Source organism: Marinomonas sp. ATLA20 (assembly GCF_057180105.1).
The window spans coordinates 115,343-230,685 of record NZ_JBXUKU010000006.1; the positions used below are offsets into that span (position 1 = coordinate 115,343).

Annotated in this window: 105 protein-coding genes (2 of these 105 running past the window's edge); 38 read left to right on the forward strand and 67 right to left on the reverse strand. The window is 42.7% G+C overall.

The features are described from left to right. From AC2A4J_RS11900 to sdhC, 5 genes are all read right to left on the reverse strand, one after another. On the reverse strand, positions 1-1,387 hold the beginning of the coding sequence (locus AC2A4J_RS11900; protein WP_484176157.1) for a 2-oxoglutarate dehydrogenase E1 component. Its footprint begins 1,451 nt before the window's first position; only the first 1,387 of its 2,838 coding nucleotides appear in the window; it begins with the start codon at positions 1,385-1,387; its stop codon lies beyond the left edge, outside the window. A 375-nt stretch (positions 1,388-1,762) separates the two neighbouring features. Next, on the reverse strand, positions 1,763-2,467 hold the full coding sequence (locus tag AC2A4J_RS11905; protein WP_255828650.1) for a succinate dehydrogenase iron-sulfur subunit: 705 nt from the start codon (positions 2,465-2,467) through the stop codon (positions 1,763-1,765). Positions 2,468-2,479: 12 nt separating this feature from the next. After that, positions 2,480-4,252, reverse strand: coding sequence for a succinate dehydrogenase flavoprotein subunit (gene sdhA / locus AC2A4J_RS11910; RefSeq protein WP_484176158.1), 1,773 nt, complete (start codon positions 4,250-4,252; stop codon positions 2,480-2,482). A 3-nt stretch (positions 4,253-4,255) separates the two neighbouring features. After that, entirely contained in the window at positions 4,256-4,603 is a 348-nt protein-coding gene (sdhD, locus tag AC2A4J_RS11915; RefSeq protein ID WP_484176159.1) for a succinate dehydrogenase, hydrophobic membrane anchor protein, read from the reverse strand. After that, a complete protein-coding gene (sdhC, locus tag AC2A4J_RS11920; protein WP_484176160.1) occupies positions 4,597-4,974 on the reverse strand; it encodes a succinate dehydrogenase, cytochrome b556 subunit in 378 nt (125 codons plus the stop codon). Before sdhC ends, sdhD begins: the two co-directional genes overlap by 7 nt. Positions 4,975-5,545: 571 nt before the next feature. On the opposite strand from sdhC, the gene gltA reads away from it, so the two are divergent. Further along, complete coding sequence (gene gltA, locus AC2A4J_RS11925) at positions 5,546-6,829, forward strand: citrate synthase (RefSeq protein ID WP_484176161.1); 1,284 nt, start codon at positions 5,546-5,548, stop codon at positions 6,827-6,829. A gap of 83 nt (positions 6,830-6,912) precedes the next feature. Here gltA and AC2A4J_RS11930 read toward each other — a convergent pair whose 3' ends face one another. Further along, complete coding sequence (locus tag AC2A4J_RS11930; protein WP_484176162.1) at positions 6,913-7,143, reverse strand: hypothetical protein; 231 nt, start codon at positions 7,141-7,143, stop codon at positions 6,913-6,915. Next, positions 7,144-8,229 (reverse strand): DUF2066 domain-containing protein, encoded by a 1,086-nt coding sequence (locus AC2A4J_RS11935; protein WP_484176163.1) that lies wholly within the window; start codon positions 8,227-8,229, stop codon positions 7,144-7,146. 117 nt (positions 8,230-8,346) lie between these two features. Here AC2A4J_RS11935 and purM point away from each other — a divergent pair, with 117 nt between their 5' ends. From purM to AC2A4J_RS11950, 3 genes are read left to right on the forward strand one after another with little or no spacing between them, the layout of a single operon-like run. Beyond that, a complete protein-coding gene (gene purM, locus AC2A4J_RS11940) occupies positions 8,347-9,405 on the forward strand; it encodes a phosphoribosylformylglycinamidine cyclo-ligase (RefSeq protein ID WP_484176164.1) in 1,059 nt (352 codons plus the stop codon). Further along, entirely contained in the window at positions 9,402-10,055 is a 654-nt protein-coding gene (gene purN / locus AC2A4J_RS11945; protein WP_484176165.1) for a phosphoribosylglycinamide formyltransferase, read from the forward strand. Before purM ends, purN begins: the two co-directional genes overlap by 4 nt. 13 nt (positions 10,056-10,068) lie before the next feature. Beyond that, a complete protein-coding gene (locus tag AC2A4J_RS11950) occupies positions 10,069-10,809 on the forward strand; it encodes a DUF3108 domain-containing protein (RefSeq protein WP_484176166.1) in 741 nt (246 codons plus the stop codon). Positions 10,810-10,828: 19 nt separating this feature from the next. Here the strand turns inward: AC2A4J_RS11950 and AC2A4J_RS11955 are convergent, their stop codons facing one another. The 14 genes from AC2A4J_RS11955 to AC2A4J_RS12020 form a co-directional block, all read right to left on the reverse strand. Next, complete coding sequence (locus AC2A4J_RS11955) at positions 10,829-11,404, reverse strand: NTP transferase domain-containing protein (protein WP_484176167.1); 576 nt, start codon at positions 11,402-11,404, stop codon at positions 10,829-10,831. 14 nt (positions 11,405-11,418) lie between these two features. Further along, positions 11,419-12,453: a glycosyl transferase family protein gene (locus AC2A4J_RS11960; protein WP_484176168.1), complete on the reverse strand. Its 1,035-nt coding sequence runs from the start codon at positions 12,451-12,453 to the stop codon at positions 11,419-11,421. Then, positions 12,450-15,149, reverse strand: a complete 2,700-nt coding sequence (locus AC2A4J_RS11965; protein WP_484176169.1) for a nitrate reductase — start codon at positions 15,147-15,149, stop codon at positions 12,450-12,452. Before AC2A4J_RS11965 ends, AC2A4J_RS11960 begins: the two co-directional genes overlap by 4 nt. 309 nt (positions 15,150-15,458) lie before the next feature. Next, positions 15,459-15,791, reverse strand: a complete 333-nt coding sequence (nirD, locus tag AC2A4J_RS11970; protein ID WP_255828637.1) for a nitrite reductase small subunit NirD — start codon at positions 15,789-15,791, stop codon at positions 15,459-15,461. Positions 15,792-15,795: 4 nt separating this feature from the next. After that, entirely contained in the window at positions 15,796-18,366 is a 2,571-nt protein-coding gene (nirB, locus tag AC2A4J_RS11975) for a nitrite reductase large subunit NirB (protein WP_484176170.1), read from the reverse strand. Positions 18,367-18,437: 71 nt separating this feature from the next. Continuing rightward, entirely contained in the window at positions 18,438-19,679 is a 1,242-nt protein-coding gene (locus AC2A4J_RS11980) for an NAD(P)/FAD-dependent oxidoreductase (RefSeq protein ID WP_484176171.1), read from the reverse strand. Next, positions 19,672-20,520, reverse strand: coding sequence for an ABC transporter ATP-binding protein (locus tag AC2A4J_RS11985; protein WP_484176172.1), 849 nt, complete (start codon positions 20,518-20,520; stop codon positions 19,672-19,674). Before AC2A4J_RS11985 ends, AC2A4J_RS11980 begins: the two co-directional genes overlap by 8 nt. 38 nt (positions 20,521-20,558) lie before the next feature. Next, positions 20,559-21,509: an ABC transporter permease gene (locus tag AC2A4J_RS11990; protein ID WP_484176173.1), complete on the reverse strand. Its 951-nt coding sequence runs from the start codon at positions 21,507-21,509 to the stop codon at positions 20,559-20,561. Between the two features lie 47 nt (positions 21,510-21,556). Further along, positions 21,557-22,885 carry a CmpA/NrtA family ABC transporter substrate-binding protein gene (locus AC2A4J_RS11995; RefSeq protein ID WP_484176287.1) on the reverse strand — a complete coding sequence of 443 codons (1,329 nt, stop codon included), beginning with the start codon at positions 22,883-22,885 and terminating at the stop codon, positions 21,557-21,559. 415 nt (positions 22,886-23,300) lie between these two features. Beyond that, positions 23,301-24,500: a CmpA/NrtA family ABC transporter substrate-binding protein gene (locus tag AC2A4J_RS12000; protein ID WP_484176174.1), complete on the reverse strand. Its 1,200-nt coding sequence runs from the start codon at positions 24,498-24,500 to the stop codon at positions 23,301-23,303. Continuing rightward, the gene (locus AC2A4J_RS12005) at positions 24,497-25,102 is read right to left on the reverse strand and encodes an ANTAR domain-containing response regulator (protein WP_484176175.1); all 606 of its coding nucleotides are present in this window, start codon (positions 25,100-25,102) and stop codon (positions 24,497-24,499) included. Before AC2A4J_RS12005 ends, AC2A4J_RS12000 begins: the two co-directional genes overlap by 4 nt. Before the next feature lie 202 nt (positions 25,103-25,304). Further along, the gene (locus AC2A4J_RS12010) at positions 25,305-25,940 is read right to left on the reverse strand and encodes a response regulator transcription factor (protein WP_484176176.1); all 636 of its coding nucleotides are present in this window, start codon (positions 25,938-25,940) and stop codon (positions 25,305-25,307) included. Positions 25,941-26,044: 104 nt separating this feature from the next. Further along, positions 26,045-27,376 (reverse strand): HlyD family type I secretion periplasmic adaptor subunit, encoded by a 1,332-nt coding sequence (locus AC2A4J_RS12015; RefSeq protein WP_484176177.1) that lies wholly within the window; start codon positions 27,374-27,376, stop codon positions 26,045-26,047. Positions 27,377-27,378: 2 nt separating this feature from the next. Further along, positions 27,379-29,667, reverse strand: a complete 2,289-nt coding sequence (locus tag AC2A4J_RS12020; RefSeq protein WP_484176178.1) for a type I secretion system permease/ATPase — start codon at positions 29,665-29,667, stop codon at positions 27,379-27,381. 146 nt (positions 29,668-29,813) lie between these two features. On the opposite strand from AC2A4J_RS12020, the gene AC2A4J_RS12025 reads away from it, so the two are divergent. Then, positions 29,814-30,185 carry a hypothetical protein gene (locus tag AC2A4J_RS12025; protein ID WP_484176179.1) on the forward strand — a complete coding sequence of 124 codons (372 nt, stop codon included), beginning with the start codon at positions 29,814-29,816 and terminating at the stop codon, positions 30,183-30,185. Positions 30,186-30,222: 37 nt separating this feature from the next. Here the strand turns inward: AC2A4J_RS12025 and AC2A4J_RS12030 are convergent, their stop codons facing one another. The 5 genes from AC2A4J_RS12030 to AC2A4J_RS12050 form a co-directional block, all read right to left on the reverse strand. Next, the gene (locus AC2A4J_RS12030; RefSeq protein ID WP_484176180.1) at positions 30,223-32,172 is read right to left on the reverse strand and encodes a bifunctional diguanylate cyclase/phosphodiesterase; all 1,950 of its coding nucleotides are present in this window, start codon (positions 32,170-32,172) and stop codon (positions 30,223-30,225) included. Positions 32,173-32,182: 10 nt separating this feature from the next. Next, on the reverse strand, positions 32,183-32,764 hold the full coding sequence (locus AC2A4J_RS12035) for a transglutaminase-like cysteine peptidase (RefSeq protein WP_255828625.1): 582 nt from the start codon (positions 32,762-32,764) through the stop codon (positions 32,183-32,185). 115 nt (positions 32,765-32,879) lie between these two features. Beyond that, the gene (locus tag AC2A4J_RS12040; RefSeq protein ID WP_255828624.1) at positions 32,880-33,173 is read right to left on the reverse strand and encodes a DUF1244 domain-containing protein; all 294 of its coding nucleotides are present in this window, start codon (positions 33,171-33,173) and stop codon (positions 32,880-32,882) included. A 41-nt stretch (positions 33,174-33,214) separates the two neighbouring features. After that, complete coding sequence (locus AC2A4J_RS12045; protein ID WP_484176181.1) at positions 33,215-33,814, reverse strand: tRNA-uridine aminocarboxypropyltransferase; 600 nt, start codon at positions 33,812-33,814, stop codon at positions 33,215-33,217. A 30-nt stretch (positions 33,815-33,844) separates the two neighbouring features. Further along, a complete protein-coding gene (locus AC2A4J_RS12050; RefSeq protein ID WP_484176182.1) occupies positions 33,845-34,570 on the reverse strand; it encodes a pyridoxine 5'-phosphate synthase in 726 nt (241 codons plus the stop codon). A gap of 474 nt (positions 34,571-35,044) precedes the next feature. Between AC2A4J_RS12050 and AC2A4J_RS12055 the strand changes: the two genes are divergently transcribed. From AC2A4J_RS12055 to AC2A4J_RS12065, 3 genes are all read left to right on the forward strand, one after another. Further along, a complete protein-coding gene (locus tag AC2A4J_RS12055) occupies positions 35,045-35,719 on the forward strand; it encodes a DNA-3-methyladenine glycosylase I (protein ID WP_484176183.1) in 675 nt (224 codons plus the stop codon). Positions 35,720-35,753: 34 nt separating this feature from the next. Next, positions 35,754-36,395, forward strand: coding sequence for a DsbA family oxidoreductase (locus AC2A4J_RS12060; RefSeq protein ID WP_484176184.1), 642 nt, complete (start codon positions 35,754-35,756; stop codon positions 36,393-36,395). Between the two features lie 176 nt (positions 36,396-36,571). Further along, positions 36,572-36,766: a (2Fe-2S)-binding protein gene (locus tag AC2A4J_RS12065; protein WP_255828619.1), complete on the forward strand. Its 195-nt coding sequence runs from the start codon at positions 36,572-36,574 to the stop codon at positions 36,764-36,766. Between the two features lie 13 nt (positions 36,767-36,779). Here the strand turns inward: AC2A4J_RS12065 and bfr (AC2A4J_RS12070) are convergent, their stop codons facing one another. The 3 genes from bfr (AC2A4J_RS12070) to parC form a co-directional block, all read right to left on the reverse strand. After that, entirely contained in the window at positions 36,780-37,244 is a 465-nt protein-coding gene (gene bfr / locus AC2A4J_RS12070; RefSeq protein ID WP_484176185.1) for a bacterioferritin, read from the reverse strand. A gap of 11 nt (positions 37,245-37,255) precedes the next feature. Next, positions 37,256-37,729 (reverse strand): bacterioferritin, encoded by a 474-nt coding sequence (gene bfr, locus AC2A4J_RS12075; protein ID WP_255828617.1) that lies wholly within the window; start codon positions 37,727-37,729, stop codon positions 37,256-37,258. A 119-nt stretch (positions 37,730-37,848) separates the two neighbouring features. Continuing rightward, positions 37,849-40,146 carry a DNA topoisomerase IV subunit A gene (gene parC / locus AC2A4J_RS12080; RefSeq protein ID WP_484176186.1) on the reverse strand — a complete coding sequence of 766 codons (2,298 nt, stop codon included), beginning with the start codon at positions 40,144-40,146 and terminating at the stop codon, positions 37,849-37,851. A gap of 184 nt (positions 40,147-40,330) precedes the next feature. On the opposite strand from parC, the gene AC2A4J_RS12085 reads away from it, so the two are divergent. Continuing rightward, on the forward strand, positions 40,331-41,059 hold the full coding sequence (locus AC2A4J_RS12085) for a hypothetical protein (protein ID WP_484176187.1): 729 nt from the start codon (positions 40,331-40,333) through the stop codon (positions 41,057-41,059). Between the two features lie 7 nt (positions 41,060-41,066). On the opposite strand, the gene AC2A4J_RS12090 is transcribed toward AC2A4J_RS12085, so the two are convergent. The 15 genes from AC2A4J_RS12090 to AC2A4J_RS12160 all read right to left on the reverse strand — a co-directional run bounded on the left by AC2A4J_RS12090 (position 41,067) and on the right by AC2A4J_RS12160 (position 56,212). Next, entirely contained in the window at positions 41,067-41,954 is an 888-nt protein-coding gene (locus tag AC2A4J_RS12090) for a GNAT family N-acetyltransferase (RefSeq protein ID WP_255828614.1), read from the reverse strand. 359 nt (positions 41,955-42,313) lie between these two features. Beyond that, positions 42,314-43,192 carry an N-carbamoylputrescine amidase gene (aguB, locus tag AC2A4J_RS12095; protein ID WP_255828613.1) on the reverse strand — a complete coding sequence of 293 codons (879 nt, stop codon included), beginning with the start codon at positions 43,190-43,192 and terminating at the stop codon, positions 42,314-42,316. 47 nt (positions 43,193-43,239) lie between these two features. Next, on the reverse strand, positions 43,240-45,144 hold the full coding sequence (gene speA, locus AC2A4J_RS12100) for a biosynthetic arginine decarboxylase (RefSeq protein WP_255828612.1): 1,905 nt from the start codon (positions 45,142-45,144) through the stop codon (positions 43,240-43,242). Between the two features lie 153 nt (positions 45,145-45,297). Continuing rightward, positions 45,298-46,257 carry a lipoyl synthase gene (lipA, locus tag AC2A4J_RS12105; protein WP_255828611.1) on the reverse strand — a complete coding sequence of 320 codons (960 nt, stop codon included), beginning with the start codon at positions 46,255-46,257 and terminating at the stop codon, positions 45,298-45,300. Between the two features lies 1 nt (position 46,258). Beyond that, positions 46,259-46,903, reverse strand: a complete 645-nt coding sequence (lipB, locus tag AC2A4J_RS12110; RefSeq protein ID WP_255828610.1) for a lipoyl(octanoyl) transferase LipB — start codon at positions 46,901-46,903, stop codon at positions 46,259-46,261. After that, positions 46,904-47,209: a YbeD family protein gene (locus AC2A4J_RS12115; RefSeq protein ID WP_484176188.1), complete on the reverse strand. Its 306-nt coding sequence runs from the start codon at positions 47,207-47,209 to the stop codon at positions 46,904-46,906. A 29-nt stretch (positions 47,210-47,238) separates the two neighbouring features. Further along, on the reverse strand, positions 47,239-48,387 hold the full coding sequence (locus AC2A4J_RS12120; RefSeq protein WP_484176189.1) for a D-alanyl-D-alanine carboxypeptidase family protein: 1,149 nt from the start codon (positions 48,385-48,387) through the stop codon (positions 47,239-47,241). Between the two features lie 82 nt (positions 48,388-48,469). Then, positions 48,470-49,405 (reverse strand): septal ring lytic transglycosylase RlpA family protein, encoded by a 936-nt coding sequence (locus AC2A4J_RS12125; RefSeq protein WP_484176190.1) that lies wholly within the window; start codon positions 49,403-49,405, stop codon positions 48,470-48,472. After that, positions 49,392-50,447, reverse strand: a complete 1,056-nt coding sequence (mltB, locus tag AC2A4J_RS12130; protein WP_484176191.1) for a lytic murein transglycosylase B — start codon at positions 50,445-50,447, stop codon at positions 49,392-49,394. Before mltB ends, AC2A4J_RS12125 begins: the two co-directional genes overlap by 14 nt. Further along, positions 50,447-51,568: a rod shape-determining protein RodA gene (rodA, locus tag AC2A4J_RS12135; RefSeq protein WP_484176192.1), complete on the reverse strand. Its 1,122-nt coding sequence runs from the start codon at positions 51,566-51,568 to the stop codon at positions 50,447-50,449. Before rodA ends, mltB begins: the two co-directional genes overlap by 1 nt. Continuing rightward, positions 51,561-53,441, reverse strand: a complete 1,881-nt coding sequence (mrdA, locus tag AC2A4J_RS12140; protein ID WP_484176193.1) for a penicillin-binding protein 2 — start codon at positions 53,439-53,441, stop codon at positions 51,561-51,563. Before mrdA ends, rodA begins: the two co-directional genes overlap by 8 nt. A gap of 9 nt (positions 53,442-53,450) precedes the next feature. Further along, the gene (gene rlmH / locus AC2A4J_RS12145; protein ID WP_012070537.1) at positions 53,451-53,918 is read right to left on the reverse strand and encodes a 23S rRNA (pseudouridine(1915)-N(3))-methyltransferase RlmH; all 468 of its coding nucleotides are present in this window, start codon (positions 53,916-53,918) and stop codon (positions 53,451-53,453) included. Positions 53,919-53,929: 11 nt separating this feature from the next. Beyond that, positions 53,930-54,283 (reverse strand): ribosome silencing factor, encoded by a 354-nt coding sequence (gene rsfS, locus AC2A4J_RS12150; RefSeq protein ID WP_113915820.1) that lies wholly within the window; start codon positions 54,281-54,283, stop codon positions 53,930-53,932. 14 nt (positions 54,284-54,297) lie between these two features. Further along, positions 54,298-54,963 carry a nicotinate-nucleotide adenylyltransferase gene (gene nadD, locus AC2A4J_RS12155; protein ID WP_484176194.1) on the reverse strand — a complete coding sequence of 222 codons (666 nt, stop codon included), beginning with the start codon at positions 54,961-54,963 and terminating at the stop codon, positions 54,298-54,300. After that, positions 54,953-56,212 (reverse strand): glutamate-5-semialdehyde dehydrogenase, encoded by a 1,260-nt coding sequence (locus tag AC2A4J_RS12160; RefSeq protein WP_484176195.1) that lies wholly within the window; start codon positions 56,210-56,212, stop codon positions 54,953-54,955. Before AC2A4J_RS12160 ends, nadD begins: the two co-directional genes overlap by 11 nt. Positions 56,213-56,345: 133 nt before the next feature. Here AC2A4J_RS12160 and tsaA point away from each other — a divergent pair, with 133 nt between their 5' ends. Then, entirely contained in the window at positions 56,346-57,065 is a 720-nt protein-coding gene (gene tsaA, locus AC2A4J_RS12165) for a tRNA (N6-threonylcarbamoyladenosine(37)-N6)-methyltransferase TrmO (RefSeq protein WP_484176196.1), read from the forward strand. An 11-nt stretch (positions 57,066-57,076) separates the two neighbouring features. Continuing rightward, a complete protein-coding gene (locus AC2A4J_RS12170) occupies positions 57,077-57,325 on the forward strand; it encodes a hypothetical protein (RefSeq protein WP_484176197.1) in 249 nt (82 codons plus the stop codon). A 134-nt stretch (positions 57,326-57,459) separates the two neighbouring features. On the opposite strand, the gene rpsA is transcribed toward AC2A4J_RS12170, so the two are convergent. The 6 genes from rpsA to gyrA all read right to left on the reverse strand — a co-directional run bounded on the left by rpsA (position 57,460) and on the right by gyrA (position 67,315). Continuing rightward, positions 57,460-59,142, reverse strand: a complete 1,683-nt coding sequence (gene rpsA, locus AC2A4J_RS12175) for a 30S ribosomal protein S1 (RefSeq protein WP_113915815.1) — start codon at positions 59,140-59,142, stop codon at positions 57,460-57,462. Between the two features lie 181 nt (positions 59,143-59,323). Beyond that, positions 59,324-60,007: a (d)CMP kinase gene (gene cmk, locus AC2A4J_RS12180; protein ID WP_484176198.1), complete on the reverse strand. Its 684-nt coding sequence runs from the start codon at positions 60,005-60,007 to the stop codon at positions 59,324-59,326. A gap of 19 nt (positions 60,008-60,026) precedes the next feature. After that, entirely contained in the window at positions 60,027-62,273 is a 2,247-nt protein-coding gene (locus AC2A4J_RS12185) for a bifunctional prephenate dehydrogenase/3-phosphoshikimate 1-carboxyvinyltransferase (RefSeq protein WP_484176199.1), read from the reverse strand. 22 nt (positions 62,274-62,295) lie between these two features. After that, positions 62,296-63,417, reverse strand: coding sequence for a prephenate dehydratase (pheA, locus tag AC2A4J_RS12190; protein WP_255828592.1), 1,122 nt, complete (start codon positions 63,415-63,417; stop codon positions 62,296-62,298). A 40-nt stretch (positions 63,418-63,457) separates the two neighbouring features. Continuing rightward, positions 63,458-64,537 (reverse strand): 3-phosphoserine/phosphohydroxythreonine transaminase, encoded by a 1,080-nt coding sequence (gene serC, locus AC2A4J_RS12195; RefSeq protein WP_484176200.1) that lies wholly within the window; start codon positions 64,535-64,537, stop codon positions 63,458-63,460. 90 nt (positions 64,538-64,627) lie between these two features. Further along, entirely contained in the window at positions 64,628-67,315 is a 2,688-nt protein-coding gene (gene gyrA, locus AC2A4J_RS12200; RefSeq protein WP_484176201.1) for a DNA gyrase subunit A, read from the reverse strand. A 319-nt stretch (positions 67,316-67,634) separates the two neighbouring features. Here gyrA and ubiG point away from each other — a divergent pair, with 319 nt between their 5' ends. The 3 genes from ubiG to AC2A4J_RS12215 all read left to right on the forward strand — a co-directional run bounded on the left by ubiG (position 67,635) and on the right by AC2A4J_RS12215 (position 72,219). Continuing rightward, a complete protein-coding gene (gene ubiG, locus AC2A4J_RS12205; RefSeq protein WP_484176202.1) occupies positions 67,635-68,357 on the forward strand; it encodes a bifunctional 2-polyprenyl-6-hydroxyphenol methylase/3-demethylubiquinol 3-O-methyltransferase UbiG in 723 nt (240 codons plus the stop codon). Between the two features lie 20 nt (positions 68,358-68,377). Then, complete coding sequence (locus AC2A4J_RS12210; protein WP_255828588.1) at positions 68,378-69,121, forward strand: YciK family oxidoreductase; 744 nt, start codon at positions 68,378-68,380, stop codon at positions 69,119-69,121. A 77-nt stretch (positions 69,122-69,198) separates the two neighbouring features. Continuing rightward, positions 69,199-72,219, forward strand: coding sequence for an insulinase family protein (locus AC2A4J_RS12215; protein WP_484176203.1), 3,021 nt, complete (start codon positions 69,199-69,201; stop codon positions 72,217-72,219). 23 nt (positions 72,220-72,242) lie between these two features. Here the strand turns inward: AC2A4J_RS12215 and AC2A4J_RS12220 are convergent, their stop codons facing one another. Together AC2A4J_RS12220 and fabV are read right to left on the reverse strand one after the other, a co-directional pair. Next, positions 72,243-72,782, reverse strand: coding sequence for a hypothetical protein (locus AC2A4J_RS12220; RefSeq protein ID WP_484176204.1), 540 nt, complete (start codon positions 72,780-72,782; stop codon positions 72,243-72,245). Positions 72,783-72,885: 103 nt separating this feature from the next. Next, complete coding sequence (fabV, locus tag AC2A4J_RS12225) at positions 72,886-74,088, reverse strand: enoyl-ACP reductase FabV (RefSeq protein ID WP_255828585.1); 1,203 nt, start codon at positions 74,086-74,088, stop codon at positions 72,886-72,888. Positions 74,089-74,252: 164 nt separating this feature from the next. Between fabV and AC2A4J_RS12230 the strand changes: the two genes are divergently transcribed. Further along, the gene (locus AC2A4J_RS12230) at positions 74,253-75,485 is read left to right on the forward strand and encodes a glycosyltransferase family 4 protein (RefSeq protein WP_484176205.1); all 1,233 of its coding nucleotides are present in this window, start codon (positions 74,253-74,255) and stop codon (positions 75,483-75,485) included. Between the two features lie 22 nt (positions 75,486-75,507). On the opposite strand, the gene AC2A4J_RS12235 is transcribed toward AC2A4J_RS12230, so the two are convergent. From AC2A4J_RS12235 to AC2A4J_RS12250, 4 genes are all read right to left on the reverse strand, one after another. Then, positions 75,508-75,702 carry a DUF1289 domain-containing protein gene (locus AC2A4J_RS12235; RefSeq protein WP_114412798.1) on the reverse strand — a complete coding sequence of 65 codons (195 nt, stop codon included), beginning with the start codon at positions 75,700-75,702 and terminating at the stop codon, positions 75,508-75,510. 62 nt (positions 75,703-75,764) lie between these two features. Then, a complete protein-coding gene (locus AC2A4J_RS12240; protein WP_255828583.1) occupies positions 75,765-76,478 on the reverse strand; it encodes a YebC/PmpR family DNA-binding transcriptional regulator in 714 nt (237 codons plus the stop codon). 179 nt (positions 76,479-76,657) lie between these two features. Then, positions 76,658-77,824, reverse strand: coding sequence for an aminotransferase-like domain-containing protein (locus AC2A4J_RS12245; RefSeq protein ID WP_484176206.1), 1,167 nt, complete (start codon positions 77,822-77,824; stop codon positions 76,658-76,660). A gap of 109 nt (positions 77,825-77,933) precedes the next feature. Further along, on the reverse strand, positions 77,934-78,839 hold the full coding sequence (locus AC2A4J_RS12250; protein WP_484176207.1) for an acyltransferase: 906 nt from the start codon (positions 78,837-78,839) through the stop codon (positions 77,934-77,936). A 240-nt stretch (positions 78,840-79,079) separates the two neighbouring features. Between AC2A4J_RS12250 and AC2A4J_RS12255 the strand changes: the two genes are divergently transcribed. Both AC2A4J_RS12255 and AC2A4J_RS12260 read left to right on the forward strand, forming a co-directional pair. Beyond that, positions 79,080-80,495 (forward strand): ATP-binding protein, encoded by a 1,416-nt coding sequence (locus tag AC2A4J_RS12255; protein ID WP_255828580.1) that lies wholly within the window; start codon positions 79,080-79,082, stop codon positions 80,493-80,495. Positions 80,496-80,517: 22 nt separating this feature from the next. Beyond that, on the forward strand, positions 80,518-81,198 hold the full coding sequence (locus AC2A4J_RS12260; protein WP_255828579.1) for a response regulator: 681 nt from the start codon (positions 80,518-80,520) through the stop codon (positions 81,196-81,198). 9 nt (positions 81,199-81,207) lie between these two features. Here AC2A4J_RS12260 and AC2A4J_RS12265 read toward each other — a convergent pair whose 3' ends face one another. Continuing rightward, entirely contained in the window at positions 81,208-81,390 is a 183-nt protein-coding gene (locus tag AC2A4J_RS12265; RefSeq protein ID WP_255828578.1) for a hypothetical protein, read from the reverse strand. Here AC2A4J_RS12265 and AC2A4J_RS12270 point away from each other — a divergent pair. From AC2A4J_RS12270 to AC2A4J_RS12300, 7 genes are all read left to right on the forward strand, one after another. Then, complete coding sequence (locus AC2A4J_RS12270) at positions 81,320-82,171, forward strand: AEC family transporter (RefSeq protein WP_484176288.1); 852 nt, start codon at positions 81,320-81,322, stop codon at positions 82,169-82,171. The genes AC2A4J_RS12265 and AC2A4J_RS12270 overlap by 71 nt on opposite strands. A gap of 46 nt (positions 82,172-82,217) precedes the next feature. Further along, positions 82,218-84,299 (forward strand): PAS domain-containing sensor histidine kinase, encoded by a 2,082-nt coding sequence (locus tag AC2A4J_RS12275; RefSeq protein ID WP_484176208.1) that lies wholly within the window; start codon positions 82,218-82,220, stop codon positions 84,297-84,299. Position 84,300: 1 nt separating this feature from the next. Then, positions 84,301-85,674: a sigma-54-dependent transcriptional regulator gene (locus AC2A4J_RS12280; protein WP_255828574.1), complete on the forward strand. Its 1,374-nt coding sequence runs from the start codon at positions 84,301-84,303 to the stop codon at positions 85,672-85,674. Between the two features lie 133 nt (positions 85,675-85,807). After that, positions 85,808-86,695, forward strand: coding sequence for a helix-turn-helix transcriptional regulator (locus AC2A4J_RS12285; RefSeq protein WP_255828573.1), 888 nt, complete (start codon positions 85,808-85,810; stop codon positions 86,693-86,695). A 23-nt stretch (positions 86,696-86,718) separates the two neighbouring features. After that, positions 86,719-87,255 (forward strand): flavodoxin, encoded by a 537-nt coding sequence (locus AC2A4J_RS12290; RefSeq protein WP_255828572.1) that lies wholly within the window; start codon positions 86,719-86,721, stop codon positions 87,253-87,255. Between the two features lie 258 nt (positions 87,256-87,513). Then, positions 87,514-87,828: a DUF3301 domain-containing protein gene (locus tag AC2A4J_RS12295; RefSeq protein ID WP_255828571.1), complete on the forward strand. Its 315-nt coding sequence runs from the start codon at positions 87,514-87,516 to the stop codon at positions 87,826-87,828. A gap of 226 nt (positions 87,829-88,054) precedes the next feature. Beyond that, the gene (locus tag AC2A4J_RS12300) at positions 88,055-89,941 is read left to right on the forward strand and encodes a methyl-accepting chemotaxis protein (RefSeq protein ID WP_484176209.1); all 1,887 of its coding nucleotides are present in this window, start codon (positions 88,055-88,057) and stop codon (positions 89,939-89,941) included. A 102-nt stretch (positions 89,942-90,043) separates the two neighbouring features. On the opposite strand, the gene gltX is transcribed toward AC2A4J_RS12300, so the two are convergent. Then, positions 90,044-91,525, reverse strand: a complete 1,482-nt coding sequence (gene gltX / locus AC2A4J_RS12305) for a glutamate--tRNA ligase (protein WP_484176210.1) — start codon at positions 91,523-91,525, stop codon at positions 90,044-90,046. A 102-nt stretch (positions 91,526-91,627) separates the two neighbouring features. After that, on the reverse strand, positions 91,628-92,419 hold the full coding sequence (gene xni, locus AC2A4J_RS12310) for a flap endonuclease Xni (RefSeq protein WP_484176211.1): 792 nt from the start codon (positions 92,417-92,419) through the stop codon (positions 91,628-91,630). Between the two features lie 116 nt (positions 92,420-92,535). Between xni and AC2A4J_RS12315 the strand changes: the two genes are divergently transcribed. Then, positions 92,536-93,792 (forward strand): hypothetical protein, encoded by a 1,257-nt coding sequence (locus tag AC2A4J_RS12315; protein WP_484176212.1) that lies wholly within the window; start codon positions 92,536-92,538, stop codon positions 93,790-93,792. A gap of 196 nt (positions 93,793-93,988) precedes the next feature. After that, a complete protein-coding gene (locus AC2A4J_RS12320) occupies positions 93,989-95,317 on the forward strand; it encodes a TolC family outer membrane protein (protein WP_255828566.1) in 1,329 nt (442 codons plus the stop codon). Positions 95,318-95,399: 82 nt separating this feature from the next. On the opposite strand, the gene AC2A4J_RS12325 is transcribed toward AC2A4J_RS12320, so the two are convergent. Further along, positions 95,400-96,698, reverse strand: coding sequence for a M18 family aminopeptidase (locus tag AC2A4J_RS12325; protein WP_484176213.1), 1,299 nt, complete (start codon positions 96,696-96,698; stop codon positions 95,400-95,402). Positions 96,699-96,821: 123 nt separating this feature from the next. Here AC2A4J_RS12325 and AC2A4J_RS12330 point away from each other — a divergent pair, with 123 nt between their 5' ends. The 5 genes from AC2A4J_RS12330 (at position 96,822) to AC2A4J_RS12350 (ending at position 102,330) form a co-directional block, all read left to right on the forward strand. Further along, complete coding sequence (locus tag AC2A4J_RS12330) at positions 96,822-98,870, forward strand: carboxy terminal-processing peptidase (RefSeq protein WP_255828564.1); 2,049 nt, start codon at positions 96,822-96,824, stop codon at positions 98,868-98,870. Between the two features lie 101 nt (positions 98,871-98,971). Beyond that, on the forward strand, positions 98,972-99,262 hold the full coding sequence (gene ybfE / locus AC2A4J_RS12335) for a LexA regulated protein (protein ID WP_255828563.1): 291 nt from the start codon (positions 98,972-98,974) through the stop codon (positions 99,260-99,262). A 70-nt stretch (positions 99,263-99,332) separates the two neighbouring features. Then, the gene (locus AC2A4J_RS12340) at positions 99,333-99,911 is read left to right on the forward strand and encodes a thymidine kinase (protein WP_484176214.1); all 579 of its coding nucleotides are present in this window, start codon (positions 99,333-99,335) and stop codon (positions 99,909-99,911) included. A gap of 2 nt (positions 99,912-99,913) precedes the next feature. Beyond that, positions 99,914-100,810 carry a recombination-associated protein RdgC gene (locus tag AC2A4J_RS12345; RefSeq protein WP_255828561.1) on the forward strand — a complete coding sequence of 299 codons (897 nt, stop codon included), beginning with the start codon at positions 99,914-99,916 and terminating at the stop codon, positions 100,808-100,810. A 353-nt stretch (positions 100,811-101,163) separates the two neighbouring features. After that, positions 101,164-102,330: a cation diffusion facilitator family transporter gene (locus AC2A4J_RS12350; RefSeq protein WP_484176215.1), complete on the forward strand. Its 1,167-nt coding sequence runs from the start codon at positions 101,164-101,166 to the stop codon at positions 102,328-102,330. A 10-nt stretch (positions 102,331-102,340) separates the two neighbouring features. On the opposite strand, the gene AC2A4J_RS12355 is transcribed toward AC2A4J_RS12350, so the two are convergent. After that, on the reverse strand, positions 102,341-103,654 hold the full coding sequence (locus AC2A4J_RS12355) for a DNA recombination protein RmuC (protein WP_255828559.1): 1,314 nt from the start codon (positions 103,652-103,654) through the stop codon (positions 102,341-102,343). Between the two features lie 195 nt (positions 103,655-103,849). Between AC2A4J_RS12355 and AC2A4J_RS12360 the strand changes: the two genes are divergently transcribed. The 3 genes from AC2A4J_RS12360 to AC2A4J_RS12370 are packed head-to-tail and all read left to right on the forward strand — an operon-like array spanning position 103,850 to position 107,955. After that, positions 103,850-104,467 (forward strand): YigZ family protein, encoded by a 618-nt coding sequence (locus AC2A4J_RS12360; RefSeq protein ID WP_484176216.1) that lies wholly within the window; start codon positions 103,850-103,852, stop codon positions 104,465-104,467. Positions 104,468-104,469: 2 nt separating this feature from the next. Beyond that, the gene (rapA, locus tag AC2A4J_RS12365) at positions 104,470-107,298 is read left to right on the forward strand and encodes an RNA polymerase-associated protein RapA (protein ID WP_484176217.1); all 2,829 of its coding nucleotides are present in this window, start codon (positions 104,470-104,472) and stop codon (positions 107,296-107,298) included. A 6-nt stretch (positions 107,299-107,304) separates the two neighbouring features. Beyond that, positions 107,305-107,955 carry an RluA family pseudouridine synthase gene (locus AC2A4J_RS12370; protein WP_484176218.1) on the forward strand — a complete coding sequence of 217 codons (651 nt, stop codon included), beginning with the start codon at positions 107,305-107,307 and terminating at the stop codon, positions 107,953-107,955. A 225-nt stretch (positions 107,956-108,180) separates the two neighbouring features. Here AC2A4J_RS12370 and AC2A4J_RS12375 read toward each other — a convergent pair whose 3' ends face one another. The 3 genes from AC2A4J_RS12375 to AC2A4J_RS12385 all read right to left on the reverse strand — a co-directional run bounded on the left by AC2A4J_RS12375 (position 108,181) and on the right by AC2A4J_RS12385 (position 109,066). Further along, positions 108,181-108,393, reverse strand: coding sequence for a hypothetical protein (locus AC2A4J_RS12375; RefSeq protein WP_484176219.1), 213 nt, complete (start codon positions 108,391-108,393; stop codon positions 108,181-108,183). Between the two features lie 71 nt (positions 108,394-108,464). Continuing rightward, positions 108,465-108,767 carry a HigA family addiction module antitoxin gene (locus AC2A4J_RS12380; RefSeq protein WP_484176220.1) on the reverse strand — a complete coding sequence of 101 codons (303 nt, stop codon included), beginning with the start codon at positions 108,765-108,767 and terminating at the stop codon, positions 108,465-108,467. 11 nt (positions 108,768-108,778) lie between these two features. Beyond that, entirely contained in the window at positions 108,779-109,066 is a 288-nt protein-coding gene (locus tag AC2A4J_RS12385) for a type II toxin-antitoxin system RelE/ParE family toxin (protein WP_255828554.1), read from the reverse strand. 188 nt (positions 109,067-109,254) lie between these two features. Here AC2A4J_RS12385 and AC2A4J_RS12390 point away from each other — a divergent pair, with 188 nt between their 5' ends. Then, positions 109,255-109,830 carry a DUF6151 family protein gene (locus AC2A4J_RS12390; protein ID WP_484176221.1) on the forward strand — a complete coding sequence of 192 codons (576 nt, stop codon included), beginning with the start codon at positions 109,255-109,257 and terminating at the stop codon, positions 109,828-109,830. A 17-nt stretch (positions 109,831-109,847) separates the two neighbouring features. Here AC2A4J_RS12390 and AC2A4J_RS12395 read toward each other — a convergent pair whose 3' ends face one another. Then, on the reverse strand, positions 109,848-110,774 hold the full coding sequence (locus AC2A4J_RS12395) for a histone deacetylase family protein (RefSeq protein WP_484176222.1): 927 nt from the start codon (positions 110,772-110,774) through the stop codon (positions 109,848-109,850). 74 nt (positions 110,775-110,848) lie between these two features. Beyond that, a complete protein-coding gene (locus tag AC2A4J_RS12400; RefSeq protein WP_484176223.1) occupies positions 110,849-111,943 on the reverse strand; it encodes an HD-GYP domain-containing protein in 1,095 nt (364 codons plus the stop codon). Positions 111,944-112,097: 154 nt separating this feature from the next. On the opposite strand from AC2A4J_RS12400, the gene AC2A4J_RS12405 reads away from it, so the two are divergent. Together AC2A4J_RS12405 and AC2A4J_RS12410 are read left to right on the forward strand one after the other, a co-directional pair. Further along, positions 112,098-112,556: an EVE domain-containing protein gene (locus tag AC2A4J_RS12405; RefSeq protein WP_484176224.1), complete on the forward strand. Its 459-nt coding sequence runs from the start codon at positions 112,098-112,100 to the stop codon at positions 112,554-112,556. Between the two features lie 344 nt (positions 112,557-112,900). Beyond that, positions 112,901-113,929, forward strand: coding sequence for an OmpA family protein (locus tag AC2A4J_RS12410; protein WP_484176225.1), 1,029 nt, complete (start codon positions 112,901-112,903; stop codon positions 113,927-113,929). Positions 113,930-113,935: 6 nt separating this feature from the next. Here AC2A4J_RS12410 and AC2A4J_RS12415 read toward each other — a convergent pair whose 3' ends face one another. Further along, the gene (locus AC2A4J_RS12415; protein ID WP_484176226.1) at positions 113,936-114,661 is read right to left on the reverse strand and encodes a hypothetical protein; all 726 of its coding nucleotides are present in this window, start codon (positions 114,659-114,661) and stop codon (positions 113,936-113,938) included. Between the two features lie 193 nt (positions 114,662-114,854). Here AC2A4J_RS12415 and miaB point away from each other — a divergent pair, with 193 nt between their 5' ends. Next, on the forward strand, positions 114,855-115,343 hold the start of the coding sequence (gene miaB, locus AC2A4J_RS12420; RefSeq protein WP_484176227.1) for a tRNA (N6-isopentenyl adenosine(37)-C2)-methylthiotransferase MiaB. The gene runs 867 nt beyond the window's last position; the window shows 489 of its 1,356 coding nt (coding positions 1-489); its start codon is at positions 114,855-114,857; the stop codon falls past the right edge of the window.

Here is a 115,343-nt window from a genome sequence, read left to right on the forward strand (position 1 = left end):
GGTAACAAACCATGTCAATCACAACATCACGGCCGAATTCATAACGGTAATCCAATGCTAGCTGAGTAACAAACAATACAGCTTCTGGATCATCGCCATTAACGTGAAAGATAGGCGCTTGAATGATTTTAGCAACATCAGTCGCATATTCAGTAGAGCGTGAATCTTCTTGACGATTGGTAGTAAAACCAACTTGGTTGTTGATAACAATATGTACGGTACCGCCAGTACGATAAGCGCGAGTTTGGGACATCTGGAATGTCTCCATAACCACACCTTGACCAGCAAAAGCCGCATCACCGTGAATCGAAATCGGAACAACCGTTTTACCTGTTGTATCTTTACGGCGATCTTGGCGAGCACGCACGGAACCTTCAACAACAGGAGAAACAATTTCCAAATGCGATGGGTTAAAAGAAAGAGCAATATGAACTTCCCCACCCGCCGTCATCACATTAGAAGAGAAACCTTGGTGGTACTTAACGTCGCCCGAAGTATTAACAAGCTTCTTACCTTCAAACTCATCAAACAAGTCCTTCGGGTTTTTACCTAGCGTATTAACTAGTACGTTTAGACGACCACGGTGAGCCATACCGATCACAACTTCTTTCGCACCGAGTGCGCCAGAACGTTGAATCAACTCATTCACCATAGGAATTAAGCTTTCGCCACCTTCAAGGCCGAAACGTTTTGCGCCTGGGTAACGGCTAGCAAGATACTTTTCCAAACCTTCTGCAGCAGTTAAACGCTCAAGTAGGTTTTCACGAGTTTCTTGTGAGTATTCTGGACGAGAGCGAACAGACTCTACACGCTTTTGAAGCCACGCTTTTTCTTGCGTATCAACAATGTGCATAAATTCATAACCAATGCTACCGCAATAGGTTTTTTCAAGCTCAGATACAATCTCACTTAATTTCAAAGACTCTTTATTAAAGAACAAAGAACCTACATTGAATGAGGTATCTAAGTCTGCACCTGTTAATTGGTGATAACCAATATCTAGGTCAGCTACTTTTTCTCGTTTTTGTAATCCAAGTGGATCAAGTGTCGCATGTTGATGCCCACGTACGCGGTAAGCATTAATCAACTGCAAAACATTAATTTGTTTTTGCTCATGTGCAGAACTAGCTACCACACCCGTAGAAACAGGCATTGAACGGAACTTATTCTTGCCGATTTGCAAAAACTGTTCTTGAATCACTGAATGAGGAAGATCAGTTGATTGCGCTTCACTTACGCGAGGCAATTGATCAAAACATTTACGCCATTCTTCCGACACAGAGTTCGGATCGACGAGGTAGCTTTCAAACAACCCTTCAACATATTCCAAGTTTCCACCTGAAAAATGAGAGGTGCTCCACAGCAACTCCATTAAACTTTCGTGCATTCTCGATCACCCTTATGTTCGAGCCAGCTACCGGGGTCCCGGTATCAATCTATATTAAGATCGATCATTTTATCAGGCCCGTAAGGCTATTAAAGCCTCGATTTTTTGTTTATTTCCAGCTACTTTCGCCCTTTTACGTTCAATACTAAACCACTAAGAAAGCTTCATTTTAATAAAACAAAACCCTCTGAATCCTTAATCACTAAGTTAGTGGTTTTTCTTTGTACATCCCTGCTCGTAAAGATCGAATTTTAAATTCTTTTCGTTGCATTCTCTATATTAGAATATGCAAAAATGGCGGCATTGAATCAACATTCAAGCCGCCTACTTTCGGTGATCACATCAACATACCACAACGGATCACTCGGAGCATTATTAGGTCGCTCTCTGCAAAAGCATAGTACGAATATTACCAATTGCCTTAGTAGGATTTAACCCTTTCGGACAAACGTTTACACAGTTCATGATACCGTGGCAACGGAAGACACTGAATGGATCATCTAAATCGCTAAGGCGTTCTTGGGTTGCCGTATCACGACTATCTGCCAAGAAACGATAAGCTTGCAACAAACCAGATGGGCCAACAAACTTATCTGGATTCCACCAGAAAGAAGGACAAGCTGTTGAACAACAAGCACACAAGATACATTCGTAAAGACCATCAAGCTTTTCACGCTCTTCAGGGCTTTGCAAGCGTTCAATTGCTGGTGCAGGCGCATCGTTAATCAAGAATGGGCGAATCTTCTCATACTGTTTATAAAATTGCCCCATATCAACAACAAGATCACGAACCACTGGCAAACCAGGAAGTGGACGCAGCACCAACTTACCTTTTTTAACTGCTTCTGAAACTGGCGTAATGCAAGCCAAGCCGTTTTTGCCTGACATATTCATACCATCAGAACCACATACACCTTCACGGCATGAGCGGCGGTAAGAAATACTAGGGTCTTGAGCCTTCAACAAGTTTAAAACATCAAGCACCATTAGGTCTTTACCTGCTGGCAAATCAATCTCGTAATCCTGCATATAAGGAGCGTCGTCCTTCTCAGGATTGTAGCGATAAATACTAACTAACATTGACACAACTCCTTAGTATGAACGAATTTTAGGTGGGAAAGCTTCCATAGTTTTTGGCGCAAAGTTTACATCACGCTTAGTCACTTTCTTATCTGCTGGATGGAACAAAGAGTGCTTCAACCAGTTTTTATCGTCACGTTCAGTAAAGTCATTACGCGCATGCGCACCGCGGCTTTCCTTACGGAATTCAGCAGGAATAGCAGTCGCTTCAGCAACTTCCAATAGGTTTTCCAACTCAAGAGCCTCAATACGTGCAGTATTAAAAGCTTGACTCTTATCTTCAAGGTGCAAGTTTTCAACACGTGTGCGAATTTCTTGAAGTTGAGCCAAACCTTTTTGCATTGCCTCACCATCACGGAACACACCGAAATAAAGCTGCATCACACGCTGAAGGTCGGCACGGACAGCAGCCACACTTTCACCACCAGTCGAGTTATTTAAACGATTCAAGCGAACCAATGCTTTCTCAACATTAGTATCGTCTGCGTCTAAAGATTCAAAACCTTCATCCAAAGATTTTTTAACTTGAATACCAACAGCACGCCCAAATACAACCAAATCAAGTAGCGAGTTACCACCAAGGCGGTTTGCACCGTGTACAGACACACAAGCCGCTTCACCACAAGCGTAAAGACCATCGATAATAGTATCTTCGCCCGCTTCGTTAATTTTAATGGCTTGACCGCCGATGTTGGTTGGAATACCACCCATCATGTAGTGACAAGTAGGGATAACAGGAATAGGTTCTTTAACTGGATCGACGTGAGCAAAAGTACGTGAAAGCTCAAGGATACCTGGAAGACGTTTATTCAACGTTTCTTCACCCAAGTGGTCCAATTTAAGCAGTACGTGATCGCCATCAGGGCCACATCCACGGCCTTCCAAAATTTCAAGAACCATTGAGCGAGCAACAACATCACGACCAGCAAGGTCTTTTGCGTTTGGAGCATAACGCTCCATGAAGCGCTCACCGTCTTTATTAATTAGGTAACCACCTTCACCACGACAACCTTCCGTTACAAGCGTACCAGCACCGTAGATACCTGTTGGGTGAAATTGCCACATCTCCATATCTTGCATTGGGAAACCTGCACGCAATGCCATACCTACGCCATCACCTGTATTGATGTGAGCATTGGTAGTAGATTGGTAAATACGGCCAGCACCGCCTGTTGCGATAACTGTTGCCTTAGCTTTAAGGTAAACGGTTTCACCATCTTCGATACAGATTGCAATAACACCGACAACCGCACCTTCGCTGTTTTTCACAAGATCTGTTGCATACCATTCATTCAAGAATGTCGTGCCGCCTTTAAGGTTACCCTGATACAGCGTATGAAGTAGAGCGTGACCTGTACGGTCAGCAGCAGCACAAGTACGCGCAGCCTGACCGCCTTTACCGAAGTCTTTAGACTGTCCACCGAATGGACGTTGGTAAATACGACCTTGCTCTGTACGAGAGAATGGTAACCCCATGTGCTCAAGTTCAAAAACAGCTTGAGGACCTACAGAACACATGTACTCAATAGCGTCTTGGTCACCAATATAATCAGACCCTTTTACGGTGTCATACATGTGCCAGCGCCAATCATCATTCGGATCATCACTTGCTATTGCACAGGTAATACCACCTTGTGCAGACACTGTATGTGAACGCGTCGGAAATACTTTCGTAACACATGCGGTATTTAAACCAGATTCAGTTAACTGAAGCGCTGCGCGCATACCTGCGCCACCGCCACCGATAACAATGGCATCAAAAGAAATAGTACGAATATTTGCCATTACTTAAAGCCCCCAAAGAACCTGAACACCCCATACGATGTAAATAAACATTACAAGACCGCATAGAGATTGAAAGAAGAAACGAGCACCAGTTGGTTTTATATAGTCAGTAGAAATGGACCACAAACCGATCCAAGAGTGCATACCAATGGACAAAAGCACCATTAAGCTGAAGATGCGCATCCAAGTGGCTTCAAATAAAGCACTCCACTGATCGTATGTAAGATCAGGATTAAGAAGCAAATAACCGATAATAAAGATTGTGTATAAAGACAACACAACAGCAGAAACACGCTGCATCATCCAGTCGTATAAGCCTGAACGACCAAAACTTGTGATTTGAGTTACCATATCCAAACTCCTGCTAACACGATTAGAACAACTGCAATGACTATGTTTGCGATTGCAGCACTGCGTCCGCTTTCCAATTCTTCAAAGTATCCCATATCCATAAACAAGTGCTTAACACCTGCCACGAAGTGATACATCAATGCAGAAACGACACCCCAGATAACAAATTGAACAAGGAAGTTAGTTTGTAATGCATTAACTACCTGATCAAATCCTTCTTGGGACTCTAAAGAAAGATCAAACGCATAAAACAAGAAGGCCAACCCTACAAAAAGGATAAGTCCTGTTATACGGTGAAGAATTGACACTATTGCTGTGACTGGCTGAGATATGGTTAACATATCAAGGTTGACTGGTCTCTTTTTATTCACGACTTTTACACCATTTTATCGATTGAATGGTCAATCACGACCCAATGTCTATACGCGGTTACATAAACCCTAAAAAAGAGTAAGGTAACAACGTCATAGGCCTACTTTGAAAATCTCATCGATTTGCAAACAAATGTTTAAAAGCGACTTTCTTTTATCCACTAGCATCAACAAATCAATGAAATCGTCTGAGGCGCAATTATAGACCACCCCAAAATATTAAGACAAATAGACTGAACAAGAGGTTTTTAATGGTCGCCATTCATCAAATGAATGTAACCATAAGCCGAAACAATAATGGTACAAAATTACAATATTTTGACACTCAAAAAAACAAATAAACCCTTTATTTTTCAATTGGATAAGTCGATTTTATTAAAAATTTGACTTTATTCAATATTACGTTTCTGTCAGATAATTACAAGATAACCCAGCATTATGTAAATAGGGTGAAAGTGAACAAGATTGACTTTTATAGCCTAGAGACAGTATTTTTTGCGCACCTTCTGAGCCAGTTAGTGTCAAACATACAACTAATTAGCTCCGAACCGGAATACGAAGGAGACCATAAATGGCTGATAAAAAAGCGACACTCAAAGTGGATGGGATCGATAAAACTATCGAACTTCCTGTTCTTTCAGGTACTTTAGGCACTGATGTTATAGACGTTCGAGGCTTAGGTGCCAACGGTGTATTCACATACGATCCAGGGTTTATGTCTACCGGCTCTTGTGAGTCCTCTATTACCTTTATAGATGGCGACGCAGGAATCCTTTTGCATCGTGGTTACCCAATAGCTCAACTTGCTGAGCATTCAGACTACCTAGAAACATGCTATTTGTTACTTTACGGGGAACTTCCTAGTAAAACAGAAAAAGAAGACTTTGAAAAAATGGTTGGTAAGCACACCATGGTCAACCAATCCATGCATAAGTTCATTGAAGGCTTCCGAAACGACGCCCACCCAATGGCAATCATGTGTGGTCTAGTTGGTGCACTCTCTGCTTTCTACCAAGATCATATGGATATCAATAATCCTAAGCATCGTGAAATTGCCGCATTCCGTCTAATTTCTAAAATGCCAACATTGGCGGCAATCTGCTACAAGTACTCAAAAGATCAGCCCGTTATGTACCCTCGTAACGACCTATCTTATGCCGAGAACTTTTTGTACATGATGTTTGCCACACCATGTGAAGACTATGTCGTAAACCCAGTTTTTGCAAAAGCTATGGATCGTATTTTTATTCTCCATGCGGACCATGAACAGAATGCATCAACTTCTACAGTGCGTTTAGCCGGCTCATCTGGTGCAAACCCATTCGCTTGTATTGCAGCAGGTATTGCAACACTTTGGGGGCCTGCTCATGGTGGTGCCAACGAAGCTGTGTTGACTATGCTTGAAGAAATCGGTGATGTTGAAAACATCGATGAATACATCGCAAAAGCAAAAGACAAAAATGACCCATTCCGACTAATGGGCTTTGGTCATCGTGTTTACAAGAACTTTGATCCACGCGCCAAAGTAATGCGTGAAACTTGCGACCAAGTATTGGAAGAACTAGGCCAGTCTAATGACCCATTACTAAAAATTGCAAAACGTCTTGAGCAAATTGCCCTAGAAGACCCATACTTCGTTGAGCGTAAACTTTACCCTAACGTGGACTTCTACTCTGGCATCATCATGAAAGCAATTGGCATCCCAACCAGTATGTTTACGGTGATTTTTGCTATGTCCCGCACTATCGGCTGGATCTCTCACTGGAATGAGATGATCAGTGGACCATACAAAATTGGTCGTCCTCGCCAGCTGTATGTAGGTAAGCCAGAGCGCGATTACCCAACTAAAAAGTAATACATTGAAATAATGCATTACAAAAAAACGCGCCTAAGGGCGCGTTTTTATTGGTTAAAACTTATTCAAATAAAAGCTAAGCGCTACTCTTCATCCTCTTCGACTATTTCAGTTACAGTCGAATTACCACACTTAACGCAATCACCTTCTATCCACACCCTATCCTTACTCTCAAACTCCTTAGGGTTAATCATGCCTAAATCCACTTCCATGCAGTGATTACACCAAGTTTGCGCCAAGAAATCGCTTTGCTCCTCCACTGGACGAGCAAAAAAATCTCGCTCTATAACTTTTTCATCCAATAGATCTGTCATTTAATTTACTCCACTATATTGGTAAGACGTAACACGGTTTGCATCTGGGTCCAAAGCATTTAACGGCGCATTAATCAGCAATCGGCTTAGGGATATACTGTTAAATAATTTCTGTTTATCACCATCAATCTCAATAGAAAACTCTACTTTATTGCCAACAACTCGAACCAACATAACGTCGCGAACGACACCGATACTTTCAAAATAAGACTGCACTTTATTCATAATACTGTAATTGGTTACGCCCACCACTTGAACGTTAACCTTACTGGCAGAACTATTGTTACGCACCGAAGCGTAACGAGAAGAAAATACTTTTGCCAAATCAGAGCTAGCCTGATCAATTAAGTCGTTAAGATTTTCACCTCGCAAAACAAATCGCTCTGTTTCACCATTTTTCAGTAGCACTAACAAGTTACCACTCACTTGCCCTGCGTAATCACTAATCCTTAAGGCGGCAACAGAGTCAGTCTGATAACGTTTACTAGCGTTTAGTATGCTGTCTTCAAAGAACCCCCACACATCGGATGCTGCAAGACTTCGTTTATCAACCTCATCAAGCAGAGGCGCATAAACGGGCACACCAATTTCGCCGGCTGATTGAGCTAATAAGTTCAGTGCTTCAGAAGGCGCTTTTGAGCCAGATAAAGACCTAACACCATTATTTTCGTCCACTAACCAAACTAAGACCGAAGGTCGATTATCCCCCCAAACAGGCAGATTATTTTGTGATAAAAAACCATCAATTGATGCTTGATAAAAGGTCACCTTTACCTGTTTACCAGGAACCAATCCATCATCAGAAGGTAGCAACTCACTAAGTGAAGCCACAGAGTGCTGCGCAACCCAAGTTGGTGCCTTCTTCTTAGCTTGCTCTAAAAGCTCACCTGTAATGGCATTTTTATCACCAGAGACTTTAACCAACACATTTTCAGCAGCCAAACCAAATGCTTCATTTAGCATCTGCGCCTCAGATTGTGTTACTGGCAATTTAATTTCAGCACTATAAAGTCCCTGAATAGGGACGGCATTGGCTGACGAAATACAAAAAACACTAATTAGTAGTAAAAATATACGAGAATTCATAACCCTTCCTTCGTTTATTTGCCTATTCTACTGTCTTAATTGCAAAGAACCATAGCCCTAATGCGCCACTATGCTAAAATGCCTTTTTTTTCCTCGTACCATGATAAGGCATAGGCAATGACCAAGTCGGATAAACCATCCATTAGCTATAAAGACGCAGGCGTTGATATCAACGCTGGCAATCAACTTGTTGAACGTATTAAAGGCGTAAGCAAAAAAACTCGTCGCCCTGAAGTAATGGGTGGTCTGGGTGGATTTGGTGCTTTGACACGCCTTCCAACAAAATACAAAAACCCTATTCTTGTTTCTGGCACCGATGGTGTTGGCACTAAGCTTCGTCTAGCGATGGACCTTAACCAGCATGACACCATTGGTATCGACCTAGTTGCAATGTGCGTTAACGATCTAGTAGTAGCCGGTGCTGAGCCACTATTATTCCTAGATTACTATGCAACAGGCAAGCTAGACGTTGACGTTGCTGCAAACGTAGTAACTGGTATTGGCGAAGGCTGTCTACAAGCAGGCTGCGCGCTTGTTGGTGGTGAAACAGCTGAAATGCCGGGTATGTACCATGACGGTGATTACGACCTAGCAGGCTTCTGTGTGGGCGTTGTTGAAGAAGAAAGCATCATTGACGGCAGCAATGTAAAAGCTGGCGACAAATTGATTGCTTTGGGTTCTTCAGGTCCTCACTCAAACGGCTATTCACTTATTCGTAAGATTCTTGAAGTCAGCAAAGCAGACCTAAATCAAGATATCGATGGCGTACCATTAAAAGACGCTCTTATGGAGCCAACTCGCATTTACGTGAAGTCTATCCTCAAGTTGATGGAATCCATCTCTGTAAACGCCCTAGCTCACATTACTGGCGGCGGCTTACTTGAAAATATTCCTCGTGTTCTTCCTGAAGACGCTGCGGCTCGTATTGATGCAACAAGCTGGAAACGCCCTGCTGTGTTCGATTGGTTGCAAGAACAAGGAAATGTTGAGCAAGAAGAGATGTACCGTGTTTTAAACTGTGGTGTCGGCATGGTACTTTCTATTGATGCCGAAAAGGCAGACGAAGCACTTGCTATTCTAAAAGCTGAAGGTGAAAACGCTTGGATCATTGGTGACATTTGCCCTCGTGATGGTGGAAAAGATGTCTTAATCTCTGATCTCGAGACCCAGGCATGAGTTTTCCTATCGTTGTCTTAATTTCTGGCAGCGGCAGCAACTTGCAAGCTTTGATTGATCAAAGCTTGCAAGGACTACTTAATATCAAGATCTGTGCTGTTATTAGTAACAAAGCAGAAGCTTATGGCCTAGAAAGAGCTAAAGAGGTGGGTATACCAACGCACACTCTTAACCATAAGTCATTTGATAGCCGTGAAGAATTCGATGCTAAGCTACAAGCACTTATCGATCAATACCAACCAAAGTTGGTCGTTCTTGCTGGATTCATGCGTATTTTAACTGAAACTTTTGCGAAACATTTTGAAGGTAGAATGCTAAACATTCACCCCTCTTTGCTTCCAAAATACAAAGGTTTGAACACACATCAGCGCGCAATTGATGCCAACGAAAAAGAGCATGGGGTTTCGGTACATTTCGTTAGCCCTGAACTGGATGCTGGTGCCGTTATCCTTCAAGCAAGCACGGAAATTACACATACAGAAACAGCAGAAACTTTAGCTAGTAAAGTTCACTCTTTAGAACATATTATCTATCCATTGGCTGTAAAATGGTTCAGTGAAGAAAGATTAACATTCCATGACGGAACGGCTTTTTTTGATAACAATGCCCTCCCTGAAAGCGGCATTCTTTATAACAAAGCTCTAACATGATGTAGGAGAAAGTATGAGAACTCGTAAAACCCCAATGTTTTTAATGGCCATTTTTATGAGTATCCCCATACTTTCTCTTTCCTCAATGAAGGTAAGCGCCACCGAAACCACCCCTCAAAATACGTTTCTCAAACCTTATTCCGCTGTTTACAGTACTATCTGGAAAAAAGGCATTAGCCTAAAAGTAGAAGGCAAACAAACCCTCTCCAAAAAATCAGACAATTTATGGCGATTTGTATTTACTGCAGACAGCATGATTGCCTCTCTTAATGAGTCATCCACTTTTTACGTTGAAAACCACCAAATCATTCCAACAAAATACGAATACAAAAGTTCAGCACTAGGAAAAAAGAGAAGTGCGATACTTACGTTCGATTGGGAAAACAACCTTGTCCAAAACGATGTAAAAGACAAACCCTGGAACCTTTCAATCAACCCAAGAACATTAGATAAACTGTCTATACAGCTGCAAGTTAGACAAGATCTAAAAATGGGTAAAAATGATTTCGACTATCAGATCGCAGACGGCGGTTACATTAAAAACTGGCGTTTCAAACGCGATAAAATGGAAACAATCAACACCAAACTGGGTCGAGTTTCTGCGATTAAAATTATCCGCACCGACAACCTAGAAAAAGGCAAAAAAACATCATTTTGGTTTGTACCAAAATTTGACTACTTATTGGTCAAATTAGAGCACAAAGAAGATGGCGAATCTTATCACTTAGACATTGAATCGATGAGCCAGTCTTAAAAAACGGCATTAGCCGAGCTTAAGCCAACTCGCTAGGCGTATTAACATTTAATAACTCGGCACCGTCCTCCCAAATAACCGATTGACAGCCAAACGCCTCATAAAACCTCAAAACACTATGGCTTTGCTCCGCATCTAAAAAAAACGTTAAAGCATTAAGCGTGGCCTCTACAGGCAGAATGGCATGCAAAGGGTGAGCATCAGCAGCATTACTTAAGTAATAAATTTTTTCTGGTGATAATCGACAGGCCGCTGCCAGTTTCACGAACGCTGCACCACTAATACGAGGCGTATCACAAGGAGAAATCACTAGGTGCGATGTTTTCGCAAAAGCTAAACAAGTCAATAAACCAGACAAAGGTCCTTTTCCTTGGTGGCTTAAATCATCAGCAACGACGTCATAGCCAAGCTTTTCATACTGCTCAAGGTTACGATTAGCGTTAATAAAAACGACATTCGCTACCTGCTGCAAAGCCCGACCAACTAACAAGGCCATAGGTTCATTCTGAAACAATAACAAACCTTTATCTTGACGCGACATTCGCTCTGCTTTTCCACCCGCTAACACTGCAGCCGACAATGATGTAAACGCCATGCTATATTCTCTTTCTACAAAATCGGATCAAAATACGCTGTATCTCGTTTTGACCAAATTTCATCAGCTAAAACAAGACATTCCTCATGTGACGTCACACCATAAAGAAGTCCCGCCACCGACGCAATGGTTTGTCGTACTGCTTGCTCGCCAAATTGATCAAGTTGATCTCCACGCCAATGATCCGTCAATCGCGACAAATCCAAATTGTCTTTTAAGCGCTTATGTTCTTGTTCAGCTTTTGGCCAATCAGACCAACTAGCTACGCCATTTTGCCACTTACCCAAGGTGACATCTCGCTCAGGATTCACTTCTGCTTCACCATTGCCGCCACGAAATACCAACACCGACGCATCACCTAATTGCTCACAAGCAGAAAGATGAAGCTGATCATAACCACGATGAAACACCCCATGCACACTATGATCAGCTGAAAATGGATTCATCATACGCACCACGGTATTCACCGGAGAACGCAAGCCCAATACATATTTAAGATCCATCATGCCACCTAACGATTTATCTACTTCAGCCAACGGCATATAAGCAAAACACCTAACTTCAAGCTCTTGTTTTAACTGAGTTCTGGAATGACAAACAGCCAATCCCAATTGATTAATAGCATGCTCTACATACATCCGATTTTCCCCTTCAAATGTATGTCCATGCATCACAATTTTGATCCCTGTATTAACGAGTGCAAGCGCCGCCAGTAAAAACCAAGGCAACTCATTGCGCTTACCAGCATAAGCAGGCCAATCCAAATCAACCTTAATTCCCAATGATTCTTTCTTCGACAAATAGTCTCTTGTCGCCTTGGTAAAACCAACAGTTTCTTCTACTGTCTCTTCACGAATTCGAATCAACATCCAGAATGCACCAGACTGTTCTGGCGCTACCTTACCAGACAGCATCAAACTCATGGCATGTTCAGCCTCTTCCACCGTCAAACTGCGTGCGCCCTTTTTGCCTCGCCCTAAAATTTTTACATATTGGGTAAAATCATTGGCCGTTCTAATTACCCTTCTAATAGTTGCTCTGCCAGTCATACCGATAACTCCGCCACAGTGGGAATAAAGCGCTTTAATTCAGGAAGGCAAGAACCACAATTGGTACCGCATTTTAGCTTGCCCCCTAATTCATCGACGGAACAAATACCAGACGCAATCGCCTTTTCAATCTGCTTACTACCAACTTGGTAGCAAGAACAAACGATCTCTCCTTTATCTTCCATATTAGCGGGAGAGCCCACCAGAATAGCTAAACGATCTTGTAATGATAACGACGTGTTTATCTCTAATTTAGAAATAAGCCAATCCGCCATGACGGATTCAGGCTGAGGATGCAAATACATAAGCAAAGTAAGTTTTTGATCCATCAACTTGGCCAATCGAATTTGCTGCGTAACGGGGTTCGAATATTCCAACCACTCAACCCTTTCAGCCAAACCTTTACTCTGCTCTATATATATTGCCTTCAAAGAAGCTAGTGTTTGCCCATTGGGCCAAACTACTTCGTAGTGAAAACCTTGCTCAGAAGGTACTTGGCACCAATACAGACACTCTGATAAAACAAGCGGCACTGCCGAAACAAGCAAGCCATAACAAATATTTCCAACCACTTCGAGCTGAACCTGAGCATGTTTCGATTCCGGTTGACCTGATAAGGGATCAACCACTTGCGGGATAAGATTTGATACCACAGACGCATTGGCAAATTGCTGCGTCCAGTGAATAGGTGCAAATACATTATCTGGTGCAACCGCTCGACTCACTTTAGCTTTTAGCAAAGCCTCTCCGTACGGTGAAGTAAGACGCACTAAGGCTTTATCTTTAATACCAAGACGTTTCGCATCCTTGGGATGAATTTCCACATAAGGTTGCGCGGTATGCTTAGCCAAAGAGGCTGCATCTCCGGTTCTTGTCATGGTATGCCACTGATCGCGTACTCGTCCGGTATTTAAGGTAAAAGGCCATTCTTGTGAAGCTTGATACTTCGGCAAACTTGGTGTGATCGCAACAAATCGTGCTCGGCCGTCTGGGGTAAAAAAACGCCCACCTTCAAACATGCGCTTGGTGCCTTCTGGTCGATCTTTTGGTACAGGCCATTGCACTGGTGTCAAAGCATCATATTCAGCCTTACTTATCAGGCTAAAATGGCCGATATCAAAATCACGCCTGCCATTATTTTCGAACGCCGACAAAGCCGCATGCTCAGCAAAAATTTCATAGACATTTTGATAAGAAAAAGCCGATTGAAAGCCCAAACTTTTTGCGACTTCACAGATTGCCCACCAATCATGCTTGGCTTCACCTGGTGCAGGCAATAAACCTCGTTGGCGAGAAATACGACGCTCTGAATTTGTCACCGTACCGTCTTTTTCACTCCAACCTGTGGCGGGAAATAAAACATCCGCCATGGCGGTTGTGTCCGTATGCGCTTTGCAATCACTAACAATCACTAACTCACATTTTTCCAGCGCGCGCCTGACTTGAGCGGTATCTGGCAAACTCACCATAGGATTAGTCGACATTATCCACACCACTTTGACTTTGCCTTCTTCCATGGCCTGAAATAAGTCGACGGCTTTCAAACCATTTTCTCTGGCCATATTTGGCGCTTGCCAAAAGCGTTGCACCAAATCCTGAGCGCCCGGTGTGGAAAAATCCATATGAGCAGCCAATTGATTGGCCAATCCCCCCACTTCCCGCCCACCCATAGCATTAGGCTGACCCGTAATAGAAAAAGGCCCTGCTCCCTCTTTCCCAATTCGCCCCGTGGCTAAATGACAATTAATAATCGCATTGCACTTATCAACGCCAGAGGAAGACTGATTCACCCCTTGAGAATAAAAGGTGACCGTCTTTGCTGTGTCGCGCCACCAGCGAGCTAAACAAGCTAGATTCTGCTCACTGATCCCGCAAAAGTCTGCGGTATAAGATAAGCTCGGAGTCGATTTTCTCGCCTCTACTAAAGCAGCCTCAAATCCATTGGTATGATTCGCAACAAAGCCCTGATCCAAAATACCAGTCTGAACAGAATCACTTAATAAAAAGGAAAAAATCGCCGCGTCGCTTCCAGGCTTAATTGCCAAATGCAGGTCTGCAATATCACAAGTCGCCGTTTCTCTTGGATCAATTACCACCACTTTCATATTAGGCCGCTGTTTTTTCGCAGCAGCAATGCGCTGATATAAAATCGGATGTGTCCATGCGGCGTTCGACCCAACCATGATCAATAAATCGCAGAGCTCTAGATCTTCATAATTACAAGGCACAGTGTCCGAGCCAAAAGCACGTTTATAACCGACAACAGCAGACGCCATACACAAGCGAGAATTGGTATCTACGTTGGCTGTACCAATAAAGCCCTTAGCCAGTTTATTCGCAACATAATAATCTTCTGTCAAAATTTGCCCAGAAAGATAAAAAGCAAAGGCATCAGGGCCATGATCCCTTACAACTTGAGCAATTTTCGCGCTCACTGTTTCAATGGCTGCCCCCCAGGCGACAGATTGACCATCTACCATGGGCGTTAATAAACGATCATCTGATTGGATCGTTTGTGCAAGACTGCTGCCTTTCACACACAAACGACCAAAATTCGCGGGATGGCCCTCATCACCAGACACAGGAGGAACGGCTTCGCTTGCCGAATGTGGAAGAGTCAAATTTACACCACAACCAACACCGCAATATGGACAGGTCGTTTTTACGCTGGCTGCTGTCTTCATTGTTGTCATCATGGACCTACCTCGCGCTTTTCACTTTTTTAAAAACAAAAAAAGGCCCAATCACTTTTCTAAAAAAGTGATTGGGCCTCGTTGCCTTTTGTAATATCTGTATGCTTTATGTGTAAGCCATCGTCGGTTTACGGTGCATCAGTAATCTATATAAAGCAATTAGTAAGCCAACTTTTAAAAAAACACATTAAGCTGGCCATGACTAAGCTTTGCTAGGCTTGCAACTGACTCTCTTCGAATAAGCTATAAAATACCAGCGATACGAAGCGTTCAAACAGTGCAGAGAGATCATTTTGGTGCGCCGCTTTTTGATTAGTGTGCCGCAACAAATACATTACCGTCTTCTAATTTGGCTGGCCAATGGGGCACCTGAACAGTTTCTTCAAGACATTGACCCGATGACAATACGAAATGCTGCTTATACAAAGGACTGGCCACTACCCATTGCGCCTGTAAATGGGCGACTAGGCCTCGGGACAAAACATTCGCCTTGCCGACAGGATCCCAATTTCCGATGGCAAATACTTTATTCTCGGATTCAGGAATATAAAAAATCGCCACTTGCTCGCCATTTACCATAGCAGCGACTCCAGCACCTTCAACCAAGTCTTCTTGTTTACAAATTAACTTCCATGGCATCGTCATCGTATTAACCTACCTTCGCAATTAATTGCTGTTTTTCTGATTCGGTTGCTGGACGCATTTGATCCCGCTCTTCAACAAACACCACATTGTTATCACTACCCTCATAATTCACAAATTGACGGAAAGTTTTGATCGCTTCTGGATCTTCCAACGTGGTTTTCCATTCGCACTGAAAGGTATTTACAACGTGCTGCATACTCGCTTCAAGCTCACCGCACAACCCTAGCTTGTCGTTAATCACTACCTCTTTAAGATAATCTAATCCACCTTCTAGGCCGTCCATCCAAACAGAAGTTCGCTGCAAGCGATCCGCGGTTTTGGTGTAAAACATCAATACCCGGTCGATGTATTTCACCAAGGTTTCATCGTCCAAATCTTTGGCAAACAAATCTCCGTGGCGTGGCTTCATACCACCATTACCACACACATATAGATTCCAACCGCCTTCTGTGGCGATTACACCAATGTCTTTACTCTGAGCTTCGGCGCATTCCCGCGTACAACCAGACACCGCAAATTTTATTTTATGAGGCGAGCGCAATCCCTTGTAACGATTCTCCAGATCAATCGCCATCTTCATGCTGTCATTCACACCATAACGGCACCAAGTACTGCCCACACATGATTTCACCGTTCGCAAAGATTTACCGTAGGCTTGCCCCGTTTCAAAACCCGCAGCAATTAACTTTTCCCAAATTTCAGGTAATTGCGGCAGAGTAGCACCAAACAAATCGATACGTTGACCACCCGTTACCTTGGTGTATAAGCCGTATTCTTTTGCCACTTCGCCCAATACAATCAATCTATCAGGGGTAATTTCACCGCCAGGAATACGCGGCACAATGGAGTAAGTTCCGTCTTTTTGCATATTGGCAAGGAAGCGATCATTGGTGTCTTGCAAGCTAATGTGTTCTTTTTTCAACACATAATCATTCCAAACACTGGCAAGAATAGAGCCCACAGCAGGTTTGCAAATTTCACAGCCGTGACCTTTGCCGTGTGTTTTTAATAGTTCATTAAAAGTTTTGATTTCGCCAATTTTAACCAGGTTGTATAAATCTTGGCGTGTGTAAGCAAAGTGCTCACAAATATCGGTGCTGACCTCGACTCCCAACGCCAACAATTCGTTATCGACGACTTTTTTCAATAAAGCCGCACAACCACCGCAACCCGTTGCCGCTTTGGTTACACCTTTCACATCACCGACTGACAAAGCCCCATTGCAAACGGCGTCGTTAATATCCTGCTTGGACACATTATGGCAACTACAAATCGATGCTGTCGCAGGCAAAGCATCCACACCTAAGCCAACAGGGGCATCGCCCATCGCTGGTAAGATAAGCGCTTGGGCTTGCTCCGGTAAATCAATGGCATTGAGATAATATTGCAACAAGGTATCGTAATAACTGTTGTCACCCACCAAGACAGCGCCTAATAGCTTTTTACCATCTTCAGAGACCACCATTTTTCGGTAGCTCTGACTTATTTCATCTTGGTACACAAAGACTTTGCAACCTTGAGACTGAGCATGTGCATCGCCAACTGAACCGACATCGTAGCCTAAAAGCTTCAATTTAGTGCTCATGTCTGCGCCAGTAAAAGTCACGCCAGCATGCCCTAAAAAATCTGCTAACAAATGCCCAGCGGCAGATTTAGCCATCGCGTAACCCGGTGCGACCAAACCAAAAATACGATTATTCCAAAGCGCGCACTCGCCAATGGCATAAATGTCTTCATCACTGGTTTGGCAATGATTATTCACACTAATGCCGCCACGTTCACCCACGCTTAAACCTGATTGATGCGCCAACGCATCCTGCGGACGAATACCTGCAGAGAACAAAATCAGATCAGTTTCAAGATGAGTGCCATCAGCAAAGTTCATCCGGTGAAAAGAAGATTTTCCATCAATAATCTCTTTAGTCGCTGTGTCGGTGTACACCTTCACATCTAAGCCTTCGATCATTTCTTTAAGAACCGCACCACCTTTTTCATCTAATTGAACAGGCATTAAGCGTGGTGCAAACTCTACTACACTGGTTTCCAAGCCAAGATTCTTGAGTGCATTAGCGGCTTCTAATCCTAGCAACCCACCACCAACAACGGTTCCTCGCGTGACTTTTTTCGCACAGGCCCTAATAGCATCTAAATCATCCAGAGTACGATAAACAAAAGTGTTATCACGTTTATGGCCAGGTATGGGCGGAACAAAAGGGTAAGAACCCGTCGCCAGTACAAGCTTGTCATAAGACAATGACTCACCGTTTTGCAGTATTAACTGCTTCGCCTCACGGTCGATTTCGATTACCAAGCTATTGGTAAAATAACGCACACCATGCTCGCTATATAGAGAGCCATCTGTCATGGCTAAATCAGCCGCCCCTTTGCCAGTAAAATATTCACTCAGATGCACACGGTCATAAGCTAGATACAGCTCTTCGCCAAAAACCGTCATTTGAAATGCTTCATGGCCACCTTGGGCGATCATTTGCTCGACAAAATGATGGCCAACCATACCATTACCGATTACCACTAGATGAGGTTTAGTATTAAGAAAAGACACGGTAGAAGTCATTTTATTCCCCTTGCAATAACTTTTATTGAAGTAACATGCCTAACGGCTAGCAACGTCTAAAACGACTTAATTCAGGCGACTTGAGGACAGCAATACGCTTCGCCAAATACCAGTAAATCCAGCATGCTCGAGACATTGGTTTTATTTTGAATGAGCTGGAAATACCAGCTCCCATCGGCGACGTTGCCATAAAGAATTGCGCCAACCAGTAAGCCGTCATTGACCACCAGTTTGCGATAATGATTTGCACCTACATCCTTGAAAAAGATACAGCTATCTTCTTCTGTGGGTTGAATCTTACCGACTGAAAAAAGATTGATGCCAGACACTTTCAATTTGGTCGGTGTAGGCTCTATAACAAACGCCGCTTCTTCTCCAACCAGTACTTTCATCAAGACATTAATTTGCGTCCAAATGGGCGCAACTAAACCAAAGGTTTGTCGATCAAATTCACAACATTCACCCAATGCAAATACAGCTGCATGGGAAGTTTGCATTTGCTCATTAACTAAAATAGCTCTATCTGTTTTTAATCCAGCAGACTTGGCTAAAGCGATTTCCGGCGAAATTCCCGCTGCTATTACGACTAGATCGACACTTAACTTCTCACCCTCCTTACAAACCACATGGGACACTCGACCGCCGTCCGTTTGCAAAAAGGACTCTGGTGACTCACCAAGACGAAACTCAATGCCCATTTGCTCAAGTCTATTAAGCAAAAGTTCAGCTGATTCTTCGTCTAGCTGACGATTTAACAACCAACTAGAACGATGAAACACCACAACCTTGTGACCACGTTTCACCAAGCCCACTGCGGCTTCTAGACCCAACAATCCACCACCTATCACACAAACAGATCGTCGACCTTCTAATTGAGTCATGACATCCACATCTTCCCAAGTACGAAAACCCATAACATTGGGGGCAGACGAACCATGGATTGGCAACACACTTGCCCGAGAGCCTGTCGCTAGCACTAATTGGTCGTATATAATGCTTTTTCCACTGGCTAATAAGATCGTTTTATTTTTCGAGTCCACCTTAATAGCGGGATCATTGGACACAATATCAACGCCATCTTCTTGCATCTTCTGTGTATCGACTAATGGCATTTCGGTATCAGAAATATCATTCGCCAACAAAGAAGACAGCATGATTCTGTTGTAGCCAACTCTGGATTCCTCACCAATCAAAACTATTTGGTACTCATCGCCATGCGCCTTTTCGAAATCGTGCGCAAGCTTGCTGCCAGCCATCCCTGCACCAACAATGACGAGACGGCGTTTCTCCGACTGAGAAATAAGACTAGGCATTAGCAACCTTGGCCTTAATGGCCGTTTTTTTAGTTTTCACAGCAGGCTGAATAGGTTCAACTTTGCGTTGTTTTTCATATAAGAAGGTCAACACTTGGGTCCGATAATCCACGTACCTTGGATCATTCGCTAAGGCCAGACGTTCACGAGGACGCTCAAGATCTACATGCAGAATTTCCCCTACTGTTGCTGCTGGGCCATTAGTCATCATCACAATACGATCCGACAGCAACACAGCTTCGTCTACATCGTGAGTGATCATAATCACAGTGTTGTTGAGATCTTTTTGAATCTCCATCAACGAATCTTGAAGGTGTGCCCGAGTCAAAGCATCTAATGCTCCGAAAGGCTCATCCATCAGTAAAACACTAGGCTCCATCGCCAAGGCTCTGGCAATACCAACACGCTGTTTCATACCGCCAGAGATTTCATCTGGGCGTTTGTCCGCCGCATGAGTCATGTGTACTAACTCTAAGTTATGCATAATCCAGTCATGCATTTCTTTCTTCGATTTGGTTTTACGAAAAACCTGCTTTACCGCCAATTCAACATTTTGGTACGAAGTTAACCAGGGCAGCAAAGAATGGTTTTGGAAAACCACCGCACGCTCTGGCCCCGGCCCTTTTACTTCACGACCATCCAATAAAATGCCGCCTTCTGTTGCGTCATACAAACCAGCAACGATATTAAGGACAGTAGATTTACCACAGCCAGAGTGCCCTATAAGAGAAACAAACTCGCCTTTCTCAATTTTTAAGCTGACATTATCCAGCGCTTTAAACGGCCCTTTTGGCGTTGGGAATTCAATCGAAATGTGGCTGATGTCTAAATGTGTTGCCATGTTTATCTCCAATCAATCTATCTCTGCTGAAAGCCTACTTAGCGCAGTACCTGAGTTTTATCCCAAGAAACAAAACGCTGAATTGCCAACATAATTCTGTCTAACAAGTAACCGATGAAACCAATCATCAACACCGCCACCATGATGCGACCCAATGAATTCGAACTGCCATTCTGAAACTCATCCCAGACAAACTTTCCTAGCCCTGGGTTTTGCGCCAACATTTCCGCCGCAATCAATACCATCCAAGCGATACCCAATGACAAACGCAGGCCGGTGAACATCAAAGGGATGGCTGAAGGGATGACGATCTTCATCACATGCGTCACCCAACCAAGGCGCAAGACTTTCGATACGTTAAGCAGGTCTTTCTCGACTGCCGCAACACCCACCGCGGTGTTAATCAGGGTTGGCCACATGCAACATAAGGTGACCGTGAACATAGACGTCAGAAAAGATTTCGAGAACATAGGATCATCGGACACGTAACTCGCACTCACTACCATGGTGACCAAAGGCAACCAAGCTAACGGAGAAACCGGTTTAAATACCTGAATAACTGGGTTTAGTGCACTGTAAACAGAACGATTCAAGCCGATCAAAATCCCTACAGGAATAGCAATAAGGCTGGCCAGACCAAACCCAGCTAGAACGGTGTACAAGCTGGTAAATATTTGATCAAAGAAAGTCGGCTTACCAGTGTAATCCCGGATAATGCCAGCATAACTAGGATCTTTAGCCTGACGCTCTGCAATACGCTCTTCTTGGCGGACGTAAAACTTATCCGCCTTAACACGTTCATTCTGGTGTTCTGCAACGAGGCTATTCCATTGCTCATACACCACAACTGGACCAGGAAACTCTCCCAAAGAGGTATGAACTCGACTTGCTCCAACTTGCCATAACAAGATAAACACAAGAATGCCAAAGACGGGCAGCAGGATTCCCTTAACAGAAAAGGCGCTGATCTTGTCCTTTAAAGAAGCCATAGTTATGTTTGATATCATCATCTTTTTCTCACTTAATCTTGTTTGGTTTAGACCTGATCATCGCCTTTTAGACCAATCTTAAATCGTTTCAGATAATCGTTTGGGTGCTTACCGTCGTACATGACACCGTCAATGAAATCGCTTTGAGGTGGTTTAAAGCCGTCTTCTTTATCAAAATCAGGAAACTCGTCTGCCGACATGACACCATCCTCTATTAGGGATTGTGCCGCTTGCGCATAAATATCAGGACGGTAGACATCTTTAGCGATCTTCATGAACCATTCGTCAGACTGAGGTTCGGAAATTTGTCCCCAACGACGCATTTGTGTGAGATACCAAATAGCATCACTGTAATAAGGATAAGTGGCGTGATGACGGAAGAAGACGTTGAAATCGGGTATTTCACGCTTGTCGCCTTTTTCATACTCAAACGTGCCAGTCATGCTGTTAGCAATAACATCATAGTCGGCACCAACATATTGACTACGCGAGAGTATTTTTACGGCTTCAGGACGATTAGCGTTGTTGTTTTCATCTAACCATTTCGCTGCGCGAATCATGGCTTTTACGACACGAATATGAGTATTGGGATATTCTTCCGCCCAGCTACTGCTCACACCGAATACTTTCTCAGGGTTATTCTTCCAGATTTCATAATCGGTAATGACTGGCACACCGATTCCTTTAAACACGGCTTGTTGATTCCAAGGCTCACCAACGCAATAGCCGGAAATCGTTCCCGCTTCCATGGTGGCTGGCATTTGTGGCGGCGGTGTCACAGACAACAAAGCATCGGCGTTAATTTGACCACTGGTGTCGCCTCGAGTTGGCGCGTAATAACCTGGATGAATGCCACCAGCAGCCAGCCAATAACGCAGCTCGTAGTTATGAGTAGAAACCGGAAACACCATGCCCATTTTGAACGGCTTACCTTGCGCTTTGTAACCATCGATCACAGGTTTTAATGCACTGGCACTGATGGGATGAACCGGTTTTCCATCAGCACCATTTGGAATATTTTTCTTCATTTCATCCCAAACATCGTTAGAAACCGTAATGCCATTACCATTCAAATCCATACTAAAAGCCGTCACTATATGGGCTTTCGTGCCGTACCCAATGGTTGCACCAAGTGGCTGCCCTGCTAACATATGAGCACCATCTAGCTGGCCATCAATCACTCGATCTAACAAAACTTTCCAATTCGCTTGCGCTTCCAAAGTGACGTACAAACCTTCGTCTTCGAAATAGCCCTTCTCATAAGCAATCGCTAATGGCGCCATATCTGTTAACTTTATAAAACCAAATTTAAGCTCTTCTTTTTCGGCATAACCTACTTCAGCATGAGCAACGCCAGATAAAAGCGCAGACCCCATCAGTACAGAAGCCCCCATTTTAGGAAGGGGGATTAAGGCTTTCAAAAATCTTAGGTTCATTGTCATACTCCGCATCTAAATACATTTCAAAAAGTAGAAAAACAAAAAAGGCGCATGCAAATCACAATTAACATGTGTTTGCAGGCGCCTTTGCCATTCAAAGAAAATCCGACTTTGGATATTCAGTAATGTGGGTGACAATTAACGATCGTTGCCAATTTCACCATTTTTTAAAAATACTTTATCTCTATGTGATTTATAAAGCACGCAATGTGCCAAGTAAAACAAACGACTGATTTATATGACATTTTATATTTAATAGCCCAGATTTTTTAATATCACCATATTTAAAAATCTTTATTTTTGCCCAATTATCTTGCACAGCGCACTAAAACATCACACCATCAGATACGCTTTACGCAAATGTTTCAAACCCCTTTAAGATCCCCTCTGGATGTAAACGCACCTTCCCATGTGACACCAAAGAAAGCCAAGCAGCTTCGTCTGCCTCTGGCAACTGCCACTCAATGGTGTTTTTTTCTTCGGCCAAGCCAAGCGCCTTATAATAAAGATCTTTACGATAAATCTGCTCAGCTAACTGATTAAGCTTGGATACATCACCTAACTGTTGCCAACGATGCATCTGAGCCATGATCCATAGCGCATAACTCGGTAACGGCTTATTAATGTCACTACCAGAAAAACGCTGAAACGCTTCCATCGGCCAATCAAACTGCCCTTTTGGCTTAATAGAGCCAAATCCATACACTAGCTGCTGAATCGTGCAATTTAAATAGTCAGGATGACTCAAGATGCTAAGCAGCTCTGCTTGATTTTCTGCCTCATCTACCCATAGACATGCTTTTTCTAAAGCTCGAATAATAGCAAGGTGTTGCGCATGATTTTGCTCGGCCCAAATAGTGTTCACACCAAACACCTTCTCTGGCGTACTTCCCCAAATTTCATACCCGGTAACCAGCATATGGCCAACACCCTGCTCAACCGCTAGACTGTTCCATGGCTCACCGACGCAATAGCCATCTATGTCGCCACGTCTTAAGTTATCAACCATTTTTACCGGTGGAATAACCGCTATCTGAACATCTTTATCTGGATTAATACCTGCTCGACTAAGCCAGTCCCGTAACTGATAATTATGGGAGGAATAGGGATAGACCATCGCAAAACGCAGCGGAGCGACATTATCACCTCGGCTATCTATTAGCCTTTTTAAGGCGATACCCGTTCGGATGTCCGAAGAAGAGCTCGAAAAATGTTGAAGCTGGTCGTACAGAGAGTTACCAATAGTAATACCGTTACCATTATGGCTTACAGTAAAACTGGTTTGCATAGCCGTTTTGATGCTACCTATCCCTAAGCTCGCAGCGATCGGCATAGATGACAACATGTGCGCACCATCTAACAAATTAAACGCCACTTTGTCGCGAATACTCGCCCAAGACGCTTCCTTCGAAAGCACAACATTGACACCTTCACTGACAAAAAAACCCTTCTCTTGAGCAATAACAAAAGGCGCACAATCGATGAGTGGGATAAATCCGATACGAATGGGATCCGCATTTTGAATAAGAGTATTTGGTTGCGTTATGTTCATTTCGTTTCTCCCATCAATTCCATGACGGATATGATATTTCGAGCAACATCGGTCATGCGTTGACTACGATCCATTGCCAGTTTTCGCAGAGCTTGATAGGCCGCTGGCTCATCACATTTTTGATGTTTCATGATTAAACCTTTTGCTTTATCTATCAACTTACGATCCTCAAGCTGACTTTTTACCGACTCCAGTTCAGAGCGAAGTGCCTGAAACTCTCTAAATCGTGCAATAGCAACCTGCAACAATGCCTTAACGCTGCCACTATTCACACCATCAACCACATAAGCACTCACCCCGGCTCTAATAGCGGCCTCTACATACTTAGAGTCGTCCTGTTCAGCAAACATAACAATTGGGCGAGGATTATCTTGAGTGAGGCGAGACATATTTTCTAACATGTCTCGATCCGGCGACTCAATATCAATAATAACCATATCTGGTTGAAATTCTGCCACCGCTTCTGTCAGGTTTTTAGCATTCTCTAACCGTCTAATGACACGATAGCCACTATCAATCATAGCTTGTTCTACAATAGCCGCTCTCGCTGGCTCATTATCAACGAGCATCACGGTTAATTCTTTTTCTGGGGGAGCAGGCATGGTGCATTCTCTTAAAAACGTGAAGTGATAATCAGAAGAAAATGCAAGATATGCGCCATTAAGACACACTAATTCCCCAAGGAGCAGATACAAAAAAAGGCTCTAAAATAGAGCCTTTAAAAGTGATGAGCTAGATGAATATTGCGTTAGTTCTGATCCTACGAGCAGAATCAGTGCAAACGTGTAATATCTATGATCCAATTTAATGCACAGCGTATCTAGTCTGTGCTAATAACGCTAAAGCCAAACGATCTTTGGTGTTGGTCTTCTTGAAAATAGAGGTCAAATGGGCTTTGACGGTGCGTTCAGTAATGTCCATTTCTAGTGCGATTTGCTTGTTCGATAATCCTCTTGCAACATGCAGAGCAACGTTTAATTCACGCTCAGATAAATCATCTAGTTCATCGTTGTGAATTTCTTCTGGTGCGGCAGATTGCTGCATAATGAGCTGCTGAATGAAAGCTTTTCCACCCCAGATTTCACCGGAATCAACCACAGACAGCACTAAAGAAAGCTGTTCTTGACCAATATAAGGTGCACACTGGCCACAAACGCCAACAGAGAAAAGTCTTAATGCCGCGGCTTGGCTTGATTGATTAGGGAAGACAATGACCTTTTGGTTTGGAAAGGCTGAACAAAGTGCAACAACTTCCTCAACCTGTTTAGGTAAAGATATATCTTCCAAATAAATAAAGCAGTACTGGAAACCGGACGCAGTTTCAAGCGCGTGATACACCTCTTCTAATGTTTTCACTCGAACCAAAGAATCGCTCACACTGACTATTTGATTCCAATGTTTCCATACGGCATCGTCTGTATTCCAACACAAAGTTTTCAAAGTAAGTCTCGTCCTATCAAGTGCGATGAACCATTCTAACCAGCAAACGATAACACATTGTTAACATTTGTAACCAAGCACTGTGCCCAGAAAGATTTTTGTAATTACCGCTCACGAAGCGCATTTTGTTTTGCTTTTAAAATAGGTTTCAGTAAGTAATCTAACAGTGTTTTCTTACCCGTAATGATATCGACTGTCGCCTGCATACCTGGGATGATCGGCAATGGCGCCTCTTTAGTACCTAAATAGTTCTTATCTGTTCTTACCCTTACTAAATAAAAGCTATTCCCTTCTTCATCAAGAATAGTATCGGCACTAATATTTTCAACCACACCATGCAAACCACCAAAGATGGAAAAATCATAGGCTGACAGTTTCACCACAGCGCTCAGATCAGGCTTAATAAAACCAATATTTTCTGGGCGAACTTTTGCTTCAATCAATAGGGAATCTTCTATCGGCACTATCTCAAGTAAATTCATTCCGGGTTTTATAACACCGCCAACGGTATTAATCTGAATCTGCTTTACAATGCCTTTTACTGGCGAGCGAACTTGCGTTCTTGATACTTTATCCTCTAAAGACACGTTGCTTTCACGAAGCTGATCCAGCTTACTTTTTACACCCGTTAAATCTTCTTGTGCATCCGCTCTAAATTTTGCTTCTGCTTCATCAAATTTACTTTGAGCTTCTTTTAATGCTGAACGAGCGCGCGGCATTGCTAACTGAGTCGCTTCCAAATCCCCTTGCAACTGATTAACCTGCCGCTCTAGCTGCAACAATTCAACCCGAGAAACAGCACCTTGCTCAAAGGCTGGTCGGGTTAATGCCAACTCTTCTTTAGAAAATGAGTAGCTCTGCTTTAAATTATCTAATTTCGCCTGTAACTCAACAATTTCTTGTTTCTTTTGTTCAATTTGCTGTTGAAAGCTAACCTGATTAGTCCGCAAAGACTCCAATCGGTTTTTATATAAATCTAACTCTCGATTTACAACTTGCGGATATTCTTTAATCATTTCCGGATCGAATTCTGGTTTAACACCGTAAGATTCTGCCTGTAAACGTGTCGCACGAACCCTCAAATTAATAGACTCGACTTGTTGCTCACGCAATGACGACAAAGCTTCAGTATTTTCGATCGTCATCAACACCTGACCACTTTCCACCACTTGCCCTACTTTGGCGTTGATCTCTTTTAAAATACCGCCTTCAAGGTTTTGAATCTGTTGCACTTGACTAGAGGGAATGACTTTTCCTTCGCCCACAGTCACTTCATCTAATGCTGTATAATGTGCCCACACCAATGCAGAAATAACGAATATAAAAACCACCCAAAGGATAATTCTCCCACCACGTGGTGTTTTCAACATCAAGGCCGCATTTCGGTCCGTCAAGTACTCTAGATCATCTTGTGAAATCGAATTTTTATTACTCATTATTAACTGACCTTCAACTTGCCTTGACGAAGCGCTTCATGCACTTGCGCTTTTGGACCATCAGCAATTAAGCGACCATTATCCATAACGATAATACGATCAACCATATCTAGCATAGAGGCCTTGTGTGTAATTAAGATAAGGGTTTTGTCTTTCACTCCCTCAATTAAACGACGCTTCATCCTTGCTTCTGTCGTGTTGTCCATCGACGCTGTCGGTTCATCCAAAATCAAAATTGGCGGATCAAAAAGCAACGCCCTTGCTATAGCAATACTTTGGCGCTGACCTCCAGATAACAAGGCACCACGCTCTCCGACAATACTGTCTAAACCGCTCGGCTTACGATTCGCAAATTCAGAGACACCTGATAAGTCCGCGGCACGAATAACAGCGTCGTCTTCCATGTAGGGAACCCCCATGACAATGTTATCTTTGATAGAACCATAGAATAAATTCACATCTTGTGAAACAGACCCAATATTTCGACGTAAATCTGTTGGATTTACCTGACGTAAATCCACTCCATCAACTCTTATCGCACCACTATCCGGTGTATAAAGACCGGTCATTAACTTACCAAGAGTCGATTTACCTGAGCCGATCCGACCAATAATGGCCACCTTTTCACCTTGCTTAATATTGATATTAATGGCGCTAACAGCGGCTTGTTCCTGCTCAGGATATGCAAAATTGACCGCTTCAAACTGGAAATCACCTTGGAACACTGGACGATGAACAAATTTCACATCATCAGGGTTTTCGACTGGCGTAGACATGATTTCATTCAACGAGGTGAGTGCAGATTTTGCCTGGTTGTAACGCGTCGCAAGGCTGGCTACTTGCGCCATTGGGCCAAGCGCCCTTCCAGTCAACATTACGGTTGCCACCAAGGCCCCCATACTCATGAGACCTTCTGATATCTGGTAAACACCAACAATAACAATAATGACCGTGGTTAATTGCTGTGCAACCATTGCAAAAGAAGACGATGATTGTGACAACTGACGAGTTTTCACCCCCCAGTCAGCGATATTACCAACCGCATTTTCCCACTGTTTCTGCATCACACCTTCCGCATTATTGAGTTTTACGCTTTCTGCGTTGTACAAACTCTCAATCAAAACCGCATTTTTTTGTGATGCCGTCTTTTGCCCTTCTTCAATAGAGCGACGTAAAGGAATTTGTATGATGACACTATAAAGAACGATTAAGGCAATAGTGACAATAGGAATGTAACCAACGGGGCCACCAATTAACCAAATCACCCCAATAATTAAGAACATAAAAGGAATATCAACCAAAGTGGTGATCGATGCCGACGTAATAAAATCTCGAATACTTTCAAACTCTTGAAGGTTCTTAGCAAAAGCCCCAACAGACTTGGGTCTTGATGCCATAGTAATGTTACTTACCCGAGAAAAAATAGCCGCAGAGATCAAGATATCGGACTTTTTACCTGCAATATCGATGAAATAAGCCCGTAAGGTGCGCAATAAAAAGTCAAATAAATACACTACTGCCGCCCCGATGGCCAACACCCAAAGAGTATCAAACGCGTTATTTGGTACAACGCGATCATAGACGTTCATAACAAAAAGAGGACTGGCAACGGCAAAAATATTGATTAACAAGGACGCGATAAAAACATCTCTATAGATTCGCCATGAACCCGCAATCGTCCCCCAGAACCAATGTCCTTTTTTACCTTCTTTTTCGTCACTTTTTTCAGAGCGTTTATCAAATTGATACAAGGGTCGAACGAAGAAGCAATAGCCAGTACAAGATTCTGCAAGCTTCTCTATTTGGAGTGTAATTTCACCTTCACCCGATTCTGGACGAAGTATTGTGGCGGTGCCTTGCTTTTTATTCAATTCAAGCAAAATACAGGCTTGCTGATCTTTTAGCAGCAACACCGTCGGCATAACCATATCCGGAATTTTTAAGAGGGACCGCTTAACAAAGCGAGTGCTAATGCCAATACGTTTAGCGGCTCGTTGGAAAAGTTCTGGCGTCATCGCATTGTCGGTAATAGGTAAACCAGCCGCAATACCATTAGCAGTATAAGGATTATGAAAGTATTTACTTAGCAAGACTAAGCTGTCCAACAGCGGATTTGGGTACTCTAAAGACGCGCCTTGTGTATTCCACTGATCTACATTCTCTTTAGAACTCTCTTTATTTTTTACGTCCGCCTCTCCTTCGTCTGATTCATTAGTGACTTCATTCTCTTCATACGAATCATTTTCTAAAGGTTGCGAAGAGTTCTGTTCTGAACGACCAGAGTCAGACATACTCTATATTCTCCTAAAACTACCGAAAATCTGTTTTTTTTATAAACAAATAAGCTATTAATTATGGTCTAGAATAGTGTTTATTAAGTAATATGTGAAGCGAACTTATCGCCTTAGTACAAATTGAAACACAGAAGGAAATCAACATGCTATATGCAAAAGTCAATGACAATGGTGTAATTATTGATGTAGCCACTTCTCAATCAGATGAGTACAAATTACTGGTTGCACCAAATGATCCGACTGTTGCTAGCATTCTGGAAAAAAAATTTACTGCCGCCAGTACCAGCACACAAGAAATACTCGCCAGCTCCGATGGTGAAATGATGCGAATACTCGAAGATTTAGTCGACCTTCTTACCGAAAAGCGCCTCATACAATTTACCGAGCTTCCCCTAGCCGCACAGAAAAAACTACTGGGTAGAAAATGGGTTCGTGGCGTACACAGTAGCCATGATGAAGGATTAATGACAGATAGTGGGATGGCCGAAGGCGATGACGAGGACGCTCTTATCTAAAAACATCAGCGCCTTGGTAGCAAGATAAGTAGCTCTTCTACATATCTTGCGCACGACCAATGAGGAACCCTTGTCCGCCCAAGACATCAAAACGCTTCAATGCAATTAATTGCTTTTCACTCTCAACCCCCGTCGCAATGACTTCAATGTTTAAGCTATTAAACATCTTACATAAGGTGTGCATAAAGAATGACTCAGACTCCTTGCCCGCCGCCATTCGCGTATAAGAGGAATCTACTTTTACGTAGTCAGGCATTAGCGTTTGTAAGTATTGAAAGGCTGAAAATTGCTTGCCTACATTATCAATCCCAAATAAAACATTCTGCGTTTTCAACATCTGCGCCAATTCATTAGCCTGAGCCTCTTCCATCAAAACACTTTGCTCTGAGATCTCAAACATCAGTTTACTTTTAACATCGGCGCTAAGAAGGCTTAAGGTTTTATTCAGCCAGTCTACAAAGGCTGGCTTAGCGTATGAAGAAGCCGAAAGGTTTACCGTTAATGAAACCGTAAGCTGTCTCGATTTTATATGCTCGATTACTCGGCTAATGATAACTTGGTCAATTTGACTGCCTAAATCGAACTGCTCAGCCAAACCGATAAAATACCCAGCATGATACTCTTTACCTGCATGCTCCAAGCCCATAAAGACCTCTTCATGAAGCACAACTGAAGGTTCATCCAAAGTGGTAATTCTTTGCTTCTTGAGCTTAAACGATTTGCGCAAGATGGCGGACTCTAATATGTCTTTCCAAGCCGTTCGACTAATAGCCATGTTTCGGCCCATGTTAAGATCAAACACCTTACTGACATTGACACCTTCTCTTTTTGCCTCACGCAGAGCGGCATCCGCTTGAGACATGGCACTTGATCGTTCTACTGAGCCATCAATGGTCACCCCGCCAATATTAGCTACATCAACAGAATAACTAATGCTGGCGGTATTCAACTCCATTAGCTCTGCCAAAATTTCATCGACCACTTTAATAAGCTGACGGTGGTCAAAATTAGGAATAAGTAATACAAAATCTGCACCAGATAAGCGCGCTAAGGTAGAAAAAGAGGAAAGCGTAGACACTTTTTGGGTTAAAATGTCAGCAGCAGACTGAATAAACATATCCGCAGATTCATAGCCACGTTCATTATTTAATTTTCCAAGGTCGGCCAAACTGATCAACACCAAACCATCGATGCCGCGCTCTTGCTCTGCAAAGTGGGATTTCATCTGACTATCAAAAAAGTGTCGGTTACCCAACCCACTGACAGGATCTTTAAAAGCTTTAGCTTGCAACCACTGGGCGGTCTCGACTTCGGAAGCGAATTCCTTTTCTAATTTCTCCGCCATGCGGTTCATGGACAAAACAACAGACTTAAGCTCTCGTGTCTTAGGCACGGCAATAGTTTTAATAAAACGACGTTGCTGAATCGCTTCAGCTTGTTTTTCAAGCTCAGCCAAAGGACGGAATAAATAGCGCAAAGCAAAACTACCAACAACAAGTGTTATCGCACCAATCACGAAAAAGGAGATCAGCAAATCACGCGAAGCCAACCAAAGTTGGTTATAGCCATAGCCAGCACTACCGGTTATGTAGACTTGCCCAAGCTCACTCCAACCATTTGAAATAATCGCTTTGGCGACTGGAACTTTAAAGTCGATCAGATCAATAAACCAGGTTGGTACACCATCTATTTTTGTCTCATTGGAGCGGCTGATGTCTTTGTCTGTATCGTATACATGAATACGTACCTCAGAAAAATAGCCACTATCAAACACCGCGTTAATGCTACTTTCCACTGATGCATAGTCCTCCAGCGCCATAAAATCAGACACAGACATACTCAATGAGGTGGCTGAGTCTTGAGTCGTCGATTCCAGCTGTCCGACTAAATACCCTTTTGTCGTATCAAAATTGATCCCCATTACCACGGCGAGCATCAATGAGAATATGGCAATAATCGTCATCATTAATTGGCGGAACAGTGTCATCCAATTTCTCCTAATTTGTCATCGTATTAAAACGATCATTTAAATCTGTCCACAAGCTCAATCTTGATGAGCCACCTACCAATACACCGCGCCCTTTTTCTTTTGAAAGCCACAAATTCTCTGCGTTGAATGAATAAATAGGCAAAAGATCATTGCGCTTTGACGCGGGTTTTAATTCTTTATCAAGATTATCAAGCAAGACAGGGATGGAAGTTGGTTTATGATAATACGCCAATACCATATGATGCTGGTTAAGCTTTAAGGCTTTTACATACACAAGTCGTAGCTTTTCATCCGGTACACCAAGTTCTCGAAGCGTGAAATATTTGGCAATAGTAAAATCTTCACAATCTCCGGCTTGCATACCTAAAAATTCAATAGGTGTTGCCCAATAGTCTTCCTTCCCCCACAAAGTCATGTCATCGACAAACTCCATCTGGTTAAAAAAGCTATTTACTTGAGTGAGTTGATCAACAATAGGTAAAGATCGGGAGTCATCGATCAGTTTTCGCCATGCTAAAATACGTTTTTCTGCACTTGCCCCATAAACTGAGCCCGCTTGCTTCGCTAGTCTTCTATATTTATCAGACACATCAGCGTACAGCCAAAAGTGTGGCAAAAAACACATAATCAGAAGCACACAAGCCAGGCGCTTGGTGCTTCTTAAGTGTGAAAGAAACGAACTGAATCGTTTTTTCACTATAACGTTACTTGTCAGACTTAGGCTTTGCATTAAAAGCAGCTAACTGCTCTGCAGTGGCTTCTGGCTGATACTTGGCTTTCCAAGTGTCATAAGGTTCGCCATATACATACTCACGTGCTTCATCGTAATCTACTTTTACGCCCTGCTGCTCTGCCTCTGCCATATACCATTTACTTAAACAGTTACGACAAAAACCAGCCAAGTTCATCAGGTCAATATTTTGCACCGACTTATTATCATCAAGATGCTTTAAAAGACGACGCAATACCGCTGCTTCAATTTCAGTTTGTTTGCTCATAATAATTTCTAGTCTCTCTTTTTCTCATAACGGAATAACTATTAATCAAGGTGTCGGTGACTCAAAGGCTGCCTGCGCCACTGCCATTCTTGAGCAGCCACCATAAACTCTCGTAGTGGCTGCATATTTTCACCAGTAACTTGCTCTATTGCATAAGCACAAGCTTCCAGAGTCGATAAGGATTCTGCACTGGGTGACTTGCGAATACGATATTGCCCTTCTGGCGGCTGCGAAAAGCACACGGCACCAAAAGCATGCAATAAGGGCTCTGTAAAATATAGCTTCTTCGCTTTACGCCAAGTAGCATCAAGTAAAATCAACCCCTCAATTTCAGAAGCCGTGTCAGCGCTTATAGATTCAATAGACTCAGCAGAATCCGATGGAAACACTAAACGCCATTTGGCCGGATCTATTTGGCTAAAAACCTGTATCATCGCATCATGATTGGCTGTCGAAATACATTCCACCGAAGACAAGCCTAAAGACAACAATGATACAGTGTTCTTTGCATGTTGCGCTTCTTTCGGATCTTGTAGAACCAAGATTTTTAATCGTGTAGAAAGCGCTGGTATCCACTGACAAATACACTGATCAGCTAAAAAGAGACAATCATCACAGCGTGTTCTTTTTGAACTTTGCATAATCAAGTTTCTTACTTAGCCGCTTACTTCTCAAGCCAATTTTTCAAGATAAGCTTTGACCACGTTGTTCCAGCCTAGATCCAATGCTTCAACCGTCAATGCATGGCCGATTGACACTTCCATGATTCGACCTTGCTCACATAAAGCCTTAACATTGTTTAAATCTAAATCGTGGCCAGCATTCACTTCTAAACCGGCATCTAAAGCAGCTTGTGCGGCTTGCTGATAGGTTTCCAGTACCTCATCAAATCCTTCTTTACCAAACGCATTGGCATAGGCTTCTGTATAAAGTTCTACACGATCAGCACCTACCTCTTTCGCTAACGCCATGTTTTCAGGATCTGGGTCCATAAACAAAACAACACGTATACCTTTTGCTTTGAGTTTAGCAATAACGGGACGCAATGCATCTTGGTCACGGGCGATGTTCCAGCCATGGTCGGACGTTAGTTGATTTGGGTCATCAGGCACTAACGTGCATTGATCCGGCTCCACTTCTAAAACTACGTCTAAGAACTGCCCATCAGGAAAACCTTCAACATTTAACTCAGCACCAGGAAAACGCTTTAATAGTGCCTTCAAATCATGGGCATCTTGATAAGTTGCATGACGCTGATCAGGTCTTGGGTGAATGGTAATACCAAACGCACCCAGCTCAAGCGTACGCTCCGCCATATCAATCAAATTTGGGTAATCTCTTCCACGAGAATTTCGAAGTAAACCAATTTTATTCAGATTAACGCTTAAGTGTGTCATTCAACTTCTCTCGACAGGGTCATTTATTGGCATTATAGGACAAACACATAGCGTCCATCACTAAAATACCAAACAAGTTATCCGCTCAGCCATTATCTAGGGAAGGTGCGAACAAGTCCTCTTGTCTCAGCATGTGGATAAAAGCCTGTTATTCGAGGCGAGTAGCGAATGTGAATAGTGGTTCTATTTTCGAGGTGCTCAACAAAGAATACAGGCTTTTAGGACATGCCCTCGGCAATTGCTCCTGCATTGCCCTTATTACCTACATCCATGTAGGCATGCGGGTCTTTCAGGGCTTACTATTAAAAATAACAGGCCACATGTCGTTGCGACTCTTTGAAAGGTACCTACATTCCTTCAGAGTCGCGCCTTATTTGACGATTTCTCTGAAAGACTGAGGCTTAGTAGACTTATTCGCACCTTCCCTAGAGCAAGGCTTATGATAAACTGGGCGCCACAAAATAGGAGTCCAATATGAAATACGAACTCTTTCAATCCATTTATGAACGGGCAGCCCTTCGCCATGGTGGAAAAAAACACCTAGACGCTATGCTCTCTGTTCCACTTAGTACAGCACAACTTAGTCAACACAGTGACGATAGGTGGCTTGCTGCCTTCTCTCAGAAAGTCTTTCAATCTGGCATCAATTGGCAAGTGGTTCGCAACAAATGGTCCGGGTTCGAAACCGTCTTTTTCGGCTTCGACATTGAAAAAATGCTACTTATCCATGACGAAATGTGGGAAGAGAAAGCTAAAGATGTTCGCATCATTCGTAACTTTGGCAAAGTGATGACAATCCGAGAAAACGCCTTAATGATTAGCGAATGTCAGGCCAGCCATGGATCATTTTCGCATTTCGTTGCTAACTGGCCGAATGATGACATCATTGGCTTGTGGGCTTATTTGAAAAAACATGGCGCTCGTCTTGGTGGTAACACCGGCCCATACACATTAAGAGCAATGGGCAAAGACACCTTCATGCTCACAAGAGATGTAGAGGGCTATTTACGCCAACATGAGATCATTACTACAGGACGAGATACTCAGTCCGCATGGAAAGCGGCACAAGCTGCATTTAATCACTGGCACAAAGAAAGCGGACGCTCTTATACCGAAATCAGCCAATGCATTGCGCTAAGCGTCAATTAAACACTTTAAACTTTATTATTCTTTAGGAGAACACATGGCCGACCTGCGTATCGACATTATTTCAGATGTCGTTTGCCCTTGGTGCTATTTGGGCTACTCACGCCTCAAACAAGCAATTGAACAATTGGGAGATGATTACCGCATAGACATTCGCTGGCAGCCCTTTGAGCTGCATCCCGATATGCCGTTAGAAGGTGCTGATAGAGAAACGTATCTAGGTGAGCGTTTTGGCAGCCCAGAAAAACTAAATGAAGCCACACATGCCATTCAACAAGTCGGTATTGAAGCGGGTATTCAATTCAATTTTTCTGAAAAAGATCGCATCCCTAACTCCAAGCTTGCCCACCAATATGTGCTTGCTGCGACTAAATCTGGATTAGGCACACCATTTGTCTTAGCGACCTTCCATGCTTATTTCACAGACGGAAAAGACATAGGATCAAAAAGTATTCTTGAAGAAGTAGCAGTTAACATTGGCATGCAAAAAGCTGATATAGAATACGCACTCAGCGCAGAAGCGAAAACTCTTACTGAGAAGAAGCTACAACACCTACGCAGCTTGGATATCCAGTCTGTGCCTACTTATGTCATCAATGATAAATACATGGTTCATGGTGCTCACGACCCTGAGTCCTTCCTCAAAGTGCTGACCGACATCGCTGAAAAAGAGCTGTAATCGAATCCTGCTGATAAGGTTAAACCCGCTATTTAGCCTTATCAGCACAGCCAACCTACAAACCTCTAAAAAAAACTATCAAACCGCACAAACAGATAAATTTTTATCTATTGATAATCATTCACATTAAAAATAGAATCTCATAATTAGAATATTGGTGAGAGTGATTTTCATTTATGTACGTTTGTATTTGTAACCGAGTATCAGACAAAGAAATCAAAGCGTCCATTCAAGATGGTGCGACGACAATGCGCGAGCTATATAAAGAGCACAGCATTGGTAGCCAATGCGGAAAATGCTGTCAGTGCGCAAAAAAGCTACTGAACAGTGAGTTAATCAAAATTGCTGAAACCCAAGTTCAAGTAGCTTAATTGCGGCATTGAATTACATTTGAGATTGCAGGTAATTTTCAATGCCAGAACTGGCAATTAGGTGTTGCTGAGTTTCAAGCCAATCAATTTGCTCTTCTTGCTCTTCTAATATTTTTTCCAGCGTATCACGACTCATAAAGTCTTTTTTCTGCTCACACAAGTCAATTGCTGCCTTAAGTGCTGGCAAAGTATCCAATTCAAACTCTAAGTTAGCCGAAATCATTTCTTCGCTATTTTCACCAATGCGCAGGCGACCAAGGTCTTGCAGGTTCGGCAAACCTTCTAAAAACAAAACACGCTCAATCAAACGATCTGCATTCTTCATTTTTTGAATGGAAGTTTTGTAATCTGCTTTATCAAGCGCACTTAAACCAAAATCTTTAAACATGCGAGCATGAAGAAAATATTGGTTAATACCAACCAATTCATTGGCCAATACTTTATTAAGGTTGGTAACTACGTCACGATCCCCTTTCATAGCACTTCTCCTTAGTTACCCATCTGCGATTGGTAATAGTTCTGCATGCCAATTTTTTCCATCAGACCAAGCTGTTTTTCCAACCAATAAACATGATCTTCTTCAGTGTCGAACAACAATTTTTCAAGGGTCTCACGTGTTTGATAATCGCCTTCAGATTCACACACAGCAATCGCTTCGCGAACACAAGTAACCACTTCTAGCTCTAGAGTTAAATCATTGCTCATCATAGAGTGCACATCAGAGCCAATTAATAAGTCACGACGTTTTGTCATGCATGGCACGCCTTCCAAAAACAAAATTCGCTTAATAAGCCAATCTGAGTGCTGTGTTTCCTCTTCCATTTCATGATTAAGACGCTCATAAAGCTTGCTCAAGCCCCAATCTTCATACATACGTGAATGAATGAAATACTGATCGATTGCTGCCAACTCATTCGCTAACAAAGTATTCAAACTATCAATTACTTTTTTACTACCTTTCATATTCTTCTCCTCTTATTTCAAGTAAGTCCATTTCACATGACAAATGCAGTACAGAAAACTTGATTCATAAAAAACGAAAGTCTAGGGCATAACCCTAGACTCTAGCATTAGTTTAGTTTTTAAAACAAATCTTGGCTTGGAGGATCATCCGCTTTAGCCACCTTACCTTCACCTACTTTGACTTCAAGACTATCTATACGCTGAAGCCCTCTCGGTAGCTTCAAGCCTCGACGACCACGTTCACCTAGATATTCTTCAAGATCTTTTTCCGTAAAGGAAATAAAGCGTTTTCCAGCATACGCCGTCAAGAGATCATTTGGCTGAACACACGCCAACGCAATAACTAACTCTTCTCTATCAGCAGCACGAGCACTTGGAATACTCAGCATTTTATTACCTTTACCTTTCGCCATCTGCGGTAGAGAAACAACATCAAACGCTAACATACGACCTTCATTAGAGATAGCAACAACACGACCTAATGTCGGATCTTGAACCAAAACCGGCGCCATTACTTGAGCACCTTTTGGTAATGACAAGGTCGCTTTACCCGCTTTATTTTTAGCGTATAGATCTTTTAGCTGTGCAACAAAACCATAACCCGCATCACTTGCTATCAGGTAATGAGCCTCTTCGCTATCCAACACAGCAGAGACAATAGTGGCGTCTTTTTCCAATGAAATACGACCAGTAATTGGCTCACCTTGTCCACGAGCAGAAGGTAAGGTATGCGCTTTAATCGAATAGGTTCGTCCATTAGATGCAAGCAAAACAAGTGTCTGGTTCGAACGCCCTTTGGCACTAACCAAGAACTCGTCGCCAGATTTGTAGCTCAAACCATTCACATCAATATCATGGCCTTTAGCAGCACGGATCCAGCCTTGCTTAGATATAACTACCGTAATGGGATCATTAGACAGCAAATCTTCTTCACTAAAAGCTTGAGCCTCTTTGCGAGCCACAATGGGTGTACGACGATCATCACCAAAATCATCAATCGCTTCTTGAATCTCTTCAGTAATGAGTTTTTTCAACTTACGATCAGAAGACAATAGCGCTTCTAATTGCTTACGCTCTTTTTCCAACTCGTCTTGCTCGCCCTTGATACGCATCTCTTCAAGCTTGGCAAGATGACGTAATTTTAACTCTAAGATAGATTCGGCTTGCGTGTCACTCAAACCAAATCGAGCTATCAGCTCTACTTTGGGTTTTTCTTCCGTACGAATGATTTCAATGACTTCATCGATATTTAAGTAGGCAATTAACAAACCTTCTAAAATATGCAAACGGTTATTCACTTTATCAAGGCGGAACTGCAAACGACGACGAACCACATCGATACGAAAGCGCAACCATTCAGATAAAAAGTTCTTTAGGGGCTTAACTTGAGGCAAACCGTCCAAGCCAATCACGTTCATATTAACGCGATAGGACTTTTCAAGATCGGTCGTTGCAAAAAGATGCGTCATAACCGAGTCAATATCGACACGATTTGATTTCGGAACAATCACTAATCGAGTCGGATTTTCATGGTCTGATTCATCTCGTAAATCCACCACCATAGGCAATTTTTTCGCCTGCATCTGCGCAGCAATTTGCTCTAGTATCTTGCTACCGGATACCTGGTGAGGCAATTCGTTAACGACAATTTCGCCTTCTTCTATTGTAAAACGTGCTCGCGCTTTAATCTGCCCTTTGCCGGTTTCATACAATTTAACTATGTCACTTTTTGGCGTTATTATTTCACCACCCGTTGGAAAGTCAGGGCCCTGAACATAATTAAGCAGATCATCTAATTCTGCGTTTGGATTATTAAGCAGGTGAATACAAGCACCGCCAATTTCACGCAAATTATGTGGCGGAATATCCGTTGCCATACCAACGGCAATACCCGTCGTACCATTCAACAATAAGTTAGGCAGACGAGATGGCAAAACAGATGGCTCTTGCAATGTACCGTCAAAATTAGGTGTCCAATCCACCGTGCCTTGGCTAACTTCTCTCAACAAGACATCGGCGTATTTTGACAAACGAGATTCGGTGTAACGCATAGCCGCGAAAGATTTAGGGTCATCTGGCGCACCCCAATTACCTTGACCATCAACAAGCGGATAACGGTATGAGAAAGGCTGAGCCATCAACACCATAGCTTCATAACACGCACTGTCACCATGAGGATGGAATTTACCTAGCACATCACCCACAGTACGAGCCGATTTTTTATATTTGGCGGTGGCCTTCAACCCCAATTCGCTCATCGCGTAGATAATACGACGCTGAACTGGCTTCAAACCGTCACCGATATGCGGCAAGGCTCGATCCAAAATAACGTACATGGAGTAATTCAAGTACGCTTTTTCTGTGTAGTCTTTTAATGAAAGGGTTTCATTCGACTCGAAATTTGACAACTCACTCAAGGAATTTTTCCTTCTATAATCGTTTGCATGGACAAATTATCAGCGCATGCGGATTTCATAAACTAATATGGGCTCAACTATAAAGAAACATCCCAACTTACTGCAACACTCATCGTAAGATTATCATGGAAAGGTCGCTATTCTCGTGTTTCAATACGTTCGATAATTAAAAAGGTACGTGATGGTGAACTTATCTGATCAAAATACACTCGACCCAATAAACTATAGCCTTGGGGAGTCCAGTAAACGTTTAATCATTCATCAACAAGATGATCTTTTTATTGCGCATGAACACCTGTTTCAGAACGACACACCAACCCGTTTCTATCACCATCAGGCTGATACCTTCCTCTTTCTAATTAGAGGAGAATTATACTTACAACAAAGCGCGCAGCAAAATTGTGAACAAGAAACAGTCCTCAAGCAACATCAGGGAGTTTGGCTAGCTGCGCAAACGGTAAACAGCGTCACCTTGCTTACCCCAACAGTCGAGCTGTGTTTAATTAGACTCATAAACAAAGGTCAAACAGAGTTAAGCGACTCGCTTAAAAAAATATCTTCGGGCACAGTAGATTCAACATTAGGAAGAAGCCAAATTAAAACATGGCCACTTTGGGATGGGGAAGCAGGACAAATTGCGTTAGAACTCTATCCACCTCAATTCAAAGAAACACTTTATTATCAAAAATCAGCCACTCAATATCTGCTACCATTAAATGGCAAGGCATTTATTTCTAATAACAAAAGAGAATCTAAAGCCTGCCCTATTTACGGTAAAGTCATTGCCTCAAAAGAGCCTAGAGCAATTTTAAATCCAAGCGCCGAAAGCATAACTATGTTGTCTGTTATGACAACCCAAAATACCAAAGGGCGAATATTACTGCTTACAAAGCCCAACTCTGAAGCTCTCTAAAACACTTTCAACGCAGTACTAATGCTGTCAATATATGGTCTTCCCATTGACCATTAATTTTCAAATAATCCCTTGCAACACCTTCTTTATCAAAGCCTAGCTTCTTCAACACTGCTGCACTTCGGGCATTTCTTGGCATATAACTCGCCTGAATACGATCAATATGTTGCTCCTTATGAAGGTAATCTATTCCAGCTTGCAAAACTTCCAGCATAATCCCCTTACCTTGCTCGCTTTCTCGCAAACTATAGCCAAGGTTGCATGCCTGAAAGACGCCACGAATAATGTTTGAGTAATTTGTATAGGCGAGCATTCTATCTTCGTTAGGTGATAGAAAACAAAGGACAACCCCTCTATCTTCTAAAAAGTCTCGGCGCATTTCCCGAACACGCAATTGACACGTTTCAAGGGAATAATAACCATCGTTTCTAAGAGGCTCCCATGGGGCAAGAAAGGCTTTTTCTTGATTGATATAATCATGCAAAAGTGAGGCTTGTGATTCGTCTAATATTTTCAATACGCCCCTTTCGGTAACAATCCGAGGGAAACGCGAAGCATGTATACCTTGATCAGAGTACTTAAATGACATGTCCTTCATCACTTCGAACAATTTTAAGGAATATTCTTCGTACCAAAAACTTTCACCAATGGATAAAGTTCTACGCTGCATATCATGGTTCAACCAATCCTCGGCCGCTTGCTGCGTTTGCCAATAAGTCATCAGCAGATCCATTTCTCCCGAACCGTATTCAGCACCAAGGTAGCCAGGTTGGCCTTGCGCTAATTCGAGCATTTTTTCAGCCATAATGCGGTAGGTTAAGTCATTCAACATTAGTTTACTAGACAACATGATCGCAAAATAAGGTAATTTTGTAGGGGAACTAAATACGTTCATCGACTCTCTAAAATAAATAGGTGGATCTTTTAACTAGCCGCAGAAGCATAATATGCTCGCATCTATTTAAAGTTCAGGCCAGAGTTAAAATCTCATACTATAGTTAATACCTAAGTTCTGGACAGATCTATACTGACGAGGATTTGCTTCTACTTAGCCTTGTAATCAAAGCACTTAATTCGCTTTACATTGCCGTCAGGGTGTTAAAAACACAAGCCTTGCACTATTTTATACGCTAACTTTAGGCTTCGAAAAGCCAAGTGCAAATAGATCTACCTTGTTGATATTCCCCCTTTGTATCAATAAGGATAAGGAAAGCTTTGTGCCCGCTTTATGCGGGCACTTTTTTGCTTTTAACCTTACTTTCCCCAAGTAATACCGGCACCAGCAGTAATCGCTTGATATCGATCCGGACGGCGATCGCGAAACAAACCAAATGATTGACGCGCTTTACGAATAGCCTCTAAATCATACTCAGAATACAAGATAGTACTTTCGTCTCGGCCAGCCACACACTTCATAGCACCCATTTCATCAGTCATAAAAGAAGAGCCATAGAACTGGATAAAGCTATTTTCACCTTCTTCTCGTCCAATACGGTTTGCAGCAATAACTGGCACCATATTCGCGGCAGAATGCCCTTGCATGGTCCGCTGCCAATGGTCCTTAGAATCCCATTCCGGATAAGGCGGTTCAGAGCCAATTGCTGTAGGGTAAAAAATAAGTTCTGCCCCTTTTAGTGCTAGTTCACGAGCTAACTCTGGAAACCACTGATCCCAACAGATACCACAGCCAATTCGACCAAACTGAGTATCCCAAACTTTCACACCAGTATTACCTGGTGTGAAGTAATACTTTTCTTGGTAGCCAGGGCCATCTGGAATGTGCGTTTTACGATACAAATCCATGACATCACCATTGGCATCAATCATTACCAAAGAGTTATAGAAAACATTACCATCGCGTTCAAAAAAGCTAATAGGCAAGACCACACCTAGCTCTTTCGCAAGCTTACTCATAGTCTGAATTGCCAAACAATCGCTTACAGGTTGCGCCCAGTCGAAATAAGCAGGCTTTTGATCAATACAAAAGTATGGCCCCATAAACAATTCTTGTAACAAAATAATATTAGCCTGATTTGCAGCGGCTTCTCTTACTTGTGCCACCGCATTATCTAAGTTTGCTTGAAAGTCTGTACTGACCGACATTTGAACGCAGGCCACTTTTACATTACTCATACTAAACTACCTCCAAAATAGGTTGTGTTGCTATCACGCTGGTTCAGTTATACCTGAGTCAGGTACGTCGTACCTTCAAGTACTTTTTTATAGGTTGCTAGTAAAGTAACTTGTTCTTCTTGACTAAGTGGGCTTGCCGCTACTTTATCTTGATAACCCTTCATCAACTCATGCTCATTATAACTAACGTACTTAAGCACATCCTTAACGCTGTCGCCTTTTAATATATGGTCAATTCTGAAGCCATCATCCGTTAAATAAACATCCACGGAACAAGTGTCACCAAATAAGTTATGCAAATCACCTAGAGTTTCTTGATAAGCACCAACCAAGAAAAAGCCCATTAAGTAGTCTTCACCTTTTGGCGGCGGCGGAGGTAACGGTAGAGAAGATTCAATACCTTGACCATCAACATAGCTATACAAACAACCATCAGAGTCACAGGTAACATCTTGGATTTTACCTCTAAAAGAAGGCGCCTGATCCAATCCCTGCAAAGGCAACACAGGGAACAATTGATCGATCCCCCACGCATCAGGCATAGACTGGAATACGGATAAATTAACAAACAACTTTTCAGCTAAACGCTCGTTAAGTTCATCAATTACCGCACGATGGCCTCTATTTCGATTGTCCAAGCGAGGTAATAAGTTTCGGCATGCTGATAAAAATAGGTTTTCTGCTTGTGCTCTTTGTGACAGATTAAGCTGACCATGATTATACAAGGCCAAACTATCATTAAAGTCATCGAGCAAATCATGATAAATCTCGACCAAAGATCGACTATCTTCTTGGCTCTCACGTTTTAAACTTTGGTAAGATGCCCAAAGACGCTGCAACTCTAGCTCACTATTTTCTGCTGGCTCCTCAATCGGTAAAAGCTCAGCGCCGTGAGAAAAAACATCTGCAATCATCATCGCATGATGTGCCGTCACAGCTCGACCAGATTCCGAAATCAAATTAGGGTGAGGAAGTTCGTATTGCTCACACACATTATGGAAGGCAAACACGACATTATTAGCATACTCACCAATACTGTAGTTTGCTGAAAAGTCATTTTGGCAGCGTGTACCTTCATAATCGACTCCCAAACCACCACCAACATCAACCCACTCCACCTTTACGCCCATCTGATGAAGTTCAGCGTAATAACGAGCACACTCTTTCAGGCTGTTCTGAATATCGCGAATCCGCGTTATTTGTGAACCTAAATGGAAGTGGATCAACTCAAGACAATGCAACAAATCTAATTCACGTAAACGATCAATTGCACGTAACAATTGGGATGTAGTCAGGCCAAATTTAGATTTTTCTCCACCACTGTTACCCCAATGGGTTGTACAAGTAGATGCCAAGCGAATACGGATACCGATACGCGGTTGAACACCGATCTTATCGGCTTCTTCTAAAATCCAATCAAGCTCATGCATCTTCTCAACAACAATAAAGACTTGATGTCCCATTTTTTCGGCCATGAGCGCAAGATGAATAAACTCACGATCTTTATAGCCATTACAAACAATAATGCCATCAGCGTTTTTATGCATAGCCAAAACAGCCATCAATTCTGGCTTACTACCGGCTTCCAAGCCAACAGTGGCAGCATTGTCAGGCTGACATGCTGCAATTTCTTCGACCACTCGACGCTGTTGGTTTACCTTAATAGGGTAAACAATGGCATATTTCGATTGATAGTTGTAATAATCAATAGCTTGCTGAAACGAGTTGGTAATTTTTTCAATGCGTGAGTGAAGAATATTGGGAAAACGCACAAGACAAGGATAAGGAATACCTTGCTGTTTGAGTGCTACTGAAAGCTCAGTCAAATCAATACTATTTTCCCTATCAGGTAACGCAATAACACGTCCTTTGTCATTGATTGAAAAAAAATCACTACTCCAATGGCTGACATTATATAGTTCCATCGAATCTTTAATTGACCAAGGCTTCATATCATCTCCCAAAATCTAAATAACCGAACACCTGCACTACTTTCATTAAAAGTACGCCATAATGAAAATCAGGTATATTTTTTCCTTCGCCCAAATAAAAAAAGCGGGGCTAAGAAACATCTTAACTCCGCTTCAATCTAACTAACGAACAAATTAAGAAACGTGCTCGCCATGTGCTTGCTTATCTGCGTGGTAAGACGAGCGAACCAAAGGCCCACACGCAGCATGCTTAAAGCCTAACTCTTTTGCAACTTCTTCATAGCGTGCAAATTCTTCTGGCGGAACAAAACGCGCCATTGGGAAATGATGCTTAGAAGGCTGCAAATATTGACCAATCGTCAACATATCAACATTGTGAGCTCGCAAGTCTTTCAGAACTTCAACAATCTCTTCAAATGTCTCACCCATACCAACCATCAAACCAGATTTAGTTGGCACATCAGGACAACGATCTTTAAAATTCTTCAAAAGATCTAATGACCATTGGTAATCAGATCCAGGTCTTACTTGGCGATATAAACGCGGAATGGATTCCAAATTATGGTTAAAGACATCTGGTGGTGCAATTGAAAGTGTATCAATAGCCACTTCCATACGACCACGAAAGTCTGGTACCAATGTTTCGATTTCAATATTTGGACTTTCTGCTCGCGTCTCTGTAATACAATCCACAAAGTGCTGAGCACCACCATCACGAAGATCATCACGATCTACGGAAGTAATAACCACATATTTAAGCTTCATATCACGTATAGCGGCAGCCAACTCTTTTGGCTCATCAGCGCTAAGTGGATTTGGGCGACCATGTGCAACATCACAGAAAGGGCAACGACGAGTACAAATCTCACCCATAATCATAAAAGTGGCAGTACCATTACTGAAACATTCACCTAGATTTGGGCAATTAGCCTCTTCACAAACCGAAGCCAACTTATGTTCACGCAAAGTTGCTTTGATGCGAGCAATTTCTGGTGAAGCAGGCATACGAACACGAAGCCAATCAGGCTTACGCGGAATCTCTTCAGTAGGAACTATTTTAACGGGAATACGCGCCATTTTATCGGCACCGCGTAGTTTTTCCCCTTGAACAACGCGTTTGCGTTCTGCTGTCATTCTATTTCCACCCTTGTTGGATAGCTGGATAACTGTATCCGAGCTGCTCAGCCAGCTGATTCGCCAACTGAACCTTTACATTCGATAAAGTAACGTCTTCATTAAGACGTTTCATATCAACCATTTGTAAGCCTTGATAGCCACATGGATTAATACGATTAAATGGGGTGAGGTCCATATCAACGTTTAAGGCAAGCCCATGAAATGAACAGCCCCTACGCACACGCAATCCCAGTGATGCAATTTTTTGCTCATTCACGTAGACACCAGGCGCATCAGGCTTTGGATATGCTTCAATTGAGCTCGATGCAAGAGCACCAACAACTGAATTTTCTAGCACACTAACCAAATCACGAACGCCTATTCCGAGACGCTTTAAATCAACCATTACATAAGCAACAAGTTGCCCCGGCCCATGATACGTGACCTGACCACCACGGTCGACCTGAATAACAGGAATATCGCCTGGAGCTAAAAGATGCTCTTCTTTACCCGCTTGACCTTGCGTAAATAAGGAAGGGTGTTCTAACAACCAAATCTCATCTGCATCGTCTTTTGAACGAGTTTGAGTAAATTGCTTCATCCGCTCCCATGTTTCAGCGTAGTCAACCACACCCAAATCACGGCAAATTAAGTCTAGCTGCATTTACATGACCATCTTAACGGCTTCAATCGACATTAAGTCACGGTGTAAAGCCGATAGCTGATCTTCACTTTGAGCCACAATACGAAAACTAAAACTAATAAAGCGCCCTTTACTAGAGCGGTTAATATTCTCTGCTGCGACATCCATCTCTGGAGCATGAACCAGCAATCGCTCTGTTATCTCGGTATGAATACCATCAACGTCGAGTGAAACCACTTTGATAACGTAGTTGTCACAAGGAAACTCTATTTTAGGTGCATCGACTGCATTCTCAGCTTGATCACCGTTTTTTGTAATTAGTGCCATTAATTTAATCTACCACTCGCTATTAGCGCTTAAAACAAGTTCATAAAGAAGAGTTTAATTTTATCAAACATTCGCTTGAAGAAACCACCTTCTTCTACTGCCTCTAGTGCAACTACTGAGCGCTCTATTAAGACATTACCCTCAGTGCCAACCACAATTTTACCCAATACATCGCCTACAGCAATTGGTGCCATAATTTCTTTCTGCATATCAAGTGTAGCTGGAATAGACGCACCTTGTTGACGAGGCATAGTAACCAAAACATCTTCGGCAAAACCTACTTTTACGTTAGGCTGGCTACCACCCCAAACACGAGCATTATTCACCACCTGACCACGGCTATATAGCTTACGTGTTTCATAGTATCTGAAACCGTAATCCAACAACTTTTGAGATTCAACGGCACGGGCATTATCTGATTTCGTTCCCATAACAACAGTAATTAAGCGGGTACCATTGCGAACAGCAGAAGCAGCCAAACAGAAGCCAGCGGCCTCAGTGTGACCAGTTTTCATACCATCAACCGTTTTATCGCGCCACAGCAATTTATTACGGTTTGGCTGACGGATATTGTTGTAGGTAAACTCTTTTTCCGCATACATACTGTAGTTTTCTGGAAACTGTATAATAGTCGCACGCGCCAATTTTGCTATATCGTGGGCGCTAGAATAATGATCCTCTGCTGGAAAACCTGTTGCATTCACGAAATGCGAATTTTTCATTCCAAGAAGTTGAGCATGTTGATTCATCAAGTCAGCAAAAGCAGACTCACTGCCAGCAATATGCTCTGCGGCGGCAACACTTGCATCATTGCCAGATTGAATAATAATACCGCGCATTAGGTCTTCTAACTTAACTTGTGTTCCTTCTCGAATAAACATACGAGAACCTTCCATTCTCCATGCTTTTTCGCTCACATTGACCATATCATCCAGTGATAAATTTCCGCGAGCCAACTCATATTCAATAATATAAGCCGTCATTAATTTCGTTAGACTTGCTGGAGGCAAAGCCTGATCAGCATTATGCTCAACCAAAATATCGCCAGTATATGCATCCATAAGAATGTAACTACTCGCTGACAATTGTGGCGGCGTTGGGATTAATGAAGGAGCAGCAAAAACGGAGCTGCTCACGAAACAAAATACAAGTGATAAAGTAACTAGGAGTTTTTTCATACTCAAAAATATCGTCTTCTAAAAAAATGTTAACAAATGATACTAGAGCCCTTTAAGAATCTCTAGCCCAAACAAATCGTACCTAGGGTACTAAAGCAACTCTCACAGGGCTGCCGAAACCTTCTTGCTGTAATTTTTGCTGCCATTGAGCCAATTCCCCTGCATCAGCAAAAGGACCAACCAAAACTTTAAATAGACCATCATCTTGTTTATTAATAACAACGTTTATCGTCGTATCAAATGCCTCAAAAAGACGTTGTTTAAGCTTGCCTGCAGATTCCTCAGAGCTAAAAGCTCCCATTTGCAGATGAGAAAAAACCAACTCTGATGGAACACTTTTTGTTTCTATAGTGGGAATAAGCGATGCCTTATCAGGTAAGGCTTCAGGCGGATTCACCGTCTTTTTAACTGTGACTTTAGGTGGATTATACGACTGCCCTTGGGCAGGGGTAATTGCCTCAATTCGAACCCGCGCCAATCCTTTTTTATGATAATCAAGTCGTGCGGCAGCCGCGTAGGATAGATCGATTAAACGATCACCATGAAACGGCCCTCTATCATTCACTCTAACAATAACAGAACGCTGATTATCAAGGTTCGTCACTTTCAGATAGGTAGGTAACGGCAGCGATTTATGAGCAGCAGAAAAACTGTACATGTCATATGTTTCCCCATTTGAGGTCTTATGCCCATGAAATTTTTTACCATACCAAGACGCGGTTCCCTCTGCCTCGTAACCTTGTGCTGAATCCATTACCCAATATTTTTTTCCCCACACTTCGTAAGGACTCTTGTTGCCACCACGACTTTTAGGCTCCCATTTCGGAACAAGATCCGGAAGGTGATCTACCTTTATATCACCAGTAGGCGCATGATCTTGTAAAATAGAATAGCGACCGCCACCCGATGCTTTTTCATAATCCACATCATCTTTTCCTAAAACATGACGCGTACTCATACACCCATTCAATACTAGCAAGCTCAGGCCAGCAACAAACAGCATGTTAATTACTTTCATAGGTTCCTATACTCTCAGCGAGCTCCAATACAGACATGGCATATCGCCTACTTGGGTTGTAATCCATAATGGTGAAAAAGTTTTCATACGCGAGCCAATAAGAAACCTCTTCCGGACTTGTTCGTAAGCCTATCAAGCCTGTTTTCTGAGGTATAAATGGCTGTGTTGGAAGTACATTTAGCGCAGACCATTCGGTCATTTCCGTACTTGCCACCCTGCCACGGTTGATGAAATCCACCATTGAATCTGGATCGGTAACATAAGCCATTACAAACCAAGGTTGTCGAGGCTGCCAACCATGATGCTTAAGGTAATTTGCAACACTGCCAATCGCATCAGGCTCAGATCCCCACAAATCGATATGTCCGTTTTTGTCATAATCTATTGCCAATTTTTGATAGTTGCTGGGCATAAACTGCACCATCCCCATCGCCCCACTATATGACCCTTTTGTGTCGCCAATGTTCCAACCTTCTTTGCGAGCAAGCAATAAATAGGCTTCTAACTCGCTTTGGAAGTATTCTTTTCTTCGTGGGTAATCAAATGCTAATGTGGTAAGGGAGGTAAAAACGTCTTTTGACCCAGTAATACGGCCGTAATAGGTTTCAACACCTATCAGAGCCACTATGATATTAGGCTCTACGCCAAACTCTTGCTCTGCTTTTCGCAGCCACTTTGCATTGCGTTTTGCAAACTCTCGACCGTGCTTTGCCCTTTCTTCATTCACAAAACGGGTTTTATACTCATAATAAGGCGTAATGACTTCAGGCTGGTTATCTGATTTTTCAATCACTTTAGGACGCACTTTTATATGAGAAAAAGCCAACTCGAGGCGCCCTTTGTCATAAGCATGCTCTCTAACCAGCTTATTAATAAATACTTGAACCTCTGGATTCCCAGCATAGGAATCTGCCCATTCTTTGGGCATATCTTCAAGTAGAGACTCACTGACTCCCGAATTTGAAGGTAATGTAGAATGATCCATACCACTACACGCAGTTAGACCAAGCGCTAGAAACAACAAAGTAGCTTGCTTAATCATCATCTTGCTCTTTTATGTGTTTGTATTGACATTAAAATCCCAAATGTCGCCATGATGGTAATAATAGAAGTACCACCATAACTGACAAGTGGTAAGGGTACCCCAACCACAGGAAGAATGCCTGACACCATCCCAATATTTACAAACATGTACACAAAAAATGTAAGGGTTAAACTGCCTGCTAACAATCGCGCATAGTTATCTTCTGCATATGCTGCTATGTATAAACCCCGAGCAATGACAAGGAAATAAGCTAAAATCAGTACACCACAACCCAGCATACCAAACTCTTCAGCGAGAACCGCAATAATAAAGTCCGTATGACTCTCAGGAAGAAAATCGAGTTGAGCTTGTGTTCCCTGCAAAAAACCTTTTCCGTAGAGCCCTCCCGAGCCAATTGCCGTTTTAGACTGGATAATATTCCAACCAGACCCAAGCGGGTCGCTTTCAGGATTCAAAAAGGTTAGTACTCGTTGCCTCTGATAGTCATGCATAAACTGCCATAATGTATAACCAGCGATTGGTGCTAACGCTGCAGCCCCCAATATATAACGCCACCCTAGCCCTGCTAGAAAGAGAACAAAGATTCCAGACACGGCAACCAACAAAGATGTACCCAAATCAGGTTGTTTCGCTATCATCAGAACAGGTAATGCAATCAGACCAAGAACAGCTAATATTTGCTTAAAACTTGGCGGCAGCTGCCTATCGGAAAAATACCAAGCGATCATCATTGGCATAACAATTTTCATTATCTCTGAGGGCTGAAAGCGCAAACCTCCAGGCAAAGCCAACCAACGCTGAGCCCCTTTCGCACCAACACCAAACAAGAGTACACACACGAGCAAAACGGAAATGAAAATAAATAACGCAGGTGAAGCTCGTCGCATATATTTCGGAGGTAATTGAGCTAAGGCCACACAAATCATCAAGCCTATGACCAATCGAAACACCTGTCGTTCAACCATGGCCACATTCTGTCCGGAAGCAGAGTACAGAATAAAAAGCCCGCCGCAGATCAGTAATAACAAAGACCCCATCAACAAAACGTCAACGTGTACGAGTTTCCATAAACGAGCATTGGTAAAAGACAGCGCCCTGCGATAAAAGCTATCAGTCATTTTTATCACCTTTCAAATAGTCATATCGCGCCGGATAATCATCATGCAAGTAAGCGTCAAATAATGCTTTCGTTAAGTCTGCAGGTTTAGAACTACTGCCACCATTTTCAAAAATGGCAAACACTGAAATTTTCGGATTTCGAGCCGGAGCAAAGCCAATAAATAACGCATGGTCATGTAAACGCTTTGCAAGGCTATCAGCATCATATTCTTGGTCTTCTTGCAGACTAAATACTTGCCCAGTTCCTGTTTTCCCTGCGATTTCGTAATCCGTTCCTTGCAAACGCCTTGCAGTGCCATGCGAGTCGGTTATTACTTTACGCATGGCATCAATCATACGCCCCCAGTTGCGCTGATCCTTCAAGACAATATCGTGCTCATCTCCAAGACCATCTGGAAATTCAGCGGGCTTGTCTCCCACAAGTTGCGTCATACGAGGGTAAAAATAATGCCCTTTACTTGCTAAAGCGGAGGTAGCCGAAGCTATTTGCAAAGGTGTCGCCACCATAAAGCCCTGTCCGATACCAACGTTAACCGAATCTCCTGGGTACCATGGCTCTTTGTATTTGGCTTTTTTCCACTCATTGGAAGGCAGCAAGCCATGACTCTCGCCATTCAAATCCAGCAAGGTTGTCTGACCAAACCCAAAACGTGTCAAAAAATTATGGATAGGAGTAATTCCCATCTTGTTAGCCAGTTGATAATAATAGGTATCAACTGACTCAATAATAGAGCGCTCTAAATTAATCCAACCATGCCCTGTTCGCTTCCAGTCTCGGTAACGACGACCATCCGGATTTATTTGATAATAGCCCTTCGCGAAATACCGTTCAGTCCATGACGAAAACCCATACTCTAATCCAGCAAGCCCCATAAAAGGCTTAATCGTTGACGCAGGAGGATAACCACCACGCAAAGCACGGTTAAAAAGAGGGAGTTTTTTGGATTGGCGTAATTTGGCGTAATCATCAACAGAAATCCCCCGCACAAACAGGTTGGGATCATAACCAGGCTTAGAAACCAGAGCGAGAATCCCGCCTGTGGTAGGATCAATTGCGACAACCGCACCGGTGTAATCCCCCAATAGATCATAGGCATATTGCTGAAGTCTGGCGTCTAGATATAAATGGAGGTCTTTACCCGGCGTTGGATTTTGTCGCTCAAGTTCAGACATAATGCGACCACGGGCATTCACCTCAACCTTGCTAAGGCCAGCCTCTCCAAATAGGTTTTTTTCGTAATACCCCTCCACACCAGTCTTACCAATAAATAAAGCACCTTGGTAAGCCAACTTATCGACTGTTTCTAAGTCTTTTGAGGTAATCCGACCAACATAACCAATAGCGTGAGCAAATGCCTCACCATAAGGGTAATAGCGCGTTAATTGCGCATCTACCTGAACACCGTCGAGTTTATACAGATCAACAGAGACCTTGGCCCACTCTTCATCGGTCAATTGGGATTTTAACGTAAGGGATTGATAAGGGCGGCGATACTCTTTGCGTCTTTCATCAAAATCCTCCCACTCACTATCACTAATATCAATAATGCTAGAAAGCATTTTTTTTAGCTTGGGGAAACTTTCAACACGCTCAGGAATGACCGTTAAACTGTGTATAGGACGATTGTCGGCTAACACCACTCCATTGCGATCATATATCAAACCTCTTGGAGGCGGCTCAGTAACCAGCATAACACGGTTATCATTTGCCTTGGTTTGATATAACTCATGCTCAATAACCTGCAAATAAAACAGTCGAGCCATCAACACAATAGCCATCAGCAAAACAAAAATAGCGGCAGCAAAAACACGCTGCTGTGTCAGTCGCTGTTCTTGACGATAATTGCGGAAGTTTTGATGTCGACGGCTCACTTCATCACCTTATCTATGATACGGATGATTGTTCATGAGCGTCCAAGCACGATAAATTTGCTCAGCCAAAATAACTCTCACCATAGGATGCGGTAATGTCAGACGAGATAAAGACCAAGTTTGATCCGCTCGAGCGGTACACCTTGGATCAAGACCATCAGGACCTCCCACCAACAAGCTCACATTATAGCCATCCATTCGCCACTGCTCGGTCTGATCTGCCAACTGATCGGTAGACCACTCTTTACCAAGAACTTCCATTGCAATTACTTTATCTCCAGAAGGTATAGCTTCGAGCATACTATCTCCTTCCTTACGAATAGCTTTTGGTATATCAGTGTTTTTTCCACGAGGAGACATTGGAATTTCGACAAGCTCTAATGCAAAATCTTTTGGCAAGCGTTTAGCATACTCATCGTAACCCTCAGTCACCCACTTTGGCATTTTATTACCAACAGCAATCAAACGAACACGCATTTAAAAGAGCCTTACATTTGTTCTGGCTTAATATCCCACAACTTCTCAAGATCATAAAAAGCTCGAGCTTCTTCTGTCATTACATGCACAACAACATCATGTAAATCAACCAACACCCAATCACTACCCATACCACGACCTTCTGAACCCAATGGCTGAAGACCTTGACCTTTTAAATGTTCAAATACATTTTGACCCAAAGCATTAACATGACGCTTTGAAGTACCGGTACAGATCACCATGTAATCCATCATGTCTGTATGATTTCCTACATTCAATACTGTGATCTTATCACCTTTCACATCTTCCAATGCTTCAACAGCAAAAGCCAAAATTTGATCTGCTGTGAGGTTAAGCTGACTCATATAATTACGTTACCCTATCGATATAATTGATGTTGTTCTATATAGTTTTGGACTGGTTCTGGCAACAAATAAGCAATAGACTCGTTTTTACGAGCCAACGCCCTAATCATGCTAGAGGATATCCCCAAAGGAGTGAGAGTCTCGAACCAGACCCGCCCTGAGGGCGCGCATTGTAACTCATGCGACGATGCGGCACGATAGTTTTCGCAAAAACCGCTCAATTCAGAGATCAAGTCAGGCTCCCAACCAGGTCGCGACACAACCAACAAGTGAGCGTACTGGATTATCTGCTGCCAATTATGCCAAGTTGGAAGGGATAAAAAGCTGTCCATTCCTAGCACCATAATGAGTGATTCATCTGGACCTATTTCGCTCCGAAGATCTCGCAACGTATCGATACTATAACTTGGACCTTCCCTATCAATCTCACGAGAATCGACACTCAAGCGCTCATCTCCTGATACGGCAAGCCTCGCCATTTCAAGTCGCTGTTCAGGTAAAACACTTGGCTGACCTTTATGTACAGGTTGAAAGCATGGTATCAACCTCAACGCGGCATAATGATAACGATCTAAAATTTCAACCGCCGTTCTTAAATGGCCATTGTGAACGGGATCAAATGTCCCCCCCATAATAGCCAGTCCAGAAGCCTTTATATTATCGCTATCCCTAGTTGTCACGAGTATGACCATCACCAAGTACGACATACTTCTGACTGGTCAAACCCAACAACCCCACAGGACCACGAGCATGAATTTTGTCAGTAGAAATACCAATTTCAGCCCCAAAACCATATTCAAAGCCATCAGCAAAAGATGTTGAAGCATTCACCATCACTGACGAAGAATCCACTTCCGTCATGAACGCTCGTGTTTTTGTATAGTTCTGCGAAACAATTGCGTCCGTATGATGAGAACCATATTTATTGATGTGTGCAATCGCCTCATCCATATCAGACACAATCTTAATAGATAACTTAGGGGCCAAATACTCTGTAAACCAATCTTCTTCTGATGCAGCTTCAATGACAGAGCTAATAGCGCGAGCTTGCTCACAACCTACTAGAGACACACCTTTTTCCTGCAGAGCTGTCACTAACTTAGGCAAAACATCCCCAGCAATTGCAGAATGAACCAGCAATGACTCCATTGCATTACACACACCGTAGCGGCGAGTTTTAGCGTTCATAGCAATAGCAAAAGCCTTTTCAAGATCCGCCTCACTATCAATATAAACATGACAATTACCATCAAGATGTTTAATAACAGGCACACGTGCGTCTTTACTAATACGCTCAATCAAACCTTTGCCGCCACGAGGGACAATAACATCAACGAACTCAGGCATAGAAATTAACATACCAACCGCTTCACGATCTGTCGTATTAAGAACTTGGACTGCATGTTCTGGCAAACCAGCAGCGATAACACCTGCCGTTACAGCCTCAGCAATGGCTTGATTGGAATAAAATGCCTCTGAGCCGCCACGTAAAATAGTGGCGTTACCAGATTTCAAACAGAGACTTGCCGCATCGATGGTCACATTTGGACGAGACTCATAAATAATGCCAATCACCCCTAAAGGCACGCGCATCTGGCCTCGCTGAATACCTGATGGCAAATACACCATATCTGATATTTCACCGATTGGATCCGGTAAAGATGCCACCTGCTTTAAGCCTTCAATCATGCCGTCAATTCGGGCATCATCAAGCAACAAACGATCTAGTAAAGCTGAATCTAAGCCTTTAACTCGACCATTTTCCATATCCTTAGCGTTTTCAGATATCAATCGAGGTCGAGCATTTTCCAAAGCGTCGGCCATAGCAAACAGGGCCATATTTTTTTGCTTTGTGGATGCTTTGGCAAGAAGGCGAGAAGCCGCCCTAGCTTGCTGACCAATTTGATTCATATAAGATTCTAAAGACATTTTTAATCTCTAATAAAAGTAAAGAAGAACAAATAATAGATCGTCAAATAAATCGCGATCTATTTCATCAAGACAGTATACTATCACAATATTTTTATTCATTAAGCGCAGATTGTCACGAAAGGATCCTACATTGCCAGCACCCAATACTTTTACTCTTAACACCATTGGCATAGTGCACTCTTGTTACAAAGAAAAATTTGGCATACCAAGACAGCCCGGACTAGTAACAGAAGCAACAGCTCGCTTAGAGCTTATTCCTCCCTATAGCAGATTAGATATATTAGAAGGGCTAGAGGGTTTCTCTCATATTTGGATCCAGTTTGTTTTTCACGCTTGCATGACAGAGAACTGGAAAGCAAAAGTACGACCACCACGCCTAGGTGGAAAAGTAAAAGTAGGCGTATTTGCCACACGTGCAACTCATAGGCCTAACCCGATAGGACTGTCTGTAGTAAAGATTGGACGCATCTACCAAGAAGACAAAAAAACATTCATTGATTTACATGGCGCAGATTTGCTAGATGGCACCCCCGTTCTTGATATAAAACCTTACTTACCTTATGTAGACAGCATCACGGAAGCAAAAGGCGGATTTGCACCAACATCCGCAGAAGCGCAAATAAGGCCCGTCTTGTTTTCTGAAATTGCAAAGTCTCAATGCGAGAACTACGAAAATTTGCACAAAAGAGAAATAACAACTTTAATTAAACAAGTCGTGGGACAAGACCCCAGACCTTCCTATTTATCAGAACAGCTTGATCGAGAGCATGGAATCACGCTTTGGGACGTCAATATAAAGTGGTGTGCAAGAAACGACCACTTTGAAATACTTCGGATCGAAAACAAATAAGAGAGTGGGAGATGAATAAAAAGCAGTTTTTAAATACTTACAAAAAAATTGACTCACTCAACCAAGAGAGAGCAGAAAACACTCAAAACCAAGCACTTTATCGCTCAGAGCACGACGAACGACTAATAAAAGACTTCCATTACGCCAAATTCCAAAAAAACCTCCATAACGCCCAGCAAAGTAAAGCGCTCAAAGAGCTGCTAGAGAAAGAGAATTGGAACGAAGAAGACACCGAAAAACTGCTTAACTCTCTGCGATAAAAAACATACACCAAGTCTATACCCATGGTTATCCACATGTTCTGTGTATAGTTTTTCTGTCAATAAATTCAAGAAAATAAGACCAAAAAAAAGCGGACCTAAGTCCGCTTTTTATGACAACTATTAATCCAAACTTAGTTTTGGTTTTCTAGTTGTGCTTTGATCAAATCACCGATAGTGGTTGGACCATTAGTTTCTGCTTGTTGCTTCTCAGAATGAGATTTCAACGCAGCTTTCTCTTCAGTAGCATCTTTCTGCTTGATAGAAAGAGTGATAGTACGTGCTTTACGATCAACGTTAATGATCGCAGCTTCTACTTTATCACCTTCTTTCAATGCAGTAGTTGCATCTTCGATACGCTCGCGGCTGATTTCAGATACTTTCAAAGTAGCTTCAACGCCTTCAGCAAGAACAACTACAGCACCTTTCGCATCAACTTCAGAGACAGTACCGTTAACGATAGTGCCTTTGTCATTTTCAGCAACGAAAGCTAGGAACGGATCTTCTTCTAGTTGTTTAACACCTAGAGAAATACGCTCACGCTCAGCATCGATAGACAATACAACTGTTTCTAGCATATCGCCTTTCTTGTATTGACGTACTGCATCTTCACCAGTTTCGTCCCAAGATAGGTCAGATAGGTGAACAAGACCGTCAATACCGCCGTCAAGACCAATGAACACACCAAAGTCAGTGATAGACTTGATTGCGCCAGAGATTTTGTCGCCTTTATTGAAAGATGTAGCGAATTCTTCCCATGGGTTCATTGTGCACTGCTTGATACCCAAAGAAATACGACGACGCTCTTCGTCAATATCAAGAACCATAACTTCAACTTCATCACCAATCTGAACAACTTTAGATGGGTGAATGTTTTTGTTAGTCCAATCCATTTCAGAAACGTGTACTAGACCTTCTACGCCTTCTTCAAGTTCTGCGAAGCAACCGTAATCAGTCAAGTTAGTAACTTTAGCAGTTACCTTAGTGTTTTCTGGGTAACGAGCTTTGATAGCAACCCATGGATCTTCACCCAACTGCTTAAGACCTAGAGACACGCGGTTACGCTCGCGGTCAAACTTAAGAACTTTAACGTCGATTTCATCGCCAACAGCAATGATTTCGCTTGGGTGCTTAATGCGTTTCCAAGCCATGTCAGTGATGTGAAGAAGACCATCAACACCACCAAGATCAACGAAAGCACCGTAGTCAGTAAGGTTCTTAACGATACCTTTAACTTCTTGACCCTCTTCAAGAGAAGCAAGCAATGTTTCGCGTTCAGCGCTGTTAGTCGCTTCCATAACGGCACGACGAGAAACAACAACGTTGTTACGTTTTTGATCAAGCTTGATAAGTTTGAACTCTAGATCCACACCTTCCAAATGAGATGTATCGCGGATTGGGCGAACATCTACCAAAGAGCCTGGCAAGAAAGCACGGATATTAGCGATATCAACTGTGAAGCCACCTTTGACTTTACCATTGATAACACCGTGAACAATGGCGTTTTCTTCGTAAGCTTTTTCAAGAACAGACCAAGTTTCTGCACGTTTAGCTTTTTCTCGAGACAATTTAGTCTCACCGAAACCATCTTCAACAGCATCAAGAGCAACTTTAACTTCGTCACCGATGTTTAAGTTAAACTCACCACTATCCGTTAGGAACTGAGAACGAGGAATTACGCCTTCAGATTTAAGACCTGCATGAACAGTTACCCATTCGCTGTCAATATCAACAACGATACCAGTAACAATTGAGCCTGGCGCCATTTCGACGGTTAAAAGGCTTTCTTCAAACAGTTCTGCGAAGCTTTGAGTCATTGTATTTCCTATATAGTCGGCCCATATAAAGAACTAGGCCATATCCACATTGCCAGCAAATGTGGGTCAATTTTTTTGAATGATGCGATAAAGGCTTGCTGGCACCTTTATCGACTTGAATAACATTTGATCTATTCTAGCACATTCTAGATGTAAAAAAGTAGACGCAAAAAAGAACAGATTATACGAGACCTGCTTTTGCTGTTTCAGCAAAAATCATCTCGACAACCTGCTCTATCGTCAAATCTGTACTATCTATAACTAAAGCGCCTGCTGCAGGCACAAGAGGAGCAACAGCTCTATTAGCATCCCGCTCATCTCGCTCTTTAATCGTTTTAACAAGTTCAGCTAGATTAACAGCTTCACCTTTTTGCTGCAATTGCTGCAAACGACGTTGAGCACGCTCTTCAGCCGACGCCGTTAAAAATATTTTAATCTGTGCAGAAGGAAACACCACTGTCCCCATATCACGACCATCCGCCACCAAACCAGGCGCTTGTGAAAAAGCGCGCTGACGCAACAACAAACCTTCACGAACTTCCGGAATGGCCGCCAATTTAGACGCACAATTCCCTACCTCTTCAGTTCGAATAGCCTGAGTAACAACTTCGCCCTCTAGAATAATTTCAACTTTACCTTCTTCTGACTGCACAAACTGTATATCCAAATGTTCAGCCAAGACTTTCAACGTCTCAACATCATCTGAAGACATACCGTGATGCGATACAGCAAGTGCAAGCAGTCGATATAAAGCACCACTATCAAGTATGTGCCATCCCAGCTTTTCTGCGATTAATTGACTTACAGTGCCTTTACCTGCACCACTTGGACCATCAATCGTAATAACTGGGCCTTGGTTGATCATAACTATTCCTCTTAAAAAACTATTGCGCCACAGTGCAGTGAAAACCTAACTGCACAGCAACGCTCTCTAACTCGTTAAATTCTTCTAATAATTTTTGGCAATCATTCACTTTTGTAACCGACTGACTTCGCGCGCCCAATGCCAACATAGCAAGCGCCAATTTATCATCACCAGCACAATCCAACTCACCACCCGATGGAAGACCACCCTTAATAAGCAAACTGCCATTTTCGTATTCACAAACAATTTTCATATGTTTAAGTGCATCCACCAAGGCCAATACCCTGTCTTCACAATAGTAAGGCAGAGAGCCAACACCTTGGATACAACTTTCACCCTTTGCATAAGCCGCAGCAACACACAACAAAGGCAACTCATCTCTGAACTGATAACTCTGCTCTTGGGTCAAAATGAACGAATTTAGCTCAGCGAAGCCAGCCTGAAGCCCACCGTCATACAAACCAAACTCACCTAACTCAGGAATAGAAACATCTGCACCTATCGACTTTAGAAACGATAGAAATGCAAATGACACAAAATCCAAGCCAGCATTTTCAATAAATAATTCCGAACCGGGTAACAAGTTCGCTAATAACACCAACCAAGCTGCCTCATATTCATCACCAGACAATACAATATTCGTACCAACTAGAGGCGCTGAAACAACTTTAAAACCGCCCTCATGATCCAAGATAGTCACACCAAAATGACGCAACAACGCCTCACAATGAGACAATTGTGTCGATTCAGTCGCAATTGAGCCACCATCGGACGAATACAATGCCGCTAAGAAAGCCGACATACGCAAACGCTCAGTACCTACTTTTAAATCAAGACAAGCACTAGACGAGCCTCTTGGCACAAGACTAACAGGCAAACAATCAGCCACGTCAGAAACCACATCCCCTCCCATTTTGCGCACCAAAGAAAATAAGTCACTCATCGATTGATTAAGTAACTTCTCTTCAGCGACAACAGAGACTGGAAATGACTGCCCAGCTAAAACAGGCAACAGCAAATACAAACTTTCTCTTGATTGATGCACGTTGATTGGCGCAATTGGCGCCTTTAACCCACGAAGCCCAACACCATGAACACGCAAATAATCAGCGGACGCCTCTTCAATCACCACACCCATATCCCGAAAAGCCTGCATGGTAATACGCACATCACCAGTCAGATCGACGTTCTTTATTTCACTCACCCCTTCAGAAAGCGCGGCTATTGTAATCACTTTATGTGACAAAGATTTGTCACCCAATAAAGAAATATCACCTTTAATTGCAGAAGCGGGCAAGACTGAAACAGATACAGGACGAACTTCTTTTGCAGAACCAATTGTACGCTGCTCCAACAATCGAAGAAAATGATCTCGCGCAGACTTAGCACGAGTAAAAACACCAAACATGCTGGCACCATCACCTTGCTCTATTGCAGCTCGCATATCAGCAAGACGATCCGTAAAGTGATCTAATGTAGCTAGGGTGGCATCTTTATTGGCCATAAAGACATCACGCCACATCACAGGATCACTTGAAGCAATCCGAGTAAAGTCACGAAAACCACCAGCAGCAAATTTAAATATATCCTGACTACGCTCCCCGTTAGCAAGCGCATCAACCAAAGTATAAGCAAGCAGGTGCGGCAAATGACTCGAAGAAGCCAGCACGTGGTCGTGATGATCAACATCCATACTCACAACATCCGCCCCAACAGCACGCCAGAGACGATGAAGACGATCAAGCAAAACAGGATTACTGTCTGGTAATGGCGTTACTATCGCCATGTGCTTTTCAAAAAGCAGTGAATTAGATGCAAGCACACCACTTTTTTCAGCACCCGCAATAGGATGACCAGGAATAAAATTAGCAGGTACATAGCCGAAAACGCGACGAACCGCTTCAACCACACTCCCTTTGGTGGAACCCACATCAGTAACCAACGTACTTTCAGACAAGAAAGGCTTAAGATCCGTTAATACAGACTCCATCGCCCTCACAGGAGTAGCAAGAACAATCACGTCCATTTTAGAAACAAACTCAGCGGACATCTCAGCAGGGCAATCAATAACCCCCGTTGAAACACCTAACGCCAACTCTCCTTCTCGACGATCAATAGCATATAACGTGGCTAAACCACGCTCTTTTAACGCCTTAGCAAATGACCCACCTATCATGCCAAGACCGATGATCATGACATTGCCAAATTTCTTTTTTCCTTGTGGCGCCTTATCAACAGACACCTGAAATTCACTTTCACCAGTCAAAACACATCACTCTTATAAATTACTAAAGCACAGCCACAGGATAGGAACCCAACACCTTCACTTCCGATGCGCGCTCACGCAACTCATCTATCACCGCGCGACACTCATCATCCAAATGATGACCAACAAAGTCGATATAGAATATATAACCCCAACGACTCATTAACGAAGGACGAGTTTCTAAACGCGTCATATCAACACCATGACGCTCGAAAGCCTCAAGCAACCGATACAAAGCACCTGGTTCATTTTTCGCACTAATTAACAGTGATGTTTTATCTTTACCACTTGGCGGCACATCCTGATTACCAACAATCAAAAAGCGCGTTGTATTGTCCGGGCGATCTTCGATATTGGCAGAGACCTTCAACAAACTATACAATTCACAAGCAACCTCACCGGCTATTGCCGCAATTGCTCGACCGCTACGGCCCGCCTCTGCAGCTAAACGAGCTGCTTCCGCATTTGAGCTCACAGCAACACGCTCTACATGTGGCCAATAACGATCCAACCAAGCACGACATTGCGCCAAAGACTGCTGATGTGAATATATATGCGTCACATCATCAGAGTTGATATTCGGACTCACTAATAGATGGTGGTGAATACGCTCTTCAACCTCTCCACATATTTTTAAACGTGAATCACGGAAACTGTCTAACGTATGATTAACAACACCTTCTGTCGAATTCTCAACCGGCACAACACCATAATTAGCCGCGCCAGATTCAACTTCGCGAAACACCTCATCAATAGCCGCCATTGGAGCACTAACGATTGATTTACCAAAATGTTTTAATGCTGCTTGCTGTGTAAAAGTACCTTCAGGCCCTAAGAATGCAATACGCATTGGCTTTTCGAGCGCCAAGCATGAAGACATGACTTGACGAAAGATTTTGGCCATCTCTTCGTTTCCTAATGGCCCTTCGTTACGCTCCATCACTCTGCGTAAAACTTGAGCCTCACGCTCAGGACGATAAAAGACAACCGCGTCTCCACCCTGTTCAGCCAACTTAACTTCAGCCACTTTTTGAGCGCAAGCTGCGCGCTCGTTTATCAACAGTTGTATTTGCGAATCAATAGAATCAATACGATCACGCAACAAAGGCAGAGTATCTGGTACCGCTTGTTTAGAATTTGACATGCTATTTATTATCCGTAGAGGTTGTTGTCTCTAAAAAGTATTACCCGTGACGCTTTTCGAAGCCACGCATAAAATCAATCAAAGCCTCAATACCTTCCATAGGCATTGCGTTATATATGCTCGCCCGCATGCCGCCCACAGAACGATGGCCAGCTAAAGTACGTAAGCCAGCCGCTTCGGACTCTTGCAAGAAAAGAGATTCAAGAGACTCATCCGCCAAAATAAACGGCACATTCATACGAGAGCGATAGACAGGATCAACAGGATTTGAATAAAAATCACTCGAGTCAATGTAGTCGTAAAGCGCCTGCGCCTTACGAATATTAATGGCTTCAATCGCCTCAACACCACCTTGCTCCTCCAACCATTCAAAGACCAAATCAGCCAAATAAATAGCAAAGGTTGGTGGTGTATTAATCATAGAATCATTCGCCGCCAAATTGGCAAAATTCCAAATCGATGGTAATTCATCACTACTACGAGCAAGCAAATCCTTACGAATAATGCAGATAACCACACCAGCAGGGCCAACATTTTTCTGCGCGCCCGCGTAAATCAATCCATACTTACTCACATCAATTTTGCGAGACAAAATCGTTGAAGATAAATCCGCAACGATAGGCAGACTAGTTTTTGGCAGATCAGAGAACTCAACACCGCCAATCGTCTCGTTCGGGCAAAGATGTAAATAGGCTGCAGTCTCATCCAACTTTAAAGAAGAAAAATCAGGAACCGTACTGTAATTCTGCTCTTTTGAAGACCCCACCACATTTACATTAGTGTATCTTTTAGCCTCTTTAATCGCCTTTGAAGACCAAGCACCAGTATCCAAAAAGCAGGCAGAATCAAAACCATTCACCAAGTTTGCAGGAATTTGAGCAAATAATGTAGATGCGCCACCTTGAACAAACAGAATTTCATAGTCATCGCCAATATTCATCAAGCGCACCAAACGCGCCTTAGCCGAGGCAAGAATGGACATGAACTCAGAACTACGATGACTCATTTCCATTACAGAAACACCAGCACCATGCCAATCCAGCATTTCCGCCTGTGCTTTTTTCAAAACCGCTTCAGGAAGCGCTGCTGGACCAGAACAAAAATTATATACTCGGCTCATCCTGCTTATTTACCTCTAGTATTTTCAGGAACTACTTTACAAGAACGATCTACAACAAAAGCGACGCACCTAGGTGCGTCGCTTTATTTTCTATTCCGTATCGTCTTCAAGGACATCAGGAGATTCGTCGCCTTCACTCGGCGGCTGATCGACAATGGCACCATCGGCCTCATCAATCTCAATATCTTCTTCATCATTTTCAACAACACGTTCAATGCCAACCAAATGCTCATCGTTGGTCAAACGAATCAAAGTAACACCTTGAGTATTCCGACCTTGACATGACACTTCTGTCACGCGAGTACGAACCAAGGTACCTTGATCGGTAATCAGAATAATCTCATCCGTTTCGTCAACCTGAGCAGCACCAACAACAGGGCCGTTACGCTCAGACACTTGAATACCGATAACACCTTGACCACCACGACCATACACTGGGAAGTCTTCTACCAAAGTTCGCTTGCCGTAACCATTTTCACAAGCCATCAATACAGCAGAACCATCCTGAGGGACAATAAGCGATACAACCTTAGCGTCTTGATTTAAGCGAATACCACGAACACCTGCCGCAGTACGACCCATTGCACGAACATCAGACTCTTTAAAGCGAATAGTTTTACCAGAAGAAGAAACCAACATAATATCGTTTTCGCCATTGGTAACAGACACGCCAACCAACTCATCTGTTTCATCTAAGCTAAGGGCAATCAAACCAGTCGAGCGAGGACGAGCAAAATGCTGCATCGCGGTCTTCTTAACCGTTCCGTTTGCTGTCGCCATAAAGATATAGCTACTTGCTTCAACGATAGCATCATCCGCAACATCATCTTCCGATTCTGCATCAGCTTCAATCGCCTCCACAACCGGCAAAGGCAATAGTGCGGAGATAAATTCACCTTCTCTCAGCGGCAACAAGTTAACAATAGGACGACCTTTTGCACTTCGGCTAGCCACTGGAATTTCAAACACTCGTAACCAGTAAACCTTACCAAGATTACTGAACAACATGATGGTGTCATGACTGCTAGTAACCAATAGATGATCAATGTGATCTTCGTCTTTCATGCTCGCAGAAGATTTGCCACGACCACCACGACGTTGCGCTTGATACTCAACCAATGGCTGAGATTTCGCATAGCCTGTATTTGAAATCGTCACCACCATTGGCGCTTCATCGATCAAATCTGCAATCGTCAAATCCTGACGAGACGTTAAGATCTCAGTACGACGAGCATCACCGAAAGTGTCTCGAACTTCTTCTAGCTCTTCACGAATCACTTCCATCAAACGATCTGGGTTAGATAGAATATTTAGCAACTCACCAATTAAATCGATAAGAGACTTATACTCACCCAATAATTTATCGTGTTCCAAACCAGTTAAACGATGTAGGCGTAAGTCCAAAATCGCTTGAGCCTGATCTGGTGACAAATGATAAGCACCATCAACAAAACCGTAACCCGCCTCAAGATCATCAGGGCGACATGCATCTGCACCCGCACGCTCAAGCATGGCAACCACATTACCCGGCTCCCAAGACTCGCTAACAATTTTCTCTTTTGCTTCTGCAGACGTTGGCGATGTACGAATTAGCTCAATCACGCGATCAATGTTTGCTAGTGAAACCGCCAAACCTTCAAGAATGTGACCACGCTCACGCGCTTTACGAAGTTCGTAAATAGTACGACGAGTAACCACTTCACGGCGATGTTTAACAAAGCATTCAAGAATTTGTTTGATATTAAGTAATTGAGGGCGACCATCAACCAAGGCCACCATGTTAATACCAAATACAGACTGCAATTGAGTTTGTGTGAAAATATTATTCACCACAACATCCGGGTTTTCACCGCGACGCAACTCTATAACGATACGCATACCGTCTTTGTCAGATTCATCTCGCAGCTCACTGATGCCTTCCAGTTTTTTCTCTTTCACTAGCTCAGCGATTTTCTCAATCACTTTCGCTTTGTTTAACTGATAAGGAATTTCAGTGAACACAATGGATTGGCGATTGCCTTTTTCCATGTCTTCAAAATGGTGACGGGCACGCATGTAAATACGACCACGACCCGTTTTGTAAGCTTCAATAATACCAGCGCGACCATTAATAAACGCCCCTGTTGGGAAGTCTGGTCCAGGTATATGATCAATCAGTTCATCAATGGTGATGTCAGCGTTATCAATAACCGCAAGACAGCCATCAATAACCTCACCGAGATTATGAGGAGGGATATTAGTCGCCATACCTACAGCAATACCCGCTGAACCGTTAACTAACAGTCCAGGAACACGCGCAGGCAATACTTCTGGCATAAATTCCGTGCCATCGTAGTTAGGCACGAAGTCGACGGTTTCTTTCTCTAAATCCATCAATAGATGATGAGAAATTTTCGCCATTCGGATTTCGGTATAACGCATTGCGGCAGCGCTGTCACCATCGACAGAACCGAAGTTACCTTGCCCATCGACCAAGGTATAACGCATTGAGAAAGGCTGCGCCATACGAACAATCGTATCGTATACAGCAGAATCACCATGTGGGTGATATTTACCGATTACATCACCGACGATACGCGCCGATTTTTTGTACGGTTTATTCCAATCATTTTTAAGTTCATTCATCGCAAATAGAACGCGACGGTGAACAGGCTTTAACCCGTCTCGCACATCAGGTAATGCTCGACCTACAATTACACTCATTGCGTAATCTAGGTAGGATCCCTTAAGTTCATTTTCGATACTGACGGGAATAATTTCTTTGGCTAATTCACCCATAGATACAATCGATCCTTATGCCTCGGAGTCAAAAAGACTCCCTAATATCTTTTTATAAGCGCCGCATTGTACCATAAGGAAATAAATAACACCCCTTCAAGGAGCATGTTTTGTTGTTCTATATTGCAATTACAGAAACAGCCTACTGAACAGTCTCATCGGACAAAGTAAGTTTGCTATTGGTCACCCCTTTAGTTGGCGCTATACTAGAAAAAGTGCACTTTAGTTCAAGCTCACAAGAGACGGCAATAAAACATATTACGCAGTTCAATACATCGAGCTCATTGCCTTTAGCAACATTAAAGATGGATACAAAAAAATGACCAACACCCGACAAAACAACGTAGACCTAAATGAAGTTGCAAAATTTGAAGCGCTAGCAAGCCGCTGGTGGGATACTGAGAACGAATTTAAACCTCTACACGATATTAATCCGCTACGCACCAACTATATAAATGAACGAGCTGACGGCCTAGAAGGCAAAAAAGTCATCGATGTCGGTTGTGGCGGCGGCATACTGTCAGAAGCTATGGCAAAACTTGGTGCAAACGTCAAAGGTATCGACATGGGTGAAGCCCCACTTGCTGTCGCAAAATTGCATAAAGAAGAATCCAAGCTCGACATTGATTATGAAAAAATCACGGCAGAAGAAATAGCGCAACGAGAAGCTGGCCAATACGATATTGTCACCTGCCTTGAAATGTTAGAACACGTGCCAGACCCATCATCAGTTATCAAAGCCTGTATGACACTAGTAAAACCTGGCGGCCACGTATTCTTTTCTACGATCAACAGAAACCCTAAAGCCTATCTTTTTGCTATCGTTGGCGCCGAATACATTTTAAAAATGCTGCCGAAGGGAACGCATGACTACGCCAAATTCATTCAGCCAGCAGAGTTGAATAACTACGCAAGATTGGCTGGTTTAGAAGTGTCACATATGACAGGTTTAACCTATAACCCTTTCACCAAAGTGTACAAATTGAACGACGAAGACGTGTCTGTTAATTACATGATGCACACTCAAAAAATCGAAGCCTAAATAAGGCATAAGGAGGAGATATGCTGGATTATCAAGCCCCAAGCCAACTACTTAAAGATAAGGTAATCCTAGTTACTGGAGCAGGCGATGGAATAGGCAAAGCGGCCGCCATCACCTACGCCAAACACGGCGCAACCATCATCCTTTTAGGCCGCACCACAAAAAAACTGGAAGCCGTTTACGATTACATCGAAAAGCAGCATTACCCGCAGGCAGCTATCGTACCTCTAAATCTTGATGGTGCTGCAGAACACGACTACATAGAGCTTGCTAACACCATAGAAAGCGAATTTGGACATCTCGACGGCATTCTACACAACGCCAGCCTTCTAGGTGATCGAGCACCGATAGCAACCTACGACCCAACGCTATTCGAGCAAGTCATGCGAGTTAATGTCACCAGCCAACTCATGCTTAACCAAGCCCTACTACCTCTACTTCAGAAAGCTGAAAATGCGTCTATTATTTTCACCACTTCTGGGGTTGGAAGAAAGGCTAAGGCTAACTGGGGCGCCTATGCCGTATCAAAATTCGCAACAGAAGCCATGATGCAGCTTTTTTCCAGCGAGTTAGCAGAACTATCCCCTAGCATTAGAACGAACGCGATCAACCCAGGCGCAACAAGAACCAATATGCGTGCAAACGCGTACCCAGACGAAGACCCAAATACACTTCCTACCGCTGATGATATTATGCCGATCTACCTATATTTAATGGGTAAAGACAGCCTTGCAGTCAACGGCCAATCACTGGATGCTCAATAGAGCTAACAAACATCAAAAGCAATGGGCGAAAAATAAGCCCATTGCATCCCACCACATGCTTCAGTTAGTCTGAAGGCATGATCAACATAAGAAAAACAGTCATCACCCATTGCGCTCTACTTGCTGCACTTGCATCTTTTTCGATACAAGCGGATACCCATTACCCAACCGAAAACAACACACAACAAGAAATACCCCCCCCTATGAATCAAGGCAACACTTCACTTCAAGTAGCACTAGAAAACAACCAAGCAGCACAGTTACAAGCGAACAACAGCGCACCAGAAACGCCAGTTAATCAAATCATCAACATACCCAACAAAAGCCTCACGGATAAAAATGACTATCACTTCATAACATTACCCAATAACTTAAAAGTCTTATTAGTAAGTGATCCTCAAGCCGAACGATTTGCCGCTTCATTATCTGTCAATGTTGGTAATTTTCAGGACCCAGAAAACCAACAGGGACTCGCCCACTTTTTAGAACACATGCTTTTTCTTGGCACTAAAAAGTACCCAGAAGCTGGCAACTACCAGTCCTATATCAATAACCATGGCGGCTCTCACAACGCTTACACAAGCACAGATACAACCAATTTCTACTTTGACATCAAACCCACTGCATACGAAGGTGCACTGGATAGATTTTCACAATTTTTTACTTCGCCACTTTTTAGCGAATCACTCACTCAAAGAGAAAAGAATGCAGTCGATTCGGAATACAAAGCCAAACTGAAAGATGAAAGCAGACGAAACAATCAGGCATTGAAAACACTACTAAATCCTGAGCACCCATACAGCCACTTTACTGTTGGCAGTCTAGACACACTCAAAGACCGGCCAAACAACCCACTAAGAAAGCAATTACTCAAGCTCTACGAGGAAAACTATTTTAGCGAAAACATGGCACTAGTGATGGTAGCCAACCTACCCTACAATCAAATAGCAATACTTGCTCGCCAGTACTTTTCAGATATTCCAAGCAAAACACCTAAACCAGAACAGCACTACCCAGCGATAATGTTAAAGAACAAACCGCAAATACAGTTCGTGCGCTCATTAATTGATAACAGCACTTTGAGTTTTTATTACCAAATAGACGCTCAAAGCAAAAACTATAAAACTCAACCAACACGCTATCTATCTTACATTCTAGGCAATGAAAACAAAGGATCACTATACGCTTCACTTAAATCCGAAGGGTTAATTAATGGCATATCCGCAAGCACAAGCGCAGATTACGGTGATAATGCACTTTTTAGCGTCAGAATATCTCTGACCGATGAAGGCCTAAGAAAAATAGACACGGTAGCGAAACATTTTTTCGCCACTGTTAGCACCTTAAAATCCGCTCCAGTCAACACAATGTATCTACAAGAAGGACTAAAACTTAGTCGCCTCATGTTTAACAACCAAAGCTACGTTAACCCCCAAAACCTAGCCAGATCACTATCTGCAAAAATGCTAAAAACGCCACCCGAAAATATTTTGAGTTGTTACCGACTAGAATACGCTGCAGACGAAAGCCAAGTCCGTCATCTTTTGAAACAACTATCAGATGAAAACCTTTTAGTACAAATAACATCAAATAACGAATTCCCCGAAAGCTGGGCAAAGAAAAAGCCAATTTGGCAAACAGAACCTTGGTATCAGAGCCGTTATAGCAATAATTATTTTAGTCAATTATTTTTAGACATCATCAACCAATCAGTGCAGAGCACAAAAGTCACCCTACCCGAAAAAAACACCTTCATCCCCGAGTCAGTAAGCTTAATCAATGAAAGTGACACCACCCCCTCCATTATTTTTCAAAAAGAGGGCTTCACCTACTGGAACAAATCCGATTCAAGTTTTGGCAAACCCACCGCAATGAACTTCTTAGGCATACGCTTTGCCAATGCGGCTGACACGCCAAAACACACCCTACTCAATAAATTATGGAGTCGTCTTTTTAATGACGGCGTGAGCGAGTCAACTTATGCGCCCTATATGGCGGGATTGGGCTATGCGTTTTACCCTCACGTAAATGGCGCAACAATGCGAACCAGCGGCTATTCAGATAAGCAAAGCGCCTATGTCACTTGGCTAATCGATCAACTATTTCTATTCCGTCCAACACCAGAACAATTTGAGCAAGCAAAAGCGCAACTAGCAAAAGATTTAAGCAACCAAAAAAGTCGACAAGCCTACAGCAACGCCAACAGTGCATTACGAATATTAATTACAAAAAATAGCTTCACCACAAAACAATTAGAAGACGCATTAACAACCATTACGCTAGAAGACCTTCAGGGATACACAAAAAAAGCACGAGAACATTTTGATATCGTTGGATACAGCACTGGCAACCTAACAAAAGAGCAAGCAAAAAAGCTTGCAGACTCTCTTTATCAACGCTTCAGAGGTCGACTCACTCCCAGTGAGCCAATAGAAATTGAGACTAAAAGCCTCACAACGCAAAAGAAATACCACTATCAGTTCGAATCAACGAGTAACGATAAAGTCGTGCTATATGCACTGATAGACACCAGCGCACAGCACACAAAAAAAGCCATCACAGAAAAATCTTACTTTTCGATACTCAAAAAATTAATTAGCAGCCCTTTTTATCAAGAGCTAAGAACCAATCAACAACTAGGCTACATAGTTGGCGCGCAGGATTTAAGCCTGCGCAATACCCCAATATTAGGACTACTCGTGCAATCGCCCGACAAAGACACCCTAACAATCATTCGCTCTATAGAGGATTTTCTAAAAGAGCAAAGCACCAGATTACCGAACATATCAGAAAAAGATTTTTTACAAGCTAAGAACGCCCTACTAAGCGAGCTTAAAATGAGCGCAAAAAATTTAAGCGACAACGCACTGAATGAATGGCACCAAATTGCGAAGCCAGACCCAGATTTTTTAACGCGGGAAGAGTGGATAAATAACGTAGAAAACATTAAGCGGGGGGACTTTATGACTTTTATCAATCATAAAATGCAATCAACAGACACAACAAAAATAATCATTCACAACAAAGCATTTCCACAAGAACTCATTGACCAACAAGATTGGAAAGAGACCTCACCTAGCCGCTCCCCTAATCTTTAAAATGGAATAATGACGAGAATAAATCACCCTCCGATCAGCTTCTCCAGCTTTTCCTGATCGGTTGCAGGAGCCCCTTTCGCACCGTTAGCCGCCGGCTCAACCCCTTTTCCAATGGGCGAAAAATCCCCAACATCAGGCTGAACTTTATCTTCAGACGTATCATCCGCTCTTACCTGATCACCAAAAATACCTATTTCCGGCATCATGCGAAGACGCTTAGCTTGAATATCTTCTGGTATATTGCCTGTAAACAACACAGTAAATGGCGCGTCTTCGGTTCGCTTATTTACTTCATCGTAAATCGCCTGTTCGCGCTCCGCGATGGCATTTTCTTCCAAATAAGACAGACCTTTACCATCAGCCGTAATAACAATATTTGGCCCTAAGGTCATCTTTGCCTTTTCTGCCGGGATAACCGCCACTTCTTCTTGAGAACTGACAACAACTTGATGCTCGGTATGAATAACCTGATTACCATAGATAATATCAACTGGCTGACGCTCAATAGTCTGAGCATCTGCGCATAGCGATACTGCAAAAAGTAACCCAAATGAATATTTCATAACCACCCCAGAATAAGACTCCATTCACTATAAGAGATAAAAACACATAAAAAAAGGAGCCCAAGCAATACTTGAACTCCTTTTTTGTCTCTTTTAATTAAAACTAAAGAGTAATGACTTCAAAATCCGCTTCTGGATTTGCTTCAGCGTCGTAATCAACACCATCCACACCAAAACCAAACAACTTCAAAAACTCATCTTTATAAAGCTGGTAGTCTGTCTCAGCAAACAAGTTAGCATCATTTACCTGAGGCCAAAGCTCACGACAAGCTTGCTGTACGTCTTCACGCAATTCCCAATCATCCAAACGCAAACGATTTTTGTCGTCTGTCAATTCTGCTGGATTGTGGTTGTTGTACAAACGTTCAGAGAACATGCGATAAATCTGATCCATACAACCTTCATGAATGCCTTTTTCACGCATCACTTTGAAGACCATCGCCAAGTACAAAGGCATCACTGGAATAGCTGAAGACGCCTGAGTTACTACAGACTTCAATACGGCAACATTCGCACCGCCTCCGATTTTAGCTAACTCAGAATCGATGGCTGCAGAGGCACGATCTAAATCTTCTTTCGCTTTACCAAGCGCACCATGCCAATAAATCGGCCAAGTGATATCAGAACCAATGTAAGAGTAAGCTACGGTGCGAGCACCTTCCGCCAAAACACCTGCTTCTTGTAAAGCAGACATCCAAAGCTCCCAATCTTGACCACCCATTACAGTTGTAGTCGCTTCAATCTCTTCTTCTGTTGCTGGCTCAATTTCCGCTTCAATGATGACATCTTTATTCGTATCAATGGCAGTGGAGCGGTAAGGCTGACCAATAGGTTTAAGAACTGAACGAATCACTTCACCTGTTTCAGGCATTTTACGAACCGGAGATGCCAGTGAGTAAACCACCATGTCTACTTGACCAAGATCTTGCTTAATCAAATCAATAACGGTGTCACGCGCTTCGTTTGAAAAAGCGTCGCCATTGATGCTTTTAGAATACAAGCCTTCTTCTTTGGCCACTTTGTCGAATGCCGCAGAATTGTACCAACCTGCCGTACCGGTTTTTTTCTCAGTACCTGGTTTTTCGAAGAAAACACCAATTGTTGCGGCACCTGAACCGAACGCCGCAGCGATACGAGAAGACAAGCCATAGCCACTTGACGCACCGATTACGAGTACTTTTTTAGGACCGTTTTCAATCGCCCCTTTGCTTTTAGTAAAAGCGATTTGATCTCTTACGTTTTGCTCACAACCTACTGGATGCGTTGTTGTACAAATAAATCCGCGAATCTTTGGTTTTATGATCATAATATCTTCTCAACGTCATGTTTTGCTTACGTCTTGCCTGACAATCCCTTCAAATGAGGCAGACAAGACAAATCTACCTGCCATGATACAATAGCCGAACGAATATGTCCTGATTCTGCTAAAAATTCAGAACCAATAAACCATTGAAACCTTGAGAGAACACCGTGCACCTACTCGTCATCGGCTACGTCTGGCCAGAACCAAACTCTTCCGCTGCTGGCAGTAGAATGATGCAATTACTCAACTGCTTTCACAAAGAGCAATGGCAAATTTCTTTTGCGAGCCCCGCTCAGCAAACAGAACACATGGCTGACCTTTCCCTGCTGGGCATTGAAGCCGAGCATATTGAGCTCAATAGCGCATCATTTGATCACTATATTGCACACAAAAAGCCAGACATAGTGGTATTTGATCGCTTCATGATGGAAGAACAATTTGGCTGGCGTGTAGAAAAGTTCAGTCCAGACTCATTACGAATCCTGAATACGGAAGACCTTCACTCACTAAGACAATCCAGACACAATGCGCTGAAACAAAATCGAGACTTTGCGGTTGAAGACCTTTATAGCGATAATGGCATTCGAGAAATCGCCGCCATTCATCGTTGCGATTTAACCCTGATGATTTCAGAGGTGGAAGCAAAACTACTGGTCGATGAATTCCACGTGCCAGAAACGCACGTATTACACCTCCCCTTTATGCTTCCAGAACCACAAAACACAGACAAATTACTGAGCTTCGAAGATCGCCAGCATTTTATTAGCATAGGCAACTTTCGTCACGCGCCAAATTGGGATGCCGTCCTACAATTAAAAACAGAGATATGGCCAAAAATCCGCAAACGCTTACCGAAAGCTGAGATGCATATTTACGGCGCTTATCCGCCACCAAAAGCCACACAGCTGCACAATACAAAAGAGGGCTTTTTAGTGAAAGGCTGGGCTGAAGACGCTCAAGCCGTCATGCAACAGTCGCGACTTTGCTTAGCGCCATTACGCTTTGGCGCAGGCATTAAAGGCAAATTAGTTGAAGCCATGCAAGTAGGTACTCCAAGCATAACCACCAGCATTGGGGCAGAATCTATGCATGGCGCATTCCCATGGAACGGGGTGATAACCGACGACATAGAAACCTTTGCTGATGCCGCTGTCTCCCTCTATGAGGACAAAGAAAGCTGGTTACTGATGCAACAAAATGGCAATAGAATCCTACAAGCTCGTTATCAAGCAGAAGAATGGGAGCCAAAATTAATCAATCGATTGAAGCTACACGTTCAGCTAAAGGACAGCCTGAGGAAAAAACACTTCTTGGGTTTAATGCTGCGACACCACAGCCTTAAAAGCACACAATACATGTCGCAATGGATAGAGCTGAAAAACAAAAATGAAGAGGGATAACACTAACAGCAGCAAAAAAACGCTAGCCAGAAACAAAACTGCTTTTAGCCTCTCGCTCACGAACCTTCTTCATCACTGCCTGCTGAGAGGCTTTATTCATACTTCCCCACTGACTGATTTCTTTACCGGTACGATAACAGCCGACACAAACATCTTCATCATTGAGAAGACAGACATTAACGCAGGGAGATTTTAACTGAGGTTTTGGCTTGGTCATTTTTAATCAACATACATAAAAAAAGGCCTTAGTGAAAAATATCACTGAGGCCTCTCATTCTATTATTCAGCGTTATGATAAACACGCTGCACATCGTCTAGGTCATTCAACAGATCCAAGAAGCGATCAAACTGTTCCAACTCTTCACCTTGAATTTCTATAGTGTTTTGAGCAACAAACTGAATTTCATCTACTTCAAATTCAATGTCGCCAAGCGCATCCGTAATGGCCGTTTTCGCTTTACTGTAATCTGTATGAGGCGCAAATACTGTCACCTTACCGTCTTCTAGCTCGATATCGGTTACATCAACATCCGCCATCATTAAGGCTTCTAATACTGCTTCTTCATCCGTGCCAGCGAAAACAAAAATAGCACTGTGGTCAAACATGTGACTCACACTACCCTGCCCACCAATTTTGCACTTCACTTTGTTAAAGCAAGTACGCACATCACCAAAAGTACGGTTTGGGTTATCTGACAAACAATCCACGATAACCATCGTATTACCAGGACCAAAACCTTCGTAGCGAGCCGTATCAAAGTCTTCTCCACCGCCGCCTTTCGCCTTATCAATCGCTTTGTCGATAACGTGCGTTGGCACCTGATCTTTCTTAGCTCGGTCAATCAGAGAACGTAGTGCCAAATTACCATTAGGGTCGATACCACCGGATTTTGCGCAAACATAAATCTCACGGCCGTATTTACTGTAAACCTTGGCTTTCTGGTCAGACGTTTTTGCCATGGACTCTTTGCGGTTTTGAAAGGCTCTGCCCATTACATATTCCTATTCTATACAGTCTTAAAAGTAAGATTCTAACGTGAAGCCCAAAAAGAAGGAACTGCTAGCCAAGCATAAATACAATAAAAAGCCAGCCTTAAGACAACAAAAATACAATGAAACAAAAAACCTAGCCAATATAGGCATAACCAGTTACTCCAAGTAACATCAGCAAACTAAGCAAGCTGCCTAATGACTTTAGCAAGTACCTTAATGGCTTGTTGGATTTGCGCCGCAGAGACGCGCGCAAAACTCAACCTTAGAAACGAATCGTCAAGCGGACTTTCACACGGAAAAAATGGCGTTCCAGGAAGAACCAATACCTTATCCTTTAGCGCCTCAGTCAGTACTCGTTGCGATGAAACACCGTCAGGCAACTTTACCCAAAAGAACATACCACCAGCTGGAAGCGAAAATACAACAAGATCGCCAAGCTCTACACTTAAAGCTTCCGCCATCACATCTCGCTTTTCCTTATAGGCTTTCTGGAGCTTAGTAACGTGATCTGGATACTGTCCAGACTTAAAGAACTGGGTAATCATGCTCTGACCAAGACGGTTGGTATGAAGATCAACGGCTTGCTTTACTTTAACCAAGTACGGAGAAAAAGCCTCACAGGAAACAATATAGCCAGTACGCAACCCCGGCCACAAAACCTTAGAAAAACTCCCCATGTACAACCAAGGCGCTTGCTTTATCAAGGTGGAAATTGGTGTAAGGTCGACATTGTCATAACAAAGATCACGGTATGGATCATCTTCTATAAGTAATATGTTTTTCTCATCAAGCAAGGCAGCAATCTCGTGCCGGCGCTGCAAGCTATAACAATGTCCCGCAGGATTTTGAAAATTAGGAATCAAATAAACCGCTTTCGGCTGATGTTGCTCAATCGCATCACGCAAAGCGGAGACAGACATCCCCTCCGCATCAGACAAAACATCTTGAACCTTTGCGCCTTGTAATTTAAATACCTGACAAGCGGCTAGATACGTTGGCTGTTCAGTTAGAATAGTCGAGCTTTCGTCTAAAATTAAACGACTAATAATATCCAAACCTTGCTGCGAGCCGTTGGTTACCAACACATTACCTATCGATGCATCAATCCCCCGCTCTGCAACAATAGATAAAATACACTCTCGAAGCTCTTTTTCACCTTCGCTTGGGCCATACTGACGACTGTCAGTTAGCCGCTCCAACTCCGGGTAGGCAGGCATCAAGTTTTCATCAGGCAAACCACCCGCTAAAGATAGAATGTCAGGCTGTTGACTGTAATGCAGCAGCTCACGAACCAAAGAGGCTTCCATGTTTCGTGAGTGTGAAGTCAATAAATGAGAAATATCCATACCAAGCGCCTCGACAAATTAAATGCAGAGAAACAGGGTCAGATATTTTATTAAAAGTGAAAAGATACAATTCTTGATTAATTGAAGGATACAGAAAGAAATTTTCTATTTACAACCAATGATCTTTCGGCTCAGCTTGCAGCAAGCTTTCAAACTGCTGGTCTTTTTGCTGCCAAAGCACATTCACCCATTGCTGAAAGTACGCCCTATATTCCGCATCGTTTTGATAGTCTCCAAGCAAAGAATCATCAATAGGCATTACTCGGATATGCACTTTGATGTTAGACACTTTCCCGCAAAGGTAATCAAAAAAACTCGGAATTCCGTCTGAATAAACAATGGTGACATCTATTAACTGATGCAACTTGCCATCCATTGCATTTAGCGCAAACGACAAACCACCCGCTTTAGGCGTCAAGAGATGTTTATACTGACTGGATTGTTGATCATGCTTTTGAGGTGTAAAGCGAGTCCCTTCCAAAAAGTTCATAATAGACACAGGAAAGTACTGAAACTTATCGCACGCCCTTTTCGTCACCTCAATATCTTTTCCTTTGAGTTCAGGGCGTTTTTTTAGCAAAGCAGGACTGTAACGCTTCATGAAGGGAAACTCTAACGCCCACCAAGCCAGACCGATAAAAGGCACCCAAATCAGCTCACGCTTTAAAAAAAACTTAATAAAAGGAATGCGTCTGTTAAACAGGCGCTGCAAGATAAGAATATCCACCCAAGATTGATGATTTGCCGTCACCATATACCAATCATTCAATACAAAATCGTGCTTTCCCAACACAGAAATATCTGAACCACCCAGGGCGCGCTGGTTGATGTTATTCACTCCGATCCAAAATGTCGCGATATTATCCAATACAACATTTAAAACAGCGCGTGCAGATGCGAACGGCAAAATACATTTAACCAACGCCAATAACATGACTGGAACAAAGCAAATCAAGGTATTAACGACAATAAGACTAAATGAAGTCAGACCTTTTAACACGAATAAAGCAGGCATACAGGAACCTAAAAGACAAAACCTATTCATGATACTAAAGGAAACTCTTTATTGGAAATCCTCATTATTTACACTCCAACTAAGTAGCCAGCTTTCACAATAAAACTGTATAGTAAACAGACGATTACAATGACCAATAATCCCGCTCGATATAGAAAGCATTGCGACGCCATATCGATCATCATTAATCCCTGTGAATGACACATAAACAGGATGCACCATAGGACTCTGAACTTCGCTATGCCAATGACCAAAGGGTTAAAAATTCGACATAAACTTTTTGCAGTTTTTGTTTTAAGTAATATTTTACTCATTGTTTCTATGTGGCAAGTATTTCAATGGAGTTTTGATAGAGGCTTTGTATCCTACGCTACGGAACGTGATCGCGATTTTCTAGAGCAAATGGCGAACAGAACAGCTAACCTCTACATTTACTATGATGATTGGTATTTTTTAGTCCAAGAAAGCCGAATGGAAAAAGAGTGGCATAAAGCGAAAGTGGATAACCTACGCGACTTGGTTCCACCACCTAGCACACCTAACTTAGATTTAATTTATCCCTCCCAGTATTACCGCCAACGTTTTCTATTATTTGACGCCAAAGAAAACCCAATAATAGGTAAAACGAGCTTTGCCGACGCAGAGACCCACGCTGTCACTGTAAATAAAAAAGTTGTCGGCTACGTTGGCTTACGCTCTATACGAGAGCTAGTACAAGACCAAACATTACGATTTGTTCGCCAACAAGGCGAAGCGTTTTTGCTCATATCCGCCTTCATGTTGGCAATAGCAGCACTATTAACATGGCCGCTTGCTCAATGGCTAAGTCGCCCTATCATTTCCATGCAAAAAGCCACGAAGAAACTGGCAGCAGGAAAATATGAAACTCGCATATCGGTAAAAGGTGGCGATGAATTAGCCAGCCTTAGCTGTGACTTTAATAACTTAGCTTGCACTCTAGAGCACACACGAGAAGCACGTAAACGCTGGGTTGCAGATACGGCTCATGAGTTAAGAACACCCGTCGCTATTCTTAGAGGAGAAATAGAAGCAATGCAGGATGGCATTATTAAAATGACGCCTGAAAGCCTCTCCTCCTTGCATCAAGAAACCCTTCATATTGCACGCCTAATTGATGACTTAAACCAATTATCAATGCATGATATGGGTAACTTGAGTTATGAAATGGAAGATATTTCTCTAAATGAGATTATTGAACAGACTGTTCAATCTATGACGCTTCCTTTTAATGAAGGCGGTTTAGAATTAGGGTTTGAATATTCTCAGAAAAACCCTATTGTTATGAATGGTGATTCAGATCGATTACATCAACTCTTTTCGAATCTGATGAATAACTCGCTAAAATACACAAATGCACCAGGGAAACTGACGGTTAAGCTCTCCAAAAAGAACAAAAAGGCTATTATTCTTTTTGAGGACACAGCCCCAGGTGTTAGCGATGATGATAAAAACAGAATTTTTGAGCAGTTCTTCCGTGTTGAAAATTCAAGAAACCGTGCAACTGGCGGGCGAGGTTTAGGTCTTGCTATTTGCGCAAGTATTGTGGATGGACATCAAGGCACAATCAGTGCTTATCACTCCCCAGATGGTGGCTTAGGAATAAAAGTAGAATTCCCTTTAAACTACTCTCGTTAAACGAACAGGAAAGAATAATATTATGAGCAAAGTACTGATTATTGAAGACGAACCAAAACTAGCAGAACTCATGACAGCTTACTTAGAACAAGCAGGCTATGAACCGCATCACCTTGACCGTGGTGACATTGCTGTTAACTATATCAAAAACAACCAAGTTGATATCGTTCTGTTAGATCTAATGCTACCCGGTTTAGACGGTGTAGAAATCTGTAAACAAGTTCGTCAATTCAGCGGCGTACCCATCATCATGGTGACGGCAAAAGCCGAAGAAATCGATCGCTTGATTGGTTTGGAAATGGGCGCAGACGACTATGTATGTAAACCATTTAGCCCACGTGAGATTGTTGCTCGTGTAAAAGCCAACCTACGCCGTGTGGAGCTAGATCAAGCAGAATCGCCAAGAACAGACGGCTTCGACCTAGATGTAGATCGTCTGCGCGCGACTTACAAAGGCGATTTAATCGACTTAACAACCGTTGAGTTCCAATTACTTCAGTTGCTTATCAAGGAACCTGGTCGCGTTTTCGGCCGAGACCTTATCATGAAAAGCATCTATGCTGACAGCCGCGTAGTGAGTGATCGTACTATTGACAGCCATATCAAAAAATTGCGTAAAAAAATCTCTGCTGTGGCACCTGAATTAAACGTTATCCATTCTGTTTATGGCGCAGGCTATCGCTTCGAAAACAACGATCAGTAAAACCTTTCTCTAAGGAATGGCGTTGAACAATTTTTTGGATGTACTGGTATTTTCTTTCTCTATAACAATGCCAATATTTTTGATATTGGCATTAGGAGTAATTCTATACCGAATACGAATCATCAATGACAACTTCATTGATGTTGCATCCAAATTGGTGTTCAACGTTACACTTCCTGCTCTACTCTTCATTAGCATTTCCAAAAGCGATATTTCATCAAACACCGATTTATCATTAGTGTTATATGCAATGATAGCGGTCACAGTGACTTATATTGCACTAGAACTAGTATTGTCTATTTGGGAGTCGGATAAAGCACAACGCGCCGTTTTGGTTCAAGGCGCTTTCCGCTCAAATATGGGCATTATTGGTTTGGCCTATTGCGTAAATGCCTATGGAAATGATGTTTTTTCTGTAGCGTCAGTGTACCTAGGCGGCGTCACGATATTATTCAACATCCTCTCTGTCATTGGGCTTAGTCGAGCACTGGGAACAAATGCAAGCTTGATAGGCATTCTAAAGGGCATAGCAAAAAACCCTCTAATTATTGCCATCTTAGCAGCCTTTATTACAACACTAACGGGACTATCACTTCCTACAACGCTTTATAAAGCAGGTGATTATTTTGCACAAATGACACTACCGTTAGCATTGCTGTGTGCAGGTGCATCACTCAACTTTAAGTCTTTGAAGAAGGGTATGCTAGGTGCGATATTAGCATCCATTGGTAAGCTTATTTTCATCCCTTTCATACTGACATTTGGTGGCTATTTATTAGGCTACCGCGGCATGGAACTCGGCGTATTATTCCTAATGTCCTCAGCTCCAACCGCTTCAGCAAGCTATATTATGGTCAGGGCGATGAATGGCAACTCTACGTTGGCGGCAAACATCATCGTTATAACAACCATCGCATCCTTGATTACTACCAGTATTGGCGTTACTTTGTTACGCAGCTTGAATTTAATCTAAACCGATTAAGAGCTGGTAAATATATTAAAGGCTAGCGAGACTCTCTTTGATTTCACAATTCCGTAAACATCGTCTTTTTTTTATTACCTTCGGATGCTCCGTACTGACTCTATTATTCTTTGGCGTGAATACTATTGCCTATCAGGCGCTGATTATAGATAAGCATTCAGAAGGCCAAGACAAACTACTCGATTACGTAATTGAGTTACGCAGCGAATTAAAAAACTACCACATTCTTCCCTATGCGCTTGCTGATAACCCTAGCTTACTGGCTTTTATGAACAACCCTAAAGATCCAGTGTTAACAGCGCGATTACAGCGACAACTAGAAGATCTGACACATGTATCTAAAACGCAGGACTGGTTCATTTTGTCGGCACAAGGAGAGCTTTTAGTATCCAGTGAGCAATCACCTAATTTCGATTTAGACGACTACTTCAGCAAACAAGACTTGAGCAATGTGCTTAGAGAACAACAAGGAGAATACATCCTTGTCTCTGGCTACAATCCAAAGCAATACAAGTCAGCCCACCTAGTACTGGCTCCTGTGTATACAAAAGCTGGCTTAGCGGGTGCTGTTGCTGTACGAATTAACGTCAGTGATTTGATTGAACGATGGAATCTTCTCGATGATCTGGTGGTCATGACAGATCAGAACAGCCTTATATTTTTAGCCAGTAAATTAAATCGACTATTAGTGAGTAATTGGCTTGATGACCCAAAAGATGTGCAGTTTCTCAATAATACCCGCTCCAAAGTTTACCACCTGAACGATGAAAACTACCTTTTGCAAAATGTCACTTTAGATGATCTACAATGGCAAATTCATTACTTATCAAATTTAAAAGGCATCCATAAAAAAGCCCAAAATATCGCTTTCATTAGCCTTGGGATTTTTGCTCTGATTTTTCTTTTCTGGCTCTATCGACGAGAACGTTCTTTGAAAATAGCCTCAAAACTAGAGAACGAAATCCTCATTGCTAATAGTGCTCAGCGCCAGAGAGTCCTGATTGAAAATACTCACGTAGGGTTGATGCAGTTAACAAAACGCGGTGAAATATCCTTCGTCAACCCAATGGGGCAACGCTATTTCGGAGATAGAACCAAACTTAACAGCCATTATTTATATGAATACTTACCTGATAGCCCAGAGAACCAAATCGCATTGGCTTTTATTAAATCCCTACAAACACAAGAAGTTTCGGGGAATCCATCCGAAGAGAATTTACTAGAACAAGAAGTTGTCCTGCAAAAAGAGAACGGCCAAGTTTTTCCAGCACTACTTTCAGTCTCTTCTTTAAAATGGAGTGATTCACAAGGTTACCTAGTGACGTTACTCGATATTAGTAAACGAAAAAAGGCAGAGCTAAACTTACTAGAGGCAAACACCCGCTTGGAAGAGCGAGTACTGGAACGAACGAAAGCATTAGAAGCGGCGCAAAAAGAACTATTGAGAACGGAAAAACTTGCCGCCATAGGACAAATGTCCACTGCCATTGCTCATGAGTTAAATCAACCACTAACCGGTATAAGAACATTAGCCTACACCGCAGAGCTGTTACTTAAACGTCAGGACTCAGAGCAAGCATTAAAAACGCTCATCGACCTAGAGTCTCTTGTTGTAAGAATGCAAAAACTGACCAGTGAGCTAAAGGTACTTGCCTACCGAAGACCAGAACAGCTTGCCTCCACCTCGATAAAGAGCTCCGTAGAGCGAGCTATTGAAAGCCTTGGAGAGGACATCGCAAACGTTCAGTGGGAAATTGAATTTAATGATTTAGACACTGTCATTGCTGAACCAACTCGGTTAGAGCGCATATTTTCTAATTTGATCAGTAACTCAATTCAAGCTTGTGCCGAACTAAAAATCACACCAAACATTACAATATTCTTAGAAACACATGGCGATAAAATAACCATAAACTACCAAGACAATGGTCCAGGTATAGAAAGCGCTCAGCTGACACACATATTTGAACCTTTTTTCACAACAAAACCGATCGGAAAAGGCTTAGGACTGGGTCTTGCGATTAGTGCAAACCTAGCAAAAGACATGAATGGCGTTCTAAAAGCAAGTCATGACCATGACTCAAGACTCGTATTCAGCTTAACACTGTTAAAGGCCTAATATGGAAAACAGTAATACCAGCAATCACATTGAAATTTGGCTTCTTGACGACGACGATATTGTTCGTTCGACCACGGCCCAATGGTTACGATTATCAAACTATGAAGTGAGAGAATTTCAAGAAGCTCAGGAGCTGATAGATCAGTTTAGCGTTGGATTGCCTTGCATTATTGTCAGTGATATCCGTATGACGCCAATCGATGGTTTAACGCTAATGAGCGACTGTCTATCAAAAGAACATGAACTGCCATTTATTCTGATAACGGGACATGGAGATGTCGACACCGCCGTCAATGCTTTACGCGATGGCGCGTTTGATTTTCTCGAAAAGCCCTTCGATCCAAACAGATTACTGCAAACGGTCGAAAAAGCCATTCAACTAAGAGCGGTTCAACTCCAGCATGCCAATCAATCTCAGTACCTTGGTGACTTACATGGGCTAGAAGAAACCATTATTGGTAAAAATGAACAAATCGTCCGTGTCAGACAGCAGATTCGAACCTTTGCAAGCATGGACACTCATGTCATCGTGTATGGAAAAACAGGCTGCGGCAAAGAATTAGTCGCAAAGGCACTACATGACTGTAGCCCTAGAGGCTCCAGTCCCTTTGTTGCTATAAACTGTGCCGCTATTCCTGCTGAACTTTTTGAAAGTGAGCTGTTCGGTCACGAAGCTGGCGCGTTCACTAGCGCTAACAAACAAAGAATTGGTAAGCTCGAACACGCCAGTGGCGGAACCTTATTTCTCGATGAAATAGAAAGCATGCCTCTGGCGATGCAAATAAAACTACTGCGTGTATTACAGGAAAACCAACTTGAACGCGTTGGTAGCAACAATACGATTCAATTAGATTTAAGGGTAGTAGCCGCTGCAAAAAGTGATCTACAAACTCTCGAAAACTTCAGACAAGACTTATTCTTCCGGCTGAATGTCTCGCAAATACATCTCCCAGATTTGCGTAACAGAAGTTCTGACATTCCACTACTCTTTGAACATTTCTGCCGTATCGCAGTTAAAGAACGAGGTGGTGATTTAAGACAGCTTAGCCCTATTGACCATGAGACACTGACGCTATATGGCTGGCCTGGTAATGTTCGCGAACTTAGAAACGTCGCACTACGTTATGCTCTCGAACCCAATACGAGCGTTGCAAAAATCTTAGCTGGCTACCAAGCTCAAGATGACATAGATACCATCACACCACTTCCTCTTAGCGTTAAGGTGCAAGAGTTTGAACGCAGTTTAATTGAAGCCAGTATTCGACAACAAAAAGGCAACATCCAGCTTGTCCTAGAGCAACTTCAGCTACCACGACGAACACTAAATCAAAAGATGCAAAAGTACGGACTTAATAGAACCGACTATCTAGATTAACCCCTTCCGACAACACATCAGATAAAAATATCAAAAAAGTGATTCTCATATAAAAAAATTAATGAGAATCACTTGCATCAAAGCGCAAAAACAACTTTAATGATAACCATTATCAAAATGAAGGCGACATACGATGCAATTAAATATGCGTGATGTGTATGACACAGCAGGAAATATTAAAGAAGAATTAGCCGCTCACCTGTCTGGCCATAAAAAACTGCTCGCCTTACTCCCAAACCTAGAATTGCTTAACCAACATTTGTTTAGCAATGACGACATTTCAATCTATGAAGACGCAAAACCTGGGATCTACTTTTCTTTCTTAGGGACAGGGCCAATAAAAACAGCAAAAGACATAAACTCTGTACAAATATCTTATAGCCCACAAAACGTAAGCGGCAATCTACTAATGAAACAAGGTGATGAACATAGCCTAATCCAAGCTCGTATTAGCCCCGCACACCTGGCCGCCGTACTTGGCGAAACGGAAGATCAAATTATTCAACATTTTAGGACTATGCGAGATAAATTGGGTAATGAGAATGGAATCATCCAACTTCCTGTCACAGAAAGAACCCTATCAGCGATGGCGTTAATACTGGCGCACAAAGGTCATTCCATCAGCCTTGCTGGACACCTTTATTCGGTCATATTTACACTAATCGAACAATTACAAATGCTTAGTCATTTATCACAATGCGAAGATTGCCAGAGCAAACTTTTCCACGCACAAAACCTAATAGAAACACCGGAGCACGAAACATTAAATATCAAGCGTCTAGCTCAACAGGTTGGACTGAATACCGAAGCTCTCGCCATTGGCTTTCACCTTATCGTTGAGCAATCCATTGAGCATTACTGCACTCGCAGCCGAATTAAATCTGCGGCAGCTCAACTAAGACAAGATCCTAGCGCTAAGTCACATATTGTTGCTCAAAGCGGTTTTTCTGAAGATCAGTTCGAAGCCGCATTTGTTCAACACTTTGGTGTCAGTAGTCACCAGTATGGACAAATCCACTAAATGTTAAAAAGTTAAGGCATAACATGGCTCAATCAACAATTGCCCTTATTTACGGCACAGATACAAATAATACAGAAGAAGTTGGGCACAAGATTGCCAAACAATGGGAAGAGCTTGGTGAACAAGTAGATATATTCAACATCAAGGATATTGAGCTTAGCCAACTAGAGCAGTATCCCATGCTTATTTTAGGCATACCGACTTGGGATTTTGGCGGTATTCAATCCGACTGGGAAGATATTGGAGACAGTTTGGCCACACTCGATCTTGAAGATACTGTTATTGCTCTATACGGACTAGGCGACCAGTTCGGCTATGGCGACTACTTTATCGACGCGGTAGGTTGGCTGTATGAAAAACTTTTACCAACCAACACCAACTTTATTGGTCAATGGTCCACAGAAGGCTATGAATTTGAAGCCTCTAGGGCCTGCATTGAAAACAAAGAATCCTTCGTCGGCTTGGCAATCGATGAAGATCAACAGTTTGAACTCACTGATCAACGCATTGAGCAGTGGGTTATCCAACTTTACGCTGAGAGAGCAGTAGAAGCCGCCTAAATTATCGCCTGACTGGCCATTTGATTAAAACTAACGACTAAAATTTGGTTTACCCACACATTCGCTGCCCCGAATGCCCAAATTTTGTTTTACTCAATGAGATAATTTTACGACTTGCTCTATATAGCGTGAAGCCCCGTGGCTACCTCTCCTTTCTCTCCTGCTTGGAGGTAGCCACGTATTTCTTCCCATAAACTATTTTCTTCTAGCCACTATTCGTTATGATGTTAAAACTTCATTAAAATTTAGTTGGCACTCATGAACTTACAACTTTCAGACATTGTTATCCTGCTGTTAATTTCTGCCGTAATTTACGCTTGGTGGAGAAATACATCCATACGAGAGCAGGCTCTAATAAGTGCAAAAAAACACTGCGAATCGCTAAACTTGCAACTACTGGAAGACAGTGTTGGCGGTGATGAGTGGAAACCCACTTGGCATCATGGAACAATCAAAATCAAAAGAACGTACAAATTTGAATTCAGTTCTAGTGGGATTGCCCGCTACCCAGGCAAAATCTACTATCTTGGCAATCAAAAAATCAAAGTGTGGCTCAGCCCCCATGATTTTTAATTGATACGCACTTTGAAATGCAGAAAATAAACAAAACACAACACTTTTATACAAGATAAATTCATATTTTTATGTCAATTAATTGCAAATAAGGCCATAGTAGAAATAGAATGATTAGGTAAACATTTGTAATGCTTTAATAGACAAACCTGTGAATGTTGAAGTGCCAATGACACTCACCAAATGTCTATTTGTTCAATCTATAATAAAAAATGCAGGATATAATATGTTGGCAAACCTTAGTTTTCGTACCAAGTTACTCTCATTATTGATTGCGGCTATTCTTGGATTCGTTGTTGTAACTGCTGTTGCTTTACAAGGATTGAATGTTCAAGAAACCTCATCTTCAAAATTTGATCGTCTGACCACAGTAGATAAAGATCTTGCCTCATTAGTCATTACCTTAATGGAAGAATACGAGACCCTATCTGGTATTGATAATAGCTCTTACGAAAGTTTTCTAGAGCAACTAAACACTAACCACGAAAATTTCATGGTTACTCTTGAAAAAGACATGGACCTTCTTCAAGACCCAGAAGCGAAGAAAAACCTCAGCAACATCACCTCTTCCCTCGCAAGTTACAGTGATATTTTAAAGCTGCTCGTCAACCAAAGACAAAAAGTAGGCTTTAATGGCTCTTCTGGCTTAAAAGGTACAATATCTCAGTTAGGTGAAAAGGTAACAGAAGAAATTTCTTTCCTAAGCTTGGTAAAACAAGAATTCTTGCCAGTTCGTGAAGCTGAAAAAAACTTCATTTTTGAACCTGTTCCTGCAAATAAAACAGCTTTCATGGAACGCTATGAGAAATTCTACAAGCGTGTGACCAATTTTGGCCTTGAAGAACGTTTCGGTGAAGTAATTAATCAGTATTTCGCCGCGGTTCAAAATTTCGACAAAGAAAACCAACAACTAAAAAGCTTGCAGTCGCAGTTTTTGGAAAGCAAAGCAAACTTTGCTCAAACACGCCTAGCTGCCGTTGAGTACATGGAAAAAGCCGTACTAGAAGCTCGCCAACAAGCTTCGGCCAGCTCACAACAAGCTAGCATCAGCGTTATCATTGTAAGCATTGTAGTCGCTATCATTGCCGCTCTAATGATGATGGGCATTGGTAGTAGTGTAAAAAGCACCCTAAACCAAATCATTAAAGACCTAGGTAAAGTGAAAAGTGGTGACCTGACCGCTCGCTTACATGTAAACAAAAAGCGTAACGATGAATTCGACTCTTTATGTAGCTCTGTAAACGAAATGACGACAGGTTTGGGGTCAGTTATTGGTGATGTTGTAGACACTACCCAAGGCGTTAACAACATGGTTACTGAACTAAATACGTCTGTAACTAACATTGCACAGAGCAACCGCTCAGTAAGTGAGCAAACAAACTCTCTAGCGGCCGCTACAGAGGAAATCTCTACTACTATTTCTAGTATCTCCAGCACAACGGAGGACCTAAGTAGCCAATCTCAACATACTTATGAGTCAGCTAAAGTTGGTGCAGAAACCATTAAAGGTGCTCTATCAAACCTTTCAAGCACAATTAGTGTGGTTAACAAAACAAGTGAGCAACTTAACGAGCTCGGCCAATTGTCTAAAGATATAGATAACGTTATCGGTATGATCAATGACCTAGCAAACCAGACTAACCTTCTTGCACTAAATGCCGCGATTGAAGCAGCGCGTGCTGGTGAAGCTGGTCGTGGCTTCTCGGTTGTTGCCGATGAAGTTCGTTCACTTGCCGAAAAAACAGTCGATGCAACGGCTAAAATCACCGATATCGTTAGTACGATTCAGTCTTCTACACAAACGGCAATCGAGACTATGCACAGTGGCCAAGAAAGCTTGCATTCGATTGAAGAGTTCAGTGAGAAAGCAGAATTGGCAATTCGTGAAATTGAACGGAATGCCCAGACAAGTTCGGCATCTTCTATTGATATGGCGCGCTCTATTCAAGAAGTGGCGAAAACGGCTGTACACATGAGTGAAGAGATGGACAAAATTGCACAGCAACTTCAAAGCGATAATAGCTATATTAATAGCATTGAAGGCAATACCCGCGACATTCACAGTCAGGTTAGTAGCTTAGATAACAAAACGAGCATGTTCACTACTCGTTAATCTAAACAAGAAAACGCCCGACATAAAAAACCGACTTTGATAGTCGGTTTTTTTTGGATCATTTTTTGCCACTTTATTAATTAGCAAAAAAATATACTGCCCTTATAGATCAGCGTATTCTTTTTCCCAGCGTTTCGCTTCTTTCTTAGAAGGGCCACCTAATACATTCACGGCCGTGCGCATACGAGCTCGAGAAATATCAGACCCTAGAATCGCCATTGAATCAAAAACAGAGACAGACGCTGTCGTTCCAGAAATAGCAACAAATAATGGTGCAAAAAAGTCTTTTGGCTTCACTTCCATTGCTTGAGCTAATGTTTTCATTTCATTAAAGATTTCGTCTTTTTCCCACTTACTCAATGCTTCTAAACGCCATAATGCGAACTGCATTGCCTTACGAAGTGTGTCTTCTTCCATTTTAATAGAAGAGAAATCTTCCTTAGTAATTGGCAACATGCCTTTTAAGAAAAAACCTGCCACATCAGCCACATCTGAAAAGGTTTCAACGCGAGGAATAACCAGCGGTAAAATCTTCATCAAATATTCAGGGTTAAGTGCCCATTCAACGTATTTTTGTGCAAAGGTTTCCGCGGTCAAATTCTCACGAATCCACATGCCATTTAGCCAGCTCAATTTTTCAACATCAAAAACTGGGCCACCCAAAGAAACACGCTGAATATCAAAATGCTCAATCATTTCGTCTAACGAGAACTTTTCACGCTCATCGGGCATGGACCAGCCCATGCGACCCAAGTAGTTGATTACCGCTTCTGACATATAACCCATACGTTGATAATATAAAATACTCGTTGGGTTTTTACGTTTTGATAATTTAGACTTATCAGGATTACGCAGCAAAGGCATATGACATAAAGTCGGCATGTCCCAGCCAAAGTATTGATACAACAAAATATGCTTAGGCGCAGAGTTAATCCATTCTTCACCGCGAATAACATGGGTAATTTTCATTAGATGATCATCAACCACATTGGCCAAATGGTAAGTAGGCATACCATCTGCTTTTAACAATACTTGCATATCTACTTGAGACCAATCGATTTCGATTGTGCCTCTAAGCATATCCTGAACAACACATGTGCCCTCTTCAGGAATTTTCATGCGAATAACATAAGGAACACCGGCATCTAACTTTGCCTGTACTTCTTCTGCTGTCAGGTTAAGAGCGCGACCATCATACTTTTGTGGCAAGCCTTGCTCTTTTTGCTCATTACGCATTTGATCCAACTCTTCAGTGGTTTCGAACGCATAAAAGGCATGCCCTTTATCAATCAATTCTTGAGCATATTGGCCGTAAATATCGCCTCTTTCACTTTGGCGGTATGGACCATATTCACCACCAACATCTGGACCTTCTGCCCAATCTAGACCTAACCAGCGTAGCGCATCTAAAATCATTTTTTCAGATTCTGGCGTACTACGAGTTTGGTCAGTGTCTTCAATACGTAAAATAAACTTGCCGCCCATTTTACGTGCGAAAGCCATGTTAAATAGTGCAATATAAGCTGTGCCTACATGCGGATCACCAGTTGGAGACGGTGCAATACGTGTTCTTACCTCTGACATAAAAATCTCGTTTATTAGTTGTCTGAAATGCCGCTATTATAAGCGTCTCATAGGATATGAGTAAGGGGTTAAACTGAACTTTTCTTCTTAGAAGTTAGATATTCACTCAACTTTACTTTTGATATACCTAAGCTGTGAAAGTCGAACGCCAACTTCCACATCTGTTTTCAAAGCGACCAATGAGCGAGACAACAAGCACTGCTCATACCCGTCTGCCAACATTGATTGAATACGCTCTGAAAAAGTCGGTAGATTGGCATAAATCTCTTCGATTGTTGGAAACGAACTAATAATACTTAACGCCGTTTTCGGTCCAATCCCCTTAACACCAGGAATTCGGTTAGTTGTATCCCCGACTAAAGCCCAATAATCGGTCAGCTGCTCAGGCTCGACTCCATATTTTCCTGGCACCCATATTTTGTCATAACCCAACTTAGCAAAATAATCATATTGAAGAATTCGATCATCCCCTAGCAACTGTGTAAAACCCTTATCTGTTGAAACAATATAAGATTTAACATCCCTACTCGCCGCCTTAACCGCTAACGTCGCAATAAGATCATCAGCCTCCCAACCATCTATCCTTAAACAGGGTAAATGATTGAAGCGAAATACCTTTGCAAAATCAGGCAATGAGTCGAGTAACGTGTCATCCATAGGAACTCGACCTAACTTATATTCTGGAAAAACTCGGTGGCGCCACGTTTTGCCATTTGAATCAAACACAACAACAGCGTAAGAGGGAGAAAATTGATCAGTGAGCTTTGCTAAGGCTTCAACAGCAATACTTTGAGTCCGTTCAATGCGACGAGTGGAATCTTGCTCTGATTCGAGTGCGGCATAGAGTCGTCGAATCAAATTCAATCCGTCAATAATTAGTAATTTTTTATCCACTCCAAACCCTTATTTTTGCTACATTGTTTGACGTTTACTTGAATTGAATAGGTTACCATGTGAGGAGATTCATCACGACAACCTGCGTACTGTTATAACCAAAAAAGGATTCTGTTATGAACAAACAACCAGCCTATTTTTGCCTTAGTCTTCTTTTAGGAGCAACCGCTCACAGCGCTTTTGCTACTCCTTTAAACGCTGTAATCGGTTTAGATAACAGCCAAATCGTGGAGACTAGTCAGCAATTAAGTCTTACTCCAAACACAGGCTCACTGCTACCGCTACAAGATAATTTCGCCCCCATCACTAACTTAGAAAACAACATTAATGCCAACTGGTTTGACTTAATAAACAAAAAAGTCAGAGTAGAGCACAAACAAAGAGATTTAAATTATACTGGCACTCTCGCCAGAATCGAACAAAACACTCGTTCTTTTGTGCTAAGTAGCAAAGAATTCTCGATGACATTACCAATGGATGATTTCTACTTAATTCCGCTAGAAAATTCAAATACTGCAAACGCAAAGCCTGAAGATCAAGCAGACACCAATAAAGCCGCACCTTACAAGGTTAGCTATCAAACTAATGAGCTTTCGTGGACCCCACAACTGAGCTTGATATTCGATAACGATAAGGTTTCTGTTTCCCAGCAAGCGCTTATCCACAACAATTCAAGCTCAACGATTCAAATTCAAGACAGTCTACTTCACTATTCCCGAAGCGCTGCTCCTCAAATGTTCAAAGCAGAACGTAGCTCACTTGCAATGAGCGCCGATAGACCAGACGTAAACTATCAGGATAATGAAGTAAGCTACTCTCTTGGTGGCGCTGTATTATCAATTGCACCATACTCAAACACCTTAATTCCGTTACCAAGCAGCGACAGTAAAATTGATAGCCAAACACATAAAGCCAAGCTTTATACTTATGGAAGCAACTCGGGGAAAATCGACTTAAACTTCTATAACAACCTAAGTTTTTCATTGCAGAAAAATGGACTTCCAGGCGAATATAAGACGTTTTGGAAAAGAGGAGACCTTCTTATTCCTGGCAATACCGTTCGCTTAGATACCGTTCGTGAAGGTCGTTCAGTGAATGTTACAACCAATAAAAGCCAAGACCTAACAGGCTATTTAACCTTGGTTAGCGCCTCTTCTCAAAAACTTCCTAGCACTCAAGCTTGGGAAGCGACCATTGAAAACCACTCAAACACACCACAGAAGTATTCAATAGAACAAAGCACTAATGGCGTTGTGGAAGTATTAAAAGGCAGTGACGTGGTTCCAATAAATGCAAATAGCGTAATCATTGCAGGGGAAATAAAAGCAAATTCGAAAAAAACGATTTCTTATAAAGTAGATGTAAAAAACTAAAACGGAAGAATGTGAAAAATATAGACTAAAAAGCAGCCTTGCTTGCATCAATTTTTCACATTCAAAGTCTATTTAAAATATTTCGTTATGATATGGTCAATAGTCATAATAGATATAGCAAGAAAGGCACTGCCGAAAGCAAGAAACTTGAGGTACTATTATAACTATATTTCATAATACGAGCCCACAGAGATCTATGAAAAAGCATATTATACCATCACTTATCGCTGCAGCCGTTCTAAGTAGTACAGCTGCCCATGCTGAAAGCATTTACGAAGTATACAAACTTGCAAAACAACATGACCCAAGTTTACGAGCTGCCGCTGCGACCTATCAAGCGCAAAAAGAAGGTGTAATCGTTACTAAAGGTAATCTATATCCTAGTATCAGCTTCAACGGTAACCTTGGATATGATAAAACAGATACGCCTTCAGCTGACTTTGACAGCACATCAAATAGCCTATCATTAAATTTAGATTACCCAATTTACTCACCTGCTCTTAACTATGGAGTTGATGCGGTAGAGCTACAATCTGAAAGTGCTGGCATTAGTTACAACAACGCTGAAGAAGACCTAGCCCTTAAAACGTTAACTGAATACTTCAACCTATTGATTGCACAATCTACGCTGCAAACTACAGAAGCCTTAGTTAAAAGTACTGCAAGTCAGCTAGATCGTGCGAAAAAACAATACGAAGTGGGCTTAGCCTCTATTACAGACTTACAAGATGCCCAAGCAGAATATGACTCTGTTCGAGTAACAGAGCTAAGTGCGCGTTCACAAGTATCTTATGCGCAGAAAGCACTTTATCAAAGAACAGGACAAGAAATTAAAGTCATTCCTCAACTGGCTAAAGACTATCCTATTCGTCTAGATCCTAACATGACAGTGAACTCTTTAATTGCTAAAGCACGCATAGACAACAAAGACTTAAAAATCCTAAATCTGTCTGTTAAGAGCGCTGAAAACAATATAAACATTCAAAAAGCCAGCGGCCGTACCCCGGTCGTAAAAATCACAGGCTCTTTATCAAGACAGGACACTGACTACGGCAACGGCGCGCCAGCAAGTATGCAGGATGGCGTGACAAATAACGCTTCTGTTGCACTGGGCGTTAGTATCCCTCTATACAGTGGTGGAGCAATTAACGCTTCCGTTAGACAAGCAACATCACAAGCAGAATCAGCAACGGAGCAAAGAGCTAGCTCGCTACAAGCTATTGAGCTTAACATCCGCAGCCTGTATCTAGACCTGCAAACGGCAGTAGCTCAAATAGATGCTCAGCAACAACTGATTCGCTCACGCACAAGCGCATTAGAAGCTACAAAAGCTGGATACGATGTTGGTACACGTAACCTTGTTGAGCTATTGGATGCCCAGTCTAACCTCTTCGATGCTCAGAACACTTACGAACAGTATCGATACAACTTCGTGGTGAAAAAACTGAACCTATTAGAAGCAACTGGTGACCTTACAGAAGACAAGATCAAAGAGCTGGACAAATGGTTAGTCGCTAAAAACTAATCTAGCCTTTGTAGTGACCAATAAAAAGCCGTAAAACACTGTTTTACGGCTTTTTAATTTCCCAGCGAATAGTCAGATTAACTTAGCGGGCTATTAACTTTTCTCGCTTGGTGAAACGAGCTAGAACTTTATACAAGCCAAAGGCATCTCGGCTGCCTGCTAATTCACGAATCGAGTGCATACCAAAAGTCGGCAAACCGATATCAATCGTTGGCACACCAATTTCGCCAGACGTAATTGGCCCTATCGTACTACCGCAGGCCATATCACTTCGTACAACAAAACACTGAACTTCGTAATTCTCTTCGGATGCAATATCACGATAAATACTGGCTGTTTCGCTATTGGTTGCATAACGTTGATTAGCATTTACTTTAATAACCGCACCTTTATTAATAGAAGGCGCATGGTTCTTATCGTGCTTATGAGCATAGTTAGGGTGCAAAGCATGAGCATTATCAGCAGACACCAGCATAGAGCGCTGAATTGATTGAACATATTGCTCTGGGTCTGGTGTTAAACGATGCAATACATCTTCTAAAAATGGACCATTTGCACCACAAGCGGACAAGCTACCAATCTCTTCATGATCAGTACAGATAAGCAAGCTAGGGCGCTGTTGATCGGAATCCAGCAAAGCACGCAAGCCAACAAAACAACTTAGCAAGTTATCTAATCGAGCTGAACAGATGTACTCTTTGTGCAAACCAACGAGAGCAGCGGGTTGTGTATCGTACAAGCTCAGCTCAAAATCCAGTACCGTATCAATGGTCAAATCAGCATACTGCTTCTTAAGTTGAGATTTTAACAACTCATGCAGATCAAACTCATTTTCTGCACCACACAAGATTGGCAAAATTTCTTCTTGAGGGTTCACTGAAAACCCTTCATTTGCTTGGCGATTCAAATGGATGGCCAAATTAGGCACCACGGCAATAGGGTCTTTAAAGTCCACCAAACGACTCACAATCTCGCCCGCTTGTGTTTTCAGTGTGATACGACCCGCAATGGATAAATCTCGGTCCAACCAAGTGTGGAGCAAAACACCACCGTATACTTCAACACCCAGCTGATGATAACCAAAGCGATCAACTTGCGCATTGGGTTTCAATTTCAAACAAGGGCTGTCAGTATGACCTCCTATCATGCGCCACCCACTTTGGCTAACATTAAGCTGTGGCATTGTAAAAGCGATTAAAGAGGACTCATTGCGCGTGACAAAATACTTTCCGCCCTCTTCTATCACCCAATCATCTTCTTCTACTAGCTCAGCAAAACCCTCAGCTAGCAAGGCGCTGCGCATACTAGCGGTGGCATGAAAAGGGGTCGGAGAAGATTGCAAAAATGACAGTAAAGAGTCGTTAAAATTTGAAAATTCCATAATGTCCTATAAGCAGAATGCTTTAAAAAAGTGACTTTTTAACACTTTGGCTAGCCTTACAGCCCAGTGTCTAATATGATTTTACCAATGACGTATAAAATAGACAGAGAGAGCCCATACCGGATGAACTATAAACGCCTTTTGCTTTGCCTTTTAACCGGCTATACCTTTGCCTCAACACCCGCGTCTGCTTATCAGGAGCTGCAGCCTCCTCATGAATACGACAAAGTATCAAAAGAACTCGTTGAGATGCTTGAAGGCATTCATTATAACAGACCTCACATTGATGATGCCATTTCCGAGAAAGCCTTCGATTACTATATTGATGCCCTAGACCCGAGCAAAAGTTTTTTCCTACAAAGCGACATAGACAAACTATCGCAATATAGAGATAGCTTTGACGACGCATTGAGAGACGGCGACACTACCGTTGCCTACACTATTTACAACCTTTACCTTAAACGCTTAGAAAAACGACTTCTAAACCTGCAAGATCATTTGCCAGAGATGGTTAAAGCTTTCAATTATGAAATTGATGAAACGCTTAACGTAGACCCAGACACCCAAAAATGGGCAACAACCGAAGCTGAGCTCGATGACTACTGGCGCAAGCGCCTTAAAAATCGCGCGCTGACCATGAAGCTTAATGGTGAAAGCGAAGAAAAAATCATCTCAACTCTCGAGCGCAGCTACAAAAATCAAATTAAACGAGTTGATCAAACCAACGCAGTCGATGTATTTCAAACCTTCGCAAACTCAATCACCGCGGCACTGGACCCTCATACCAGTTACTTTGCTCCACGTGCATCAGAAGCCTTTAATATTAATATGAGTTTATCTCTAGAAGGCATTGGTGCGGTTTTGCAAATGGATGACGACTATACAAAAGTTGTGCGCTTGGTGCCTGGCGGCCCGGCCGCTACTCAAAGTGAGCTTGCCCCTAACGACCGAATTATTGCAGTAGGCCAAGAAGGCAAACCTATGATCGATGTTGTTGGTATGCGCCTTGACGATGTTGTCGACATGATCCGTGGCGAAAGAGACACTACCGTAGTATTGGAAGTAACCCCTAGCAAAGGCGACACTCAGACAAGCAAACGTATTAGCATTGTGCGCAAAAAAGTGAAACTTGAAGACCAATCGGCTAAAAAAGAAATCGTTGAAGTGGAGCGTGATGGCCAAAAATACAAAGTTGGCGTAATCACCTTACCAACTTTTTATTCTGATTTTGCCGCCATCCAAGCTGGCGACAAAAACTATAAAAGCTCTACTCGCGATACAAAAAAACTTATAGAAGAACTTCGTAAAGAAGACATTTCAGCACTGATTCTTGATTTAAGAAATAACGGTGGTGGCTCACTTCAAGAAGCCAATGCTCTAGCTGGATTGTTTATTCCATCTGGTCCAACCGTACAAATTCGCGATCAAAGCGGACGCGTAACACCATTAGGCGACTCTGATCCGGCGATTGTTTACAGCGGCCCAATGGCCGTGTTAGTAAACCGCATGAGCGCATCCGCTTCTGAAATCGTAGCGGGCGCGTTACAAGATTACGGACGCGCCTTAATTCTTGGCGATCAAACTTTTGGTAAAGGCACCGTCCAAGTATTACAAGACATGGACAAGGGCCAACTAAAAGTGACTCAGGCTAAATTCTATCGAGTCTCTGGTGAAAGTACCCAGCATAAAGGCGTTATGCCAGACATCGCCTTCCCTTCTTTGGTCGATAAAAAAACCATCGGAGAAAGTGCACTAGATAACCCTTTACCTTGGGATAAAATCCACGAGACTCGCTACCCAATTTATTGGAATATGCCAGCTTACTTACCTATTTTAGAACCACGCCATGAGGCCAGAATGGCCAAAGACCCTAATTTCATTGCAATCAATGGACAAATTGAAGAGTTCAAAAAGCAAGCTGAGACCTATAAAACCATCTCTTTGAGCGAAAGCACACGCATACAACAAAGAGAAGACAACAAAAAAAGCGAGCTAGAGCGTGAAAATACTCGACGCAAAGCACTAGGACTCGAACTACTCACATCGGTTGATGATATAAAGCCTATCGAAGAAGACACTTACGCAAAAGAAGCGTCTGAAATTCTATTAGACTTTATAGCCACCAACCAGATGGCCGAAAAACAAGCTGAGAACAAAACAGCGCAAAACTAGAAAATAAAATAAGAAGAACGAAAAACGGTAGTTTACTGTTTTTCGTTCTTCTTTTTTATACATCACCTCAATCATTAATCCATTGATACGAACATTACACCATGGCAAAAGCGTCATCCGACCGGAATACAATCGACCTATTTGGCAAAGCCCCTGGCCGTCCTCGCACCCAACCTCTTACTCGAAAAGACCAGCTCAAAATTAATAAACGAGCGCAGCGAGAAAAAGAAAAAGCCCAAGGACTAAAACGCTTAGAGCTCATTATCGAACAAGACCTTATCGACAAATTGGATAAACTCTGCGAGATGAATGGATTAAAACGTGCTGAATGGCTAACTCAGCAAATTAACAAAAGCCTAGATAAAACCAAAAACACAAGATCCAAAAAATAAGGTCATTCACGATAGTGATTTGCTATACTCACCAGCCAAATTAATTAGCAAACTACTAAACAGACTTAATATGGCCAAACTGTACTTTTACTACTCGGCAATGAACGCAGGAAAATCCACCGTTCTATTACAATCCGCTCATAACTACCAAGAGCGAGGTATGCGGGTTTTACTCCTTACAGCATCGATAGACGACCGATTTGAAACAGGGCAAATTGCCTCTCGCATTGGCATATCGGCAGAAGCCAGTTTGTTTGATAACAACACAGACCTCATCACATTAATTAAAGATGACAATCAGCCAAAAGCATTAAGCTGTATATTAATTGATGAAGCGCAATTTCTAACCAAAGAACAAGTCTACGACCTTTCAGAGGTGGTTGATAAACTACGTATTCCTGTTTTGGCTTTTGGCATTCGAACCGATTTCCAAGGCGAACTGTTTGAAGGTAGTAAGGCATTACTGGCTTGGTCAGACAAGCTAATAGAACTAAAAACCGTATGTCATTGTGGTAGCAAGGCCACCATGGTCATTCGACTCAATGCACAAGGAACACCCGTTAAAGAAGGCGCACAAGTAGAAATAGGCGGCAACGACCGTTACTTGTCCGTTTGCCGAAAACACTTTAAAGAAGCCGTGAGAGACTAATTATGTGGTTCAAGAACGCCCAAATTTTCCAGTTAAAAGACACCGAATCACTAGATACTAATGAACTGATCGACAAGATCCCTGAGTTCCCATTAAAAGAATGTGGTTCCCAGGAAGAGTTCTCTTTCGGCTGGTTACCTTTAATTCGCAACAGTGAGCAATGGAGTCTAGCCAGTGACCGCTGTCTATTGTTCCGCGCAGGAAAAGAAGAGAAAGTCTTGCCGTCTGCCGTTGTTCGCGAAGAACTAGAAGCAAAAGTGGCTGAAATCGAATTGATTGAAGGCCGTAAAGTCGGTCGTAAAGAAAAGTCAGACATGAAAGATGAATTGGTTTTCACCCTTCGTCCGAAAGCCTTTTCTAAGCGCACAGACATCTGGGCCTACATTGATTTACAAGCCAAAATACTGGTTCTCAACAGCACTAATGCCAGCATGACAGAACAGCTGTTTAAGCACTTGCAAACAACGCTTGGCAGCTTCCCAATGACGCCTTTGCAAGCACAGGTTTCACCATCGTCACTGATGACGGATTGGCTAGTAAAAAATGAAGTACCTGCCAGCCTAGAAACAGGTGACGAATGTGAAATCCAAGATGCCTCTGAAGACAAAGCCACCATTCGCTTTAAATCTCTAGAGCCTTTATCTGAAGATGTCACACGCCACTTACAACAAGGCATGGCAGTGAAAAACCTAGGTCTACGTTGGACAGATAAATTAAGCTTCGTGCTTCATGACGACCTAACGTTACGCAAAATCAAATTTGATGACGCGTTAAAAGAAGCGGCTTTTAATGACTCTCAAGGCGGCGGCCTTTCTGATATGGACGCCAACTTCTCCCTAATGTCATTAACCATGAGAGAGTTTTTCAGTTCTTATTGCTTATGGTTTGAAATTAATTAGAACCCCGTCTTTTCTCAGCTCCCCAACCTTTTCCACAGATATCGTGGATAAGCTTGGGGAGAACATTGGGTAAGCTAGACTACATGGCGCTCTTGCTACAAAGATCCAAAATGCACCAATTTAAACACGCATAATCTGTCCCAATTAATGAAGCTAAATACAAAAAAAATATCAATTAACTCCAATATTAATTCCTACTTAATCTCAAACAGTTAATAGAAACTTAAGATAAATTAAGTAAGATGAATGATGTTAAGGCCCCTTTGCACTAATTCGCGAACACAGCAGTCGTGCAAAGGTCTCGTTAAACAAACGTCGTATTAACAAACCCTACAACAGGTCAAAAAAGCCTCATGACAAAACTGAAGCAAGAACAGGACATAGCGATAAAGGTTACCCTTGTCGGAGCCTTTTGGGACGCACTACTCGGTTTAGCCAAAATAGTAGCGGGGTATTTTTCGCAATCCCAAGCCCTAATAGCTGATGGTATTCACTCATTATCCGACTTAGTTACCGATGTCTTTGTCTATTTTGCATCGGCCAACTCACGCCAAGGACCAGATGAAAATCACCCTTACGGCCACCTTCGTTTTGAAACCCTTACAACCGTCTTTCTTGGTATGGTGCTTATTGTTGTTGCCTTTGGCATTGGCTACGAAGCCCTCAGCGCAGAACAATCACAAGCCCAGTTAACTTGGTACGGTTTGGCGGCTTTAGTGGCAACCATCGCTGTCAAAGAAGCCATTTTTCATTACACCAAAAAAGCTGGCGACAAAATTGGCAGCAAAATGTTGATCGCTAATGCATGGCACAGCCGCAGCGATGCCCTTTCTTCTGTCGCTGTTTTGATTGGTTTAGTCGGTGTTTACTTTGGGTATGGCTGGGCGGATATGGTCGCATCGATTGTCGTTGCCCTATTAATCGGCAAAATGGCCATCAGTATGGTGTGGGAAAACCTTGCGGAACTGGTAGACACAGCACCCGATCCAAAGCTCATTGCGCAAATCAAAGACACTGCCAACAGCCTAAAACATGTTATGGCGCCCCATGATGTTCGAGCTCGCTCTATGGCGGGAAAGATTTACCTAGATATGCACATTCATGTACCAAGCCATGCCAGTGTTAGCGAAGGTCATTATCTTGGAGATTTAGTGGCTTACACCATTAAACAAGCACACCCTCAAGTGGAAGATGTCATGGTACACGTTGATACTGACGAAACCATTCAAACAGACAGTTTTACCCACAAATCTGGCAAGCCGCCACACTTAAAATTACCAGCACGTCATCAAATATTGGCAGATTTGGGCTTTTTACTACGCCAGCATTCAGGCTATGTGGATATCCCTAACTCTCGCCTCCACTATTTAAATAACAAACTTGATTTAGAAATCATTGCTAACTCGGCCAACACCCCAGAAGGTGCCGACCTAGCGCAACTGACAGCAAGAATTTTGCAGGAGCTACAAACAACAAGCTATATCAACAAAGCCACCGTGCTTTGGACTTTTCAAGAATAAATAGAAAAGACTAATTACTAGGCTCGTCCGTGAGAGTATCGTCATTAAGATACTCCACTGGCAATGCCTTGCTCGTCTTCGCCCCCATCATTTTCAACTTCTCCGCCCTTGCAACCAGATTGCCGCGCCCTGCGGTTAACTTCTTCAAGGCTGAATCGTGAGTACGGCTCACCGCTTCCAGTTTGCTACCTATGTCATCCATATCTTGCACAAAGCCTGAAAACTTGTCGTACATCGCACCAGCCTGACGAGCGATTTCAATGGCATTTTGACTCTGTTTTTCGTTACGCCAAATATTTTGTATCGTTCGTAAGGTTGCCAACAAGTTAGACGGCCCGACGATAATAATATTGTGCTCAAAGGCTTCGCTGAACAACCCATTGTCGCCCTGTAACGCCAAACCAAACGCCGCCTCAATTGGGATAAACAACAACACAAAATCCAGTGACGTCACGCCCGGCAGGTCATGGTAATTCTTGGCGCTTAGCTCTTTCATATGGCGTCGTACTGCATCTAAATGCTGCTTTAACGCTCTATTTCGGTCTTCATCAGTTTCCGCTTCCATATAAGCCAAATAACTAATCAGCACCATTTTAGAATCAACAATGATCTGCTTACCTTCAGGAAGATGAATTACCACGTCTGGCTGCAAACGTCGGCCCTCTTCCGTTTGATAAGAGGCTTGCGTCTGGTATTCACGGCCCTTTTCTAGCCCTGAGCGCTCTAAAATGCGCTCCAGAATCACTTCTCCCCAACCACCTTGCAGCTTGTTTTGACCTTTCAAGGCATGAGTCAAGCTCACCGCATCATCACTGATCTTCTGATTCAGTAACTGCAAGCCTTTAATTTCTTTCACCAAAGAAAATCGTTCACGGGCTTCTTCTTGATAGCTCTTCTCTACGCTCTCCTGAAACTTTTGGATCTGCGAGCCAAGTGGCGTTAGCAAAGAACCTAACTGACGTTCATTCTCTTTCGCTAATTGTTGCCCCTGCTGACTCATAATCTCGTGAGCCATTTGCTTAAATTCGGTTTCGTTTTGCTTTTTTTGCTCACGGTAAAACGCTTCTTTTTCTTGCCAGACATTTTGTGCAGCAGCAAATTGTTGCTCCAAAGTCAGCGACTCTTTCTCCAAATAATGAATCTGATCTTTCGATTGCTCCAAAAGACGCTGTAATTCCTCATTTTGTAGCTGCATTTTTTCTTGTGTATGCTGCCACTGACGGCGCATAGCCTGTACAATACCGCCAGCAATACCAGATAGAAGAATCGCGCCGATACAAAAGCCCGATAACACCCAAACTGATTGCGAAAGCCAATCTGTCATATAAATTTAAACTCGCTATTTTAAATGTCTGTTTTTAACAAAGTGAGGCATTTGCATGACGTCACGAGCAAAGGCAAGACGAGGCAAAAATAGACGAAAAAGCGGAGTTTATAGGTTATAAATGGGCATTTTGAGTCTATTTTTAACACTGTATTGGCGCGCGCAGCAGTCATGCTAAGGTCTCGATAAGTTTACATGGATTACTACCTAAGCCCAACACACACGCAACGCTTTGATCTAGAAATAAAAAATAGCCAGTTCATCACCACCGTTTGCCGTACTAACGGCCGTGATGCAGCAAAGGCTTTTATCGAAGAAATGCGCCAGCGTTACCCTGATGCAAACCATCATTGTTGGGCTTTTATTGCAGGTATGCCAAACAATGCGCATTTATGGGATCAAAGTGATGATGGCGAGCCGAAAGGCACGGCAGGTAAACCCATGTTAAATGTGTTACAACATTCCGATTTTGGGGAAACTACCGTCGTCGTGACGCGCTTTTTTGGTGGTGTAAAACTCGGTGCTGGCGGCTTAGTCAGAGCCTATAGCCAAGCCGTACAAGAAGCCCTGTCGCAAACAGAATATGAAAATGTGTACCCACGCAGCCCCGTTCAGCTAAAAATCGCCTACCCTTTATTGGGAAAGGTTGAATATTGGCTAGAACAGAGCGATATAGAAATAACCAACAAAACTTACAGTGACAGCATCGTTATTGACCTTGCTGTTATAGAACGTACTTGGCCTGATCATAAAGTCACATTGACGGATTTATGCCAAGGTAGCTTAACTTTAATTGAACCGGACAACGCATAACTATGTACCAAACTGGACAAAGATGGAGTAGCCGCAACGAGCCTGATCTCGGCGTAGGCATGATAGTAGACACGCAAAACAAGTCTTTCACCTTACATTTCCCAGATGCGGAAGCGGATCGTCAATACTCAAATGACCAGACCAGTCTTGTTCGACGCACGTTAACCGTCGGCGATCAACTGCATTTCCAAGATGAAACCTTCACCGTCTTGGAAGTAGAAGAAATTGATGACCTTATCGAATACCGTATCAGCGAGGATGATGATTGGTTAGAAGAGTCCATCATTCAATTCCCACGTAACGACAAGAACGAACTCGACTCCTTATTGGCACTGTCGCCCGCTCGTCGCATGTGGTTCGACCTACGTCGTCATACGCTTGAACACCAAGCAGCCAATGCCGCATCGCCAGTACGCGGTTTAATGGGCTTGAAAGCGGAACTTCTGCCTCATCAGATCTACCTTGCCCATGACATTGCCAACCGTCCAAAAGCGCGAGCATTGTTGTGTGACGAAGTAGGGATGGGTAAAACGCTAGAAGCAGGTCTGATCTTGCATCAACGCCTACTAAACGGTCTCTGTAAACGTGTTCTGATTTTGACACCAACCAACCTGCAGCATCAGTGGTTGATTGAAATGCTACGCCGTTTCCACCAACCATTTTCACTAATCAATGAGTCCGTTTACGAAGACTTCATGGACGGTGACGACAACCCATTTGAGCAACAACCATTTGTTATCTCGCCAATCGATTGGGCGAGCCAACACCCAAAAGCCACTCAACACATGCTTGATGCAGAGTGGGACATGGTCATTGTCGACGAAGCCCATCACCTTGCTTGGCACCCAGAAACACCGAGTGTTGGTTATCAAGTAGTCGCACGCTTAGCGGCTAAGACAGAATCTCTATTGCTATTGAGTGCAACACCAGAACAAACTGGCGAACGTGAGCACTTCTCTCGTTTACAGCTTTTGGACGCCGATCATTACCATGATTTCGAGCATTATCAAGCGCAACAACACGCCTTCAAGCAAGCCGCTGAACTCGCTGAATCTTTGCTACCATTCAGCCAAGAAGACAGCGCACCAGAGCCGTTGGATTGGAATACAGCGTTTGGTTCTTATCTAAAAGAAGTTAGCGCTAAAGAATGGTTCCAAGCACTCACAAGCAAATCAGGTGCAGAGCAAACTGAAGCCGCAAAAGAAGCCATTAGCTGGTTAATCGACCGTCATGGCACGGGACGAGAAATGTTCCGTAACACCCGAGCAGCAGTTGGCGGCTTCCCTGACCGTTATTTGCATTCTTACCCATTAGACAATAATGAACATTTCGAATCGGCCAATTACCACGTGCAACCTGAAACTGAGGTAGCTGATGGCCTATGGGAAAAAGACCCACGCTGGGGTTGGTTAAAAGAATTTCTAGAATGCCAAGCAGACAAAGTCCTAGTAATTTGTCACAGTGCAGATATGGCGCAATGGCTCAACGACCAACTGACTTTCGCTGGTTTCCAAAGTGCAGACTTCCATGAACAAATGCCACTTATCCACCGAGATCGTGCAGCGGCTTATTTCGCAGACGAAGACGGTGCGCAAATTTTGGTATGTTCTGAAATCGGCAGTGAAGGCCGTAACTTCCAGTTCAGCCATCACATCGTCATGTACGATCTGCCAGAACACCCTGACTTACTTGAACAGCGCATTGGTCGTCTTGATCGTCTTGGACAACTAAATGACGTACAAATCCATGTGCCATACATCAAACAAAGCGTACAAGAGCGCCTATTTAACTGGTATCACCACGCTCTAAACGCATTCTGCCGCACTACCGGTTCTGGTGACAAAGTGGAAGAAGCCTTTGGTGACAGCTTGCATGCTTATTTACACGGCCAAGACGACGACACAGATCTTCTTAAAGAAGCCAACATCTACCATGAAGCCCTGTTAAAGCAAATGGAAGAAGGCCGTAATCGCCTGCTAGAAATGAGTTCATGCCGTCCAGAACAAGCTCGTGCGTTAATCGATCAGATTAACAACCAAGCGACAAAAGGACTGCACCATTATATTGAGCAAGTCACTCACGCCTTTAACATCTATGCAGACTGCATGAATGATGAACCTGATCGTGCGGCTTGGTTCTTGCGCCCTTCTACAGACATGATGCTAGAAGCTCTACCAGGCATCGAAGAAGAAGGCAAAATGCTCATGCTTGATCGCCGTCAAGCAAGCCAACGTGAAGACGTGGCGTTCGCGACGTGGGAACACCCTCTGATCACCATGCTTATGGATGAAGTCCAAGGCTTTGACTCTGGCAAGCTTACTTCGGCTATCTTGCCAATCGCGGCACTGCCAGAAGGCACGGTATTGGTGGAAAGTATGTTCGTCATCGAAGCGACTGCTCACCCACGTTTGAAATTGGCGCAATCACTGCCAATGACACCAATGTGGCAATTGTCTGACTCAAACGGTAAATTCCTCCATCAGCAATTTACCGCCGATAAATGGGCAGAAAAACTGAAAGGCGTGCCAAACCGAGTCGCGGAACAATGGGTTGCCGCCTTACGCAAAAACCTTATTGAAGTACTGCAAGCGCACCAGTTGAATGCTCAAGACCAAGCGCGCCCGATCGTTCACGCAGCGAAAACGTCTTACCAACATCGCTGCCAAAATGAAATCGAACGTTTAGTTGAATTGAAAGCCTTCAACGACACCATTCGTGATGAAGACATAGAGCGTCTTGAAACCAACATGCAAGAAGGTTTGACGCGTATCGACGAGCACCAAATCCGCTTGGATGCGATTCGTATCATCTTAACGACCAAGCCGGAATAACATCCTGTGCAGGATGCCGTGCCGAGTATAGAGCTATCTCGCTTAGAGATATTGTACGAAGACGAATGGTTTGCCGTAATAAACAAACCTGCTAACTGCTTATCTGTGCCCGGTCGCGGCCCAGATAAGCTCGATTCTATCTTGCATCGAGCAGAGTGTTTATTTGGCGAAGCCTTTGCCATACATCGACTGGACGAAGCCACTTCAGGCTTAATCCTCGTGGCGAAAACCCACGAATGTCAAAAACGTATGTATGCGCATTTTCGTGAGCGAGAAGTCCAAAAAGAATACCGCGCCTTGCTGCGCGGTCATCTTTTGGGTGAAAAAGGCGAAGTGCGAAAACCACTGCGCTGCGATTGGCCAAACCGTCCCAGACAAATCATCTGCACCGATGAATGGAGCAAAGACTCCATCACCTACTGGGAAAAAATGGCCTACGAAGACAACACCACACGTGTTCGACTCGTGCCCTTTACTGGTCGTTCTCACCAACTGCGTGTTCACATGCAAAGCCTAGGACACTCGATTATTGGCGATGAATTCTACGACCCAGCGTTTCAAAACGACCCTAGATTGTTATTGCACGCCTATCGGTTAGAGTTTCGGCACCCGTTTACCAAAGCATGGGTGGCATTTGTCGCGGCCTGCCCTTTTTAACTCTTAACAACAAACCTTCTTTATTCCCTCCCCTTTCTCTTCAAGAGGAGGGTTAGGGAGGGGCTATTTCTTTGGGTTTTAAAGTGTATTTGCTTCCTCTCAATGACTCTTAGCTGCAGCTTTTTTCCGCTCTGCTGGGCGGGTAACTTTTGTCCGTTGCTTAATTCAGAAAAGTACAAAAGTAACCAAAAGGTCTCTTTATCGGGCTATCGCCCAAACGTCTCATTACAATTGTTTAGAAGAACCTTTAGCAAGACGATTTAGATCGTAAGGCATGGATTGTTCACTCGGTGGGAGATAGATCATCAAACAATGACTCTGAAACTCCATAAAGTCGCGCAACTTCGTCGCATCGAACTGACTTCTCCGGTAGGCAACCAAAGAGCGTAGGTCGAAGGAGGCACGACTGTAATCCGACGCTGAAAGCGAAGCTTTCATTCTGTAGGCCAAGACTTCTCCTAAAATTTCACATGACATAGCCTATTGACTGGGCAATATAATTAAAAACTTCACCTGAATACGGCAGCCAAAGGCTTAACCTGTTTCGCTTCTTCTTGATAGCGGTTTCGTGTATCCCAAAGGTCAACTGCGTGTTGAATGTTTAACCAAAACTCTGGTGTATTGCCAAAGGCAGCTGCCAGCTTTATTGCGATTGGTGCGGTTAACACGCCACCGTTAATAAGGCTGCTGACGGTATTACGATGCACGCCCATGGCATCTGCCAACGCTTTGGAGGTAATGTTCATCGGTTCTAGAAACTCAATTTTAAGCATTTCACCAACGCTAATTGGGCGACGTTTTGTTTTACGCATATGTTGGTACCTCAATATTTGTGCGGGTCAAGATAGGTGTTTAGAGCTATTCCTTGGTTCCACTGAAAAATTAAGCGATATTGTTTATTAATTCGTATCGAACACCAGCCTTGAAGATTACCGTCTAAATGCTCAAATCGATTACCTGGAGGAACCCGTAAATCAGACTCTGTCAGTGCCGCATCTAAAATTTCCAACTTTCTATAGAGAGCATTTTCAATATTCTTAGGTATCAACCTGTGACGCTGATCTTCTTCGTAAAATAATTCTAACCATTTATGTTTAAATTCTAATGACATTCGCACTTCCTTGCTGTGCATTAATATACAAATCATATCGCACAGCATTGCTATGCACAACTACTCAAAATTAGTTTCGTAAGGCTAAAGAAATCACACCTAATTAAACAAGTCTGCCCCTTTATAACACCCAAAACACTGCTACACTCTGAATGATGCTCTTCAATCAAGTAAGGAGGCTTAGTCCAATGCTTGAAGTAAATTTGAAATGTGCTTGCGAAACCGTTAAAGGAAAAACCTCTGCCATCAGTTCAAAGATGGGTAATAGGATTATTTGTTGCTGTGATGACTGCCAAGCATTTGCTCAGTTTCTAGGGCAGGAAGAAAAGATGTTAGATCAATATGGCGGGACAGATATATTTCAAATCCCTGTTTCTTTTCTCAAGATTACCGAAGGAAAGTCAGAAGTCGCCTGCGTTAGGCTTAGCCCTAAAGGTATGTATCGCTGGTATACAAAATGCTGTAAAACACCAATTGGCAATACGTTTGGCGCCGGTGGTCCATTTATTGGGGTAATTCATAACTTCATGGACAATGCGCAAACACGTGATGTTGATCTAGGCAAAAGCAAAGGTCACGTTCTGAGCAAGTTTGCCAAGGCGCCCGTTCCCGAGAATCTTAAAGGGTCATCATTGAGTATTAATATTAGAATGGTGGCGAAAATCCTATCATGGAAACTGAAAGGCCTAAATCAGCCCTCTGAATTTTTCAATCACAATGGAGAGCCAACCTCTAAACCTCATGTCCTTGACAAAAAAAGCTAAGAACTCCTAAAAAATACCTACAATACATATTTCTTCCAAACCAAATTCGCAGCTTGATGCAGCAAGCTATGTCGCCATGCGACTTTTTCTTCTTGTCTATCGTAGCCTCCACCAATGACGCAGGCGGTAGGAAGTTTGAGCGCTACGCAAGTTTCGATGACGTATTTATCTCTTTCTAATATGCCTTGGTCAGTTAGATTGACGTAGCCAAGTCGGTCGTCTTGATGAACGTCGACTCCCGCATCGTAGAAAATAAAATCTGGCTGATGTTCAGCAAGTATCGCAGGCAAGGTGTTTTGTAGAATGGATAAGTATTCGTGGTCGTTGGCACCTTTAGGGATAGCAATATTAATGCCTCCGGCTTGTTTCTTTTGCGGGTAGTTTTCTTCGCAGTGCCAAGAAACAGGAATAATGTCTGTTTTGTCTTTGAAGAAGGCGATGGTGCCATCACCTTGGTGAACATCACAGTCTAGGATAAGTATTTTCTTTGCCCTACTCGATTCGATCATAGCGAGTGCGGCAACAGCGAGATCATTGAATATACAAAAACCTGAACCATGGGAAGGATGCGCATGATGTGTGCCACCAGCAAGGTGACAAGCCAAGCCATGTTCGAACGCGAGTTCGCTGGTGAGTATAGTGCCAGAAACAGCGCGTAATGTTCGTTCAACTAGCCATTCAGACCAAGGTAAACCAATGTCCTTTTCTTCTTGCTTACTCAACTCACCACGAATAAAACGCTGCACATACTCTTTATGATGAGCCGACATGAGTAAGGTAAGCGACAATGGTTCAGGGGAATATTCATTCTCCGCCGTTAAAATTCCTTGCTCCCTTAAAGATTCGGCCAGTAAGCCAAACTTACGCATAGGAAAACGATGCCCAGCCGGAAATGGAATACTGTAATGAGGATGGAAAACGAGCGGTAACAAATCGGCATTCATAAAACAGGTAACTTATCTCTTTAAAAAGAGCATCATGCTATCAAGGGTCGCTTGGGGTACGCTACTTTCTTTTGCTATTTGCTTTTGGCAACGAGCACTTTTCGAATGGCGGCGTTAAAAGATTCAATCAGATGTGGCGGGAAGCCTTTGCCACTTTCGAAGTTCACCTTTTGTACAGCACGCATAGCACTTTTGTTGTATTCGCTACCAGATTTACCCCAGACAATATCTATAAACATGACAGCCATGGACAAGATAAACGCACCTTGCGGAATCAAAGAGCCAACCAAACCCTCAGGAAAACCCGTTCCATCAAAACGTTCTTTATGCGCTTTCACCATGTCGACAGCCTCTCCCCAACCCTCATGCTTGGAGAGCAGTTTAGCCCCAACTAACGGGTGATTTTGTTCTGCCAGCAGTTTTGATTCATCGTCTTTGCAATTCAAAATAACCGCCATCCCCATGTTATGCATATAAGCGGCCGCACTCAGTTGAGCAGGATCGACTGGCGCTTTGCATTCAACATTAATCAATTGGCAAAGCTTGAGAATACGATCGCCACGCTCAGATGAATAACCCAACAAGCGGTGAAGCTTTTGGCTAAATCCAATAAATAAATCTATGTCGTTTTTTTGCTCTTCTGTGTATTCAACTTTGACAATGACAGACGTGGCTGCAGGCTCTTCTTTCTCTTCCACTGTTTGATTACATTGTCGAAGCAAAGCCGCGGCCATTTCTGGGCGTTTGCCATCCTCTTCTTCGGTATATATTTCATCTAAACCAAGCTGCAATTGATCACGCAGGGCAACTTCTGCAACATGGGACTGATAAATTTGCTCAAGCAAACTGTAGACTTTTTCAATGACCACAATAATGAGCTCACCTAAAAAAGGGTGATATTGAATGTACCCACCACGCATGCCATCGACAATTTCCTCTAGCTTGTGAAGCACACCAACTAATGGATCAAGAAAGCAAACAGAGCAATTTCCTTTCATACTGTGCAAAGAGCGAAAGAGTTTGTCTAATTTATCAAATGAAAAGCCATCACCTTCGATACTATTAATGGCTTCTTCGATCTCTTGCTGTGCTTCAACATAGCATTCGAGCAAGTCATCCTTGATTTCTTTTTCCAACGCTGAGAACGCTTTACACGCAAAGTGGCTCATTTTTATCTTCCATTGCAAGGAACAAACTACCTATCTAGATGCGCCTTTAAGTCTGCTCGAAAAACGGGCAATTTATAGCATCACTTTCCTATTGTAGTTAGAATAATTGTAAGCGTGCACATAGAGTATGTTTCATTATGCAAACGAGGTATTTATGCCAAATTACTGGCTTATGAAATCTGAACCAGATGCGTTTTCCATCGACGATTTAAAGCGCTTAAAGCGCTCGTCTTGGGATGGCGTAAGAAATTACCAAGCCCGAAATTTCATGAAAGAGATGAACGAAGGTGACTTAGTGTTTTTTTATCATTCGAGCTGCACTCCAGCAGGCATCGTTGGAACAGCCAAAGTCTGTAAAAGTGCTTATCCAGACCACACCAGTTGGGACAAAAATAGCGCATACTTTGATGCCAAATCGACACCTGATGATCCTCGTTGGTTTATGGTCGATGTGGAATTCGTTGAAAAATGGTCATCCATTTTGACGTTAGCAGAATTAAAGAAAAACCCTGAACTGGTCGATATGTTATTAACAAAGAAAGGCAGTCGCCTTTCTGTTATGCCAATTACTCAAAGCGAATGGGAATACATCACTACAATGTTAAAGAAATAAAATGTAGCTTTTAGACTTTCAAATAAAAAGGAATTTTATGAGATTAAGGAAGGTGCGAGCAAGTCCTCTTACCTCAGCATGTGGATAAAAGTCTGTTATTCGAGGCGAGTGCCGAATGTGAATAGTGGTTCTATTTTCGAGGTGCTCAACAAAGAACACAGGCTTTTAGACCATGCCCTGCGGGTCTTTCAGAGCTTACTATTAAAAATATAACAGGCCACATGTCGTTGCGACTCTTTGAAAGGTACCTACATTCCTTCAGAGTCGCGCCTTATTTGACGATTTCTCTGAAAGACTGAGGCTTAGTAGACTTATTCGCACCTTCCTTGAGTTTTGGATAAGCCATGCGATTTTCAAAAAATACAACAATAACAAGCTTAAAACTACCTAGGGTATTGATTGTCTATTTTGGCTTACTTAGCACTATGACTTTTGGCCAGTCTTTGTACTCAACCGACTTAGTCGAGTCATTAAAAGATTCAGATCTAGATGGTGTTATTGATGCTCGGGACCTATGTAACAACACCCCTACAGATATTGACGTCGATAATAACGGCTGCCCTCTTACTGATCTCAAATATTTCAGTGTCAATTTAGACATACAATTTGAAACTGGCAGCTACAAATTAAATCCAGAGTTTTATTCCAGCCTAAAAGATCTCGCAAAATTCCTACAGCAAGCCCAAGATACACTGATTATAATTGAAGGCCATACTGATAACATTGGAACAAAAAGCTACAATTTAGCTCTCTCAAAAAAACGCGCAGACGCCATAGCCGAAGCGTTAATATCAGCATTTAAGATTAACTCAAACCGAATTAAAACATTCGGATATGGGCAAGAAAAGCCAGTAGCCTCTAACGAAACCGAAACAGGACGAACGAACAATCGTAGAGTAAGTGGCGAAATAGTGGCACCTTTCAAACATATCGATAACTACGTGCTAACCATTCCCTTCAAAAGAAACCGATATCAGATTATAAGCATGCATGATCCAGCAGTACAAAGCCTATTAAGCGTATTGCAAGACTTTGTATTGCCGCATAATGAAGATATTTTAATCGTCATAGAAGGTCACACGGATAACTCAGGAAGTGAAAGATACAACCTTGCGCTATCATTGAAACGCGCCAACAGCGTGGCTGATATCATTAACACTCAATTGCCAATATTAAAAAACAAAATCAAAACGCTGGGCTATGGACAAGCTTTCCCTATTGCAACCAATACAACCAGAGATGGCAGAGAGAAAAACCGTCGAGTGAACATCACAATTGTTCAAACGTTTAAAGCAAGCCAAGAAGAGCCGCTTCCTAGGTGGACAATTTGGAGCGTCGATCAAATAGAAGAAACGCAAAAAACCAAACCGTAAATAATATTAATGGAATTCCCGCTCACGTTGTTTTAAAGAAACAGCGTAATCAAAGTAATACAAAGCGACAACACCCAAATAATCGTAATCTTTCCCTGTTCTTGCAATGATGCCCACACTGCCCATATGACGATATTTTTTGGGTTGAAAATACGTTTCAAGACGCCAGCCGATTTCGTCCACATTGTACTTTTCTCTGAATAAAGAAGTACGTAGATCTTCATTGAAATAATAACTAACGCCGATGCGAGAGCTTGTCACATTACTTAATGTTGTGTCTGATGATATGTAGTTTGTCGTCACTGAAACAGGGCCAACAAACAACTCACCTAAAAACTGCCCTATTACATCGCGCTCCGTATCTTGGGCTTCATCCATAGGCTCCATCTCAGTCACACCCAGCCCCAGACCTAAACGCCCGTACTCATTACGTAAAAACCAATTAGAGGAAAACTCAGATTGCGCAAAGCTGGTTTTTGAAGACCCCGTAATCAGATAGTTACTGTTTAGCAGCAACTGAGTTGATAAGTAATCGTTGATCGGGATATTCACTTTAAAGTCGATATTCATCAGTGACTTTTCATCGAACAAGCCATAACCAAGTCCAAAAGCAAAATTTGTCGTATCACTTGTTGCCATAATAACCTCTGCACCATCTGACGAGTCACTGTCAGCATAAAGGTAGCCATTTAGCAGCAACGACAATAAAAGAATACGAGAAAATACGTTCAAAACACATCCATACTAAAATTTGAATTATATTGCTATTGTGACTGGTCTTTTATAAAAGCTCCAGCAGCAAAAAAAGTGACTATTTTCACATAAAATGAAGGGAATTCAGAACAGCTCTGGGATTCGGAAGCAAAGCCCAATATAATAGCCCCAAAGTCGATTAGACGAACTCATTTTTAGGTTAATACGTTACATGGCAAAAAAACTTTTTATCCAGACTCATGGCTGTCAAATGAACGAATACGATTCATCTCGTATGGCAGATTTACTTGGCGAAAGTCATGAAATGGAACTCACAGACAACGCAGACGAAGCCGATGTTTTGCTTCTAAATACTTGTTCTATACGCGAAAAAGCTCAAGACAAGGTCTATCATCAATTAGGCCGTTGGAAAAAGCTTAAACAAAAGAACCCAAACCTTGTTATAGGTGTGGGTGGTTGCGTAGCGAGCCAAGAAGGCGATGCGATCCGCAAACGCGCCAAGCATGTCGATATGATTTTTGGTCCTCAGACTCTGCATAAATTACCCGATATGGTGAACGCAGCTGGAAAACACATTCCGATAACGGACGTGACTTTTCCTGAGATTGAGAAATTTGATCACTTACCTGCACCTCGCGTTGAAGGTGCCGAAGCGTTTGTTTCCATCATGGAAGGCTGTAGCAAATACTGTACATTCTGT

Coding starts and splice junctions, on each gene's coding strand:
- AC2A4J_RS11905 (WP_255828650.1), bottom strand. CDS start 2,467: ATGTTAGTTAGTATTTATCGCTACAATCCTGAGAAGGACGACGCTCCT.
- sdhA (WP_484176158.1), bottom strand. CDS start 4,252: ATGGCAAATATTCGTACTATTTCTTTTGATGCCATTGTTATCGGTGGC.
- sdhD (WP_484176159.1), bottom strand. CDS start 4,603: ATGGTAACTCAAATCACAAGTTTTGGTCGTTCAGGCTTATACGACTGG.
- gltA (WP_484176161.1), top strand. CDS start 5,546: ATGGCTGATAAAAAAGCGACACTCAAAGTGGATGGGATCGATAAAACT.
- AC2A4J_RS11930 (WP_484176162.1), bottom strand. CDS start 7,143: ATGACAGATCTATTGGATGAAAAAGTTATAGAGCGAGATTTTTTTGCT.
- AC2A4J_RS11935 (WP_484176163.1), bottom strand. CDS start 8,229: ATGAATTCTCGTATATTTTTACTACTAATTAGTGTTTTTTGTATTTCG.
- purM (WP_484176164.1), top strand. CDS start 8,347: ATGACCAAGTCGGATAAACCATCCATTAGCTATAAAGACGCAGGCGTT.
- purN (WP_484176165.1), top strand. CDS start 9,402: ATGAGTTTTCCTATCGTTGTCTTAATTTCTGGCAGCGGCAGCAACTTG.
- AC2A4J_RS11950 (WP_484176166.1), top strand. CDS start 10,069: ATGAGAACTCGTAAAACCCCAATGTTTTTAATGGCCATTTTTATGAGT.
- AC2A4J_RS11955 (WP_484176167.1), bottom strand. CDS start 11,404: ATGGCGTTTACATCATTGTCGGCTGCAGTGTTAGCGGGTGGAAAAGCA.
- AC2A4J_RS11960 (WP_484176168.1), bottom strand. CDS start 12,453: ATGACTGGCAGAGCAACTATTAGAAGGGTAATTAGAACGGCCAATGAT.
- AC2A4J_RS11965 (WP_484176169.1), bottom strand. CDS start 15,149: ATGATGACAACAATGAAGACAGCAGCCAGCGTAAAAACGACCTGTCCA.
- nirD (WP_255828637.1), bottom strand. CDS start 15,791: ATGACGATGCCATGGAAGTTAATTTGTAAACAAGAAGACTTGGTTGAA.
- nirB (WP_484176170.1), bottom strand. CDS start 18,366: ATGACTTCTACCGTGTCTTTTCTTAATACTAAACCTCATCTAGTGGTA.
- AC2A4J_RS11980 (WP_484176171.1), bottom strand. CDS start 19,679: ATGCCTAGTCTTATTTCTCAGTCGGAGAAACGCCGTCTCGTCATTGTT.
- AC2A4J_RS11985 (WP_484176172.1), bottom strand. CDS start 20,520: ATGGCAACACATTTAGACATCAGCCACATTTCGATTGAATTCCCAACG.
- AC2A4J_RS11990 (WP_484176173.1), bottom strand. CDS start 21,509: ATGGCTTCTTTAAAGGACAAGATCAGCGCCTTTTCTGTTAAGGGAATC.
- AC2A4J_RS11995 (WP_484176287.1), bottom strand. CDS start 22,885: ATGGGGTCTGCGCTTTTATCTGGCGTTGCTCATGCTGAAGTAGGTTAT.
- AC2A4J_RS12000 (WP_484176174.1), bottom strand. CDS start 24,500: ATGAACATAACGCAACCAAATACTCTTATTCAAAATGCGGATCCCATT.
- AC2A4J_RS12005 (WP_484176175.1), bottom strand. CDS start 25,102: ATGCCTGCTCCCCCAGAAAAAGAATTAACCGTGATGCTCGTTGATAAT.
- AC2A4J_RS12015 (WP_484176177.1), bottom strand. CDS start 27,376: ATGAGTAATAAAAATTCGATTTCACAAGATGATCTAGAGTACTTGACG.
- AC2A4J_RS12020 (WP_484176178.1), bottom strand. CDS start 29,667: ATGTCTGACTCTGGTCGTTCAGAACAGAACTCTTCGCAACCTTTAGAA.
- AC2A4J_RS12025 (WP_484176179.1), top strand. CDS start 29,814: ATGCTATATGCAAAAGTCAATGACAATGGTGTAATTATTGATGTAGCC.
- AC2A4J_RS12030 (WP_484176180.1), bottom strand. CDS start 32,172: ATGACACTGTTCCGCCAATTAATGATGACGATTATTGCCATATTCTCA.
- AC2A4J_RS12040 (WP_255828624.1), bottom strand. CDS start 33,173: ATGAGCAAACAAACTGAAATTGAAGCAGCGGTATTGCGTCGTCTTTTA.
- AC2A4J_RS12045 (WP_484176181.1), bottom strand. CDS start 33,814: ATGCAAAGTTCAAAAAGAACACGCTGTGATGATTGTCTCTTTTTAGCT.
- AC2A4J_RS12050 (WP_484176182.1), bottom strand. CDS start 34,570: ATGACACACTTAAGCGTTAATCTGAATAAAATTGGTTTACTTCGAAAT.
- AC2A4J_RS12055 (WP_484176183.1), top strand. CDS start 35,045: ATGAAATACGAACTCTTTCAATCCATTTATGAACGGGCAGCCCTTCGC.
- AC2A4J_RS12060 (WP_484176184.1), top strand. CDS start 35,754: ATGGCCGACCTGCGTATCGACATTATTTCAGATGTCGTTTGCCCTTGG.
- AC2A4J_RS12065 (WP_255828619.1), top strand. CDS start 36,572: ATGTACGTTTGTATTTGTAACCGAGTATCAGACAAAGAAATCAAAGCG.
- bfr (WP_484176185.1), bottom strand. CDS start 37,244: ATGAAAGGGGATCGTGACGTAGTTACCAACCTTAATAAAGTATTGGCC.
- bfr (WP_255828617.1), bottom strand. CDS start 37,729: ATGAAAGGTAGTAAAAAAGTAATTGATAGTTTGAATACTTTGTTAGCG.
- AC2A4J_RS12090 (WP_255828614.1), bottom strand. CDS start 41,954: ATGAACGTATTTAGTTCCCCTACAAAATTACCTTATTTTGCGATCATG.
- aguB (WP_255828613.1), bottom strand. CDS start 43,192: ATGAGTAATGTAAAAGTGGCCTGCGTTCAAATGTCGGTCAGTACAGAC.
- speA (WP_255828612.1), bottom strand. CDS start 45,144: ATGAAGCCTTGGTCAATTAAAGATTCGATGGAACTATATAATGTCAGC.
- lipA (WP_255828611.1), bottom strand. CDS start 46,257: ATGACAGCAGAACGCAAACGCGTTGTTCAAGGGGAAAAACTACGCGGT.
- lipB (WP_255828610.1), bottom strand. CDS start 46,903: ATGCAGCTAGACTTAATTTGCCGTGATTTGGGTGTGGTTGACTACGCT.
- AC2A4J_RS12115 (WP_484176188.1), bottom strand. CDS start 47,209: ATGGCACTAATTACAAAAAACGGTGATCAAGCTGAGAATGCAGTCGAT.
- AC2A4J_RS12120 (WP_484176189.1), bottom strand. CDS start 48,387: ATGAAAAAACTCCTAGTTACTTTATCACTTGTATTTTGTTTCGTGAGC.
- AC2A4J_RS12125 (WP_484176190.1), bottom strand. CDS start 49,405: ATGAAAGTAATTAACATGCTGTTTGTTGCTGGCCTGAGCTTGCTAGTA.
- mltB (WP_484176191.1), bottom strand. CDS start 50,447: ATGATTAAGCAAGCTACTTTGTTGTTTCTAGCGCTTGGTCTAACTGCG.
- rodA (WP_484176192.1), bottom strand. CDS start 51,568: ATGACTGATAGCTTTTATCGCAGGGCGCTGTCTTTTACCAATGCTCGT.
- rlmH (WP_012070537.1), bottom strand. CDS start 53,918: ATGCGTGTTCGTTTGATTGCTGTTGGTAATAAAATGCCAAAGTGGGTG.
- rsfS (WP_113915820.1), bottom strand. CDS start 54,283: ATGAGTCAGCTTAACCTCACAGCAGATCAAATTTTGGCTTTTGCTGTT.
- AC2A4J_RS12160 (WP_484176195.1), bottom strand. CDS start 56,212: ATGTCTTTAGAATCTTATATGAATCAAATTGGTCAGCAAGCTAGGGCG.
- AC2A4J_RS12170 (WP_484176197.1), top strand. CDS start 57,077: ATGAATAAAAAGCAGTTTTTAAATACTTACAAAAAAATTGACTCACTC.
- rpsA (WP_113915815.1), bottom strand. CDS start 59,142: ATGACTCAAAGCTTCGCAGAACTGTTTGAAGAAAGCCTTTTAACCGTC.
- cmk (WP_484176198.1), bottom strand. CDS start 60,007: ATGATCAACCAAGGCCCAGTTATTACGATTGATGGTCCAAGTGGTGCA.
- pheA (WP_255828592.1), bottom strand. CDS start 63,417: ATGTCAAATTCTAAACAAGCGGTACCAGATACTCTGCCTTTGTTGCGT.
- serC (WP_484176200.1), bottom strand. CDS start 64,537: ATGAGCCGAGTATATAATTTTTGTTCTGGTCCAGCAGCGCTTCCTGAA.
- gyrA (WP_484176201.1), bottom strand. CDS start 67,315: ATGGGTGAATTAGCCAAAGAAATTATTCCCGTCAGTATCGAAAATGAA.
- ubiG (WP_484176202.1), top strand. CDS start 67,635: ATGACCAACACCCGACAAAACAACGTAGACCTAAATGAAGTTGCAAAA.
- AC2A4J_RS12210 (WP_255828588.1), top strand. CDS start 68,378: ATGCTGGATTATCAAGCCCCAAGCCAACTACTTAAAGATAAGGTAATC.
- AC2A4J_RS12215 (WP_484176203.1), top strand. CDS start 69,199: ATGATCAACATAAGAAAAACAGTCATCACCCATTGCGCTCTACTTGCT.
- AC2A4J_RS12220 (WP_484176204.1), bottom strand. CDS start 72,782: ATGAAATATTCATTTGGGTTACTTTTTGCAGTATCGCTATGCGCAGAT.
- fabV (WP_255828585.1), bottom strand. CDS start 74,088: ATGATCATAAAACCAAAGATTCGCGGATTTATTTGTACAACAACGCAT.
- AC2A4J_RS12235 (WP_114412798.1), bottom strand. CDS start 75,702: ATGACCAAGCCAAAACCTCAGTTAAAATCTCCCTGCGTTAATGTCTGT.
- AC2A4J_RS12240 (WP_255828583.1), bottom strand. CDS start 76,478: ATGGGCAGAGCCTTTCAAAACCGCAAAGAGTCCATGGCAAAAACGTCT.
- AC2A4J_RS12245 (WP_484176206.1), bottom strand. CDS start 77,824: ATGGATATTTCTCATTTATTGACTTCACACTCACGAAACATGGAAGCC.
- AC2A4J_RS12250 (WP_484176207.1), bottom strand. CDS start 78,839: ATGCCTGCTTTATTCGTGTTAAAAGGTCTGACTTCATTTAGTCTTATT.
- AC2A4J_RS12255 (WP_255828580.1), top strand. CDS start 79,080: ATGCCAATGACCAAAGGGTTAAAAATTCGACATAAACTTTTTGCAGTT.
- AC2A4J_RS12260 (WP_255828579.1), top strand. CDS start 80,518: ATGAGCAAAGTACTGATTATTGAAGACGAACCAAAACTAGCAGAACTC.
- AC2A4J_RS12265 (WP_255828578.1), bottom strand. CDS start 81,390: ATGAAGAGTAGAGCAGGAAGTGTAACGTTGAACACCAATTTGGATGCA.
- AC2A4J_RS12280 (WP_255828574.1), top strand. CDS start 84,301: ATGGAAAACAGTAATACCAGCAATCACATTGAAATTTGGCTTCTTGAC.
- AC2A4J_RS12285 (WP_255828573.1), top strand. CDS start 85,808: ATGCAATTAAATATGCGTGATGTGTATGACACAGCAGGAAATATTAAA.
- AC2A4J_RS12290 (WP_255828572.1), top strand. CDS start 86,719: ATGGCTCAATCAACAATTGCCCTTATTTACGGCACAGATACAAATAAT.
- AC2A4J_RS12295 (WP_255828571.1), top strand. CDS start 87,514: ATGAACTTACAACTTTCAGACATTGTTATCCTGCTGTTAATTTCTGCC.
- AC2A4J_RS12300 (WP_484176209.1), top strand. CDS start 88,055: ATGTTGGCAAACCTTAGTTTTCGTACCAAGTTACTCTCATTATTGATT.
- gltX (WP_484176210.1), bottom strand. CDS start 91,525: ATGTCAGAGGTAAGAACACGTATTGCACCGTCTCCAACTGGTGATCCG.
- AC2A4J_RS12315 (WP_484176212.1), top strand. CDS start 92,536: ATGAACAAACAACCAGCCTATTTTTGCCTTAGTCTTCTTTTAGGAGCA.
- AC2A4J_RS12320 (WP_255828566.1), top strand. CDS start 93,989: ATGAAAAAGCATATTATACCATCACTTATCGCTGCAGCCGTTCTAAGT.
- AC2A4J_RS12325 (WP_484176213.1), bottom strand. CDS start 96,698: ATGGAATTTTCAAATTTTAACGACTCTTTACTGTCATTTTTGCAATCT.
- AC2A4J_RS12330 (WP_255828564.1), top strand. CDS start 96,822: ATGAACTATAAACGCCTTTTGCTTTGCCTTTTAACCGGCTATACCTTT.
- ybfE (WP_255828563.1), top strand. CDS start 98,972: ATGGCAAAAGCGTCATCCGACCGGAATACAATCGACCTATTTGGCAAA.
- AC2A4J_RS12340 (WP_484176214.1), top strand. CDS start 99,333: ATGGCCAAACTGTACTTTTACTACTCGGCAATGAACGCAGGAAAATCC.
- AC2A4J_RS12345 (WP_255828561.1), top strand. CDS start 99,914: ATGTGGTTCAAGAACGCCCAAATTTTCCAGTTAAAAGACACCGAATCA.
- AC2A4J_RS12350 (WP_484176215.1), top strand. CDS start 101,164: ATGACAAAACTGAAGCAAGAACAGGACATAGCGATAAAGGTTACCCTT.
- AC2A4J_RS12355 (WP_255828559.1), bottom strand. CDS start 103,654: ATGACAGATTGGCTTTCGCAATCAGTTTGGGTGTTATCGGGCTTTTGT.
- AC2A4J_RS12360 (WP_484176216.1), top strand. CDS start 103,850: ATGGATTACTACCTAAGCCCAACACACACGCAACGCTTTGATCTAGAA.
- rapA (WP_484176217.1), top strand. CDS start 104,470: ATGTACCAAACTGGACAAAGATGGAGTAGCCGCAACGAGCCTGATCTC.
- AC2A4J_RS12375 (WP_484176219.1), bottom strand. CDS start 108,393: ATGAAAGCTTCGCTTTCAGCGTCGGATTACAGTCGTGCCTCCTTCGAC.
- AC2A4J_RS12380 (WP_484176220.1), bottom strand. CDS start 108,767: ATGCGTAAAACAAAACGTCGCCCAATTAGCGTTGGTGAAATGCTTAAA.
- AC2A4J_RS12385 (WP_255828554.1), bottom strand. CDS start 109,066: ATGTCATTAGAATTTAAACATAAATGGTTAGAATTATTTTACGAAGAA.
- AC2A4J_RS12390 (WP_484176221.1), top strand. CDS start 109,255: ATGCTTGAAGTAAATTTGAAATGTGCTTGCGAAACCGTTAAAGGAAAA.
- AC2A4J_RS12395 (WP_484176222.1), bottom strand. CDS start 110,774: ATGAATGCCGATTTGTTACCGCTCGTTTTCCATCCTCATTACAGTATT.
- AC2A4J_RS12400 (WP_484176223.1), bottom strand. CDS start 111,943: ATGAGCCACTTTGCGTGTAAAGCGTTCTCAGCGTTGGAAAAAGAAATC.
- AC2A4J_RS12405 (WP_484176224.1), top strand. CDS start 112,098: ATGCCAAATTACTGGCTTATGAAATCTGAACCAGATGCGTTTTCCATC.
- AC2A4J_RS12410 (WP_484176225.1), top strand. CDS start 112,901: ATGCGATTTTCAAAAAATACAACAATAACAAGCTTAAAACTACCTAGG.